109 protein-coding genes and 12 tRNA genes (1 of these 121 cut by a window edge) are annotated in these 115343 nt (G+C 55.5%); 56 read left to right on the forward strand and 65 right to left on the reverse strand.

The window, feature by feature from the left end; translation table 11 throughout:
* Positions 1-48 precede the first annotated feature (48 nt).
* The 3 genes from GNG26_RS05820 to GNG26_RS05830 are packed head-to-tail and all read right to left on the reverse strand — an operon-like array spanning position 49 to position 1888.
* The gene (locus tag GNG26_RS05820; protein WP_156238047.1) at positions 49-591 is read right to left on the reverse strand and encodes an acireductone dioxygenase; all 543 of its coding nucleotides are present in this window, start codon (positions 589-591) and stop codon (positions 49-51) included.
* A complete protein-coding gene (gene mtnC, locus GNG26_RS05825) occupies positions 588-1277 on the reverse strand; it encodes an acireductone synthase (protein ID WP_156238048.1) in 690 nt (229 codons plus the stop codon). The genes GNG26_RS05820 and mtnC overlap by 4 nt, the downstream gene beginning before the upstream one ends.
* Positions 1274-1888 (reverse strand): methylthioribulose 1-phosphate dehydratase, encoded by a 615-nt coding sequence (locus GNG26_RS05830; protein WP_156238049.1) that lies wholly within the window; start codon positions 1886-1888, stop codon positions 1274-1276. The genes mtnC and GNG26_RS05830 overlap by 4 nt, the downstream gene beginning before the upstream one ends.
* Positions 1889-2013: 125 nt before the next feature.
* On the opposite strand from GNG26_RS05830, the gene GNG26_RS05835 reads away from it, so the two are divergent.
* On the forward strand, positions 2014-3174 hold the full coding sequence (locus tag GNG26_RS05835; protein ID WP_156238050.1) for a pyridoxal phosphate-dependent aminotransferase: 1161 nt from the start codon (positions 2014-2016) through the stop codon (positions 3172-3174).
* A gap of 84 nt (positions 3175-3258) precedes the next feature.
* Here the strand turns inward: GNG26_RS05835 and GNG26_RS05840 are convergent, their stop codons facing one another.
* The gene (locus GNG26_RS05840) at positions 3259-4173 is read right to left on the reverse strand and encodes a LysR family transcriptional regulator (RefSeq protein WP_156238051.1); all 915 of its coding nucleotides are present in this window, start codon (positions 4171-4173) and stop codon (positions 3259-3261) included.
* 902 nt (positions 4174-5075) lie between these two features.
* Here GNG26_RS05840 and ahpC point away from each other — a divergent pair.
* The gene (ahpC, locus tag GNG26_RS05845) at positions 5076-5639 is read left to right on the forward strand and encodes an alkyl hydroperoxide reductase subunit C (protein ID WP_103178649.1); all 564 of its coding nucleotides are present in this window, start codon (positions 5076-5078) and stop codon (positions 5637-5639) included.
* A gap of 188 nt (positions 5640-5827) precedes the next feature.
* Positions 5828-7393: an alkyl hydroperoxide reductase subunit F gene (gene ahpF / locus GNG26_RS05850; RefSeq protein ID WP_103824191.1), complete on the forward strand. Its 1566-nt coding sequence runs from the start codon at positions 5828-5830 to the stop codon at positions 7391-7393.
* A gap of 56 nt (positions 7394-7449) precedes the next feature.
* On the opposite strand, the gene uspG is transcribed toward ahpF, so the two are convergent.
* Positions 7450-7878 (reverse strand): universal stress protein UspG, encoded by a 429-nt coding sequence (gene uspG / locus GNG26_RS05855; protein ID WP_103824192.1) that lies wholly within the window; start codon positions 7876-7878, stop codon positions 7450-7452.
* Between the two features lie 225 nt (positions 7879-8103).
* Between uspG and GNG26_RS05860 the strand changes: the two genes are divergently transcribed.
* Positions 8104-9342, forward strand: coding sequence for a zinc-dependent alcohol dehydrogenase (locus GNG26_RS05860; RefSeq protein ID WP_114315638.1), 1239 nt, complete (start codon positions 8104-8106; stop codon positions 9340-9342).
* 71 nt (positions 9343-9413) lie between these two features.
* Here the strand turns inward: GNG26_RS05860 and rnk are convergent, their stop codons facing one another.
* A complete protein-coding gene (rnk, locus tag GNG26_RS05865; protein ID WP_103178653.1) occupies positions 9414-9824 on the reverse strand; it encodes a nucleoside diphosphate kinase regulator in 411 nt (136 codons plus the stop codon).
* Between the two features lie 397 nt (positions 9825-10221).
* Between rnk and GNG26_RS05870 the strand changes: the two genes are divergently transcribed.
* Positions 10222-10842 (forward strand): flavin reductase family protein, encoded by a 621-nt coding sequence (locus GNG26_RS05870; RefSeq protein ID WP_156238052.1) that lies wholly within the window; start codon positions 10222-10224, stop codon positions 10840-10842.
* Between the two features lie 4 nt (positions 10843-10846).
* Here the strand turns inward: GNG26_RS05870 and rna are convergent, their stop codons facing one another.
* Positions 10847-11656: a ribonuclease I gene (rna, locus tag GNG26_RS05875; RefSeq protein ID WP_156238053.1), complete on the reverse strand. Its 810-nt coding sequence runs from the start codon at positions 11654-11656 to the stop codon at positions 10847-10849.
* Positions 11657-11744: 88 nt separating this feature from the next.
* Positions 11745-13118 (reverse strand): anaerobic C4-dicarboxylate transporter DcuC, encoded by a 1374-nt coding sequence (dcuC, locus tag GNG26_RS05880; RefSeq protein ID WP_156238054.1) that lies wholly within the window; start codon positions 13116-13118, stop codon positions 11745-11747.
* A gap of 812 nt (positions 13119-13930) precedes the next feature.
* Between dcuC and pagP the strand changes: the two genes are divergently transcribed.
* Together pagP and cspE are read left to right on the forward strand one after the other, a co-directional pair.
* On the forward strand, positions 13931-14506 hold the full coding sequence (gene pagP, locus GNG26_RS05885) for a lipid IV(A) palmitoyltransferase PagP (RefSeq protein WP_370463891.1): 576 nt from the start codon (positions 13931-13933) through the stop codon (positions 14504-14506).
* Between the two features lie 190 nt (positions 14507-14696).
* On the forward strand, positions 14697-14906 hold the full coding sequence (gene cspE / locus GNG26_RS05890; protein WP_002439184.1) for a transcription antiterminator/RNA stability regulator CspE: 210 nt from the start codon (positions 14697-14699) through the stop codon (positions 14904-14906).
* Between the two features lie 219 nt (positions 14907-15125).
* Here the strand turns inward: cspE and crcB are convergent, their stop codons facing one another.
* A complete protein-coding gene (gene crcB, locus GNG26_RS05895) occupies positions 15126-15509 on the reverse strand; it encodes a fluoride efflux transporter CrcB (protein WP_156238055.1) in 384 nt (127 codons plus the stop codon).
* Between the two features lie 65 nt (positions 15510-15574).
* Here crcB and GNG26_RS05900 point away from each other — a divergent pair, with 65 nt between their 5' ends.
* Positions 15575-16363 (forward strand): deaminated glutathione amidase, encoded by a 789-nt coding sequence (locus tag GNG26_RS05900; protein WP_156238056.1) that lies wholly within the window; start codon positions 15575-15577, stop codon positions 16361-16363.
* 125 nt (positions 16364-16488) lie between these two features.
* The gene (tatE, locus tag GNG26_RS05905; protein ID WP_103824199.1) at positions 16489-16692 is read left to right on the forward strand and encodes a twin-arginine translocase subunit TatE; all 204 of its coding nucleotides are present in this window, start codon (positions 16489-16491) and stop codon (positions 16690-16692) included.
* A gap of 85 nt (positions 16693-16777) precedes the next feature.
* Here tatE and lipA read toward each other — a convergent pair whose 3' ends face one another.
* From lipA to leuS, 14 genes are all read right to left on the reverse strand, one after another.
* Positions 16778-17743: a lipoyl synthase gene (lipA, locus tag GNG26_RS05910; protein ID WP_103824200.1), complete on the reverse strand. Its 966-nt coding sequence runs from the start codon at positions 17741-17743 to the stop codon at positions 16778-16780.
* A 206-nt stretch (positions 17744-17949) separates the two neighbouring features.
* Positions 17950-18903, reverse strand: coding sequence for a YbeF family transcriptional regulator (locus GNG26_RS05915; protein ID WP_156238057.1), 954 nt, complete (start codon positions 18901-18903; stop codon positions 17950-17952).
* Between the two features lie 305 nt (positions 18904-19208).
* A complete protein-coding gene (gene lipB / locus GNG26_RS05920; protein WP_156238058.1) occupies positions 19209-19850 on the reverse strand; it encodes a lipoyl(octanoyl) transferase LipB in 642 nt (213 codons plus the stop codon).
* Positions 19851-19942: 92 nt separating this feature from the next.
* On the reverse strand, positions 19943-20206 hold the full coding sequence (gene ybeD, locus GNG26_RS05925; protein ID WP_003022706.1) for a DUF493 family protein YbeD: 264 nt from the start codon (positions 20204-20206) through the stop codon (positions 19943-19945).
* A gap of 107 nt (positions 20207-20313) precedes the next feature.
* Positions 20314-21525 carry a D-alanyl-D-alanine carboxypeptidase DacA gene (dacA, locus tag GNG26_RS05930; RefSeq protein WP_103823602.1) on the reverse strand — a complete coding sequence of 404 codons (1212 nt, stop codon included), beginning with the start codon at positions 21523-21525 and terminating at the stop codon, positions 20314-20316.
* A 138-nt stretch (positions 21526-21663) separates the two neighbouring features.
* On the reverse strand, positions 21664-22785 hold the full coding sequence (gene rlpA, locus GNG26_RS05935) for an endolytic peptidoglycan transglycosylase RlpA (RefSeq protein ID WP_156238059.1): 1122 nt from the start codon (positions 22783-22785) through the stop codon (positions 21664-21666).
* A gap of 10 nt (positions 22786-22795) precedes the next feature.
* Positions 22796-23908: a peptidoglycan glycosyltransferase MrdB gene (gene mrdB, locus GNG26_RS05940; protein ID WP_103823600.1), complete on the reverse strand. Its 1113-nt coding sequence runs from the start codon at positions 23906-23908 to the stop codon at positions 22796-22798.
* Between the two features lie 2 nt (positions 23909-23910).
* On the reverse strand, positions 23911-25812 hold the full coding sequence (gene mrdA, locus GNG26_RS05945) for a peptidoglycan DD-transpeptidase MrdA (protein ID WP_103823599.1): 1902 nt from the start codon (positions 25810-25812) through the stop codon (positions 23911-23913).
* Positions 25813-25842: 30 nt separating this feature from the next.
* Positions 25843-26310: a 23S rRNA (pseudouridine(1915)-N(3))-methyltransferase RlmH gene (gene rlmH / locus GNG26_RS05950; protein ID WP_103823598.1), complete on the reverse strand. Its 468-nt coding sequence runs from the start codon at positions 26308-26310 to the stop codon at positions 25843-25845.
* Positions 26311-26313: 3 nt separating this feature from the next.
* On the reverse strand, positions 26314-26631 hold the full coding sequence (gene rsfS / locus GNG26_RS05955) for a ribosome silencing factor (protein WP_103178668.1): 318 nt from the start codon (positions 26629-26631) through the stop codon (positions 26314-26316).
* A gap of 270 nt (positions 26632-26901) precedes the next feature.
* Complete coding sequence (gene nadD, locus GNG26_RS05960) at positions 26902-27555, reverse strand: nicotinate-nucleotide adenylyltransferase (RefSeq protein WP_156238060.1); 654 nt, start codon at positions 27553-27555, stop codon at positions 26902-26904.
* Positions 27556-27558: 3 nt separating this feature from the next.
* Entirely contained in the window at positions 27559-28590 is a 1032-nt protein-coding gene (holA, locus tag GNG26_RS05965) for a DNA polymerase III subunit delta (protein ID WP_103823595.1), read from the reverse strand.
* A complete protein-coding gene (lptE, locus tag GNG26_RS05970) occupies positions 28590-29168 on the reverse strand; it encodes an LPS assembly lipoprotein LptE (protein WP_103823594.1) in 579 nt (192 codons plus the stop codon). The genes holA and lptE overlap by 1 nt, the downstream gene beginning before the upstream one ends.
* Before the next feature lie 14 nt (positions 29169-29182).
* Positions 29183-31765: a leucine--tRNA ligase gene (gene leuS / locus GNG26_RS05975; RefSeq protein ID WP_147271027.1), complete on the reverse strand. Its 2583-nt coding sequence runs from the start codon at positions 31763-31765 to the stop codon at positions 29183-29185.
* Positions 31766-31980: 215 nt separating this feature from the next.
* On the opposite strand from leuS, the gene GNG26_RS05980 reads away from it, so the two are divergent.
* Positions 31981-32463: a zinc ribbon-containing protein gene (locus GNG26_RS05980; protein WP_156240142.1), complete on the forward strand. Its 483-nt coding sequence runs from the start codon at positions 31981-31983 to the stop codon at positions 32461-32463.
* Between the two features lie 64 nt (positions 32464-32527).
* Here the strand turns inward: GNG26_RS05980 and rihA are convergent, their stop codons facing one another.
* From rihA to miaB, 10 genes are all read right to left on the reverse strand, one after another.
* A complete protein-coding gene (gene rihA / locus GNG26_RS05985; RefSeq protein ID WP_156238061.1) occupies positions 32528-33463 on the reverse strand; it encodes a pyrimidine-specific ribonucleoside hydrolase RihA in 936 nt (311 codons plus the stop codon).
* Between the two features lie 122 nt (positions 33464-33585).
* Positions 33586-34311 (reverse strand): amino acid ABC transporter ATP-binding protein, encoded by a 726-nt coding sequence (locus GNG26_RS05990; protein WP_103823591.1) that lies wholly within the window; start codon positions 34309-34311, stop codon positions 33586-33588.
* On the reverse strand, positions 34311-34985 hold the full coding sequence (gltK, locus tag GNG26_RS05995) for a glutamate/aspartate ABC transporter permease GltK (protein ID WP_156238063.1): 675 nt from the start codon (positions 34983-34985) through the stop codon (positions 34311-34313). Before gltK ends, GNG26_RS05990 begins: the two co-directional genes overlap by 1 nt.
* The gene (gltJ, locus tag GNG26_RS06000; protein WP_103178679.1) at positions 34985-35725 is read right to left on the reverse strand and encodes a glutamate/aspartate ABC transporter permease GltJ; all 741 of its coding nucleotides are present in this window, start codon (positions 35723-35725) and stop codon (positions 34985-34987) included. Before gltJ ends, gltK begins: the two co-directional genes overlap by 1 nt.
* A 158-nt stretch (positions 35726-35883) precedes the next feature.
* Positions 35884-36792, reverse strand: coding sequence for an amino acid ABC transporter substrate-binding protein (locus tag GNG26_RS06005; protein WP_197080133.1), 909 nt, complete (start codon positions 36790-36792; stop codon positions 35884-35886).
* Positions 36793-37187: 395 nt separating this feature from the next.
* Positions 37188-38726, reverse strand: coding sequence for an apolipoprotein N-acyltransferase (lnt, locus tag GNG26_RS06010; protein WP_156238067.1), 1539 nt, complete (start codon positions 38724-38726; stop codon positions 37188-37190).
* Between the two features lie 5 nt (positions 38727-38731).
* On the reverse strand, positions 38732-39610 hold the full coding sequence (gene corC, locus GNG26_RS06015) for a CNNM family magnesium/cobalt transport protein CorC (protein WP_114315621.1): 879 nt from the start codon (positions 39608-39610) through the stop codon (positions 38732-38734).
* A 104-nt stretch (positions 39611-39714) separates the two neighbouring features.
* Entirely contained in the window at positions 39715-40182 is a 468-nt protein-coding gene (gene ybeY / locus GNG26_RS06020) for an rRNA maturation RNase YbeY (RefSeq protein ID WP_103823586.1), read from the reverse strand.
* On the reverse strand, positions 40179-41225 hold the full coding sequence (locus GNG26_RS06025) for a PhoH family protein (protein ID WP_103178684.1): 1047 nt from the start codon (positions 41223-41225) through the stop codon (positions 40179-40181). Before GNG26_RS06025 ends, ybeY begins: the two co-directional genes overlap by 4 nt.
* Before the next feature lie 151 nt (positions 41226-41376).
* Complete coding sequence (miaB, locus tag GNG26_RS06030; protein ID WP_156238069.1) at positions 41377-42807, reverse strand: tRNA (N6-isopentenyl adenosine(37)-C2)-methylthiotransferase MiaB; 1431 nt, start codon at positions 42805-42807, stop codon at positions 41377-41379.
* Between the two features lie 136 nt (positions 42808-42943).
* Here miaB and ubiF point away from each other — a divergent pair, with 136 nt between their 5' ends.
* Positions 42944-44119 (forward strand): 3-demethoxyubiquinol 3-hydroxylase, encoded by a 1176-nt coding sequence (ubiF, locus tag GNG26_RS06035; RefSeq protein WP_103823585.1) that lies wholly within the window; start codon positions 42944-42946, stop codon positions 44117-44119.
* A 97-nt stretch (positions 44120-44216) separates the two neighbouring features.
* On the opposite strand, the gene GNG26_RS06040 is transcribed toward ubiF, so the two are convergent.
* The 12 genes from GNG26_RS06040 to nagB all read right to left on the reverse strand — a co-directional run bounded on the left by GNG26_RS06040 (position 44217) and on the right by nagB (position 51087).
* Positions 44217-44291: transfer RNA gene (locus tag GNG26_RS06040), tRNA-Gln, on the reverse strand.
* Between the two features lie 36 nt (positions 44292-44327).
* Positions 44328-44402: transfer RNA gene (locus GNG26_RS06045), tRNA-Gln, on the reverse strand.
* A 43-nt stretch (positions 44403-44445) separates the two neighbouring features.
* Positions 44446-44522, reverse strand: a tRNA-Met gene (locus GNG26_RS06050).
* Positions 44523-44538: 16 nt separating this feature from the next.
* A tRNA-Gln gene (locus GNG26_RS06055) sits at positions 44539-44613 on the reverse strand.
* 33 nt (positions 44614-44646) lie between these two features.
* A tRNA-Gln gene (locus GNG26_RS06060) sits at positions 44647-44721 on the reverse strand.
* A gap of 23 nt (positions 44722-44744) precedes the next feature.
* Positions 44745-44829, reverse strand: a tRNA-Leu gene (locus tag GNG26_RS06065).
* Positions 44830-44837: 8 nt separating this feature from the next.
* Positions 44838-44914 (reverse strand) — tRNA-Met (locus GNG26_RS06070).
* A 225-nt stretch (positions 44915-45139) separates the two neighbouring features.
* Positions 45140-46804 carry an asparagine synthase B gene (gene asnB, locus GNG26_RS06075; protein WP_103178688.1) on the reverse strand — a complete coding sequence of 555 codons (1665 nt, stop codon included), beginning with the start codon at positions 46802-46804 and terminating at the stop codon, positions 45140-45142.
* A 250-nt stretch (positions 46805-47054) separates the two neighbouring features.
* On the reverse strand, positions 47055-47807 hold the full coding sequence (locus tag GNG26_RS06080) for an HAD-IIA family hydrolase (RefSeq protein WP_103181044.1): 753 nt from the start codon (positions 47805-47807) through the stop codon (positions 47055-47057).
* Positions 47808-47852: 45 nt separating this feature from the next.
* Positions 47853-49073, reverse strand: a complete 1221-nt coding sequence (locus GNG26_RS06085; RefSeq protein ID WP_156238071.1) for an N-acetylglucosamine repressor — start codon at positions 49071-49073, stop codon at positions 47853-47855.
* An 8-nt stretch (positions 49074-49081) separates the two neighbouring features.
* Positions 49082-50230 (reverse strand): N-acetylglucosamine-6-phosphate deacetylase, encoded by a 1149-nt coding sequence (gene nagA / locus GNG26_RS06090; RefSeq protein WP_114315618.1) that lies wholly within the window; start codon positions 50228-50230, stop codon positions 49082-49084.
* A 56-nt stretch (positions 50231-50286) separates the two neighbouring features.
* Positions 50287-51087 carry a glucosamine-6-phosphate deaminase gene (nagB, locus tag GNG26_RS06095; RefSeq protein ID WP_156238073.1) on the reverse strand — a complete coding sequence of 267 codons (801 nt, stop codon included), beginning with the start codon at positions 51085-51087 and terminating at the stop codon, positions 50287-50289.
* A gap of 325 nt (positions 51088-51412) precedes the next feature.
* On the opposite strand from nagB, the gene nagE reads away from it, so the two are divergent.
* From nagE to chiQ, 4 genes are all read left to right on the forward strand, one after another.
* A complete protein-coding gene (nagE, locus tag GNG26_RS06100) occupies positions 51413-53434 on the forward strand; it encodes an N-acetylglucosamine-specific PTS transporter subunit IIBC (protein WP_156238075.1) in 2022 nt (673 codons plus the stop codon).
* Positions 53435-53613: 179 nt separating this feature from the next.
* On the forward strand, positions 53614-55281 hold the full coding sequence (glnS, locus tag GNG26_RS06105; protein ID WP_114315615.1) for a glutamine--tRNA ligase: 1668 nt from the start codon (positions 53614-53616) through the stop codon (positions 55279-55281).
* 435 nt (positions 55282-55716) lie between these two features.
* Positions 55717-57123: a chitoporin gene (chiP, locus tag GNG26_RS06110; RefSeq protein ID WP_156238077.1), complete on the forward strand. Its 1407-nt coding sequence runs from the start codon at positions 55717-55719 to the stop codon at positions 57121-57123.
* Positions 57124-57166: 43 nt separating this feature from the next.
* A complete protein-coding gene (gene chiQ, locus GNG26_RS06115) occupies positions 57167-57499 on the forward strand; it encodes a ChiQ/YbfN family lipoprotein (RefSeq protein ID WP_197080134.1) in 333 nt (110 codons plus the stop codon).
* Between the two features lie 146 nt (positions 57500-57645).
* On the opposite strand, the gene fur is transcribed toward chiQ, so the two are convergent.
* From fur to ybfF, 4 genes are all read right to left on the reverse strand, one after another.
* Positions 57646-58092 (reverse strand): ferric iron uptake transcriptional regulator, encoded by a 447-nt coding sequence (fur, locus tag GNG26_RS06120; RefSeq protein ID WP_010428651.1) that lies wholly within the window; start codon positions 58090-58092, stop codon positions 57646-57648.
* 289 nt (positions 58093-58381) lie between these two features.
* Positions 58382-58912 (reverse strand): flavodoxin FldA, encoded by a 531-nt coding sequence (gene fldA / locus GNG26_RS06125; RefSeq protein WP_168192007.1) that lies wholly within the window; start codon positions 58910-58912, stop codon positions 58382-58384.
* A 155-nt stretch (positions 58913-59067) separates the two neighbouring features.
* Positions 59068-59355 (reverse strand): LexA regulated protein, encoded by a 288-nt coding sequence (gene ybfE / locus GNG26_RS06130; protein ID WP_156238079.1) that lies wholly within the window; start codon positions 59353-59355, stop codon positions 59068-59070.
* 128 nt (positions 59356-59483) lie between these two features.
* Positions 59484-60257 (reverse strand): esterase, encoded by a 774-nt coding sequence (ybfF, locus tag GNG26_RS06135; protein WP_156238081.1) that lies wholly within the window; start codon positions 60255-60257, stop codon positions 59484-59486.
* Positions 60258-60440: 183 nt separating this feature from the next.
* Here ybfF and seqA point away from each other — a divergent pair, with 183 nt between their 5' ends.
* Complete coding sequence (gene seqA / locus GNG26_RS06140) at positions 60441-60983, forward strand: replication initiation negative regulator SeqA (RefSeq protein ID WP_103823576.1); 543 nt, start codon at positions 60441-60443, stop codon at positions 60981-60983.
* A gap of 24 nt (positions 60984-61007) precedes the next feature.
* Positions 61008-62648 carry a phosphoglucomutase (alpha-D-glucose-1,6-bisphosphate-dependent) gene (gene pgm, locus GNG26_RS06145; RefSeq protein ID WP_156238083.1) on the forward strand — a complete coding sequence of 547 codons (1641 nt, stop codon included), beginning with the start codon at positions 61008-61010 and terminating at the stop codon, positions 62646-62648.
* A gap of 99 nt (positions 62649-62747) precedes the next feature.
* Here the strand turns inward: pgm and kdpE are convergent, their stop codons facing one another.
* The 6 genes from kdpE to kdpF are packed head-to-tail and all read right to left on the reverse strand — an operon-like array spanning position 62748 to position 70521.
* Entirely contained in the window at positions 62748-63425 is a 678-nt protein-coding gene (gene kdpE, locus GNG26_RS06150) for a two-component system response regulator KdpE (RefSeq protein ID WP_156238085.1), read from the reverse strand.
* On the reverse strand, positions 63422-66097 hold the full coding sequence (gene kdpD, locus GNG26_RS06155; protein WP_156238088.1) for a two-component system sensor histidine kinase KdpD: 2676 nt from the start codon (positions 66095-66097) through the stop codon (positions 63422-63424). Before kdpD ends, kdpE begins: the two co-directional genes overlap by 4 nt.
* A complete protein-coding gene (kdpC, locus tag GNG26_RS06160) occupies positions 66098-66673 on the reverse strand; it encodes a potassium-transporting ATPase subunit KdpC (RefSeq protein ID WP_156238091.1) in 576 nt (191 codons plus the stop codon). It lies immediately after the preceding gene.
* A 12-nt stretch (positions 66674-66685) separates the two neighbouring features.
* Positions 66686-68734, reverse strand: a complete 2049-nt coding sequence (gene kdpB / locus GNG26_RS06165; RefSeq protein WP_156238094.1) for a potassium-transporting ATPase subunit KdpB — start codon at positions 68732-68734, stop codon at positions 66686-66688.
* A gap of 18 nt (positions 68735-68752) precedes the next feature.
* Positions 68753-70432, reverse strand: a complete 1680-nt coding sequence (gene kdpA, locus GNG26_RS06170) for a potassium-transporting ATPase subunit KdpA (protein WP_156238097.1) — start codon at positions 70430-70432, stop codon at positions 68753-68755.
* Entirely contained in the window at positions 70432-70521 is a 90-nt protein-coding gene (gene kdpF, locus GNG26_RS06175) for a K(+)-transporting ATPase subunit F (RefSeq protein ID WP_103823569.1), read from the reverse strand. The genes kdpA and kdpF overlap by 1 nt, the downstream gene beginning before the upstream one ends.
* Positions 70522-70829: 308 nt before the next feature.
* On the opposite strand from kdpF, the gene GNG26_RS06180 reads away from it, so the two are divergent.
* The 10 genes from GNG26_RS06180 (at position 70830) to nei (ending at position 78900) form a co-directional block, all read left to right on the forward strand.
* A complete protein-coding gene (locus tag GNG26_RS06180; protein ID WP_103181047.1) occupies positions 70830-71036 on the forward strand; it encodes a YbfA family protein in 207 nt (68 codons plus the stop codon).
* A 181-nt stretch (positions 71037-71217) separates the two neighbouring features.
* Entirely contained in the window at positions 71218-72630 is a 1413-nt protein-coding gene (phrB, locus tag GNG26_RS06185; protein ID WP_156238100.1) for a deoxyribodipyrimidine photo-lyase, read from the forward strand.
* A gap of 10 nt (positions 72631-72640) precedes the next feature.
* Positions 72641-73384 (forward strand): type 2 GTP cyclohydrolase I, encoded by a 744-nt coding sequence (locus GNG26_RS06190; protein ID WP_156238103.1) that lies wholly within the window; start codon positions 72641-72643, stop codon positions 73382-73384.
* A gap of 14 nt (positions 73385-73398) precedes the next feature.
* On the forward strand, positions 73399-74055 hold the full coding sequence (pxpB, locus tag GNG26_RS06195) for a 5-oxoprolinase subunit PxpB (RefSeq protein WP_103823566.1): 657 nt from the start codon (positions 73399-73401) through the stop codon (positions 74053-74055).
* Positions 74049-74981 carry a 5-oxoprolinase subunit PxpC gene (gene pxpC / locus GNG26_RS06200; protein WP_114387650.1) on the forward strand — a complete coding sequence of 311 codons (933 nt, stop codon included), beginning with the start codon at positions 74049-74051 and terminating at the stop codon, positions 74979-74981. The genes pxpB and pxpC overlap by 7 nt, the downstream gene beginning before the upstream one ends.
* Complete coding sequence (gene pxpA / locus GNG26_RS06205; RefSeq protein ID WP_156240143.1) at positions 74971-75705, forward strand: 5-oxoprolinase subunit PxpA; 735 nt, start codon at positions 74971-74973, stop codon at positions 75703-75705. The genes pxpC and pxpA overlap by 11 nt, the downstream gene beginning before the upstream one ends.
* A gap of 34 nt (positions 75706-75739) precedes the next feature.
* Complete coding sequence (locus tag GNG26_RS06210; protein ID WP_114315604.1) at positions 75740-76450, forward strand: DUF969 domain-containing protein; 711 nt, start codon at positions 75740-75742, stop codon at positions 76448-76450.
* Positions 76447-77442: a DUF979 domain-containing protein gene (locus GNG26_RS06215; protein WP_114387649.1), complete on the forward strand. Its 996-nt coding sequence runs from the start codon at positions 76447-76449 to the stop codon at positions 77440-77442. Before GNG26_RS06210 ends, GNG26_RS06215 begins: the two co-directional genes overlap by 4 nt.
* Before the next feature lie 9 nt (positions 77443-77451).
* Positions 77452-78096 (forward strand): pyroglutamyl-peptidase I, encoded by a 645-nt coding sequence (gene pcp / locus GNG26_RS06220; protein ID WP_156238106.1) that lies wholly within the window; start codon positions 77452-77454, stop codon positions 78094-78096.
* 12 nt (positions 78097-78108) lie between these two features.
* Positions 78109-78900: an endonuclease VIII gene (gene nei / locus GNG26_RS06225; RefSeq protein WP_156238109.1), complete on the forward strand. Its 792-nt coding sequence runs from the start codon at positions 78109-78111 to the stop codon at positions 78898-78900.
* Between the two features lie 72 nt (positions 78901-78972).
* Here the strand turns inward: nei and GNG26_RS06230 are convergent, their stop codons facing one another.
* On the reverse strand, positions 78973-80259 hold the full coding sequence (locus GNG26_RS06230) for a citrate synthase (protein WP_103823560.1): 1287 nt from the start codon (positions 80257-80259) through the stop codon (positions 78973-78975).
* A 640-nt stretch (positions 80260-80899) separates the two neighbouring features.
* Here GNG26_RS06230 and sdhC point away from each other — a divergent pair.
* The 26 genes from sdhC to pnuC all read left to right on the forward strand — a co-directional run bounded on the left by sdhC (position 80900) and on the right by pnuC (position 103466).
* Positions 80900-81304 (forward strand): succinate dehydrogenase cytochrome b556 subunit, encoded by a 405-nt coding sequence (sdhC, locus tag GNG26_RS06235; protein WP_168194524.1) that lies wholly within the window; start codon positions 80900-80902, stop codon positions 81302-81304.
* Positions 81298-81645 carry a succinate dehydrogenase membrane anchor subunit gene (gene sdhD / locus GNG26_RS06240; protein ID WP_103178717.1) on the forward strand — a complete coding sequence of 116 codons (348 nt, stop codon included), beginning with the start codon at positions 81298-81300 and terminating at the stop codon, positions 81643-81645. The genes sdhC and sdhD overlap by 7 nt, the downstream gene beginning before the upstream one ends.
* The gene (gene sdhA / locus GNG26_RS06245) at positions 81645-83411 is read left to right on the forward strand and encodes a succinate dehydrogenase flavoprotein subunit (protein ID WP_103178718.1); all 1767 of its coding nucleotides are present in this window, start codon (positions 81645-81647) and stop codon (positions 83409-83411) included. The genes sdhD and sdhA overlap by 1 nt, the downstream gene beginning before the upstream one ends.
* A 15-nt stretch (positions 83412-83426) precedes the next feature.
* Positions 83427-84143: a succinate dehydrogenase iron-sulfur subunit SdhB gene (gene sdhB, locus GNG26_RS06250; protein ID WP_103178719.1), complete on the forward strand. Its 717-nt coding sequence runs from the start codon at positions 83427-83429 to the stop codon at positions 84141-84143.
* Positions 84144-84505: 362 nt separating this feature from the next.
* A complete protein-coding gene (sucA, locus tag GNG26_RS06255; protein WP_103823558.1) occupies positions 84506-87313 on the forward strand; it encodes a 2-oxoglutarate dehydrogenase E1 component in 2808 nt (935 codons plus the stop codon).
* A gap of 14 nt (positions 87314-87327) precedes the next feature.
* Positions 87328-88554: a 2-oxoglutarate dehydrogenase complex dihydrolipoyllysine-residue succinyltransferase gene (odhB, locus tag GNG26_RS06260; protein WP_103178721.1), complete on the forward strand. Its 1227-nt coding sequence runs from the start codon at positions 87328-87330 to the stop codon at positions 88552-88554.
* Positions 88555-88641: 87 nt separating this feature from the next.
* Complete coding sequence (sucC, locus tag GNG26_RS06265) at positions 88642-89808, forward strand: ADP-forming succinate--CoA ligase subunit beta (RefSeq protein ID WP_156238112.1); 1167 nt, start codon at positions 88642-88644, stop codon at positions 89806-89808.
* Positions 89808-90677 (forward strand): succinate--CoA ligase subunit alpha, encoded by an 870-nt coding sequence (sucD, locus tag GNG26_RS06270; protein WP_032617085.1) that lies wholly within the window; start codon positions 89808-89810, stop codon positions 90675-90677. Before sucC ends, sucD begins: the two co-directional genes overlap by 1 nt.
* A gap of 812 nt (positions 90678-91489) precedes the next feature.
* Entirely contained in the window at positions 91490-93091 is a 1602-nt protein-coding gene (gene cydA, locus GNG26_RS06275) for a cytochrome ubiquinol oxidase subunit I (protein WP_114387645.1), read from the forward strand.
* Between the two features lie 15 nt (positions 93092-93106).
* The gene (gene cydB / locus GNG26_RS06280; protein ID WP_156238115.1) at positions 93107-94246 is read left to right on the forward strand and encodes a cytochrome d ubiquinol oxidase subunit II; all 1140 of its coding nucleotides are present in this window, start codon (positions 93107-93109) and stop codon (positions 94244-94246) included.
* Positions 94247-94260: 14 nt separating this feature from the next.
* A complete protein-coding gene (gene cydX, locus GNG26_RS06285) occupies positions 94261-94374 on the forward strand; it encodes a cytochrome bd-I oxidase subunit CydX (protein WP_006177208.1) in 114 nt (37 codons plus the stop codon).
* On the forward strand, positions 94374-94658 hold the full coding sequence (gene ybgE / locus GNG26_RS06290; protein WP_103178726.1) for a cyd operon protein YbgE: 285 nt from the start codon (positions 94374-94376) through the stop codon (positions 94656-94658). Before cydX ends, ybgE begins: the two co-directional genes overlap by 1 nt.
* Positions 94659-94806: 148 nt before the next feature.
* Positions 94807-95211 carry a tol-pal system-associated acyl-CoA thioesterase gene (gene ybgC / locus GNG26_RS06295; protein WP_032617092.1) on the forward strand — a complete coding sequence of 135 codons (405 nt, stop codon included), beginning with the start codon at positions 94807-94809 and terminating at the stop codon, positions 95209-95211.
* On the forward strand, positions 95208-95900 hold the full coding sequence (gene tolQ, locus GNG26_RS06300) for a Tol-Pal system protein TolQ (protein WP_072036639.1): 693 nt from the start codon (positions 95208-95210) through the stop codon (positions 95898-95900). The genes ybgC and tolQ overlap by 4 nt, the downstream gene beginning before the upstream one ends.
* A gap of 3 nt (positions 95901-95903) precedes the next feature.
* On the forward strand, positions 95904-96332 hold the full coding sequence (gene tolR, locus GNG26_RS06305; RefSeq protein ID WP_039029343.1) for a colicin uptake protein TolR: 429 nt from the start codon (positions 95904-95906) through the stop codon (positions 96330-96332).
* A 37-nt stretch (positions 96333-96369) separates the two neighbouring features.
* Complete coding sequence (gene tolA, locus GNG26_RS06310; RefSeq protein ID WP_103823555.1) at positions 96370-97698, forward strand: cell envelope integrity protein TolA; 1329 nt, start codon at positions 96370-96372, stop codon at positions 97696-97698.
* 133 nt (positions 97699-97831) lie between these two features.
* Entirely contained in the window at positions 97832-99124 is a 1293-nt protein-coding gene (tolB, locus tag GNG26_RS06315; RefSeq protein WP_156240144.1) for a Tol-Pal system beta propeller repeat protein TolB, read from the forward strand.
* A gap of 34 nt (positions 99125-99158) precedes the next feature.
* Positions 99159-99680 (forward strand): peptidoglycan-associated lipoprotein Pal, encoded by a 522-nt coding sequence (gene pal, locus GNG26_RS06320; RefSeq protein ID WP_032617096.1) that lies wholly within the window; start codon positions 99159-99161, stop codon positions 99678-99680.
* Positions 99681-99689: 9 nt separating this feature from the next.
* On the forward strand, positions 99690-100472 hold the full coding sequence (gene cpoB, locus GNG26_RS06325) for a cell division protein CpoB (RefSeq protein ID WP_156238118.1): 783 nt from the start codon (positions 99690-99692) through the stop codon (positions 100470-100472).
* Positions 100473-100634: 162 nt separating this feature from the next.
* Positions 100635-100710: transfer RNA gene (locus GNG26_RS06330), tRNA-Lys, on the forward strand.
* Between the two features lie 135 nt (positions 100711-100845).
* Positions 100846-100921 (forward strand) — tRNA-Val (locus tag GNG26_RS06335).
* Between the two features lie 3 nt (positions 100922-100924).
* Positions 100925-101000, forward strand: a tRNA-Lys gene (locus GNG26_RS06340).
* A gap of 148 nt (positions 101001-101148) precedes the next feature.
* Positions 101149-101224: transfer RNA gene (locus tag GNG26_RS06345), tRNA-Lys, on the forward strand.
* Positions 101225-101253: 29 nt separating this feature from the next.
* A tRNA-Lys gene (locus GNG26_RS06350) sits at positions 101254-101329 on the forward strand.
* A gap of 343 nt (positions 101330-101672) precedes the next feature.
* The gene (nadA, locus tag GNG26_RS06355) at positions 101673-102716 is read left to right on the forward strand and encodes a quinolinate synthase NadA (RefSeq protein WP_156238121.1); all 1044 of its coding nucleotides are present in this window, start codon (positions 101673-101675) and stop codon (positions 102714-102716) included.
* Between the two features lie 30 nt (positions 102717-102746).
* Positions 102747-103466 (forward strand): nicotinamide riboside transporter PnuC, encoded by a 720-nt coding sequence (gene pnuC, locus GNG26_RS06360; protein ID WP_103178732.1) that lies wholly within the window; start codon positions 102747-102749, stop codon positions 103464-103466.
* Here the strand turns inward: pnuC and zitB are convergent.
* On the reverse strand, positions 103463-104401 hold the full coding sequence (gene zitB / locus GNG26_RS06365) for a CDF family zinc transporter ZitB (protein ID WP_156238124.1): 939 nt from the start codon (positions 104399-104401) through the stop codon (positions 103463-103465). The two genes, pnuC and zitB, sit on opposite strands and share 4 nt — an antisense overlap.
* A gap of 108 nt (positions 104402-104509) precedes the next feature.
* A complete protein-coding gene (locus GNG26_RS22795; RefSeq protein WP_156240145.1) occupies positions 104510-105040 on the reverse strand; it encodes a protein YbgS in 531 nt (176 codons plus the stop codon).
* Between the two features lie 321 nt (positions 105041-105361).
* Here GNG26_RS22795 and aroG point away from each other — a divergent pair, with 321 nt between their 5' ends.
* A complete protein-coding gene (aroG, locus tag GNG26_RS06375) occupies positions 105362-106414 on the forward strand; it encodes a 3-deoxy-7-phosphoheptulonate synthase AroG (protein WP_103178735.1) in 1053 nt (350 codons plus the stop codon).
* A gap of 66 nt (positions 106415-106480) precedes the next feature.
* On the opposite strand, the gene gpmA is transcribed toward aroG, so the two are convergent.
* The 7 genes from gpmA to modE form a co-directional block, all read right to left on the reverse strand.
* Positions 106481-107233: a 2,3-diphosphoglycerate-dependent phosphoglycerate mutase gene (gene gpmA / locus GNG26_RS06380; protein WP_103178736.1), complete on the reverse strand. Its 753-nt coding sequence runs from the start codon at positions 107231-107233 to the stop codon at positions 106481-106483.
* A 211-nt stretch (positions 107234-107444) separates the two neighbouring features.
* A complete protein-coding gene (gene galM, locus GNG26_RS06385) occupies positions 107445-108485 on the reverse strand; it encodes a galactose-1-epimerase (protein ID WP_156238127.1) in 1041 nt (346 codons plus the stop codon).
* Positions 108479-109627: a galactokinase gene (galK, locus tag GNG26_RS06390; RefSeq protein WP_103823546.1), complete on the reverse strand. Its 1149-nt coding sequence runs from the start codon at positions 109625-109627 to the stop codon at positions 108479-108481. The genes galM and galK overlap by 7 nt, the downstream gene beginning before the upstream one ends.
* Positions 109628-109629: 2 nt before the next feature.
* Positions 109630-110676, reverse strand: coding sequence for a galactose-1-phosphate uridylyltransferase (gene galT / locus GNG26_RS06395; RefSeq protein WP_156238130.1), 1047 nt, complete (start codon positions 110674-110676; stop codon positions 109630-109632).
* Positions 110677-110685: 9 nt separating this feature from the next.
* A complete protein-coding gene (gene galE / locus GNG26_RS06400; RefSeq protein WP_156238133.1) occupies positions 110686-111702 on the reverse strand; it encodes a UDP-glucose 4-epimerase GalE in 1017 nt (338 codons plus the stop codon).
* Positions 111703-111908: 206 nt separating this feature from the next.
* On the reverse strand, positions 111909-113378 hold the full coding sequence (gene modF / locus GNG26_RS06405; RefSeq protein WP_156238136.1) for a molybdate ABC transporter ATP-binding protein ModF: 1470 nt from the start codon (positions 113376-113378) through the stop codon (positions 111909-111911).
* Between the two features lie 68 nt (positions 113379-113446).
* Entirely contained in the window at positions 113447-114235 is a 789-nt protein-coding gene (modE, locus tag GNG26_RS06410) for a molybdenum-dependent transcriptional regulator (RefSeq protein WP_114315590.1), read from the reverse strand.
* 128 nt (positions 114236-114363) lie between these two features.
* Between modE and GNG26_RS06415 the strand changes: the two genes are divergently transcribed.
* On the forward strand, positions 114364-114513 hold the full coding sequence (locus GNG26_RS06415) for an AcrZ family multidrug efflux pump-associated protein (protein ID WP_103178743.1): 150 nt from the start codon (positions 114364-114366) through the stop codon (positions 114511-114513).
* Positions 114514-114692: 179 nt separating this feature from the next.
* A protein-coding gene (gene modA, locus GNG26_RS06420; RefSeq protein ID WP_156238139.1) for a molybdate ABC transporter substrate-binding protein crosses the window boundary here: on the forward strand, positions 114693-115343 show its 5' portion. Its footprint extends 126 nt past the window's final position; 651 of the gene's 777 nt are visible here — the first part of the coding sequence; it begins with the start codon at positions 114693-114695; its stop codon lies beyond the right edge, outside the window.

Consider the following 115343-nt stretch of genomic DNA (forward strand, 5'->3'; position numbering starts at 1 on the left):
CTAACGCTTACCCGGCCTACAACCGTTTGTAGGCCGGGGCAGGGCACCTTAAGGCAACCGCGGATACGCATCCGCTATCGCGTCACCCGTAAACTGCGCCACCCAACCTTCCGGGTTATCGAAAATCCGGATTGCGGTAAAGTTCGGCTCAGAGCCCATATCAAACCAGTGCGGCGTGCCGGCGGGGACGGAGATGAGGTCGTTCTTCTCGCATAAAACCTGATAGACCTGGTCGTCAATGTGCAGGCAGAACAGCCCGGCGCCTTCGACAAAGAAACGCACTTCATCTTCGCCATGGGTGTGTTCATTGAGAAACTTCGCCCGCAGGGCCTCTTTTTGCGGGTTATCCGCGCGCAGGCTGATGACATCCCAGCTCTGATAGCCCTTTTCCGCCACCAGCTTATCGATGGCGTGCTGGTAGGCATTAATGACCGTCTCCGGTGACGGATCGCTGCCTAAGTCGCGGTCGGCTTCCCAGCGCTCAAAGCGAACGCCGCGGGCGTTCAGCTGCTGCTGGATCGCCTCAGCGTCGGTGCTGTGCCACTGCGGCTGGCTGGGTTCTTTATCTGAATAAATGGTCAATGCGCTCATGAAGGGATCTGCTCCGGATTGATGTCGTCAAATTGATGCACCTGATGGTGGTGGCTGGCACCGTCCTCATCGCCGCGAATCAGCTGCAGGGTGCGAAAACCGGCCTGTTCCGCGGCGTCCAGCTCCTGATGAATATCCGACAGGAAGAGGATCTGCGAGGGGGTTGCGCCAATCTGGGCCGCAATATTCTGATAAGACGCTACCTCGCGCTTGGCACCGATGTGGGTATCAAAATAGCCGCTGAACAGATGAGTAATATCACCTTCGTCGCTGTAGCCAAATAACAGTTTCTGCGCCGCCACGGAGCCGGAGGAATAAACATAGAGATCAATGCCCTGCGCTTTCCATTTTTCGAGAGAGGGCAGAACGTCCGGATAGAGATGGCCGGTGAAGTCGCCGTTGACGTAACCCTCCCGCCAGATGATCCCCTGCAACGCCTTCAGCGCCGTTGATTTGCGGTCTTCGTCCATAAAGGCGAACAGGGTGTCGATCAGATCGCGGGTGCTGGCCTGCGGCTGAGCAATCTCTTCACGCAGATTGTCCAGAATGGTATTGACCGGTTCGGCATACTGCTGGGCGCTGACAAAGGCTGCCAGCCGCTCGCGCGCATAAGGGAACAGGACATTGTGGACAAAACGGATATCGCTGGTGGTGCCTTCAATATCCGTCACAATCGCGCGAATCATACTCTCTCCAGTTGTCGTAAACGCATCTCGCACTCGAACAGGAATTCGAGGCCTTCAAGGTGACGCCGGGCTTCGGCCACGTCGCGTCCCCAGCAGGTTAAGCCATGACCGCGCAGAAGAAAACCATAATTCAGCGGACATTCCTGGGCGTAATGGGCGATTCGCGAGGCCAGGGCGTCGATATCCTGGTCGTTATCAAACACGGCGATGGGCACCGTATCGAGGTGGCTGGTCTGGCCGCGGAGTGATTTCTGCATCTCAAAGCCGCTGAGGCGTAGCTCCGGCGTTTTAACCAGCCGGGAGAGCACCGTGGCGTTAACCGTATGCACATGCAGCACCGCGTTGGCCTCCGGGAAGAGGCGATAAATCAGAGTATGCAGGCCAGTTTCTGCGGAAGGTTTACGCCCGGAGGGGGCGCGGTTGGTGGCGATCTCAACCTGCAGGAAGTCAGCGGGCGTCAGGCTGCCTTTGTCTTTACCGGATTCGCTGAGCCAGCACCAGGTGTCATCCTGCCGCACGGACATGTTACCCCCGGTGGCGGGGGCCCAGCCCTTTGCGCCGATCCAGTGGCAGGCATCCACCAGGGCTGTGAGTTGCAGGTTGTCTGTCATCTTCCTTTATTACCTCTTCGGCCAGGAATATCATTATGATTTAGACGTCTAAGCGTCTTGATTGCCAAATACTAGCATCGTGTTATAGTGGCAGCAACATTTGTATTACATACAGGTCCGTCGACATGCGTAATAACTCCTTGATTCCGGAGAGTAAACTCCCAGCTCTCGGCACCACGATCTTCACGCAAATGAGTGCTCTGGCGCAGCAATGCAACGCCATTAATCTGTCGCAGGGTTTTCCTGATTTCGATGGCCCGGACTACCTTCAGCAACGTCTGGCTTATCATGTGGCGAACGGCGCAAACCAGTATGCGCCAATGACGGGGGCGCAACCGCTGCGCGAAGCGATTGCCGATAAAACCGCGGAACTGTATGGCTATCAACCGGATGCCAACAGCGATATCACCGTCACCGCCGGGGCGACCGAAGCCCTCTACGCCGCGATCACCGCCCTGGTGCGTACCGGCGACGAGGTGATCTGCTTTGACCCAAGCTACGACAGCTATGCCCCTGCGATTGCGTTATCGGGTGGCGTGGTGAAACGCGTGGCGCTCCAGCCGCCGCATTTTCGCCCGGACTGGCAGGCCTTCGCGGCGCTGCTGAGTGGCAAAACCCGGCTGGTGATTTTGAATACGCCGCACAATCCTTCTGCCACGGTATGGCAGCAGGCAGATTTCGCTGCGCTCTGGCAGGCCATTGCGGAACGCGAAATCTATGTGTTGAGCGATGAAGTGTACGAGCATATCTGCTTTGCAGAGGCGGGGCATGCCAGCGTGCTGGCGCATCCACAGCTGCGCGAGCGGGCCATTGCCGTCTCCTCGTTTGGTAAAACGTTCCATATGACCGGCTGGAAGGTAGGGTACTGCGTGGCGCCAGCGGCCATTAGCGCCGAACTGCGTAAGGTGCATCAGTTCCTGACTTTTGCGGTCAACACCCCGGCACAGCTGGCGATTGCCGATATGCTGCGTAACCAGCCAGAACATTACCGTGAGCTGCCGGATTTTTATCGTGCTCGTCGGGATCTGTTTATCGACGCGCTGCGAGACAGCCGGCTGGAAATTTTGCCCTGCGAAGGCACCTATTTCCTGCTGGCGGACTACAGTGCGATTTCCGATCTGGATGACGTCACTTTCTGCAAATGGTTGACGAAAGAGGCGGGGGTAGCAGCTATCCCTCTTTCGGTATTCTGCGCCGACCCATTCCCGCATAAATTAATTCGGCTCTGTTTTGCTAAACAGGAAAGCACTCTGCTGGCCGCCGCAAAACGTCTTTGCGCATTATAAGTCTGCGAACTAAATAACTGGATTCAATATGCCAGAATTATTAATCTGGCATATTTATAATGACGCAGGTGATCATTACCAGCATTAATCATACTTAAAGCCATCTGAGCTGAGTTGCTCAATAAAACTCGAAAAAACCTTACTTGTTACCGAAGTGCGGTTATACATCATATAAATGTTCAGATCGGGCAGCGCAAAAGGAGCGTTGACTTTTCTGAGCTTAAGGGTGTCGCGGTATTGGTTATAGGCAATTTCAGGGATGTAACCCAGCAAATTGGAAGAGCTGATCATGTTAATAAGCGAGAAGAAAGAGTCGCTACGGAAACCATATTTTCTATCCGGGAAATGTTGATGCGATTCTGCACGGAACTGGTTTATTCCAGATTCATTGGTCATGAAGTAGGTAAACTTCTCTTCGTTCAGCTGCTCTAAGGTTGCCGACTCGCCGATGCGGGGGTGCGTCTGCCGACAGACTAACACAACGGGAACAGTGACGAAGTGACTACAGATAACCGAACGATTGTTTATAGGGGAAAAGGAGAAGACCAGATCGGCTTTGCGATAGGCCAGCAGATCGTCAGCGCTCTCTTTACACAATAACAGATCGTGGTACTCAATCTCATAATTGTGTTCACGAATCAGCATCTTCATGGATCCGAACAGCCGGTCCGGCGTCAGCACTTGCGGTGCGTATACCGCCAGGCTCTTTTTGAGAGCGGAGGAGTGCATGATGTTGATGGTTTGCTCAATCTGGTTCAGGTTCTCTTCCAGATGTTTATGCAGGTTAATGCCAACGGTGGTAGGGGTGATGCCTTTTCCCGCCCGGATGAAGAGCGGATCGTTGAGCTGGTTTCTCAACCGCTGCAAGGACTGGCTGACGGCGGAAGGGGTAATAAAAAGCGTCTCCGCAGCCTTACTGATACTAAGATGTTGATATATACACTCAAAAATCACCAAAAGATTTAAGTCAAATTTTTTGAGGTCATAAAGATTAGCCATAACTCATCCTGATAAGCTGTTTTGCCATAAGTGGCATATATAATATAACTATAAAGGTTAGCCAGATATTCATTATCCATTAGAATAGCTGACTTAACGACGCTTGAATTTGTACTTAATATATCATGGTTGCAGATTAATTGAATAAACAAGCTAGCCCAGAAGTGAATAATTTTAGTCAAATAAAATGGGGGGGAATATTGATATTCCCCCTTGACTCTTTGTCAGGTGCTGGCACGCGTTAATTTGCGTTGCTTAGCATTCAGTAATCATGCGGCTCCCTGTCATTTATTCCATTATTCATGTAATAGATAGCTGAAGGAACTGCGGCATCCAGAGCATCCTTAATGGCTTCGTGACCTTTCAGCTTTTTTAAACGTAAGGATGTCGGGGCTGGGGGAGTGTTCAGGAACGTTTTACTGCTGGACTGTGCATAATCGCGCCAGGTTATGGCAGAGCCTTTGGCGGCGAAAAGCGTTAACGGTGCGGGTTACTCTCCAGCATGGGCGAAAAATGGCGAGAGCGTGATAGGCGCATTTTAAATGCTTATAAAATCAATAACAAAGAGATGATTAGATAAAACCTATCACAGCCATAGGTATTACAACGTCTATGCTAATTGCCCTTTGCTGGGGTGGGTGGTGTAATCCTCTTCGCTGTTACGGCCTTGCTAAAGGTCATGTAGAGCGCAACACATCGCCAGCGTGGCTGGCTCCGAAGAGCCCTCGGGTTAGTCGGGTATCAGGGCCGCCGTCAAGGCGGCCTTTTTACTTTTTTAGTTCACGCAGTTTCTTGTGCAGGGTTGTTAGGTATCGCTGATTGATTTGATAATGCAAACGCATTGGCTCGGATCGGCAAAGTTAGGTACCTTACACCTCAACGAAAACACGGAGGAAGTACAGATGTCTTTAATTAATACCAAAATCAAACCTTTCAAAAACCAGGCGTTCAAAAACGGTGAATTCATCGAAGTTACCGAGAAAGATACCGAAGGTCGCTGGAGCGTCTTCTTCTTCTATCCAGCTGACTTCACCTTCGTCTGCCCGACTGAACTGGGTGACGTTGCTGACCACTACAGCGAGTTCCAGAAGCTGGGCGTAGATATCTACTCTGTCTCTACTGACACCCACTTCACTCACAAAGCATGGCACAGCAGCTCTGAAACCATCGCGAAAATCAAATATGCGATGATCGGCGACCCAACTGGCGCCCTGACCCGTAACTTTGACAACATGCGTGAAGATCAGGGTCTGGCAGACCGTGGTACCTTCATCGTTGACCCGCAGGGCATCATCCAGGCGGTAGAAGTTACAGCTGAAGGCATCGGCCGTGACGCATCTGACCTGCTGCGTAAAGTGAAAGCTGCTCAGTACGTTGCTTCTCACCCAGGCGAAGTCTGCCCGGCGAAATGGAAAGAAGGCGACGCGACCCTCGCACCTTCTTTAGACCTGGTTGGTAAAATCTAAGTCTGCAACGCCCGGCGGCGCTGCGCTTGCACGGGCCTACAAAACGTAGGCCGGGTAAACGAAGTGCCACCCGGCATTCAATGGGCGCATCCGCGCCCATTTCATTCCAGCACCATGATGCAAGTTGCACTCAGGCAGCCAGGATTAGGCCGCTTGCATGATGATGTTTTTTAAGCAGGAGATAAAGAATGCTCGACACAAATATGAAAACCCAGCTCAAAGCCTACCTTGAGAAGCTGACCAAACCTGTTGAGCTGATTGCCACGCTGGATGACAGCGCTAAATCGGCAGAAATCAAGGAACTGCTGGCGGAGATCGCCGACCTGTCCGAAAAGGTCACTTTTAAGGAAGATAACGCGCTTGCGGTGCGTAAACCCTCTTTCCTGATCACCAACCCAGGTTCAACCCAGGGGCCGCGCTTTGCCGGTTCTCCGCTGGGACACGAATTTACCTCACTGGTGCTGGCCCTGCTGTGGACCGGCGGTCATCCGTCGAAAGAAGCGCAGGCATTGCTTGAGCAGATCCGCGATCTGGATGGTGATTTTGAGTTCGAAACCTACTACTCGCTCTCCTGCCATAACTGCCCGGACGTAGTGCAGGCGCTGAACCTGATGGCGGTGCTGAACCCGCGCATCAAACACACCGCCATCGACGGTGGGGTGTTCCAGAACGAAATCACCGATCGTAACGTGATGGGCGTCCCGGCGGTATTTGTGAACGGTAAAGAGTTTGGTCAGGGTCGTATGACGCTGGCTGAAATCGTCGCTAAAGTGGATACCGGCGCTGAAAAACGTGCGGCAGAAGAGCTGAACAAGCGTGATGCCTATGATGTGCTGATCGTCGGTTCCGGCCCTGCGGGTGCGGCGGCTGCGGTTTATTCTGCCCGTAAAGGTATTCGCACCGGTCTGATGGGCGAACGCTTTGGCGGCCAGGTACTGGATACAGTAGATATTGAAAACTACATCTCCGTACCTAAAACCGAAGGACAGAAACTGGCTGGCGCCCTGAAAGCGCACGTCAGCGAATATGAAGTGGATGTGATCGACAGCCAGAGCGCCAGCAAACTGGTGCCTGCGGCGCAGGAAGGCGGCTTCCACGAGATTGAGACAGCGTCTGGTGCGGTGCTGAAAGCACGCAGCGTCATCATTGCCACCGGTGCTAAATGGCGCAACATGAACGTGCCTGGCGAAGAGCAGTATCGCACCAAAGGGGTGACCTACTGCCCACACTGCGACGGCCCGCTGTTTAAAGGCAAGCGCGTGGCGGTAATTGGTGGCGGTAACTCCGGTGTGGAAGCGGCAATCGACCTCGCCGGTATCGTGGAGCACGTTACGCTGCTGGAGTTTGCGCCGGAGATGAAAGCCGATCAGGTTCTGCAGGATAAAGTGCGTAGCCTGAACAACGTCGACATCATCCTGAACGCCCAGACCACCGAAGTGAAAGGCGATGGCAGCAAAGTGACCGGTCTTGAGTACCGCGACCGCGTGAGCGGCGATGTGCACAGCGTAGCGTTGGCCGGGATCTTCGTTCAGATTGGTCTGCTGCCGAACACTACCTGGCTGGAAGGCGCCATTGAGCGTAACCGCATGGGCGAGATCATCATCGACGCCAAGTGTGAAACCAGCGTGAAGGGCGTATTTGCGGCGGGCGACTGCACCACCGTACCGTACAAGCAGATCATCATCGCCACCGGCGAAGGGGCGAAAGCGTCACTGAGCGCCTTTGATCATCTGATTCGTACCAAAACAGCATAAGAACGTAAGACAACACCTGCACTGTAAAGAGGCTACCCTGAGGTAGCCTCTTTTTTTTATCTCACGACCAGCACCGGCACAAAGGCGTGGCGAATCACGCTGGAGGCGTTCGACCCCAGCAGATGGGTGGAGATTGACGGGTTACGCGACCCGATCACCACGATATCGGCCTTCAGCTCGCTGGCCATCTCATTCACTACGTCACGCACATTCCCAAAACAGACATGGGTTCTGAGTCGTGATGAGTCGATGCTGAAATGGCCGATCATGGTTTTTAACCGGGCTTGTGCTTCTTTTTCGATATGCTCTTCAAAGCGGCGCATGTCCGCGGCGAAGCGATGCAATCCGAAGGTGGCAGATCCCGGTAAAACATGCAGTAAGTGAATAATACCATCCTGTTGCGCCAGGAATTCAGCATGGCGAATCGCCTTGTCGCTCAATTCCATCTCAAAAACATCTACCGGCATAATAATCGTCTGGTACATAACCGTTTCTCCCTGTTTATTTACGCTTAATCCATTCAAACACAAAATATAAGCAAATTCTGATAGCTGGCAGGCATTTTTTAATATCGTCCCGCTTGTTGTTGTTCTGCCGTCGCGCTTGCAGGCCAGGAATAATCCCAAAGCCGTGCAATTTCCCGGTATATCCCCGCTGATGGCTACCCTTTTAAGGTAAGCCCGCATTTTTTCTCTGAATCCGGAGGTCGAATGAAAGCATTGACGTATCATGGCCCACATAACGTTAAGGTTGAAACGGTACCCGATCCGGCCATCGAACAAGCTGACGATATTATCCTGCGCATTACCGCCACCGCGATCTGCGGTTCTGATCTGCACCTCTATCATGGGAAGATCCCTAAGGTGGAACATGGCGATATCTTCGGCCATGAGTTTATGGGGGAAGTGGTGGAGACCGGCCGAGAGGTGAAAAACCTCGCTAAGGGCGATCGCGTGGTGATCCCCTTTGTCATTGCCTGCGGCGACTGCTTTTTCTGCCGCATGCAGCATTATGCCGCCTGTGAAAATACCAACAGCGGGCGCGGCGCCTCCCTGAATAAAAAACAGATCCCACCTCCGGCTGCGCTTTTTGGCTATAGCCATCTTTACGGTGGCGTGCCCGGCGGCCAGGCGGAATATGTCCGCGTGCCAAAAGGCAACGTCGGCCCCTTTAAGGTGCCGCCGCTGCTGTCAGATGATAAGGCCCTGTTCATGTCGGACATCCTGCCCACCGCCTGGCAGGCCGCCAAAAATGCCCAGATTACTCAGGGCAGCAGCGTCGCGGTGTTTGGCGCCGGGCCAGTAGGCCTCCTGACCGTTGCCTGCGCACGTTATCTCGGGGCTGAACAGATTTTTATCGTCGATCATCACGACTACCGACTGCGCTTCGCCCAGGACCGGTACGGCGCTATCCCGATTAACTTTGATCGCGACGACGATGCCGCAGAAAAAATCATTGAGCAGACCCGGGGCCAGCGTGGGGTGGATGCTGTTATCGATGCGGTAGGTTTTGAGGCGAAAGGGAGCACCACCGAAACGGTGCTGACCAACCTCAAGCTCGAGGGCAGCAGCGGTAAAGCCCTGCGGCAGTGTATTGCTGCGGTACGGCGCGGTGGGATCGTCAGCGTGCCGGGCGTCTATGCCGGCTTTATTCATGGTTTCCTGTTTGGCGATGCCTTTGACAAAGGGCTCACCTTTAAAATGGGGCAGACTGACGTTCATGCCTGGCTGGGTGAACTGTTGCCGCTGATCGAGCAGGGGCTGCTCACGCCAGAAGAGATCGTCACCCACTATATGCCGTTTGAAGAGGCGGCTCGCGGGTATGAGATCTTTGATAAGCGTCAGGAAGATTGCCGGAAAATTATTCTGGTACCTGGTGCACAAAGCGCGGAAGTGGCAAAAGAGCGGGTCACGGGGCTGGTCAACCCTATGCCTGGCGGCGTGATCTGATCGCGGAAGGCCGGAAAGAGGATGCCCGGGCATCCTCTGGGTTAAGCGCGTAAACGCTTATTCAGATGGGCTTAGCGCAGGTATTCGCCTGCCGCTTCAGGCTGCCAGAGCAGTTCCAGCACCTCCAGATGCGTGGCAGTACCGCCTGGCAGTTCCCAGTGGATAGTGTCGCCGGTACGCAGGCCAATCAACGCGGCCCCCACCGGTGCCAGGACCGACAGTTGCGTGCTGCTGTCGGTCATCTGCGCCGGGTAGACCAGCGTGCGGGTACGCACTTCCCCGGTGGTCAGATCGCGGAATTTCACCTGGCTGTTCATGGTGACCACGTCGGACGGCATGTCCTGCGGGGCACACATCTGGGCACGATCCAGTTCAGCGTTCAGGGCATCTGCGACGGGCAGCGATGCAAAGGCCGGTTGCTCCAGCAGGCGGTCGATACGTTCAGCATCGAGTTCGTTAATGATAATGGTGGGTCTGGACATTATTTACTCCATGTCGTTAATGCTGCGACAACCGCAGAAGATGCCAAAAGAAAACCCTCGCCATCCGGTAGCGAGGGTTTAACGTTAACTGATAATACTGAGTCTGCGCCCGGGTTTGAAGTGATGGCTGTCACATTCATGGCGTGGATTGAGTTCCGGGCTATCATCTGCCTCGATAGTATGAATTTTGTACGAAAAACGTGATCGTTCGTCGATTTGGATTATCCTTTTTATGCGCCCTTACAAAGTGAGCGCTGCTGATAAGCGTCGATAAACGACAAATATTCATTCTTCATTTCATACGGATTGCGTTACGCTGATCCTCTTGGGGCAGGGGGATGAGCGAAGCGTAATCCGTGCCTGCCGGTTTACATTCCAAACCTGTTCAGAGAGCGCTATGTACTTTTATCAACCTTCCCAGGGACACGGCCTGCCGCACGATCCACTCAATGCCATTGTTGGCCCACGTCCGATTGGCTGGATTGCCTCGTGCGATCCTGAAGGACGCCCCAATCTGGCCCCCTACAGCTTCTTCAATTGTTTTAATTACCATCCGCCCATCATCGGTTTTGCCAGCACCGGCTGGAAGGACAGCGTGCGCAATATTGTCGAGACCGGGGAGTTTGTCTGGAATCTCACCACCCGTGAGCTGGCCAGCGCCATGAATGAGACCTCTGCCAGCCTTGCGCACGGGGAGGATGAATTTTTACGTGCCGGGCTGACCAAAGCGGAGAGCCAGGTGGTGAAGGTGCCGCGCGTCGCCGAAAGTCCGGTCAACTTTGAGTGCCGCCTGTCCCAGTGTATCCAGCTGACTGCCGCCAGCGGCGCTCCGGTCGATACCTGGCTCGTGCTGGGGGAAGTGGTGGGAGTCCACATTGACGAAAACCTGCTGCAGGACGGGATCTATCAGACGGCGAAAGCGCAGCCGGTGCTGCGCGCCGGTGGCCCGACGGCGTACTTCGCCATTAGCGAGGATCAACGCTTTGACCTGGTCCGCCCGGACGCACGAAAAGGGTAAGATCTCAGTAACCGATTTTGTCGATCACGAACTGTTTGCCACAGTTGCCCGGATGCGGCTGTGGCACAAATGAGGAGGTTGTCAGCGGGGCGTTGATGCTGGCCGCGGTGAGGGAAAGCTGTACTTCCGTGAGATAGGCCGGATTACCGCTGCAGCTGAGCTTGACAGCTTTCACCGTTGTCGGCCCCCAGCTTCTGGCGACGGCGGCGTCAAAGGCGCTGCGGGTGACGGTTTTGCCGTAGTTGGCCGCAAGGAACTGCCCCAGCGGGCTGGCTTTGACTTCCTGGTTCATGCGCACCATGGTGCCGAAATAGGCGTCGGGATCGAACCCAAAGCAGACGCCGTGTTTGGCATATTCGTAACGTTCGAGGCAGGAGTTGCCGCCTGCGCCGGGCATCACTTCGTTCAGCTTCGCGGCTCCGGTCAGCGACAGGCCGGTCTCGGCGGCGTCGCATTTACGGCTGGCTTTTGCTTCCGGCATATTGGGAATGGGGCGGGTGGCGCAGCCATAGCGCATCCAGCGGCGATCGTCGACGCCGCGGGCGGCGATAGATTTCGGCAAGCCCGGCCACAGGCCATGAACGGTGAGGATCGTCGTTTTGTCGTCACGCTCTTTTTGCAGGCGGCACTCATCTGGCGCTGCGCGGTTGCGGTCATGCAGGCTCTGGCAAAAACCAGATTGCCATGAGAGCGCCAGCACGTAGCGATCGAAATCCGCGTATTGCGTCGCCTGAAGCGGGGCGGCCTGCGCCGGGAAAGCGCACAGCGCAACTGCGGTGACGCTGACAGGCAAAACGAAATCCTTTCTGAACATGTCAATTCCTGATGGTTGAAGGCAAAATATTGCTGGTGCTTATTAAAGCACAAAAAGCGCCCGCAGGCGCTTTATGCTGTGGCGTGGCTTAGCCTACGGCGGTGCCAGGCACCAGCACTTCCGTGGCAATAATCACGATAATCAGTCCAACCAGCACCGGAACCGAGGTGCGTTTTACCACTTCGAACGGCGAAATCTTTGCCATCCCGGCAACGGCAACCACTACACCGGAAACCGGGGAGATGGTGCGGCCCAGGTTGGAGGCTTGCAGCATCGGAATAGTGAGATAGGCCGGGTTAATACCTGACGAGTGCGCCAGTTTCGGGATCATCTCCACGAAGGCGTAGAACGGCGCATTACCGGAGCCGGTGGTCATCGCCGCCAGCATGGTCAGAACGACCAGCACCATCATCAGGATGATACTCGCTGAACCAAACGAGGTAGCGATAGAGATCAGGCTCTGGATAAAGCCGATAGTGCTCAGCCCCTGGGCAAAGACCCCGGCTGCGACCAGCAGCATCACCACGCTGGCGAAGGCATCCGCCATGCCGCGGTACGCCACTTCCAGGCCGCTAAAGACCTTCTGCGTATTGAAGCCGCGAACAAATTCCAGCAGCGCGGCAATCAGCATGCAGAGCACCAGAATGGTGATGATATGCAGTTCCGGGCCCCACTTGCCGTCGAAAATCAGCACGCCGACGATGGGCGTAAACGGCAGAATGGCATAGAAGGAGGGGGCCGTGGTGGTGATTTCGCTGACGTCGAGGCGTTCGTGCGAGATGTTCTCTTTATTATCGAGGTAGCGCTGCCAGAAGAAGTGCGCAATTGCCATGCCGATAATGGCGGCAATAGAGATCGGCAGGGTGGTTTTAAAGGCGAAATCGATCAGCGGCATCTCGGCGGCTTTAGCGGCCAGCACCACGTCACCGGAGGTGGGGGAGAGAATAATCGCTGCCGGAGAGGCACAGATGGCCGCCGCCGCACCTCGGCTAATTCCCACGTTGACCATTACCGGGAACAAGGTTGCCATCAACAGTACGCCGAGGCCCGTCGCTGACGATACGGCCAGTGACATCAGGCAGGCGACAAAATAGGCGGCAATCATCAGCAGGTAAGGGGAGTTGATATAGCTCAGCGGCTTTGAGGCCAGCTTAACGACCATATCGTTGGCGCCGATGTGGGTCATATAGGCGGCAAACCCACAGAGCATCATGATCATCATCCCCAGATCGCCACCGCGGCTCATCAGCAGGATTTTGATGTATTCAATGATATCAGTTGCGGTGTAACCGGTGCTGGTGGCGCTGGATGGCAGCACCTTGTGACCCATCAGGGCACTGACAATCAGCAGAGTCAGACCACCGACAAACAGCACCCCGGTAGCGGAGTAACCCTTAATGATGTAGCGGGCGACGCCGACAATGACAACCACCCCGATCAGGAGCTCGATAAACGTTAGCATGGTTTCCTCTGTTTCCCGACGCCCCCAGAGCGAAGGATAAGTAGCAATGAAAATAAGGTGACAAAATGTGCCGAAATAATGGCCCGGTCTCGCTGACTAAAATCAATAAATCGGCTACTAGAGGGGCAATGTTTCCGATTTTGCTGTGGCCGGGCTCATTCTCTTCGCCGATGGTGCCTGCGCGTATGCGCAAACGCGATTGTGGTACGAATGTTAAACCGTTATGAGGCTTGCGTCTGCGCTTTTTAAAATCGCTTGTGTAAAAGGTTTCACTGCCGGTTGCGCATAATTCGTCTCTGCCGCTGGAGGAAAAGCAGCGGGTTCAGACTGTCGTAAAAATACCCTGGTTTAACGCGGGTAATAATATGTGTGCTCGTTAGCTGGGTCTTTAAAAATAATTAAATGTAATTGCAGAATTATTGTCTGTCGTGGCTTTTGGGTGTGACGGGAAATAGATCGCTCAGGAAAAGCAATAGCGGAAAAACGATATCAATGAAGGCCCTGCAGGAAGAGGCTGTTCTGCGTGTGTGCGCTGCTGCAACGCCCGCGGCTCCCCTGTTGCGCTGCGATGCCGGGGCCGCAGCGGCTTACCGTGCTGCATTACCGATTTTAATTATCTCGGCGGTAAATAACCTGTCGTCTCAGTATTAGTTTTGCTTAATTGCTGTTTAATTAATATCAGGTGCAAGCTATTTTCAGGGTTTTTTTATGCGGCGTTAATGATTAATAAAGTAAAAGGGCATACCTCGCGAATATCAATGAGCATATTCTGTGCGCAAACATGCAGTGAATATATAATTGGTAATAATATCGTGAGAGTTGTTAATAAATTTATTTTAATTTTTTCTGTTATTTTGGCTGAGGTTTCTTTTTCTACTGTAGCGACTGCACAAGACGTAACGTCCTCCGACAGTTGGGTGAGCACCTTCACGAATAATGTAAAACAAACCTGGCAAAAGCCGCAGCATTACGATCTCTATGTGCCTGCCATAACCTGGCATGCCCGCTTCGCTTATGACAAAGAGAAGACCGATCGCCACAATGAGCGCCCCTGGGGAGCAGGGTTCGGACAGTCACGCTGGGATGAAAAAGGTAACTGGCACGGCCTCTACATGATGGCGTTTAAGGATTCCTACAATAAGTGGGAGCCTGTAGCGGGTTACGGCTGGGAAAAAACCTGGCGACCGCTATCGAATGATAAGGTCCATCTGGGGCTTGGCTATACCACTGGCGTGACGGCCCGCGATAACTGGAATTACATTCCCATACCGGTGCTCTTGCCGCTGGCTTCTGTGGGATATGGCCCGGCAACCTTCCAGATGACCTACATCCCCGGCACCTATAACAACGGCAACGTTTACTTCGCCTGGATGCGGTTTCAGTTTTAACTGAAAAAACTTTACACGCTGGCGATTTAATAGCCAGTTATTGAATAGTAAAGGATAAAAATTGGGGAGGAAAAATTAACGCGACTTTTGTCACTTTTCTTCAAAAAGCCACTGGACAAAACCGCTAACAATTGTTGTACTGATACCCGACACAGCATTTGTGTCCAATTTTCATGTAAAGGTAATTTTGATGTCTAAGATTAAAGGTAACGTTAAGTGGTTTAATGAGTCCAAAGGATTCGGTTTCATTACTCCGGAAGATGGCAGCAAAGACGTGTTCGTACACTTCTCTGCAATCCAGAGCAATGGTTTCAAAACTCTGGCTGAAGGTCAGCGCGTTGAGTTTGAAATCACTAACGGTGCCAAAGGCCCTTCTGCTGCTAACGTAATCGCTCTGTAATTCAGACGAGACAGCAAGAATTCCAAAACCCGCTCATTGAGCGGGTTTTTTTCGTTTCAGCTCAGCTAAACATGTACAGTTTCAGAAAGCTGGCGATTATCAGTATGCTCAGCATCACCGCCCCTGCGCTTGCCATTTTCTCTTTCATTCTCACGCCCTCTCAGTCAACTGCCTCAAGGGTGCCTGAGAAAAATTAAGCCAACATTAAGGGCCGCCTTTTTAATGCGCGTTAATCGCAGAAACTAACCAAAATGCGAGCGCGGTCATCATTAGCGAGCCCAGCAGATTGACCGCAATGTTCAGCAGCGCCCACGCGGCGCGGCCATCCTGCAACAGAAACACCACTTCAGCCGAAAAGGTCGAGAACGTTGTGAGCCCGCCGCAGAAGCCGGTGGTGATCAATAATTTCCAGACCGGATCGATGTGGGTCATCCTGTTGAACCACGCCAGCCCCAGGCCAATGATAAAGGCACCCGTGAGATTCGCTGCCAGCGTGCCGAACGGGATTTGCTGATGCAGGGGGTTAAACCGCATGCTTAACAGCCAGCGCGCCACGCTTCCTGTGCCCCCACCGATAAAAACGGCTAAAAGTAGTTGAAACACGAACAATACCTGCTGTTTGATGTGTAGGGCTATGAGTGTAACGCCGTTTGATGCAGGGGGAAAATATGTACGTTGCGGTTGGACAATTTGCAGTAACAGCGGACTGGCAAAAAAATGCCGAAACCTGCGTGTCGCTAATGGCGCAGGCGGCAGAGCAGGGGGCATCGCTGCTGGTGCTGCCCGAAGCGCTGCTGGCGCGCGATGATAACGATCCCGACCTCTCCGTAAAGTCCGCTCAGCCGCTCGACGGTGGCTTTATGACCCGGCTGCTGGAGGAGAGCGCGCGTAATCACCTGACCACAGTACTGACCGTGCATGTTCCTTCAACCGCAGGCAGAGCGATTAATACCCTTGTCGCCCTGCGCGACGGCAGAATCATTGCCCAGTACGCCAAACTCCACCTTTATGATGCGTTCAGTATTCAGGAATCCCGTCTGGTTGATGCGGGCTCGGTTGTGCCGCCCCTGATTGAGATTGACGGCATCCATCTGGGGCTGATGACCTGCTACGATTTGCGCTTCCCGGAGATGGCATTGAATCTGGCGCTGGCGGGAGCAGAAGTATTAGTTTTACCTGCGGCATGGGTCAGAGGGTCGCTCAAGGAGCACCACTGGTCTACGCTGCTGGCGGCCCGGGCGCTGGACACAACCTGCTATGTGATCGCAGCAGGCGAGTGCGGCAATAAGAACATCGGTCAGAGCCGCATTATCGACCCTCTGGGCGTGACCATTGCGGCCGCGGCTGAAGGTCCGGCACTGTTGCTGGCTGAAATCAACCGTGAGCGTATCACCCATGCGCGTCAGCAGTTGCCGGTCCTGCGCAACCGACGTTTCGCGCCACCGCAATTATTGTGAGTTTTTTAAACAACGCTTGATTCACCTTGTTACAGATTGCTATTGTGTGCGGGCGCTAAATGACCGTTAATAAGGTCGGGTTTTTAAGGCGCGAAATGCAGCCTGTTTACGTCAAGAAGGTATCTATGGGTGAGATTAGTATTACCAAACTGCTGGTGGTAGCCGCACTGGTTGTCCTGCTGTTTGGTACCAAAAAATTACGTACGCTGGGCGGAGACCTGGGTGCTGCCATCAAAGGCTTTAAAAAGGCGATGAACGAGGATGATGCAACGGCGAAAAGAAGTGCCGATGCAGATATCGCTGCCGAAAAGCTCTCTCACAAAGAGTAACGGCAACACGTTAAAGCGTTTGATAAAAAAAACCGGCCTGTAAGCCGGTTTTTTTATGGATGAACTGTAAACTTTTGTGACGGGTTTACTTCACTTCTTCGCCTTTCGCCTGCATATCGGCGTGGTAAGAGGAACGGACGAACGGACCGCAGGCTGCATGGGTGAAGCCCATTGCCATCGCTTCGGCTTTCATCTCGTCAAACTCTTCCGGACTCACGTAACGCTGCACCGGCAGGTGGTGACGGCTTGGCTGCAGATACTGGCCCAGCGTCAGCATGGTGACGCCATGACGACGCAGATCGCGCATCACTTCAATGATCTCTTCGTTGGTTTCACCCAGACCGACCATCAGACCCGATTTTGTCGGGATATCCGGATGGGCTTCTTTAAAGCGCTCCAGCAACTTCAGTGACCAGTTGTAATCTGCACCCGGGCGCACCTGACGATAGAGGCGCGGTACGTTTTCCAGATTGTGGTTAAAGACATCTGGCGGGTTGGCATTGAGAATTTCCAGCGCGCGATCCATACGGCCACGGAAGTCCGGAACCAGGGTCTCAATCTTGATGGATGGGCTTTTTTCACGAATGGCGGTGATGCAATCAGCAAAGTGCTGAGCGCCGCCGTCGCGCAGATCGTCACGGTCGACGGAGGTGATGACCACATAGCGCAACGCCATATCGGCAATGGTCTGCGCCAGTTTCTGGGGTTCATTGGCGTCCGGGGCAACAGGACGTCCGTGGGCAACGTCGCAGAATGGGCAACGGCGGGTACAGATAGCGCCGAGGATCATGAAAGTCGCGGTGCCGTGGTTAAAACATTCAGCGAGGTTCGGGCAGGAGGCTTCTTCACAAACGGAGTGAAGGCCGTTTTTGCGCATCGCCGCTTTGATTCCCTGAATACGCGAAGAGTCCGCCGGAAGTTTGATTTTCATCCATGCCGGTTTTCTTAACAGCGCTTCGCGCTCCGTAGCCACGTTTTTAACCGGGATTAGGGCCATTTTATCGGCATCGCGGTATTTAACACCGCGTTCCATCACAATGGGTTTACTCATAGCGTGCGTCTTCCAGTTGCGAATATCGAAGGAAAGCGTTTCAATTCAAGGGAATGTTGTATTTATCAACTATTTTTGAACGAACGACAGGCAGTATATCATTGATACGGACGATAAAGCAGCCTGCCCGGTCGCCAAATTGTAAAATAGTTGTTGTTTTAAGCCTTTTGTGCGGCATAACCCGGTTTTACAGATTAGATTGAGGCTCAAAAAGCCTGGCGGATGATAGTAATCATATTTTCAAGGACCGGATCCCGCAGGCTCAGCTTGTTGTAATACAGCGAGATTTCAACGGATTCAGCATTGAGCGGGGCAAAGGGGATCTGGTCCACCGGCCAGCATTGACGAACCTGGTCAAACAGGCGCTCCGGGATGATGCCCAGCAGGTCGCTGCTGCCAATCAGTGCAGCAATGGTAAAAATATTGTAACTGCTAAAATTGACCAGACGTTCCGGGAAAATGTCATTAATGCGCTGGCGCAGCCCGTTGAGATTTTGACCCTCCATCAGCAGCAGCGTTTGCTCGTAGCGCTGGAGATTTTCAACCGTGGCAGGTTCGTGCAATGCCGGGTGATTTTTACGACAGACCAAAAGCAGCTTATCCGCAAAAAGCACATCACGGCTTAAGGCCCGGGCGTTGAGGGCGTTGCTGTCCACGATAAGGTCGGTCTGAAACTGGCTGAGCTGTGCCTCGGCGTCATTGACCGGGATATTACGCAGCATCAACTGTGGCGCGTGGGTCTTCACGGCATGGTAGATCATCGGCATCACCAGGGCACCCACGGAGGGGGTCGTACCAATAGTGATGATGCGCTGCTTATCGTAGCTGCCGGTTAAATCCAGCGCGCCGAGAATGGATTCCAGCCCCTGGCTAATGTACTCATGCAGGTGGGTGGCATAGGCGGTAGGCGTTACGCCCTGGCCTTTACGAATAAACAGGGGAGCGGGAAAAATTGTCCGTAATTTTTGAATGGATTGACTAATTGCCGAGGGAGTGAGGTTCAGAATTTTCGCAGCATTAACGATCCCCTTATGAACATATACCGCCTCAAAAATCGTCAATAAGTTGAGATCGATATTACGTAAAGTCCGAAAAATTTGCGGTTTTGCATCACTTCCGGTTTCACTCAAGCGCTTTTCTGGAAGTTTATTATTATCCACGCTATCCCTCCGTATTTATTCACGATATAAATAATAGTTGAATTTAAATAATGTGCTTATTGATATGGGTAAACTGCTTAAAATAATTGGAGTTTTTTAAATTAACTCCTTGAATTGTATGATTTTTGTTCGGGCGTAATTGCGCCAGTTTGCTGGCCATGCCGACGCTGGAAAACAGGTGAAACGCGAATATGCAGACGTGTTGCAGGCTTTTTGAAAATATAGAAATCAGGGATTGTTGTAAAGGATAAATGGTATGAAATAAGAATGGCTCATCCAATAAATGAGCCAGAAGGGGAAGAGAATTAAGCAGTAATATATTTGTGTGGTGGATTGTTTAGCAGTGCTAAAAAAGAGTTTACCAAATGTGGACGCGCAATCTCAGGCGTAATGTCCTCAACCCACTGGCGCATTTGCGCCATTTCCATTCCCGCATAACCACAAGGGTTAATGCGCTGGAAAGGCGAAAGATCCATATTGATGTTTAATGCCAGACCGTGAAAAGAGCACCCTTTACGAATGCGCAGACCGAGTGAACATATTTTTTTTTCACCGACATAGACGCCGGGGGCGTCTGGCCGCGGGTGGGCTTCAATGTCAAATTCAGCCAGCGTGTTAACCACCGTCTGTTCCAGCAGCGTTACCAGCTCGCGCACGCCGAGCTTCCTGCGTTTCAGGTTGAGCAGAACATACATCACCTGCTGACCCGGCCCGTGATAGGTGATCTGCCCGCCACGATCGCTCTGGATAACCGGAATATCGCCAGGCATCAACAGATGCTCAGCTTTGCCTGCCTGGCCCTGGGTAAAGACGGGGGGATGCTCTACCAGCCAGATCTCATCCGGCGTGTTCTCGTCACGTTTGTCAGTAAATTCATGCATAGCCTGGGAGACAGGCTCATAGGGCTGCAGCCCAAGCTGGCGAACGAGAAGGGTGTCCTGATACAAAACGATCTCTCCGAACGAAGGAACAAACTGTAGCGGGGAGTATATCACAGAGGGGAAGCAGGTTACCCGGCGATGCGGGTAACCGAAAGGCGTTACAGCACCATACGAACGATATCGATATTGCCGAGCTCTTCGTACAGGGTCTCGACTTGTTCAATATGCGTCGCCGTGATGGTGATAGACACGGAGTGGTAGTTACCTTTGCTGCTTGGTTTCACCGTCGGAGAGTAGTCACCTGGCGCATGGCGCTGTACCACCTCAACCACCTGATCAACCAGCTCAGGCAACGCCTGCCCCATTACTTTGTAAGTAAAAGGAGTAGGGAATTCAAGCAGTTCGTTAAGTTTGGTTTTCATGGGAGCTCCGGCAGTACGTCAAAAAAATAATAACTCCCACATCAGGTGGGAGTTATCAGGTTACATAGTATATGGGGACAGAAATCACACTTTCAAGTGTTCAATTCTTAACCAAACCAGTGATGGAACATCAATTTAATGTAATCAATGATTTTGCCGAAGAAATTGCCTTCAGGGATTTCATCCAGCACCACCAGTGGGCGCTGATCGATGGTTTTACCATCGAGCTGGAAGTTGATGGTGCCGACAACCTGGTTTTTCTTCAGCGGGGCGTGCAGCTCGCTGGCGTTCAGCACATAGCTGGCCTTCAGGTCTTTCATACGACCGCGTGGGATGGTCAGGTAGAGATCTTTATCAACACCCAGGGAGGCACGATCGTTATCCCCGAACCAGACCGGTTCAGAAGCAAACTCTTTACCTGCTTTCAGCGGATTCACGGTTTCGAAGAAGCGGAAGCCCCAGGTCAGCAGCTTCTTGCTCTCGGCCTCGCGTCCTTTAAAGGTACGACCGCCCATCACGGCAGAGATCAGGCGCATCTGGCCTTCAGTAGCAGAAGCGACCAGGTTGTAACCGGCTTTTTCAGTGTGGCCAGTTTTGATGCCGTCAACGTTCAGGCTGTTGTCCCACAGCAGGCCGTTACGGTTGGTCTGACGAATACCGTTAAAGGTGAACTCTTTCTCTTTATAGATGGTGTATTCGTTCGGAACGTCACGGATCAGCGCCTGACCAATCAGCGCCATATCGCGCGCAGAGCTGTACTGACCTTCAGCATCCAGGCCGTGAACCGTCTGGAAGTGGCTATTTTTCAGACCCAGTGCGCTCACGTAGCTGTTCATCAAGCCGACGAAGGCATCCTGGCTGCCAGCGGCAAAGTCTGCCATCGCCACGCAGGCGTCGTTACCGGACTGCAGGTTGATGCCGCGGATCAGCTGAGAGACAGGAACCTGCATACCCGGTTTCAGGAACATCAAAGATGAGCCCTTAAATACCGGGTTGCCAGTGGCCCACGCATCGTTACCGATGGTGACCAGGTCGGTCTCTTTGAATTTGCCTGCTTTCATGGCCTGACCGATGACATAGCTGGTCATCATTTTGGTCAGGCTGGCCGGATCGCGTCGTGCATCAGCGTTCTGTTCAGCCAACACTTTGCCGGAGTTGTAGTCGATCAGGATGTAGGATTCCGCGTCGATCTGCGGAACGCCCGGGATCATGGTCTTGATATTCAGGTCATCGGCGTGAGCAACGGAGAGCGTGGCTGCGCAAAGCGCCGTAGTGAGCGCCATGCGCTGCATAAAACGAGCGGAGAAAGTGGTCTTCATGGTCAGAACAACGACATCCGTGATGGAATTAAAAAAAGTGCCTTACTATAGCAAATGCTATACAGGCAGGCATCCGACTTTCAGCATGAGAATGTGTATCAACATGACAAATACTGACAATTCGGATACCGCCGATTATCATTTTGCAACAGCAATAAACGATTGTAACTGCGCCTCATTCTGCAGGCGCTGCTGCAACGCAGCGGCTTCAGATTTGCTGGCAAACGGGCCTAACTGGATACGCCAGACTGCGCCATTTTGCTCAACGCGACCCGGAACGCCAAACTGCTGGCCGAGACGCTGCTGATACTGCTGCGCACGTGCCTGATCGCTGACTGCGCCAACCTGCACGACAAAGCCACCGGCCTGGACAGGGGCGGAAACGGGGGCCGTAACCGGCGCCTGAGTCGGAGCGGAAACTGGCGCAGTAACCGGAGCTGTCTGGTTCACCGGCGCGGTGACGACCGGCTGTGGCGCTGGCGGTTCGCTGCCTTCCAGTACACCTGGCGCAAGCGTGGTGGGTGCGCCGAGGAAACCGCTGCTGCTGACCGGTGCGCCCATGGTGTCTTCGCTTTTCAGCGTATCGTTACTGATGGGGCGCACGTCACCCTGCGGCGCAGGTTCGGAAACGGACGACGCGCTACCCATACCGCCGCTCAGATCGGGACGCGCGGGCAGGGCATAAGTCTGTTTTGCCACGGTAGTACATGCCATACCCGGGCCGGAGAGCGAGCCGTCCTGGGCGACAATAATCGGGTCGATCCGCACTTTGGTGTTGTTTGACGTGTTCAGGCGGTCGGCCGCGGCGCGCGAAAGCGAGATGACGCGATCGTTGCCGTAAGGGCCCCGGTCATTAATACGCACCACGATCATCCGGCCATTCGCCAGGTTGGTAATACGCGCATAGCTCGGGATCGGCAGGGTCGGATGCGCAGCCGTAAGCTGCATTGGATCAAACACTTCACCGGATGCGGTCAGGTTGCTTCCTGGCTCGGCATCATAAATAGCCGCCAGGCCTGCCTGACTGAAGCGGGAAAGATCCTGGACGATTTTGTAGCTTTTACCGTCTCGCTCGTAATCCTGGTTCGCGGTAGCGCTGAGCGGTTCAAAACGCGGATCGGCTCCGCTGATCTCAACCACCGGACCATTACATACTGCCGGCTGCGGCGGTGCGACGGTCGCTTGCTGCTGACCATCGTCACTTGTACAGGCTGCCAGTAAACTCACTGCGATGCAGATCCCAGACCACTGCTTACGCATTGCGTGCCCCTTATACGCTTTTTGACAACATTTTTCTGTGTGTGTGGATCGACATGACGATCCCGAACCCGGCCATCAGAACAATCAGGGCCGAGCCTCCGTAACTCACCAGGGGAAGCGGTACGCCTACCACCGGCAGAATACCGCTCACCATACCAATATTTACGAAAACATAAACGAATAAAATCAACATCAAGCCACCGGCCATCACGCGGCCAAAGGTGGTTTGCGCCCGGGCGGCTATCCACAATCCACGCATGATCAACAGCAGGTAGAGTGCCAGCAGAATCAGAATCCCCACCAGCCCTAACTCTTCGGCCAGCACCGCAAAGATAAAGTCGGTGTGACGTTCAGGCAGGAACTCAAGCTGCGACTGTGTACCGTGCAGCCAGCCCTTACCGCGCAGGCCGCCAGAGCCGATTGCAATCTTCGACTGTATTATATGATAGCCTGCCCCGAGCGGGTCGCTCTCCGGATCCAGCAGCATCATGACGCGCTGGCGCTGATAATCGTGCATCAGGAAGAACCACAGAATCGGGATAAAGGCGGCGACCAGCACCACTGCAATGCCGATAAGCCGCCAGCTCAGGCCGGAAAGGAACAGCACAAACAGGCCAGAGAGGGCGATCAGAATTGAGGTACCGAGGTCTGGCTGCGCCGCAACCAGCAGCGTCGGCAGGAAAATCAGCACCAGCGCAATACCGGTATTTTTCAGCGACGGCGGGCAGACGTCACGGTTAATGAAGCGTGCCACCATCAACGGGACGGCGATTTTCGCAATCTCCGAGGGCTGGAAGCGCACGATACCGAGGTCGAGCCAGCGCTGCGCGCCTTTCGAAATCGCCCCGAACGCATCGACCGCAACCAGCAGAATAATACAGAAGATATAGAGATAGGGCGCCCAGCCTTCGTAGACGCGCGGCGGGATCTGCGCCATCACTACCATGATCACCAGGCCCATGGTGATCTGGCCGATCTTGCGTTCAGTCATCCCGAGGTCCTGGCCGCTGGCGCTCCAGATGACCAGGGCGCTATAAACCAGCAGCGCCAGCAGGATCAGCAGCATGGCCGGGTCGATGTGGATCTTGTCCCACAGCGATTTTTTATTCGGATTATCCGTCACGATTATTGGTCCTCCGCGCCGGCGGCAGCCGGGCTCTCGCTCGGCAGGTCAGTGTTGTTGTCACCCAGCATAATGTGGTCAAGGATCTGGCGCATAATGGTGCCGACCGCCGGGCCGGCACCGCCGTTTTCCAGAATGATCGACACGGCAACCTGTGGGTTCTCATAAGGGGCAAACGCAATCATCAGCTTATGGTCACGCAGACGTTCAGCAATTTTGTGTGCGTTATAGGTTTCGTTTGCCTTCAGGCCGAAGACCTGCGCGGTACCGGATTTCGCTGCAATTTTGTACGGTGCGCCGGCAAAATATTTATGCGCTGTACCGTTCGCGCGGTTGGCGACGCCGTACATCCCGTCTTTGGCAATTTCCCAGTAACCGGAGTGAATGTCTCCCACCGGCGGTTCATGGGGCTGCGCCCACGGCACTTTTTTGCCATCTTCGACGGTGCTCATCAGCAGGTGCGGCACTTTCACCACCCCGTCGTTGATAAGGATCATCAGCGCTTTATTCATCTGGATCGGGGTCGCGGTCCAGTAGCCCTGGCCGATGCCTACCGGAATGGTATCACCCTGATACCACGGCTTTTTAAAGCGTTTCAGCTTCCATTCGCGGGTTGGCATGTTACCGGAACGCTCTTCGGCCAGGTCGATACCGGTGTAATGGCCATAGCCAAATTTGCCCATCCATTCCGAGAGACGGTCGATGCCCATATCGTAGGCCACCTGGTAGAAGAAGGTATCTGCCGACTCCTCCAGCGATTTGGTGACGTTCAGATGCCCGTGACCCCACTTCTTCCAGTCACGGTAGCGTTTTTCAGAGCCCGGCAGCTGCCACCAGCCCGGGTCGAAGAGGCCGGTGTTGCGGGTGATTACCCCGGCGCTCAGGGCAGAGACCGCCACGTACGGTTTCACTGTTGAAGCAGGCGGATAAACCCCCTGGGTCGCGCGGTTGACCAGCGGCGTATTCGGGTCGTTGAGCAGGCCAGAATAGTCTTTGCTGGAGATGCCATCCACAAACAGGTTCGGGTCATAGCTTGGGGTTGAAACCAGCGACAGAATGCTGCCGGTGCGCGGATCGGTGACAATCACCGCCGCACGGCTGCCAGCCAGCAGGGTTTCGATATACTGCTGGAGTTTAAGATCCAGCGTCAGATAGATGTCATGTCCGGCCTGCGGCGGCACCTCTTTCAGCTGGCGGATCACTCTTCCCCGGTTGTTAACTTCAACTTCTTCGTAACCGGTCTGGCCGTGGAGAACGTCTTCGTAATAACGCTCAATACCCAGCTTGCCGATATCGTGCGTTGCCGCATAGTTGGCGAGCTTGCCATCTTTATCCAGCCTGTCGACATCTTTATCGTTGATTTTAGAGACATAGCCGATAACGTGGGTCAGGGCAGAGCCGTACGGATAGAAGCGGCGCTTGTAGCCTTTAACTTCCACGCCGGGGAAGCGGTACTGGTTCACGGCGAAGCGGGCCACCTGCACTTCGGTGAGGTTGGTTTTGACCGGGATCGACGTAAAGCGGTGCGAACGCGAGCGCTCTTTTTTGAAGGCGGCGATATCGTCATCAGTGAGATCAACCACGCTGCGCAGTGCATCAAGCGTCTGCTGCACGTTATCGACCTTCTCCGGCATCATTTCAATCTGGTAGATGGTGCGGTTCAGCGCCAGCGGCGTACCGTTGCGGTCATAGATGATGCCGCGACTGGGGGCGATAGGAACAAGTTTGATGCGGTTTTCGTTGGAGCGGGTCTGGTAATCGGTAAAACGGACAATCTGCAGATTATAGAGGTTGGCGATCAGCACGCCAGTCAGCAGCAAAATCCCCAAAAAGGCGACCAGCGCCCGGCGCACAAACAGCGCGGACTCAGCCGTATAGTCGCGAAAAGAATTCTGTAGTTTCATCCGCTGCTTAATTTATCCAGGACTTAATCATTACTCACGGTGATAAGGGTGGTTGGTTGTGATGCTCCACGCGCGATAGAGGCTTTCAGCAACCAGAACCCGAACCAGCGGGTGGGGGAGCGTCAGCGCGGAGAGAGACCAACTCTGTTCTGCTGCCGCTTTGCAAGCGGGGGATAATCCCTCCGGTCCGCCAATTAACAGGCTGACGTCGCGACCGTCCTGTTTCCAGCGTTCCAGCTCAACCGCCAGTTGCGGCGTATCCCAGGGTTTGCCCGGAATATCGAGAGTGACGATGCGGTTTTTACCGGCAGCAGCCAGCATCTGCTCACCCTCTTTATCGAGAATACGTTTGATATCCGCGTTTTTACCGCGTTTGCCAGCAGGGATCTCCACCAGCTCGAACGGCATGTCTTTTGGAAAACGACGCAGATATTCAGTAAACCCCGTTTGTACCCAGTCGGGCATTTTTGTACCGACGGCTACCAGTTGCAGCTTCACGCATTAACCCCAGAGTTTTTCCAGTTCATACAGGCGACGGCTCTCTTCCTGCATGACGTGGACAATCACATCGCCAAGGTCAACAACGACCCAGTCAGCGGTCGCTTCGCCTTCAACGCCGAGCGGCATCATGCCGGCAGCGCGAGACTCCTGAACCACATGATCGGCGATGGAGGCAACATGGCGCGTAGAAGTGCCGGTGCAGATAATCATGCAATCGGTGATGCTTGATTTGCCCTGAACGTCGATGGCAATGATGTCCTGACCTTTCAGATCATCAATTTTGTCGATAACAAAATCCTGGAGTGCTTTACCCTGCAAGTTTTCCCCCTGGGAGAGTGAGATTGAACAACTATAAATTCGTAGCCAGACAGTATACCTGAACTGGCTGCAGTGTCGGGACAAATGTCACCGGACGGGCATGAGAAGGCGGGTATCATCCCACCCTCAGCCGAAGATTGCATCGCCATTTTTGTAAAACAGTTTTTGTAAAACAGTGCTGGCGGGAAGTCTGGCAGCGGAGGATATCAGCCTTGACGGGGGTGTCAATGGCGAGAGCGCGAATGGCGCGCTTTTTCTCCCGGGCGCCAGTCAGTTGCTGCTTTTCTGATACAACCCCTGCTGTTGAATATAACGCAACACCGGCATCGGTAACATCTCATCGCAGGGGAGACCCTGCTGCAGGCGCTGGCGGATAAGCGTGGCTGAGATATCAAACCAGGGCGTCTCCGCGAGGTAAATTTTGCCGGCAGGCTGGTTGTGCAGATCTTCAGATTGATAAGTGAGATGCTGTTCCAGCCACAGCTGATGCTGCTCCTCTTTCATCGCCAGGGGATAGCCTGGCCGACGGCAGACGATTAAATGGCTGTTATCAAGGATTGTTTCGTACTGATACCAGCTCGGGAAATTGAGCAGCGAGTCCTGGCCGATAATAAAGGCCAGCGGCTTCTCCGGCCCCTGTTCGCGTCGCCACTCCTCTAGCGTCTGTGCCGTATAGGAAGGGCTATCCCGGCGCAGCTCGCGCTCATCAAGAACAAACAGCGGTTTATCGGCGATCGCCAGCTCCAGCATCTGTTTGCGCTGGGCGGGGGTGGCCTCGGGCTGCGGGCGATGCGGCGGCACATTGTTCGGCATAATAGTGACACGCTGCAGGCCAATCTGGTTGGCCAGGATCTCGACCGGTTTCAGATGCCCGTAATGTACCGGGTCAAAAGTGCCGCCATAGAGTGCCTGTAGAGAATGCATCTCTTACCCTTCTATAAAAATGTCCGCCAGCGCCTTGTGGCACAGCAGCAGCGAGAGACTTTCCAGCTCAGACCAGATCGACTGACCGTAATCCTGCTTCAGGGTCAGTTCGGTGCGCGTCAGAAGCTGAACGGCCTGGCGCAGCTGTTCCGGACTCAGCCGGTTCAGGGCTTCGGTGGTCATAACGCGGCGGTTCTGCCAGACCCGGTGTTTATCAAACAGCGCGCGCAAAGGCGTATGCGCTGACTGACGTTTAAGCGTCACCAGCAGCAGCAGTTCCCGCTGTAAGGTTCGCAGCAGAATCACCGGCTCGCTGCCTTCGAGACGCAACTGCTGCAGGATATGCAGAGCGCGTTTGCTCTTAGCGGACAGCAGGGCATCGACCCAGTGGAAAGGGGTAAAGTGCGCCGCGTCGTTAACTGCCTGCTCAACGCGCGGTAAGGTCAGTTTGCCATCGGGCCAGAGCAGCGCCAGCCGCTCCAGGGCCTGGGCCAGTGCCAGCAGATTGCCTTCGTAACAGTAACAAAGGAGCTGATTGGCCGCGTCATCCAGCTGCAGATTGCGCTGCTTTGCCCGGGCCGCCACCCATTTGGGCAGATGCGCCTGCTCCGGTGTCTGGCAGGTCACCAGCACCGAATGGTTTGCCAGTGCCGTAAACCAGGCGGCATTTTCCTGCGCTTTGGTCAGTTTGTTGCCGCGAACGATCAGCAGCAGATCGCTGTGCAGCAGGCTAACCAGCGTGGCAAGCTGTTCGTTGATAGCCGCGTTAGGGCCGTTTTCCGGGAGCTGGATAAGCAGCGTTTGCCGGGCAGCAAACAGGCTCATGGCCTGGCAAAGGGAGAAAATCTCCTGCCAGTCGGTGCTGTTATCCAGAGTGAAACTGTGGTGCTCCTCAAAGCCCTGAGAGGCCGCAAAGTGACGCACGGCGTCCTGGCTTTCCTGGAGCAGCAGCGGATCGTTTCCGAGAAGCAGATACGCCGCGCGCAGCCCTTCATTAAGCTGCGCGCGGAGTTGTTCAGGGTACAACCTGAGCATTACTGACCCAGCGTCGTGGAGACGCGCGAGGAGGATGCCGTTGGCTGAGCAGCAGGCTGAGCTTTCAGGTCATTCTCTTTTTCAGCAGTCTGGACGCTCGGCAGCTTACGGATCAGCTGTTCCGCCGCCTTGTCGTACATTTCGTTGATGATAATGGTCTGCTCTGCGTCTTTCGCCAGTGCCGTCTGCGGGTTATCGAAGAACGAACGGTAGACCTTGGTGCTGATAGGGTAAATATCGCTACCCGGGATCAGTACCGCAGCGTGCACTTCCATCACCATCTGGTATTCCGCAGTACGACCATCCTGGAAGATGGAGGCGGTATCCTGGCTCAGGGTAGAGCTCAGGATGCGGAACGATGGGATGTCCTGGCGCAGCGTACCTTTTTCGATCAGTTCAACGCCATTAAGACGCAGCTGGTTACGAATGGCACGGCTAAGCGGACCATTTGGATCGCCCGAATCGAAAATCATCGTTTTCATCTGCTCCGGCACCTGTGTGGTGTTACGCAGATGCCAGCCACATCCGGCGGTGACCAGCACCGCCAGCGATAACAGTAATGTTGCCAGTTGTCGCACGCTTCCTCCCGCGCTTAGCCAACGACCAGGTTCAGCAGTTTACCAGGCACGTAGATCACTTTACGTACGGTAACGCCATCAAGATACTTCGCCACCAGAGTTTCCTGGCCAGCACGCTCGCGGACCTGCTCTTCGGTTGCATCAACCGGAACAGTAATCTTACCGCGGACTTTACCGTTGACCTGCACGACGACCAGCGTGGTGTTTTCCACCATTGCGGATTCATCAGCCACTGGCCACGGCGCATTGTCGATATCGCCTTCGCCGTTCAGCTCCTGCCACAGGGTGAAGCTGACGTGTGGGGTGAACGGGTTCAACATACGTACCACTGCCAGCAGCGCTTCACGCATGATGGCGCGATCCTGCTCGCCCTCCTGCGGGGCTTTCGCCAGCTTGTTCATCAATTCCATAATAGCCGCAATTGCGGTATTGAAGGTCTGACGGCGACCAATATCATCAGTCACTTTGGCAATCGTTTTATGCACATCGCGACGCAGCGCCTGCTGATCTTCCGTCAGCGCCGCGGTGTTCAGTGCCGGTGCGTCACCCTGAGCGGTATGCTCGTAAACCAGTTTCCAGACACGTTTCAGGAAGCGGTTAGCCCCTTCCACGCCGGACTCCTGCCACTCCAGAGTCATATCTGCCGGAGAGGCGAACATCATAAACAGACGCACGGTATCCGCGCCGTAACGCTCTACCATCTCCTGCGGATCGATGCCGTTGTTTTTAGACTTGGACATCTTGCTCATGCCGGTGTACACCAGCTCATGACCTGCCGCGTCCTTCGCCTTCACGATACGGCCTTTCTCGTCGCGCTCAACGATCGCGTCTTTCGGCGAAACCCAGTTACGTTCGCCGTTTGCGCCCACGTAGTAGAAGGCATCTGCCAGCACCATGCCCTGACACAGCAGCTGTTTTGCTGGCTCGTCAGAGTTCACCAGGCCCGCGTCGCGCATCAGCTTGTGGAAGAAGCGGAAGTAGAGCAGGTGCATGATGGCGTGTTCGATACCGCCAATGTAGATATCTACCGGCAGCCAGTAGTTTGCGGCTTTGGAATCCAGCATCCCTTCCTGATGCTGCGGGCAGGTGTAACGCGCATAGTACCAGGAGGACTCCATAAAGGTGTCGAAGGTGTCGGTTTCACGCAGCGCAGGCATACCGTTTACGGTAGTCTTTGCCCACTCAGGGTCGGCTTTGATGGGGCTGGTGATGCCGTCCATGACCACATCTTCCGGCAGGATCACCGGGAGCTGATCTTCCGGCGTTGGCATAACGGTGCCATCTTCCAGCGTCACCATCGGGATTGGCGCACCCCAGTAACGCTGACGGGAAACGCCCCAGTCGCGCAGACGGTAGTTAACTTTACGCTCGCCGACGCCCAGCGCGGCCAGTTTGTCAGCAATGGCGTTAAAGCCCTCTTCAAAGCTCAGGCCGCTAAATTCACCGGAGTTAAACAGGGTGCCTTTTTCGGTCAATGCCTGTTCAGACAGGTCAGGCTCGCTGCCATCTGCTGCCAGGATAACCGGCTTAATCGCCAGGTTATATTTGGTGGCAAACTCATAGTCGCGCTGATCGTGACCCGGAACGGCCATCACCGCGCCAGTACCGTATTCCATCAGTACGAAGTTGGCGACCCAGACCGGGATCGCTTCGCCCGTCAGTGGGTGTTTGGCATAGAAACCGGTGGCAACGCCTTTTTTCTCCATCGTTGCCATGTCAGCTTCGGCGACTTTGGTGTTGCGGCATTCGTCGATAAAGGTCGCCAGTTCCGGGTTGTTCTCTGCCGCTTTCTGCGCCAGCGGGTGACCTGCGGCCACGGCCAGGTAGGTCGCACCCATGAAGGTGTCCGGACGGGTGGTGTAGACGGTCAGCGGCTGATCGTAGTTTTCAACGTTGAAGGTGATCTCTACCCCTTCAGAGCGACCGATCCAGTTACGCTGCATGGTCTTCACGGTATCTGGCCAGTGGTCCAGATTATCCAGATCGTTCAGCAGTTCGTCGGCGTAAGCGGTGATTTTGATAAACCACTGCGGGATCTCTTTGCGCTCAACTTTGGTGTCGCAGCGCCAGCAACAACCGTCGATAACCTGTTCGTTCGCCAGAACGGTCTGATCGTTCGGGCACCAGTTAACGGCGGAGGTTTTTTTGTAGACCAGCCCTTTTTTGTAGAGCTCGGTGAAGAATTTCTGCTCCCAGCGGTAATATTCCGGGGTGCAGGTCGCCAGCTCGCGGCTCCAGTCATAGCCAAAGCCCAGCATCTTGAGCTGGTTTTTCATGTAGGCGATGTTGTCGTAGGTCCATGGTGCTGGCGCAGTGTTGTTTTTCACCGCGGCACCTTCTGCAGGCAGACCAAACGCATCCCAGCCGATTGGCTGCAGGACGTTTTTGCCCAGCATGCGCTGATAACGGGCGATCACATCACCGATGGTGTAGTTACGCACGTGGCCCATGTGTAGTCGGCCAGAAGGATAGGGAAGCATCGACAGGCAGTAATACTTCTCTTTGCTCTCGTCTTCGGTGACTTCAAAAGTGCGCTTCTCGTCCCAGTGTTGCTGGACTTTCGATTCTATCTCTTCCGGGCGGTATTGCTCTTGCATGGCAGCCAGTGGTCCTGTGTTCAATACAGCTACAAACGTAGCCAATGGATGTGGTAATTCAGATCCGCATAGCATAGCCCAAACGCCCGCGTCAAAACAGCCTTTACCACTAAAAGCGCCTTGCAGGAATTTACGTAGAGTGTGGATGACCTGACAAAGCGGGGCGCAAATAAGGTCTATCATTAGAGAGGTTTACTTACCCGGGAGGCAAAATGATGAACAAGGTTGCTCAATTTTACCGTGAACTGGTCGCCACATTGACAGAACGTCTGCGGAATGGTGAGCGTGATATTGATGCGCTCGTCGAGCATGCACGCGTTAAGGTGATGCAGACGGGTGAGTTAACGCGCACCGAAGTGGAAGAGGTGACCCGCGCGGTTCGCCGCGATCTGGAAGAGTTCGCCCGTAGCTATGGCGAAAGCCAGGACGAGGCCACCGACAGTGTATTTATGCGGGTGATTAAAGAGAGCCTCTGGCAGGAGCTGGCGGACATTACCGATAAAACCCAGCTGGAGTGGCGTGAGGTCTTTCAGGATCTGAACCACCACGGGGTGTATCACAGCGGTGAGGTTGTCGGGCTGGGGAATCTGGTGTGCGAGAGCTGCCATTTCCACATGGCGATTTATACACCGGAGATGCTGCCGGTCTGTCCTAAATGCGGCCACGATCAGTTCCAGCGTCGGCCATTTGAACCCTAATGTTGTCGTAATATAAGCTGGCACAGTGATGCCAGCTTTTTCAGTTCAAAGGTGGTGCATGGCGTTAAGCGTAAAACGCCAGCCGTTCGGCTAATAAATCCACAAAGGCTTCGCGGTTAATATTTGTCATAACAGTGGTATTCGGCCTGTTACCCGTCAGGAAGTAATAGTCCACCACCGTCATTCCCTGAGTGTATTTCCCCTGCGTTTCTACGCCTACCCAGCGCTCCACGGTGGTAAATATCTCCGGTTTCAGTAGCCAGGCGATGGTACAAGGGTCATGCAAGGGTGCCCCCTGGAAACCCCACTTCTCGGTTTTATGGTACTCCATAAAGAAGTCGAGCAGCTCCGCCACGGTGGTTGCCACCGGGTTGCCGATCCGGCGAAAACGTTCGATATCTTCCGCCATAATTTGTGCCTGATGCGTCACATCCAGCCCGGCCATGACCACCGGAATGCCGGACTGAAAGACGATCTCGGCTGCCTCTGGGTCAACAAAGATGTTGAATTCCGCCGCAGGCGTCCAATTACCCAGCCCCATCGCACCGCCCATGATCACAATCCGGGCGATTTTCGCATGCAGCTCCGGGTGGCTGTTCAGCAGCAGGGCGACGTTGGTTTGCGGACCGGTAGAGACCAGCGTCACCGGCTCGGCGCTTTCGCGCAGTACGTTTGCCATCAGCTCCACTGCCGTGCAATCCTGCGGCGCAAAATCTGGCTCGGGCAGGGCAGGGCCGTCAAGGCCACTTTCTCCGTGTACATTGTCGGCAATGATCAGATCGCGCATCAGGGGCTTAATCGCGCCGCCTGCCACCGGAATATCGCTGCGTTTCAGCAGGGTCAGCATGCGCAGCACATTGCGCAGGGTTTTGTCAGGAGTCTGGTTACCGGCAGAAGAGGTTACAGCCTTGAGGTCAAGCTCAGGTGAGGCGAGGGCAAGGACGAGTGCTATCGCGTCATCATGACCCGGATCGCAATCGAGGATAATGGGCAGTGCCATAGAAATCTCCATTTCTTAGTGTTGTTTGGCGACAAGGCTAACGCTGAAGGCAGAGGCAGACGAGATAAAGAGATAAAAAGCGTGAAGCGGTGCGCAATCTGAGCGATTGCGCACCGGGAAGATTAATGCAGGATTTTGGCGAGGAAGTCTTTCGCGCGTTCAGACTGCGGGTTATTAAAGAACTCTTCTTTCGCGGAGTCCTCGACGATTTTACCCTCATCCATAAAGATCACGCGGTTTGCGACCTTACGCGCAAAGCCCATTTCGTGCGTGACCACCATCATGGTCATCCCTTCCTGCGCCAGTTGCACCATAACATCCAGCACTTCATTGATCATCTCCGGGTCAAGTGCGGATGTTGGCTCATCAAAGAGCATCGCGACGGGATCCATACAGAGCGCGCGGGCAATCGCCACGCGCTGCTGTTGGCCGCCGGATAGCTGCGCCGGGAATTTATCGGCATGGGCGGAGAGACCCACGCGCTCCAGCAGTTTCAGCCCTTTCTCACGTGCGGCCGCCTTATCGCGCTTGAGGACCTTCACCTGCGCCAGGGTCAGGTTCTCAATGATCGACAGATGCGGGAAGAGTTCAAAGTGCTGGAACACCATCCCGACGTTGGAACGCAGCTTCGCCAGATTGGTCTTCTTGTCATTCACCTTGGTGCCGTTGACGATGATCTCGCCCTGCTGCACCGGCTCAAGACCGTTCACGGTTTTGATCAGCGTGGATTTACCCGAGCCGGACGGCCCGCACACCACTACCACTTCGCCCTTTTTCACTTCCGTGGAGCAGTCGGTCAGCACCTGAAAGTGCCCATACCATTTAGAAACATTTTTCAGGGAAATCATTACACTGTCCTTTTCTTCAGCCAGCTGACCAACAGCGACGCGCTTAAACTAATTGCAAAATAGACCGCACCTGCGAACAGGATCATCTCAACCTGGGTACCATCGCGCTCGCCGATGGTGGAGGCGGTACGGAAGAAGTCTGCCAGGCTCAATACATAGACCAGCGAGGTATCCTGGAACAGCACGATGCCCTGGGTGAGCAGCAGCGGAACCATGGCGCGGAACGCCTGCGGCAGGATGATGAGCTTCATCGACTGCCAGTGGGTCATGCCTAACGCCAGGGCGGCGCTGGACTGCCCGCGGGAGATACTCTGGATCCCGGCACGAATAATTTCTGAATAGTAGGCCGCCTCAAACATCGAGAAGGCCACCATCGCCGAGATCAAACGGATATCGGATTTCGGCGACAGGCCTAAAACGTTCTGCAGGAATCCGGGCACGATCAGGTAGAACCACAGCAGCACCATCACCAGCGGGATGGAGCGGAACACGTTGACGTAGGCGGTAGCAAACCAGGCGACAGGCTTAAAGCTCGACAGGCGCATTACTGCCAGCAGAGTGCCCCAGACAATCCCGATAATCACCGCCGTCAGGGTGATCTTCAGCGTGATGATCAGGCCATCGATCAGGTAGGGCATGGAGGGAACAATAGAGCTCCAGTCAAATTCGTACATTACTTGCCCCCCAGGTTGCCCGGCAGGCGAACTTTACGTTCAACCAGGTTCATCACCAGCATAATCACAGCATTAATCAATACATAGGCCAGGGTAATGGCGGTGAAGGATTCCCACGCGTGCGCGGAGTAATCCAGTAGTTTGCCCGCCTGCGCGGCCATATCCACCAGACCGATGGTGGAGGCGATGGCCGAGTTTTTCACCAGGTTCATCATCTCCGAGGTCATCGGCGGCACAATTACGCGGTAGGCGTTTGGCAGCAGCACATAGCGGTAAGCCTGCGGTAGAGTCAGACCCATCGCCAGCGCCGCATTTTTTTGTCCCCGTGGCAGAGACTGGATAGCCGCACGCACCTGCTCGCAGACGCGGGCGGCGGTGAACAGACCCAGACAGAGCATCGAGGAGACAAAGAACTGCACGTTTGGATCCAGTTCCGATTTGAACCACATGCCGATATCTTCTGGCAACAGTTCCGGGATGACCAGATACCAGGTAAAGAACTGCACGATTAACGGAACGTTACGGAACAGTTCGACGTAGCAGGTGCCGATAGATGAGAGAAAACGGTTAGGGACGGTACGCAAAATACCGAACAACGAGCCGACAAGAAACGCAATAATCCAGGCGGTGATCGATAGTGCGACCGTGACCTGAAAACCGCTCCACAGCCAGCCAAGATAGGTGGTGTTGCCGAACGGGGCTTGCTGCAGGAAAATGCCCCAGTTCCAGTCAATTGACATAGTAAACTCCAGAAAAAAAAGGGTAGCAGCGCTACCCTCGAAGATTGGTGAGAAGCTTTAATATTCGCGCTGAGTGGGGAACGACCACTCAACGTTTAGTCTGTCCGCGCTTCCCGACAATCGAGAGGGCAGGAGGTCCCGCCCCTTAGTGGTTCTAATTAGTTAAGTGCTTTGTCATTCGGTTCTTTAAACAGTGCCTTCATGTCGTCAGACAGCTCAAAGTTCATGTTCAGATTTTTTGGTGGGATTGGGTTTTTAAACCACTTATCGAACCATTTCTCTGCTTCACCGGAGGTCTGAACCTGAGCGATGGTGTCATCGACCAGTTTCTTAAATTCCGCGTCATCTTTACGCATCATGCAGCCATAGGCCTCTTTGGATTGCGCGGTGCCCACGATTTCCCAGTTATCCGGTTTCTTCGCTTTAGCACGTTCACCCGCCAGCAGGGCATCATCCATCATAAACGCGACCGCACGACCGCTTTCCAGGGTACGGAAAGAGTCACCATGGTCTTTGGCGCTGATGATGCGCATGTCCATTTTCTTCTCTTCGTTCAGCTTGTGCAGCAGCACTTCAGAGGTCGTCCCGGAGGTCACAACCACCGCTTTGCCTTTCAGATTGTCGAAGTCTTTAATCTCGCCGCCTTTTTTGGTCAGCAGACGGGTACCGACGACGAAGATGGTGTCGGAGAAGGCAGCTTGTTTCTGACGCTCAAGGTTGTTGGTGGTGGAGCCACATTCAAAATCGAAGGTGCCGTTCTGCAGCAGCGGAATACGGTTTTGTGAAGTGATTGGGATCAGCTTCACTTCCAGATCCGGTTTGTTGAGCTTTTTCTTCACCGCGTCAACGATCGCGTTGGAGTAAGCCTGTGAGTAGCCCACGACTTTTTGCGTGTTGTCGTAGTACGAGAACGGAACAGACGATTCACGGTGGCCGACCACAATCACGCCATTTTTCGCGATTTTTTCCAGGGTACCGCCCGCTGCCGGAGCAGCATCTTCAGCGTGTACGACGCCTGCGGACAATCCCATCACCAGCATTGCTGTGGCCAGTTTACGTAATTGCATATCCAACTCCTTTATTATCAGCGCCAGAGACGCATTGATATTCGGTGTGATGTTGTTATAGCTCGCGCGATACGAGTGCAGTGTTATACCTGTTTGTTAACATTTAGTTTGGCTTAATGTAAAGATTTTGCTGCGTTATTGTTTATTTTTGCGAAGCGCGCCGCACCATTCAGAGGCATAAATCTTCCGTTGCACCGTTTCGGTGCTACTGATGAGCTACGCTGGTGCGACCGGGTTGCACAGTAAGCCAAATCGCGTTTACGTAAATAGATAAAGCAATAGCCGTGCCAGAATTGTGTCGCAGTGAGAATTGGCGGGTGTCGGCTTCGCCTTACCCGGCCTACAAGATCGTAGGCCCGGCAAGCGTAGCGCCGCCGGGCAAAGAGGGGAGGGAATTACTTGCGGCGCTGGCGCAGACTCATCAGCACTGCGCCAAAACCGAACAGTGCGGTGAGGATCCACAGCGGCCAGTTGCCGGTGCGGGCATAAGGCGTCAGCCCGGTCGTCGGCGTGACCTTCGCCGTCAGCACGTCGCGGGTGAATTGCGGCAGCATAGCCTGAATTTCACCCTGCGGACCAATCACGGCGGTAATGCCGTTGTTGGTGCTGCGCAGCAGAGGGCGCGCCAGCTCCAGGGAGCGCATCCGCGCCATCTGGAAATGCTGCCACGGACCAATCGACTTACCGAACCAGGCATCGTTGGAGATGGTCAGCAGATAGTCGGTGTCCGGACGGAAATTATCCCGCACCTGCTCACCGAGGATAATCTCGTAGCAAATGGCGGCGGTCAGCAGGAAGCCGTGGGCGCTCAGTTGAGGCTGAACGTAGGCGCCCCGGCTAAAGGAGGACATCGGCAGATCGAAGAACGGCGCCAGCGGGCGCAGTATCGACTCCAGCGGCACAAACTCACCAAACGGCACCAGGTGATTCTTGTTGTAGCGGTTCGCCGACTCGTAGCTGTACGGATTGTCTTTCCCCAGCGTGATAATGGTGTTGTAGGTATCGTAACGGTTCTGCTTGTTCAGCCGCGCGTCAACGATACCGGTGATCAGCGTGGAGTTTCGCGCCCGCAGCAGATCGTCCATCATGGTCAGAAAACGCTGCTGGTTGATCTCCAGATCCGGGATTGCCGACTCGGGCCAGATAATCAGCTGGGATTTGCCCATCTCTTTCTGGGTGGCATCCAGATAAATTTTCAGGGTGTTGATCAACTGACCTTCATCCCATTTCAGCGACTGGGGAATATTACCCTGTACCATCGACACCTGGGTGGCGCGTTCCGGCTCAAGGGTGAACCAATGGATATAACGCAGCGGGAAAGGCAGGGCAAAAAGGACCAGAGCGACTGCCAGCGCTCGCCCGTTGCGCTGCACCAGCGCCAACACCAGCAGGCCGCTGACCACCATCAGCAGGAAATTGATCGCCTCGACGCCCATCACCGGCGCCAGCCCCTTCAGCGGACCATCTATCTGGCTATAGCCGAACTGCAGCCACGGAAAGCCGGTCAGCACCCAGCCGCGCAGGAACTCGGTAATTTGCCAGACCACCGGGGCAGCAATCGCCACCCGCAGCCAGCTGGTTTTCGGCCACAGGCGCGACAAAATACCGGCAAACAGACCCGTGTAGAGCGAGAGGTAGGCCGCCAGCAGCACCACGAGGAAAACATTCACCGGGCCTGGCATGCCGCCAAACTGGGCAATACTGACGTAAACCCAGTTAATACCGGAGCCAAACAGGCCCAGCCCCCAGAAATAGCCAATCGCCGCCGCCTGAACAGGGCGTCGGTTAAGGGTCAGCCCCTGAAGTCCCATCAAGGAGACGAGGGCCGCTGGCCAGAAGTCATAAGGGGAAAAAGCCAGCGTACCGCTGGCTCCGAGGATCAGCGCCAGCAGCAGACGCATGCGCTGGCGTTCAAGCAAGGGGGCAAATGCCATTTAAATCAATCATCCAGTGTGGGTTGCGGAGCATCGTCCGGCATTCTGACATGAACCTGAATAATACGTCGACTGTCGGCCATCGCCACCTTGAACTGATAGCCGTCAATTTCCACGGTTTCGCCACGCGCCGGCAGGTGACCAAAGGCCTGCATCACCAGACCACCGATGGTATCCACCTCTTCATCGCTGAAATGCGTGCCGAAGGTGTCATTGAAATCTTCGATAGGGGCGAGCGCACGCACGGTCCAGGTGTGGCGGCTCAACTGACGGAAGTCGATGTCCTCTTCTTCGTCATATTCATCTTCAATTTCGCCGACAATCAGCTCAAGAATATCTTCGATGGTGACCAGGCCCGAAACACCGCCAAATTCATCGATAACAATCGCCATGTGGTAGCGCTGAGAGCGGAACTCTTTCAGCATGCGGTCTACCCGCTTGCTTTCCGGGACCACTACCGCCGGACGTAACACTTTTTCCATGCTGAAGGCTTCGGCATCGCTGCGCATAAACGGCAGCAGATCCTTGGCCATCAAAATTCCTTCGATGTGGTCTTTGTCTTCGCTGATCACCGGGAAACGTGAGTGAGCGGATTCGATGATGACATCGAGGCACTCATCCAGGGTCTGGTTACGTTTCAGGGTAATCATCTGCGAACGGGGGATCATGATATCGCGAACGCGCTGGTCGGCGATGTCCATTACCCCTTCAAGCATCTCGCGCGTATCTTCATCGATAAGCTCGTTCTGCCCGGAGTCACGGATAAGCTCCAGAAGGTCATCACGGTTTTTAGGTTCACCGTGGAACAGCTGGCTCAGAAGGAGGGAGAAAAATCCTTTTTTGCTGTTTGGTGTGTCGCTACTGTGTGAATTGTCGTCGCTCATGGCGTTTGTTAAGGGTTCTCATGTTGGTCTGTTGACTGCCGTCGCGGACTTTTGTCATACGCAACGGCACATTATGCCAGTAAGGCGCAAACGCGCCCTACAGACTACTCTTTCTCGGCAATGTACGGATCCTCATAGCCCAGAGCAAGCATTATCTCTGTCTCAAGGGATTCCATCTCTTCCGCTTCGTCATCTTCAATGTGGTCGTAGCCCAGCAGATGCAGGCTGCCGTGCACCACCATGTGCGCCCAGTGGGCCTCGAGGGGCTTCTGCTGCTCCTTCGCTTCCTGCTCAACCACCTGGCGGCAGATGATCAGATCGCCAAGCAGCGGCATTTCGATACCCGGTGGGGCTTCGAACGGGAAAGAGAGCACGTTGGTTGGCTTATCTTTCCCGCGATAGGTCAGGTTCAGGTCGTGGCTTTCTGCTTCATCCACCAGGCGAATCGTGACTTCTGACTCTTCCTGAAACTGCGGGATGACGGCATTCAGCCACGCCTGGAACTGGCTCTCTTCCGGCAGGCCGGAATTGTCTTCACAGGCCAGCTGTAAATCGAGGATCACCTGACTCATTTCTGCTCTTGCTCCTGGGCTTCGCGTTTACGTTCCGCGGCCTGTTCTGCTTTACGTTTTTGATCTGCGGCTTCCCACGCTTCATACGCCGTGACGATGCGGGCAACCACCGGGTGGCGCACCACGTCTTCACTGTGGAAGAAGTTGAAGCTGATTTCGTCCACTTCGGACAGGACTTCAATAGCGTGACGCAGACCCGACTTGGTGCTGCGTGGCAGGTCGACCTGGGTGATATCGCCGGTGATCACCGCTTTGGAGTTAAAGCCAATACGGGTCAGGAACATCTTCATCTGTTCGATGGTGGTGTTCTGGCTCTCATCCAGGATGATGAACGCGTCGTTCAGAGTACGGCCACGCATATAGGCCAGCGGAGCCACTTCGATGACGTTACGTTCAATCAGTTTTTCGACCTTCTCAAAGCCGAGCATCTCAAACAGCGCATCGTACAGCGGGCGCAGGTAAGGATCGACCTTCTGGCTCAGGTCACCAGGCAGGAAGCCCAGCTTCTCGCCCGCTTCAACGGCCGGACGGGTGAGCAGAATGCGGCGGATCTCCTGGCGCTCAAGGGCATCCACGGCAGCAGCCACCGCAAGGTAGGTTTTACCGGTACCTGCCGGGCCGACGCCGAAGGTGATGTCATGATCGAGGATATTGGCGATGTACTGCGCCTGGTTTGGCGTGCGCGGCTTAATGACGCCACGCTTGGTCTGAATGTGGATAGCTTTGCCGAATTCCGGCACGCTCTCCGCGCTCTGCTCCAGCACTCGTGATTCTTTGATCGCCAGATGGATCTGTTCCGGCTCAATATCCTGAGTTTCACCGCGCATCGGCGCGGTATCAACGTACAGACTACGGAGAATATCCGCAGCGGCATTAACGCAAATGGCGCGTCCGGTGAGTTTGAACTGGTTATCGCGACGATTAATCTCGATACCCAGACGTCGCTCCAGATGTTTGATGTTGTCATCAAACGGCCCGCACAGGCTCAGCAGGCGAGCGTTGTCTGCTGGCTCAAGGGTAATTTCACGTGTGTCTATATTCAAACCGTTCCTCTTAATGTCTCGGGTGTCATAGGGCAGTGGGTCTGTCTTATGAAAGTATTCACGCCACGGAATAAAGGCGCAAGCATTGCGAAGGATATGGGGGAGAGCAGGGGGAAATACAAGGCCTGCCAGAAACGACAGGCCCGAAGGATCACGGCTGATAAACGCTGACGCCGAGATCGTTTTCTTTACGGGTACGGGCAATCACCGATTCCGGCGATTGGGCGACGCGCAGGCCCATTTCATCTTCGGTGCGCACCAGTTTGCCACGCAGGGAGTTGGTCAGCACCTCGAGGATCTCAATATCGACGAACTTGCCCACCAGATCCGGCGTACCTTCGAAGTTCACCACGCGGTTGTTCTCCGTACGGCCAGAGAGCTCCATGATGCTCTTACGTGAAGTGCCTTCTACCAGTACACGCTGTACGGTACCGAGCATCCGGCGGCTCCAGGCGTTGGCCTGCTGGTTGATGCGATCCTGCAGAATATAGAGACGCTGCTTTTTCACCTCTTCCGGCACGTCGTCAACCATATCGGCGGCAGGCGTTCCCGGACGCGCCGAGAAGATGAAGCTGTAACTCACGTCGAAGTTCACATCACCAATCACCTTCATGGTGCGTTCAAAATCGTCGTCCGTTTCACCCGGGAAGCCGACGATAAAGTCAGAGCTAATCTGAATATCCGGGCGCGCTTCACGCAGCTTGCGGATAATCGATTTATATTCCAGCACCGTGTGGGTACGGCCCATCAGGTTCAGCACGCGGTCAGAACCACACTGAATCGGCAGATGCAGGAAGCTCACCAGCTCTGGCGTATCGCGGTAAACCTCGATGATGTCATCGGTAAATTCGATCGGGTGGCTGGTGGTAAAGCGGATGCGGTCGATACCGTCAATCGCCGCCACCAGACGCAGCAGTTCAGCAAACGAGCCGGTGCTGCCGTCATAGTTCTCGCCGCGCCAGGCATTAACGTTCTGCCCGAGCAGGTTCACTTCGCGGACACCCTGTGCCGCCAGTTGGGCGATCTCAAACAGGATATCGTCGCAAGGACGGCTGACTTCTTCGCCGCGGGTATAAGGCACTACGCAGTAGGTACAGTATTTATTGCAGCCTTCCATGATGGAGACGAAGGCGGTCGGGCCATCCGCGCGCGGTTCCGGCAGACGGTCAAATTTTTCGATTTCCGGGAAACTGACGTCGATGATCGCCTTGCGCTGGCCGGTTCCGCGCACGGCGTTGATCATCTCCGGCAGACGGTGCAGGGTCTGCGGACCAAAAATAATGTCGACGTAGTGGGCGCGCTGACGAATCAGCTTCCCTTCTTGCGAGGCAACACAGCCGCCGACGCCGATGATGATATCCGGGTTTTTCTGCTTGAGGAGCTTCCAGCGACCTAACTGGTGAAAGACTTTTTCCTGCGCCTTCTCACGGATTGAGCAGGTATTCAGCAGCAGCACATCTGCCTCTTCCGCCACGTCGGTGAGTTGATACCCATGGGTGGCATCCAGCAGATCGGCCATCTTGGATGAATCGTATTCGTTCATCTGACAGCCCCAGGTTTTAATATGGAGTTTTTTTGTCATCGACTTGCTCATGCTCAGGATTGCAGGGCGCGTATTGTAATGCTTTGGTGCGGTTGTGACCAGTATGAAGGTTGTCAGCCTCAAGGCCAAAAAAATCCGGTAAACTTAGGAGATTATCAAATAAGGACAAATGACCATGACTATCCAACAAGCCGGGATCGCCGTCGTCGGCGGCGGTATGGTCGGCGGGGCGCTGGCGCTGGGGCTGGCGCAACACGGGTTCGACGTAACGGTTATCGAACAGGCGCCACCTGCTGCTTTTGACGCGTCACAGCAGCCGGATGTACGCATTTCGGCGATCAGCGCCGCGTCAGTTGATCTGCTTCGCGGGCTGGGAGTATGGGACGCGGTGCTGGCCATGCGCGCGCATCCGTATCGTCGCCTGGAGACCTGGGAGTGGGAAAACGCCCACGTGGTGTTTGACGCCGCAGAGCTGAAACTCCCGCTGCTGGGTTACATGGTTGAAAATAGGGTGCTACAACAGGCGCTCTGGCAGGCGCTGGAGGCGCATCCGCAGGTGACGCTGCGCGTTCCTGCGTCGGTGAAGGCGCTCCACCGCCATAACGATCAGCATCTGATTGAGCTGGATAACGGCGAGCAGCTGGCGGTAAAACTGCTGGTTGGGGCCGACGGCGCAAATTCCCGGGTGCGCGAGCTGGCCGGGATCGGCATTCACGCCTGGCAATATCAGCAATCCTGCATGCTGATCACCGTCGCCTGTGAGAACGATCCGGGTGACAGCACCTGGCAGCATTTCACCCCGAACGGTCCGCACGCCTTTTTACCGCTGTTTGACCGTTGGGCATCCCTGGTGTGGTATGACACGCCAGCGCGGATCCGCCAGCTGCAGGGGCTCTCTATGGAACAGCTGCAGCGCGAAATCGCCCACCATTTCCCGTCGCGTCTGGGTAAGGTCACGCCGGTCGCCGCAGGGGCATTCCCGCTGACGCGTCGTCATGCGCTGAAGTATGCCCGCGAAGGGCTGGCGCTAGTCGGCGATGCGGCGCATACCATTCATCCGCTGGCGGGGCAGGGGGTCAACCTGGGCTATCGCGACGTAGAGGCGCTGCTGGACGTATTAAGCAACGCCCGCAGTCACGGCGAAGCCTGGGCCAGCCATCAGGTGCTTAAGCGTTATCAGACGCGACGGATGGCAGATAACTTTATTATGCAGTCAGGTATGGATCTCTTTTACGCCGGGTTCAGCAACGACCTCGGGCCGGTACGCATTTTGCGTAATATCGGACTGATCGCGGCACAGCGCGCCGGTGGACTGAAACGTCAGGCGCTGAAGTACGCCTTAGGACTCTAAACGTTCCGTAGGCCGGGTAAGGCGAAGCCGCCACCCGGCTTATTTAGTTCGGAAACGCAGAAAAGCAAAAAGCTCGCCGAAGCGAGCTTTTTTTATGTGGCTGGGGTGCAGGGATTCGAACCCCGGAATGCTGGTATCAGAAACCAGAGCCTTACCGCTTGGCGACACCCCAATTGCGTTAAACAAACTGCTTAACGACTTTTTAAATTGGCTGGGGTACGAGGATTCGAACCTCGGAATGCCGGAATCAGAATCCGGTGCCTTACCGCTTGGCGATACCCCAACAATTTTTTTGCTTTACCGACCGGAATCGATACAAGCTGATATGGTGGCTACGACGGGATTCGAACCTGTGACCCCATCATTATGAGTGATGTGCTCTAACCAACTGAGCTACGTAGCCAGACTGCATTCTTCGATGGCTGGGGTACCTGGATTCGAACCAGGGAATGCCGGTATCAAAAACCGGTGCCTTACCGCTTGGCGATACCCCAATAACCGCGGAGAACCGCAAAATCGAAGAAATATGGCTGGGGTACCTGGATTCGAACCAGGGAATGCCGGTATCAAAAACCGGTGCCTTACCGCTTGGCGATACCCCATCCGTGCAACGCTTACCTGGGAATGGTGCGGGAGGCGAGACTTGAACTCGCACACCTTGCGGCGCCAGAACCTAAATCTGGTGCGTCTACCAATTTCGCCACTCCCGCAAAAAAGATGGTGGCTACGACGGGATTCGAACCTGTGACCCCATCATTATGAGTGATGTGCTCTAACCAACTGAGCTACGTAGCCATCTTTTTTTCGCGTTACCTTATCGGCGTTGCGGGGCGCATTATGCGTATAGACCCTTGCAGCGTCAACACCTTTTTCAACGAAAATGTCTGGAATGTGACTGTTTGGTTAGGTTGCGAACAGCGTGGCCGATTATTCGGCAATTATTGGTTATTAATCGATTTTGTCCAGCGAAACGCGAGGCAAAAAAAGAGGCCCCGAAGGGCCTCATGACGATCTGGCTGATTACTTATAAGCGGACTGATGCACACCCACGGCACGACCTGATGGATCGTTCATGGTTTTGAAGGCTTCATCCCACTCAATGGCTTTCGCCGAGGAGCAGGCGACGGAGGGACCGCCAGGAACACACTCTGCTGCGCTTGGCAGCGGGAACAGCTCTTCGAAGATCTCACGGTACAGATAGGCTTCTTTCGAACCCGGCGTGTTGTACGGGAAGCGGAAGCTGGCGGTTTCCAGTTGCTGATCGGAAATCTGCTTCGCTGCCACTTCTTTCAGGGTGTCGATCCAGCTGTAACCTACGCCGTCAGAGAACTGCTCTTTCTGACGCCACGCCACGCTTGCAGGCAGGTAAGATTCGAAGCATTCGCGCAGAACATGTTTCTCCATCTTGCCGTTGCCGCACATTTTGTCCTGCGGGTTGATACGCATGGCCACGTCGAGGAATTTTTTATCCAGGAAGGGGACGCGCGCTTCAACACCCCATGCAGACATCGCTTTGTTGGCACGGGCGCAGTCAAACATGTGCAGGGCCTGCAGCTTACGCACGGTCTCTTCGTGCAGCTCTTTGGCATCCGGCGCTTTATGGAAGTAGAGGTAACCGCCGAACACTTCGTCAGAACCCTCGCCGGAAAGCACCATTTTAATGCCCATCGCTTTGATTTTACGGGACATCAGGTACATCGGCGTGGAGGCGCGGATGGTGGTCACATCATAGGTTTCAATGTGATAGATAACGTCGCGGATCGCATCCAGACCTTCCTGCACCGTAAAGTGAATTTCATGGTGCACGGTGCCCAGGTGATTTGCTACTTCCTGCGCGGCTTTCAGGTCCGGGGATCCTTCCAGGCCGACGGCGAAGGAGTGCAGCTGCGGCCACCAGGCTTCGGAGCGCTCCTGATCTTCCACGCGACGTGCGGCATACTTTTTGGTGATCGCCGAGATAACGGACGAGTCCAGACCGCCTGAGAGCAGCACACCGTAAGGCACGTCCGACATCAGGTGGCTTTTCACTGAATCTTCCAGCGCCTGACGCAGTTCGTTTTTATCGGTGACGTTGTCTTTAACGGCATCGTAATCGAACCAGTCGCGCTGATAGTACTGGCGAATTTCGCCATCCTGGCTCCACAGATAGCTGCCCGCCGGGAACTCTTTAATGGTGCGGCAAACCGGCACCAGGGCTTTCATTTCAGAGGCAACATAGAAGTTGCCGTGCTCATCATGGCCCATATAGAGCGGGATAATTCCGATGTGGTCACGGCCAATCAGGTACGCATCTTTTTCGCTGTCGTACAGCGCAAAGGCAAACATACCCTGCAGATCGTCGAGGAACTCGGGGCCTTTCTCCTGATAGAGGGCCAGGATCACTTCGCAGTCAGAACCGGTCTGGAAGGTATAGCGATCACCGTACTCCGCGCGCAGCGCCTGGTGGTTGTAGATTTCACCGTTGACCGCCAGCGCATGGGTTTTTTTCTCGTTATATAACGGCTGGGCACCGGCATTGACATCCACAATCGACAGACGCTCGTGCGCCAGGATGGCTTTATCGCTGGCGTAGACACCGGACCAGTCCGGGCCGCGATGGCGCATCAGACGGGACAGTTCCAGTGCTTTTTTACGCAGTTCGCCTGCGTCAGTTTTGATATCCAGTACGCCGAAAATTGAACACATAACCTTCTCCATTAACCCTGTTGCAGTGTGATGTTGCTTGCTTATGAAAATGCCGCAAAAGCGGAGGGGCGGCAAGCGATTTGCCGGGTAAAAAGAAAAAAGTGCAATACCTGTTGATGAATGTTGAAAAAAGCGTACGCCTTAAGCTGGATTATTGATGTTTATTCAGTAAAAGGCGTTTTTTATTAGATAGGTTTCTGTTTTTGATCAGCCAAAATGAAAAAACCACGTCCGGGGACGTGGTTTTGGGTTACAGGACATCAATTTCCGCGACCGAGGGGTAAATCCAGCTTGGTCGAAACGGCATCGAATCGATATCGTCCAGGGTGGATACCCCTGACAGCACCAGGATGGTTTCCAGCCCGGCCTGGAAGCCCGCCAGAATATCGGTGCGCAGGTTATCGCCCACAATCACCGTATCTTCCGAGTGGGCCTGCATTGTGTTGAGTGCCGCACGAATGATCCACGGGCTGGGCTTACCAACATAAAACGGCATGCGGCCGGTCATCTTCTCGATACCGGCACAGAGCGCGCCACAGGCCGGGTAAAAGCCGCGGCCATGGGTATCCGGGTTGGTGGCGATAAAGCGGGCGCCGTTGGCGACAAAGAAGGCCGCCTTGTGCATCATCTCCCAGTTATAGGAGCGCGTTTCGCCAACGATAACAAAGTCGGGGTTGACGTCGGTGATGGTAAAGCCCGCTTTGTACAGTTCATGGATCAGTGCGCCTTCACCGACCACGTACGCTTTTTTGCCCTCCTGACGCTTCAGGAAGTCTGCGGTGGCCATTGCCGAGGTATAGAACACGCTGGCGGGCACATCGATACCGGCGGTGGCAAAACGGTTCGCCAGATCCTGCCCGGTCTGTGACGGGAAGTTGGTGAGCAGCACCAGCGGCATGCCTTTTTCCATGATGCCGTTAAGAAACTCTGCTGCGCCCGGCACGGCAACGTTGTCGTGCATCAGCACGCCGTCGATATCACAAATTACATTCTTAATGGTCATGGACTTCCCGACATCAAAAAAAGAAGGCGTCACTATAAAGCGCTGTCAGCTTTCCAGCAAACGCTGCAACAGGATACCGTTAAGCATGGCGCGTTTTACCAGGGCAAAAGCGCCAATCGCGGAACGGTCGTTCAGCGCGGAGCGAACAACCGGCAGGTTCTGGCGAAACGCCTTCAGCGCCTGGGTATTGATGCACCCTTCGATGGCGGGCAACAGCACTTTTTCAGCCTCGGTAATTTCACCGGCGATCACCACTTTTTGTGGGTTAAACAGGTTGATGGCGATGGCAATGGTTTTACCCAGATGACGGCCAACCTGCTCAATCACTTCACTGGCTAACGCGTCGCCTTTATTGGCCGCCCGGCAGATGGCGTTGATTTTACAGTCATCGAGCGTGACGCGGCTCTGATAACCCTGCTCCAGCAGATGACGGACTCGTTGCTCAATGGCGGCATTGGCAGCGACGGTTTCCAGACAGCCAAAGTTGCCGCAGTGGCAGCGCTCACCCAGCGGGTCAACCTGAATGTGGCCAATCTCGCCCACGTTACCGTTACGGCCAATAAAAATGCGGCCATTAGAGATAATACCGGCGCCCGTACCGCGGTGAACGCGCACCAGAATTGAGTCTTCACAATCCTGACTTGCACCAAAGTAGTGCTCCGCCAGCGCCAGGCTGCGGATATCGTGACCCACAAAGCAGGTCACGGCGAAACGCTTCTCCAGCGCGTCGATCAGCGCCCAGTTTTCAACCTGAATATGCGGCATATAGCGGATCACACCGCTTTCCGGGTCGACAAGCCCGGGCAGGATCACCGAAATGGCAATCAGCTCGCGGATTTTGCGCTGGCAGGATTCGATAAACAGCTCGATGGCGTTAAGCAGGGCATGTTCGAGGGTCTCCTGAGTGCGTTCCGGCAGGGCATAGTGCTCTTCAGCAATGGCCTTACTGCTCAGATCGTACAGCGTCAGGGTGGCGTCATGACGACCAAGGCGCACGCCGATAGCGTGGAAATGACGGGTTTCGGTAACAATCGAGATAGCGCGACGGCCTCCGGTGGAGGCCTGCTGATCCACTTCTTTAATCAGCCCGCGCTCAATAAGCTGACGGGTAATTTTCGTCACGCTGGCGGGGGCAAGCTGGCTCTGTTCTGCAATCTGAATCCGCGAGATAGGTCCGTGCTGGTCAATCAGTCGATAAACCGCCGCACTGTTCAGCTGCTTTACCAGATCAACGTTGCCAATTTGAGCTTGTCCGCCAGGTGTCATACTTTCGCTTACTCTGTAACGACCTCGTTACCATTAACGATGGTCTTGATGATTTTATAATCGTGTGTGAATGCGGTGAGGTTAGCGACCATCCCCGGTGCAATACTGCCCAGCTGTTTGTCTACGCCAATCGCGCGTGCCGGATAGAGCGTTGCCATACGCAGCACTTCATCGAGGGCAATGCTGCAATGTTCAACCAGATTGCGCACGCCTTCGATCATGGTCAGAGCCGAACCGCTTAACGTTCCGTTCTCATCCACACAGAGTCCATTCCGGTAGTATATTGTTTTACCAGCAAAAATGAACTGTTCAATATTTGCCCCTGCCGGTGCCGTGGCGTCGGTAACCAGGCAGAGTTTGTCACCTTTCAGGCGTTTAGCGTTACGCACGTTGGCATAATCGACGTGTAAACCGTCGGCAATAATGCCGCAGTAAACGTCCGGTTCGTCAAAGATTGCCCCGGCGAGACCGGGTTCGCGTCCGGTAATATAAGGCATGGCGTTATAAAGATGGGTCGCGAAGGTGATACCGGCGCGGAAGCCCACTTTGGCCTCTTTCAGCGTGGCGTTGGAGTGCCCTGCAGAGACCACAATACCTGCGCCCGCCAGCTTGCGGATCACTTCAGGATCGACCATTTCTGGCGCCAGGGTCACTTTGGTGATCACATCCGCGTTGGCACAGAGGAAATCAACCAGTTCATCGTCAGGTTTACGGACGTAATCAGGATTATGGGTGCCTTTCTTGACGATATTCAGCCACGGTCCCTCAAGGTGCAGGCCCAGCGCCTGGTGTGGATATTTCGCCAGATATTCACGCATCACGCGAACGCCTTGCTTCATCAGGTCGTCGCTGGTGGTGATAAGCGTCGGCAGGTAGCTGGTGCAGCCCGATTTTTCATTAGCACGCTGCATAATTTCCAGCGTTTCAACGGTGACGGCGTCGGCGGTATCGTTGAACTGCACGCCGCCACAGCCGTTAAGCTGTACGTCGATAAAACCGGGGGAGATGATTGCTCCATTGAGCGAGCGTTGTTCAATGTCCGCTGGCAGTTCAGCCAGTGGGCAGACACGTTCAATCAGGCCATTGGCGATAACGATCGCATGGTCATCCAGAATTTCATGGCCGGTATAAATCCGACCGTGGGTTAAAGCGTACATAACGACCCCCGGTTTAAAAATAGCATGCCGTCTCTGCAGGCAGAGACGGCGTCACATTACAGACCTTTAATGTTTTCTGCTTCTAATTCGTTGAAATATTTCAACGTCTTCACTTTCAGTTCCATGGTAGACGGTTCATCGCATACCACAACCGCTTTCGGATGCAGCTGCAGGCAGCTGATGGTCCACATGTGGTTGACGTTGCCTTCTACCGCCGCCTGCAGCGCCTGCGCTTTCACGCTGCCCAGCACCAGAATCATCACTTCTTCCGCATCCAGCAGGGTACCTACGCCAACGGTCAGGGCATATTTTGGCACCTGGTTAACGTCGCCATCAAAGAAACGGGAGTTTGCCACACGGGTGTCATGTGTCAGGGTTTTGATACGGGTACGGGAGGCCAGAGAAGAGGCAGGTTCGTTGAAGGCGATATGGCCGTCGTTGCCGACGCCACCCATGAACAGGTGGATTTTACCGTACGCACGGATTTTTTCTTCGTAATGACGGCACTCTGCATCGATATCCGGTGCATTTCCATCCAGCAGATTAATATTTCCCGGTTTAATATCAATATGATCAAAGAAATTCCGGTGCATGAAGCTATGGTAGCTTTCCGGGTGATCTTTTGGCAGGCCAACGTATTCGTCCATGTTGAAGGTAACAACATGTTCAAAGCTAACCTGGCCCGCTTTATGCATCTCAACCAGTGCTTTATAGGCGGTAAGAGGTGTGCCACCAGTCGGCAGGCCGAGTACAAAAGGACGATCGGCTGTCGGTTTAAACGCGTTGATACGTTGTACGATATGGCGAGCAGCCCATATACCTACTTGTTCTGCGGTTGCCAGGGGGATCAGTCTCATTATTCACCTCTGAAGTTTTAGTAAAAGTTGGCGGATTGCTTGTCGGGGCATGCTATAAGCCTAACCTGGTTCACACCGAGAGGGGTCAATCCGTCTTGATTTTTCGTATCATAAAATAAGTTTTCCCTGTTTGCCAGTACAGGGGAGGGGGATAAACAATATTTGGTGACAAAACTCACAAAAAGTACGCGTTTAATTTGCGATACGAATTAATTTTCCACACACTCTCAAAGCCAGTGAATCATCAACTGTATTTACAAGTTAGTGACACAATAAAAACACAGCTGAGAACATACCGTTATAGGGGTCTCATAGGGGGAACAAATTGAGCATTTTAGGTTACTTACAAAAGGTTGGCCGCGCCTTAATGGTGCCGGTCGCCACGCTGCCAGCGGCGGCAATACTGATGGGTGTCGGTTACTGGATTGACCCGGTGGGTTGGGGTGGAGACAACGCGTTAGCGGCGTTCTTCATTAAATCCGGTTCTGCCATTATCGATAACATGTCCGTACTGTTCGCCATTGGTGTGGCTTATGGTATGTCCAAAGATAAAGATGGTGCTGCGGCGCTGACCGGCTTCGTGGGCTTCCTTGTGCTGACCACGCTCTGCTCCCCGGCTGCGGTTTCTATGATCCAGAAGATCCCCGCGGACCAGGTGCCGGCTGCGTTCGGTAAGATCAGCAACCAGTTCGTGGGGATCCTGGTGGGTATCATCTCCGCTGAACTCTACAACCGCTTCAGTGGTGTTGAGCTGCCAAAAGCGCTCTCCTTCTTCAGCGGCCGTCGTCTGGTGCCGATCCTGACCTCCTTTGTGATGATCGTTGTGGCCTTCATCCTGATGTACATCTGGCCGGTGATCTTCGACGGTCTGGTGAACTTCGGTGAACAGATCCAGAAACTGGGTTCTGTCGGTGCGGGCGTCTATGCGTTCTTCAACCGTCTGCTGATCCCGGTCGGTCTGCACCACGCGCTGAACTCCGTATTCTGGTTTGACGTTGCCGGTATCAACGATATCCCTAACTTCCTCGGCGGCGCACAGTCCATCGAAGCAGGTAAAGCGGTTATCGGTATCACCGGTCGCTACCAGGCGGGCTTCTTCCCAATCATGATGTTCGGTCTGCCGGGTGCTGCGCTGGCTATCTACCACTGCGCACGTCCTGAGAACAAAGCGAAGGTACTGGGTATTATGATGGCGGGCGCATTCGCGGCCTTCTTCACCGGTATCACCGAGCCGCTGGAATTCTCCTTCATGTTTGTGGCGCCTGTGCTGTATGTGATCCACGCCGTACTGACCGGTATCTCTGTATTCATTGCAGCAAGTATGCAGTGGATCGCGGGCTTCGGCTTCAGTGCTGGTCTGGTGGATATGGTGCTCTCTTCCCGTAACCCACTGGCGGTTCACTGGTACATGCTGATCCCACAAGGTCTGGTGTTCTTCGCTATCTACTACGTGGTGTTCCGCTTCACCATCACCAAATTCAACCTGATGACCCCGGGCCGTGAGCTGGCGGTTGCCGGTAGCGAAGCAGATGGTCAGGATGTGAATGTCAGTGCTGCAACCAATGAAGACGTTTCTGGTCTGGCGCGTCAGTACATCGCGGCAGTTGGCGGCTCCGATAACCTGACCGGTATCGATGCCTGCATCACCCGTCTGCGTCTGAACGTGAAAGACTCTTCTCTGGTCAACGAAGCGATGGCGAAGCGCCTGGGCGCATCTGGCGTCATTCGTCTGAACAAAACCAGCGTGCAGATTATCGTTGGCTTCGTGGCTGAGAAAATCGCCAATGCGATGAAAACTACCGGTCCTGTTGCCGCTGCTGAAGCGACATCTGCGCCAGCTGCCGCACCTGCGGCTGTTAAGCCACAGGCTGTTGCCAACGCGACCACCATCGCAGCACTGGTTTCACCAGTGACCGGCGACGTAGTGGCCCTGGAGCAGGTACCTGATGAAGCCTTCGCCAGCAAAGCCGTCGGTGATGGCGTGGCGGTGAAACCAACGGAGAAAACCGTTGTGTCTCCTGCGGCGGGCACCATCGTTAAAATCTTCAACACCAACCACGCGTTCTGCCTGGAAACCGAGAAAGGCGCGGAGATCGTTGTCCACATGGGTATCGATACCGTTGCGCTGGGTGGTCAGGGCTTCAAACGCCTGGTCGAAGAGGGTGCGGAAGTGGTTGCGGGTCAGCCGGTTCTGGAGATGGATCTCGACTACCTGAACGCCAACGCGCGCTCGATGATTAGCCCGGTTGTCTGCAGCAATATCGACGACTTCAGCGGCCTGGTCATTAAGGCGCAGGGTCAGGTTGTTGCTGGCCAGACACCACTGTATGAAATTAAAGGCAAATAAGTGCTCCTGAGTAAGCGTTAGTGCCTGAGCGGCGGGGATATCCCCGCCGCTTTTTTTTGCAGCAATCGCCCTCATAATTCTCTTCAGAGACCGTTTTTTGCGTAACTAAAGGTTGTCACTACGCCCGGCTTATAAGATCATATGCCGTTATACGTCGTTTACGCTTTGAGGAATCCACGATGAGTGAGGCTGAAGCCCGCCCGAGCAACTTTATCCGTCAGATCATTGATGAAGATCTGGCCACTGGTAAGCACACCACAGTTCATACCCGTTTCCCGCCGGAGCCGAACGGCTACCTGCACATTGGTCATGCGAAATCGATCTGCCTGAACTTCGGCATCGCGCAGGACTATCAGGGTCAATGCAACCTGCGTTTCGATGACACCAACCCGGTGAAAGAAGATATCGAATACGTAGAGTCCATTAAGAACGACGTGCAATGGTTGGGCTTCAACTGGTCTGGCGACATCTGCTACTCCTCCGACTATTTTGACCAGCTGTATGCTTACGCCGTAGAGCTGATCAACAAAGGTCTGGCCTACGTTGACGAGCTTTCCGCTGACGAAATCCGCGAATACCGCGGTACGCTGACCGCGCCGGGCAAAAACAGCCCGTACCGCGATCGCAGCGTGGAAGAGAACCTGGCGCTGTTTGAAAAAATGCGTGCCGGTGGCTTCGAAGAGGGTAAAGCCTGTCTGCGCGCTAAAATCGATATGGCCTCGCCGTTTATCGTGATGCGTGACCCGGTGCTGTACCGCATTAAGTTTGCCGATCACCATCAGACCGGCAGCAAATGGTGCATCTACCCGATGTACGACTTCACCCACTGCATCAGCGATGCGCTGGAAGGCATTACTCACTCCTTATGTACGCTGGAGTTCCAGGACAACCGTCGCCTGTACGACTGGGTGCTGGATAACATCTCCATTCCGGTACATCCGCGTCAGTACGAGTTCTCTCGTCTGAATCTGGAATACACCGTGATGTCCAAGCGTAAGCTGAACCTGCTGGTGACCGACAAGCATGTTGAAGGCTGGGATGACCCGCGTATGCCAACCATCTCCGGTCTGCGTCGTCGTGGCTACACCGCTGCCTCCATTCGTGAGTTCTGCAAACGCATCGGCGTGACCAAGCAGGACAACACCATCGAGATGGCGTCGCTTGAATCCTGCATTCGCGAAGATCTGAACGACAATGCGCCGCGCGCGATGGCGGTTATCGATCCGGTTAAGCTGGTTATCGAAAACTACCCGCAGGGCGAAAGCGAGCTGGTGACCATGCCTAACCATCCGAGCAAGCCGGAGATGGGTAGTCGTGAAGTGCCGTTCAGCGCAGAGATCTGGATCGATCGTGCCGACTTCCGCGAAGAAGCGAACAAGCAGTACAAACGTCTGGTGCTGGGCAAAGAAGTGCGCCTGCGCAACGCTTACGTGATCAAAGCTGAGCGCGTTGAAAAAGACGCTGAAGGCAATATCACCACCATCTTCTGCACCTACGATGCCGAGACCTTGAGCAAGGATCCGGCCGACGGTCGCAAGGTGAAAGGCGTTATCCACTGGGTCAGCGCGGCACATGCGCTGCCGGTTGAGATCCGTCTGTACGATCGCCTCTTCAGCGTGCCAAACCCGGGTGCTGCTGAAGACTTCCTGGAGGTGATTAACCCGGAGTCGCTGGTGATCAAGCAGGGCTTTGCGGAGCCATCCCTGAAAGAGGCTGTTGCCGGTCATGCGTACCAGTTTGAGCGCGAAGGTTACTTCTGCCTCGACAGCCGCTACGCCACTGCGGACAAACTGGTATTTAACCGTACCGTCGGTCTGCGTGATACCTGGACGAAAGTCGGTGAGTAACTGATTATTTTTTGATAAACGCCGCGTATAGCGGCGTTTTTTTTGCCCCGCAAGCAAGCCATTAACCAACAATATGTTCGCGTTGCGAATTAATCCCATTTCTTAAAACGATTCGCTTTCTCTTCCCTTTCACAAATTCACGATAATAGCTATCGAACTGGCCGTTAAATAGCTGTCTGTTAAAAATAACCCGCTAATTACGTGCATTATTTTAATTAAAAATTCTTTTCAGTTTTGATTGTTACAAATAGCAATCAAATATGTGCGCTTTGTCATAATCCTGACTTTTGATCGCTGAAAAGCATTGATAATTCGCGTCGCGAAAAATAGTCTACAGACAGGAGATGTAAGCGGGTATTTCTGGTTACCTCCATTTTTTTACTTTTTTGTTTTTCGCCGTTTAAGGCGCTTTAAATACGTCAAAGAGGATTAATTATGCGTACGTTCAGTGGCAAACGTAGTGCGCTTGCGCTGGCTATTGCCGGTGTAACAGCAATGTCAGGCTGGATGGTTTCTCCGAAAGCCCAGGCCGAAGGTTTTATTGATGATTCCACGCTCACGGGCGGTATTTATTACTGGCAGCGTGAACGTGACCGCAAAAATGTCGAAGCAGACAAATACGAAACTAACCTGGCTCACTCCACCTGGAACGCCAACCTTGATTTCCAGTCCGGCTATGCCGCCGACATGTTCGGTCTTGATCTCGCTGCGTTCACAGCCATCGAAATGGCGGAAAATGGCGACAGCGGCCACCCGAACGAAATTGCATTCTCCTCCAGCAACAAAGCCTATAAAGAGGACTGGTCCGGTGATAAGAGCGGGATCAGCCTGTATAAAGCGGCTGCTAAATTTAAATATGGCCCGGTCTGGGCGCGCGGCGGCTGGCTGCAGCCAACCGGTCAAACCCTGTTAGCGCCGCACTGGAGCTTTATGCCGGGTACCTATCAGGGTGCCGAAGCCGGGGCCAACTTTGACTACGGCGACAGCGGTGCGCTGAGTTTCTCGTACATGTGGACCAACGAGTACAAAGCGCCGTGGCACCTGGAGATGGACAAGTTCTATCAGAATGACAGAAAAACCCGCGTCGATTATCTCCACTCCTTTGGCGCGAAGTACGATTTCAAAAATAACCTGATTCTGGAAGCCGCCTTTGGTCAGGCCGAAGGTTACATCGATCAGTATTTTGCCAAAGCCAGCTACAAGTTAGATATCGTGGGCGGCCCGCTCTCGACCAGCTACCAGTTCTACGGCACGCGTGATAAAGCCGACAGCGGCACCGTGAATGATATCTACGACGGCACGGCATGGCTGCAGGCGCTGACCCTGGGTTATAAGGTCGGCCAGGTCGATTTACGTCTGGAAGGGACTTACGTTAAGGCGGAAGGGCAGCAAGGTTACTTCCTGCAGCGTATGACCCCAACCTACGCTTCGTCCAACGGTCGTCTGGACGTGTGGTGGGATAACCGCTCCGACTTCAACGCCAACGGCGAAAAAGCGGTCTTCTTCGGCGCGATGTATGACCTGAGCAACTGGAACCTCGCAGGCTGGAGCTTAGGTGCTTCTTATGTTTACGCCTGGGATGCAAAACCGGCAGACTGGCTGATCAACAGCGCGGGCCAGCGTGAAGATATCGCCTCTAACAAGATCAAAGAGTCTGCCTATAGTCTGGATGCGATCTACACCCTGCAGGACGGTCGCGCGAAAGGCACCATGTTCAAACTGCACTTCACGCAGTATGACAACCATTCCGATATCCCAAGCTACGGCGGCGGTTACGGCAACATCTTCCAGGATGAGCGAGACGTGAAGTTTATGGTTATCGCCCCGTTCACCATCTTCTGATGACACTTCCGGCGGGGGATAACCCCGCCGACCGGAGACTGCTATGCTGAAAAAAATCGTACTGGTCGCGCTGGTGGCATCAGGACTGACCGCCTGCGCGCAACCCCAGACCCAGAAAGAAGACACCCGTCTGAAAGAGGCCTACAGCGCCTGTATCAATACCGCTGAAGGGTCGCCAGAGAAGATCGAAGCCTGCCAGAGCGTGCTGGACGTGCTGCGCCAGGAGAAGGCGCACGAGCAATTTGCGACGCAAGAGACCGTTCGGGTTGCAGATTACCAGGCCTGTATCCAGGCGCGTAAAACGGGTAACAATCAGGACGTGACCAAAGACTGCGATAAAATCTGGCAGGAGATCCGCAATAACAACAGCAAGTAATCGGCTGTTTGCCACGCCCGGTGGCGCTACGCTGACACGGGCCTACAAATGTGTAGGTCTGTGTCAGTGAGGCGCCACCGGGCTTTTTACATAATGACAGGCAAAAAAAAGCCAACCGTCAGGTTGGCTCAGAGTATGCGGATGAATTATTTCGCGTCGTGCGCGTGGTCATCTTCGCGGCAGTCGCCTTCGGCACAGTGGCCATACAGGTAGAGACTGTGGTTGGTCAGACGAATGCCGTGACGTGCGGCAATTTCACGCTGACGTGATTCGATAGAGTCGTCGCTGAATTCGATCACTTTGCCGCAATCCAGGCAAATCAGGTGATCGTGGTGATGCTGCTGCGTCAGTTCAAATACGGATTTACCGCCTTCAAAATTGTGACGCGTCACGATGCCTGCATCGTCGAACTGGTTCAGTACACGGTAAACGGTCGCCAGACCAATCTCTTCGCCCATGTCGATCAGACGCTTGTATAAGTCTTCCGCACTGACATGATGGTTATCCGGACCCTGAAGCACTTCCAGGATTTTTAACCGTGGAAGCGTGACTTTCAGTCCGGCCTTCTTTAATGCGGTGTTGTTGTCAGTCATGCGGAATCTGTCCTGTTGCTAAACGATTCACTTCTAAAGAAGAAGTGACAGAAAATGCACCTGGGAAATGCGTCTCATTATAGAACTGCCATGACCTAATGAAAACTGCAAGTCTCAAGTAAAGTATGCTTATAAAAACGTGGTACCGCCAACAAACTTGTTACAGGGTGACCCGTTTGAACCTGGATCATTGTACAGGTATGGCAGGAAAAGTTAAAAATTTGTAGCAATTATTTTGATTGATATTACCTATCAATGCGGCGCAACTTTAACGTTGCGCCGCAGCATTTCAGGCGTTGAGGATATCGTCGAGATGCAGCTCTTCGCGAACCTGCTTAACCCATTTCTCTACGCGCTCAGCGGTCAGTTCAGGCTGGCGATCTTCGTCGATGGCGAGGCCCACGAAGTGATTATCATCGGCCAGACCTTTTGAGGCTTCGAAGTGGTATCCAGCAGTTGGCCAGTGACCAACGATCACGGCGCCGCGCGGCTCAATGATGTCGCGGATGGTGCCGAGAGCGTCGCAGAAGTACTCTGCGTAATCTTCCTGATCGCCACAGCCGAACAGGGCTACCAGTTTGCCGTTGAAATCGATCTCTTCCAGAGACGGGAAGAAGTCGTCCCAGTCGCACTGCGCTTCACCGTAGTACCAGGTAGGGATGCCCAGCAGCAGAATATCGTAACCTTCGATATCTTCTTTGCTGCTTTTCGCAATGTCATGCACATCGGCAACGTCTTTACCTAGCTGTTTTTGAATGTTTTTTGCGATATTTTCGGTATTACCCGTGTCGCTGCCAAAAAAAATGCCGATGATTGCCATGAGTAAAATAACCTCTTGAAACTTAATGGTATGGTGGCGCAATTTAGCCACGGATAAGGGCAATCATAGCAGAACAGAGAAGCCTGCGGAAACTGCAATCACCCAGGACTGCACTCTGTGCTACATGAAAGCAACAAGAAGGGGAGTTTTCTGACTTACGCTTTGCCGTGCCATTTCTCGAGCTGCGAAATCAGCATCTCTTCAATCAGCTCACTGCGGCTGATATCACGGGCATTCGCCAGCTCGTTCAGCGCATCGACGGCGTCAGCGTTCAGTTTCAGCTCGACGCGTTTAAGCCCGCGGCTTTTATCGCGTTTAAGCTGATTGCGCTTATTGATGCGCAGCTGTTCATCACGCGAAAGCGGATTGGTTTTCGGTCGTCCCGGGCGACGCTCATTCGCGAACAGATCTAATGTCGTGCGGTCCGTGTGTTCTTTGGCCATGATTTTGAGACTTCGGGGGAAACAAGACACCCTGCTAATGCCCGGGCGATAAGCGCGCCATCATACATCACCGAAAACGGCACGCCAACGACTGGAGGCCCGCAGGCGACCAGTCGCTCTCTTTTTAATCAATTTGACGTGTCAGCGAGGTAGCGGCGGATAGCGCGCAGCACCGCGTCCGGTTTTTCGGCATGTACCCAGTGTCCGGCCCCGGCAATGACATGCGCACGCGCCTGGGGGAATTGCGCCAGCAGCGCATCGCGATACGCTTCGGTCACGTACGGGGAGTTGCCGCCGGTAATAAACAGCGTCGGATGCGGCCACGCCGGTACCGGCTGCCAGCCGACGATCTGGTCATATTGATCCCAGAGCACCGGCACGTTAAAGCGCCACTCGCCGTCGACGAAGGATTTTAGCAGAAACTGCACCACGCCTTCTTCATCCAGATGTTCGCGCATGACCGCCGCGGCCTGCTGGCGGGTACTGACGCCAGCGTCCGTGACGGCGTTGATAGCGGCGAAGATCTCATCATGGCGGCGCACGTCGTAATCCACCGGCGCCACGTCGATCACCACCAGGCCCGCAATGCGCTCCGGCGCAAGCGCCGTCAGCGCCATCACCGTTTTGCCACCCATGGAGTGACCAATCAGGATCGCCTTTTCAATATTATGCTCATTCAGAGTATCCAGCAGATCCTGGGCCATATCGGCGTAGGTCATTTGCGGCGAGCGCGGCGACAGGCCGTGGTTGCGCATGTCCACCTGCAGCAGCGCGTGATCCTGCACCAGATCCCGTGCCAGTACGCCAAGATTATCCAGACTACCAAACAGACCATGCACCAGGACGATGGGAGAATTATTGTGCGGCGATTGTGCAGATTGCGCTCGGGTATTCAATTTCATGGCAAAGTTCTTTTTTTACGTATGTCAGGTTAGGGTATCATGTTGACCATTCTGCCGCCCGGCTGCAAGGAAACAGTTAATTCTGACTTTTGCCGCCATTCTGGCTTGACGCTATCCGCTGTTGGGTTTTGACCTTATACTCCCAACGACTTGTATTCAGATAAGATATCGCACTGGATTAAGATGAAAACAATCGAAGTTGATGACGAACTCTATCAGTATATCGCCAGCCAGACGCGGCATATCGGTGAGAGCGCGTCCGACATTTTACGGCGCATGCTCAAAATGGCCGCCGCCTCGCAGTCTGCCGCTCCGGCCCTCAAAGAGACGCGCCAGCCCGTTGCCGTCGCCCAGGAAAAGCCGCTGACGCAGGTAAAAGACAAAGTGCGTGCGATGCGCGAACTGCTGCTTTCTGACGAATACGCTGAGCAGAAGAAAGCAGTTAACCGCTTTATGCTAGTGCTGACTACACTCTATTCACTGGATAACAACGCGTTTGCCGATGCGACGGAGTCACTGCATGGTCGCACGCGTGTCTACTTCGCGGGTGACGAGCAAACGCTGTTACAGAATGGCAATCAAACTAAACCCAAGCACCTCCCTGGTACACCGTACTGGGTGATCACCAATACCAATACCGGACGTAAACGCAGCATGATCGAACACATCATGCAGTCGATGCAGTTCCCGGTGGAATTGATTGATAAGGTTTGCGGTACTATCTAACCCTTGCATCAGAAGGACCAGGCAATGGCAAATCACAATCGTGCGGGTCAACCTGCACAACAGAGCGATTTGATTAACGTCGCCCAGCTTACCGCACAGTATTACGTGCTGAAGCCGGAAGTGGGCAACGCAGAACACGCAGTTAAGTTTGGTACATCCGGGCACCGCGGCAGTGCGGTACGCCATAGCTTTAACGAGCCGCATATTCTGGCCATTGCTCAGGCCATCGCGGAAGAGCGTGCCAAAAACGGCGTCACCGGTCCGTGTTACGTGGGTAAGGATACACACGCTCTGTCAGAGCCAGCGTTTATCTCCGTACTGGAAGTGCTGGCGGCCAACGGCGTGGATGTCATCATTCAGGAAAACAACGGCTATACGCCGACCCCTGCCGTTTCTAACGCCATCCTGGTGCATAACCAGAAGGGCGGCGCGCAGGCTGACGGCATTGTGATCACGCCGTCCCACAACCCGCCGGAAGATGGCGGTATCAAATACAACCCACCCAACGGCGGCCCGGCTGACACCAACGTCACCAAAGTGGTGGAAGATCGCGCCAACGCGCTGCTGGCCGATGGCCTGAAAGGCGTGAAGCGCATCTCTCTGGACGAGGCGATGGCCTCCGGCCACGTGAAAGAGCAGGATCTGGTGCAGCCCTTCGTGGAAGGACTGGCAGATATCGTCGACATGGCGGCGATCCAGAAAGCGGGTCTGAAGCTGGGCGTCGACCCGCTGGGCGGTTCCGGTATTGAGTACTGGAAGCGTATTGCGGAGTACTACAAGCTGGATCTGACCATCGTTAACGATCATGTCGATCAGACCTTCCGCTTTATGCACCTCGACAAAGACGGCGCAATCCGTATGGACTGCTCATCCGAGTGTGCGATGGCTGGCCTGCTGGCGCTGCGCGACAAGTTCGACCTCGCATTTGCCAACGACCCGGATTACGACCGTCACGGTATCGTCACCCCTGCGGGCCTGATGAATCCAAACCACTATCTGGCGGTGGCGATCAACTACCTGTTCCAGCATCGTCCACAGTGGGGTGCAGAGGTTGCCGTGGGTAAAACTCTCGTCTCCTCCGCAATGATCGACCGTGTGGTTAACGACCTGGACCGTAAGCTGGTGGAAGTACCGGTGGGCTTTAAGTGGTTTGTTGACGGACTGTTCGACGGCAGCTTCGGCTTTGGCGGCGAAGAGAGCGCGGGCGCTTCCTTCCTGCGCTTCGACGGTACGCCGTGGTCTACCGACAAAGACGGTATCATCATGTGCCTGCTGGCGGCGGAGATCACTGCTGTCACCGGTAAGAACCCGCAGGAGCACTACGATGAGCTGGCCGCCCGTTTCGGTGCGCCGAGCTACAACCGTCTGCAGGCCTCAGCCACCTCCGCTCAGAAAGCGGCGCTCTCTAAGCTCTCACCTGACATGGTCAGTGCCAGCACCCTGGCAGGCGACCCGATCACCGCCCGTCTGACGGCGGCCCCGGGCAACGGTGCCTCAATCGGTGGTCTGAAGGTGATGACCGAGAACGGCTGGTTCGCGGCGCGTCCATCCGGTACGGAAGATGCGTACAAGATTTACTGCGAAAGCTTCCTCGGTGCGGAACACCGCCAGCAGATTGAGAAAGAAGCGGTAGAGATTGTCAGCGAAGTGCTGAAAAACGCATAACTGCGGTTTGTGCGCCGGGCGGCACTGCGTTTGCCCGGCCTACAACGGCTTCGATCTTATAGGCCCGGTAGGCGCTAGCGCCACCGGGCTTTTTTATGCTCAAAGCATAAAGCGGTAGCCAATCCCTGTTTCGGTTAACAGGTGCTGTGGGCGTGCGGGATCCGCTTCGAGTTTCTGGCGAAGGTGCCCCATATAGATGCGCAGGTAGTGACTATGCTCCACCGCATTCGGTCCCCAGACCTGACTTAACAGCTGGCGCTGGGTGAGCACTTTACCGTGATTGTTGAGCAACACCGCCAGCAGGCGAAACTCGATGGGGGTCAGGTGGATTTCAGCCTCACCGCGCTGAATACGCCGCGAGGCCAGATCGACACGAATATCTGAAAAGGTATACACCGGGTCGACGGGGGCGATGGTCGCGTGGCGGCGAAGGGCGACGCGCAGACGCGCCTGCAGTTCGCCAATACCAAACGGCTTGCTGAGATAATCATCGGCACCGGCATCGAGTGCGGCAATTTTGTCGGTCTCCTCCAGACGCGCCGAGAGAACAATGATCGGCATCTGGCTCCACTGGCGCACTTCGCGGATAAAGTCGAGGCCGTCGCCGTCCGGCAGGCCCAAATCGAGGATTACCAGGTCCGGCTTGCGGGTGGCGGCTTCTATCAGGCCTCGTTGCAGCGTCCCGGCATCGTGTACGCGCAGCCCTTCACCTTCCAGCGCGGCACGCAGAAAACGACTGATGGCGAGTTCATCTTCAACAATCAGGACGTTAATCACAAATCCTCTGGAAGTTCATTCAGCTCGGGTGGGGCATCAAGCGGCAGTGTAACACAAAACCCGGCCCCGCCTTCGGGGCGATTATGGGCGGTAATGGTGCCGCCGTGCACCTCAACAATCGCCTGGCAGATCGCCAGCCCCAGCCCGACGCCGGGAATGGCGGACTCCTTATTCCCGCGGGCAAACTTATCAAAGATAGCCTCCTCCTGACCCGCCGGAATGCCCGGGCCGGAGTCCCACACCTCCATCTGCAGCTGCTCGGGGGTGACGCTGGCGTCAATGCCGATTTGCGCTTTGCTGCCCGCATATTTCGCGGCATTCTCCAGCAGATTAATCAGCACCCGCTCGAACAGCGGGCCGTCAACGTGGATCAACGCCAGGGGATCGGACATCGCGAGCGCGATATGCCGACCACCCAGCCCCAGCTCCAGCGTTTTTAAGGCGCTGCCGATCACCTCTTCCAGCGTCAGCCACTCTTTTTTCAGGTTAAAGCCGCCGGACTGGATCCGCGCCATATCCAGCAGGTTGTTCACCAGCCGGGTGGTGTTCAGCACGTGCTGGCGGATCTCGCTGGCCTGGATAGCGTGGCGGGAGTCTTCTGCCGCCAGGTCGAGGGTCAGGATCTCCGACTGGCCGAACAGCACCGTCAGCGGCGTGCGCAGATCGTGGGAGAGGGCGGCCAGCAGCGAGTTACGAATGCTCTCCCGCTCGCTGGCTAGTCGCGCCTGTTCTTCGCTGGCGGTGAGCGCCAGCCGCTCCAGCGCGCTCGCCACCAGCAGGGTAAAGGTCTCCAGCAGCCGCTGCTGCTCGGGGATCATCAGCTGGCGCAGGTTAGCCGGCTCGACAATCACCACCCCCTGACGCTGCAACGGCAGGATCTGATAGGGCACACCCGGGAGCGTGTCGGTGCCCGCTCCCGCAGGCTGGCCTTTATCAAAGCTCCAGCGGACAATGGCCTCATCCCACGGGGTCATCCCCGAGACCGGGGTGAGCGGACACAGTTTGCCTTCGCGATCCGGGAGCAGGATCAGGCTGCGGGCGTTAAAAGTGGAGTGGATAAACTGCTGGCTGGTCTGGACGATATCCTGCGCCGTACGGCCCACCGCCAGCGCCTTCGACATCTCATACAGATGGCGGGTGCGCTGCTCGCGGTAACGGGCGATCCGCGCCTGATAGCGCACCCCCGCCGTCAGGTTACCGATAAGCAAACCTACTGCCAGCATCACGGCGAAGGTGAGGACGTACTGCACGTCCGACACCGCCAGGGTGCCGCGCGGGGCGATAAAAAAGAGATCGAAGCTGATGACGTTGATCACCGTCGCCAGCACCGAAGGCCAGCGGCCATAAAACAGGGATACGAGCACCACCCCCAGCAGGTAGATCATCACCAGGTTGGCGGCATCGAAGCCGGGTAACCATTGGCTGGCGACAAAGGTGATCAGCGCGCAGAGCAGCACCGCCACCAGACAGCCGCGCAGCTGGATCCGCCATTTGTCGCTGAATGCCCGGTTGTCCGGGGTTCTGGCGGGCAGGGCGGCCGGTTTGTCGTCCAGCGCGACGATCAGCAGATCGAGGTCGGGGGCGCGCTGTGCCAGCTTGTCGGCAAAGCTCTCCCGGCTGAACCCGCGGCGACGGGAACGTCGGCCGATAACAATTTTGCCGAGGTTATGCTCCCGGGCGTAGCGCAGGATGGCTTTCTCTTCCGCCTGCTCGGCCAGGGTGGCGGTTTCGGCCCCCAGTTCCTGCGCCAGACGCAGGGCACCAAGAATGGCGCGGCGCTGGTTCTCCGGCAGACGGTGCAGCTGCGGCGTCTCCACGTAGACGGCGTGCCAGACGCTGCCGAACTTCGCGGCCAGACGCGCGGCGGTGCGCACCAGCTTCTCGTTGCCGCTGCCGTGACCGATGCAGAGCAGGATTGCATCGCGGGTATGCCACACTTTCTCCTCGCCCTGACGGTCGCGCCAGGCCCGCATCTGATCGTCCACCCGGTCGGCGGTGCGGCGCAGAGCCAGCTCGCGCAGGGCGATCAAATTGCCTTTACGGAAGAAGTGCTCAATTGCCCGCTCTGCCTGCCCGGCGATATAGACTTTGCCCTCATGAAGACGCTGGCGCAGATCGTCCGGGGGAAGATCCACCAGCACCACCTCGTCCGCCGCGTCGAAGAAGGGATCCGGGACGGTCTCCCGCACCTGAATACCGGTCACGCCGCTGACCACGTCGTTGAGGCTCTCCAGATGCTGGACGTTGACGGTAGTGAAAACATCAATTCCGGCGTCCAGCAGCTCCTCGACATCCTGCCAGCGTTTGGGATGGCGCGAGCCTGGGGCATTGGTGTGCGCCAGCTCGTCCATCAGGATCAGCGCCGGACGGCGGGCGAGGGCAGCGTCGAGATCGAATTCCGTTACCAGACGCCCGCGATGATGAATGCGCCGGGGCGGCTGGGTTGCCAGCCCGGCCAGCAACGCCGCGGTCTCCTGACGACCGTGGGTCTCCACCACGCCGATCAGAATATCAAGCCCCTGGGCGCGCAGACGCTGGGCTTCACTGAGCATGGCGAAGGTCTTGCCGACGCCCGCGCAGGCGCCGAAGAAAATTTTCAGCTTACCGCGATGGGGAGTGGCAGCCTGCTCCAGCAGTTTGTCCGGGTCCGGGCGCAGAGGCTCGTCAATCATTTACTCTTTCCTTAGCGCGTCCAGCGCCAGATTCAATTCAACAATATTGACCACTGGATTGCCCATCGCGCTGAATAATGGCTTTTGCGTATGGGCGGCCACCAACTGGCTGAGCTGTTCGGTGCTGAGCTGACGCGCCAGCGCCACCCGTGGGATCTGCCAGGCGACGGCCTGCGGCGTCAGGCTGTAGTCCAGCCCGCTGCCTGAGGCGGTCACCAGTTCAACCGGCACTGCCGGGCTCGCCTGCGGGTTGGCTGCACGCAGAGCCGCCACGCGGGCGCGAACGGCGTCATCCAGCTCAGGATTGCTGCCCGCCAGATTGCTGCCGCCCGAGGCCATGGGATTATACGGGCTCTCAGCCGTAGCGGAAGGACGCCCGTGAAAGTAACCCGCCGCGGTAAAGTTCTGTCCAATCAGCCGGGAACCGCGGATCTCCCCCTGCTGGTAGATAAGCGATCCGTTCGCCTGGTCGGTAAACCACCACTGACCCAGCGCGGTGGTCACCAGCGGGTAGACGCCGCCGGTCATCAGGGCCAGCAGAATAAACAACAGTATAGCGGGACGTAACATAGCCATTTGATTTTCCTCTTAAACCAGCCCGAACAGGGTTAGCACCAGGTCGATGGCTTTAATGCCGATAAAGGGCACTACCAGCCCACCCAGACCATAAACCCACAGATTGCGACGCAGCATGGCAGCGGCGGTGAGCGGCTTGTAGCTCACCCCTTTCAGCGCCAGCGGGATGAGAAAGATAATGATCAGCGCGTTGAAGATCACCGCACTCAGGATGGCCGAGGCGGGGGAGTGCAGTTGCATCACGTTCAGGGCGTTGAGCTGCGGATAAGTTGCCGCAAACGCCGCCGGAATAATGGCGAAATATTTCGCCACGTCGTTGGCGATACTGAAGGTAGTCAGCGAGCCCCGGGTCATCAGCATCTGTTTACCGATATGCACCACTTCAATCAGCTTGGTCGGGTTGGAGTCGAGGTCGACCATATTACCCGCCTCTTTTGCCGCCTGGGTGCCGGAGTTCATTGCCACTGCGACATCTGCCTGGGCGAGGGCCGGGGCGTCGTTGGTGCCGTCACCGGTCATGGCTACCAGCCGTCCTTCTCCCTGGTACTGGCGGATCAGCGCCAGTTTGGCCTCCGGCGTCGCTTCGGAGAGAAAATCATCCACCCCCGCTTCGGCGGCAATGGCGGCAGCGGTCAGACGGTTATCCCCGGTGATCATCACCGTTTTGATGCCCATTTTGCGCAGCTGGGCAAAACGCTCCTTGATGCCGCCTTTAACGATGTCCTTCAGGGCGATCACCCCCAGTACGGTCGCCCCTTCCGCCACCACCAGCGGCGTGGCCCCCTGACGTGCGACGTTCTCCACCAGGGTATCGACCTGCGGCGGGAACTGGCCATTGTTGGCGGCGATATGGCGGCGAATGGCGTCCACCGAGCCCTTGCGTATCAGCCGGTCCTGAATGTTAATCCCGCTCATCCGCGTTTGCGCCGTAAAGGGCACAAAGGTGGCGTGCAGGCTCTGCACGTCGCGCTGGCGCAGGTTGAAGCGCTGTTTGGCGAGGATCACGATGCTTCGGCCTTCCGGGGTTTCATCCGCCAGCGAGGCGAGCTGGGCGGCATCGGCCAGCGTTTGTTCGTCCACGCCCGGGGCGGGCAGAAATTCGGAGGCCTGACGGTTGCCCAGGGTGATGGTGCCGGTTTTATCCAGCAGCAGCACGTCGACGTCGCCAGCCGCCTCGACCGCCCGACCGCTGGTGGCGATGACGTTGGCCGCCAGCATCCGGCTCATGCCCGCCACGCCGATGGCCGACAGCAGGCCGCCGATAGTGGTCGGGATCAGGCAGACCAGCAGGGCCACCAGCACGGTGACGCTCACTGCCGTCCCGCCATAGGACGAGAAGGGCCACAGGGTGGCGGTCGCCAGCAGGAAGACGATAGTCAGCGCCACCAGCAGAATGGTCAGGGCGATTTCGTTTGGGGTTTTACGCCGCTGGGCGCCTTCCACCATGGCGATCATCCGATCAAGGAAGGTTTCGCCCGGATTGACGCTGCACTGGATCACCAGCCAGTCGGAAAGAATGCGCGTTCCGCCAGTGACCGAGGCAAAATCGCCCCCGGACTCACGGATCACTGGCGCGGACTCCCCGGTGATGGCGCTCTCATCCACCGAGGCGCCCCCTTCGATCACCTCCCCGTCGCAGGGGATAATGTCTCCGGCCTCCACCAGGACGATGTCGCCTTTGCGCAGCGTATCCGCAGGCACTGTTTCGCTGGCCGCACCATATTTCGCTTCGCGCAGCTTGCGGGCGAATGCGGTTTTCTGCACCCCTTTGAGGCTGTTGGCCTGCGCTTTGCTGCGTCCTTCCGCCAGCGCTTCGGCGACGTTGGCAAACAGCACGGTGAACCACAGCCACAGGCTGATCGCCGCGGTAAAGGTGGCGCTGCCTGACAGCCATCCGCCCGCCATCGTAAGGGCAAGCAGGATGGTCAGTAGGCTCCCCAGCCAGACGATAAACATCACCGGATTGCGCCACTGCACGCGCGGATCTAATTTTTTTATCGCATCCATCAGCGCCTGGCGAACCAGAGCAGGTTCAAGCAGGGCCAGTTGCTTACGACTCATGAAGAATACTCCGTAAAATCAGCGTAAAGAGAGGTGTTCCGCAACCGGGCCTAATGCGAGGGCGGGAATAAAGGTGAGGGCGCCGACCAGCAGGACAGTGCCGATCAGCAGGCCGACAAATAGCGCGCCGTGGGTAGGCAGCGTGCCGCCAGAAACAGGCTGGCGGGTCTTGTTCACCAGCGATCCGGCGATGGCCATGACCGGAATAATCACCCCAAAGCGGCCGACCAACATGCAGAACGCCAGCAGGCAGTTCCAGAACGGCGAGTTGGCGCTCAGGCCCGCAAAGGCGCTGCCGTTGTTGTTGGCCGCCGACGACACCGCGTACAGCACCTCGCTGAAGCCGTGGATACCGGGGTTAAAGATGCCGCTGCGCCCGGCGTCGGTCATCAGCGCCAGCGCGGTGCCGAGCAGCACCAGCGCCGGGGTGACGAGGATCGCCAGCGCGGTCAGTTTCATCTCACGCACGTCGATTTTCTTACCCAGATATTCCGGGGTGCGGCCAATCATCAGCCCGGCGATAAAGACCGCCAGCAGCACAAACAGCAGCATGCCGTACAGGCCCGACCCGACACCGCCAAACACCACTTCACCAATCTGCATCAGCCACATCGGGATCATGCCGCCCAGCGCGGTGAAGGAGTCATGCATGGCGTTGACCGCTCCGCAGGAGGCGGCGGTAGTGATCACCGCATACAGGCTGCTGGCGAGAATGCCAAAGCGGCTCTCTTTACCTTCCATGTTGCTGTTGCTGTCCGCGCCGAGCAGCATAAAGTGGCTGTTACCCTGCCACTCCGCCCACATCACCAGCGCCGCGCAGACCACAAAGATGGCGGACATGGTCCACAGGATCGTATGCCCCTGGCGCCGCTCGCTGACCGACTCGCCAAAGGCAAAGCACAGTGCGGTGGGGATCAGGAAGATCGCCAGCATCTGCACGGCGTTGGTCAGCGCGGTCGGATTCTCAAACGGATGGGCAGAGTTGGCATTAAAGAAACCCCCTCCGTTGGTGCCCAGTATTTTGATCGCTTCCTGGGAGGCGACCGGCCCCATCGGCAGCAGTTGCCTGGCCCCCTCCAGCGAGGTGAAGGGCTGATAAGGCAGCAGGTTCTGCAATACGCCCTGCTGCATAAACAGCAGGGCGATAACCAGCGATAGCGGCAGCAACACCCACAGGGTGATGCGGGTCAGATCGACCCAGGCGTTGCCAAGCGTAGTGACATTCTGGCGGGAGAAGGCGCGGGTCAGGGCGAAGATCACCGCAATGCCGCTGGCTGCCGAGAGGAAGTTTTGCACCGTCAGCCCCGCCATCTGGCTGAAATAGCTCAGGGTGGTTTCACCGGCATAGGACTGCCAGTTGGTGTTGCTGACAAAGCTCACTGCGGTGTTCAGCGCCAGATGCCAGGAGAGCCCCGGGAGCTGCTGCGGATTGAGCGGCAGAGCGCCCTGAAGCATCAGCATGGCGAAAAGTACAACCAGGCCCACGCCATTCAACAGCAGAATAGCAAACAGGTAGTGACGCCAGTCCATCTCATCGGCGCGGATCCCGAGCAGGCGCAGTATCCCTGCGTCAATGGCCTGCACCCCGGGCAGCGGCAGGCCGTTAATCATGCGTGCCAGCCACATCCCCAGTGGCCGGGCGAGTATGAACAGCACCAGCAGAAAGCTGGCGATAAGCAGAAATCCCTGAGCGGCCATCAGAATGCCTCCGCGTTAAGCAGGGCATAAATCAGATACCCCAGTAACAGAAACACCAGCGCGATGCCCACAATTACACCTGCACTCACAATTCACCTCCGGGTGACATTAGTCATGGTGCAAACGGTAAATTTTCCGGCGCAAAGATTTCGCAAAAATCAGACGGGGAGGTGTAAAAAAAGTATAAAAATGGCTAAGACCATAATTTAACTAATGGTTAGTATTAATTTAACTTTTATGTAACTAAATTACGGGATGAAGTGTAAAGATCCTTTTTTGAGGGCAAAAAAGTGGTCGGATGAGTAGTAAAATTACAGCCAAAGCGTTACTATTTTCAGCAGATAATCAGTTTTACTTTTCCGGAGCAGGTTTCCGGCCAGAAAGAGGGGAGAAAATGATGGAATTTTACAAAGCGTATCCGGCACATATCGTTTTTATTCGCCGCACTTTCGCTGTGTTAGCGGGTGTTCTGGCGTTACCAGTTATGCTTTTCTGGAAAGATCGTGCACGTTTTTATAGCTATCTGCATCGCGTATGGGCGAAGACCAGCGATAAGCCGGTGTGGATGGATCAGGCTGAAAAAGCCATTTGTGATTTTTATTAAGAAAGACTACACACAGCAATTGCAGTAACAAAAAAACCGCCACAGCAATGTGGCGGTTTTTTTTATCCCCAGGGATTCGCGGTCCGTTGGGCGGCCTTTTTTATTTCAGTATGGCTACACTTGTTAAAGCAAAGTATCCTCGGTGACTTGTAGATGTTACAGACGATAATACTGGAGTGTTATGGCCACCCATCTGGTCTGGTTTCGCGCCGATCTGCGCATCCACGATAACCTTGCGCTTGCCGCCGCCTGCCGCGATAAACATGCCCGCGTGCTGGCGCTTTTCATCGCCACGCCGCAGCAGTGGCATGAGCACGCCATGGCGCCTCGCCAGGCCGCCTTTCTGCATGCTCATCTCAACGATCTGCAACAGCAGCTGGCCGACAGAGGTATTCCGCTGCTCTATGCTCAGGTGGCTGATTTTGCCGCCCAGGGCGAAAAAGTGGCGCAGCTTTGCGCAGAGCATGAGGTCACCCATCTCTTTTATAACTACCAGTACGAACTGAACGAGCAGCAGCGCGATCGTCAGCTGGAGCGCGCGTTGCAGAACGTGACCTGCCAGGGTTTTGATGACAGCGTGATCCTGCCGCCGGGTAGCGTCATGACCGGCGATCATAAGATGTACAAGGTCTTTACGCCGTTTAAAAATGCCTGGTTGCGGCGGCTGAAAGAGGGGCTGCCTGAGTGCGCGGCGGCACCTGCCGCCCGCGAGGGCGAAAAGGTGACCCCGTCGGCGCTGGATTTCGATTATCCGCAACAACCATTCGATACCGACCTCTTTCCGTCGAGCGAGAGAGAGGCGATTGCCCGTCTGCGTCAGTTCTGCCAACAGGGGGCAGGGGAGTATGAGGCGCAGCGCGATTTTCCGGCTATCGAAGGCACCAGCCGTCTCTCCGCCTGCCTGGCGCTGGGGGTGCTTTCTCCTCGCCAGTGCCTGCACCGCTTGCTGGCCGAGCAACCCCAGGCGCTGGAGGGGGGGCCGGGGGCGGTATGGCTCAACGAGCTTATCTGGCGGGAGTTTTATCGTCATCTGATGACGTATCACCCTGATTTATGTAAATATCGGCCATTCATCCGCTGGACTGATAACGTCGAATGGCAGTCTGACGATGTGCAGCTGAAAGCCTGGCAAGAGGGGCAAACCGGCTATCCGATTGTCGATGCAGCCATGCGTCAGCTGAATGAAACCGGCTGGATGCACAACCGCCTGCGGATGATCACCGCCAGCTTTCTGGTAAAGGATCTGCTTATCGACTGGCGTGCCGGGGAACGTTACTTTATTTCACAGCTGATCGATGGCGACCTGGCCGCCAATAACGGCGGCTGGCAGTGGGCGGCATCAACCGGAACCGACGCCGCCCCCTATTTTCGTATTTTTAACCCGACAACCCAGGGACAGAAGTTTGATTCCGACGGCGTGTTTATCCGCCGCTGGCTGCCGGAGCTGGCCACCGTGCCGGACAAGGCCATCCACGATCCCTGGATCTGGGCGGACAAGCAGGGCGTCACCCTCGCGTATCCCCGCCCGGTTGTCGACCATAAACAGGCGCGCGTTGCCACGCTGGCCGCGTATGAAGCCGCCCGTAAAGCATAAGGGAGTCATAATGAAAAACAGTGAACTGGAACGACTGATTAACGACAAACTGAACAGCGCCAGCTTCAGCGACTACGCACCGAATGGCCTGCAGGTGGAAGGGCGCGAAACTATTCAGAAGATTGTTACCGGCGTGACGGCAAGCCAGGCGCTGCTGGATGAAGCGGTACGCCAGAAGGCCGATGCCGTTATCGTTCACCACGGCTATTTCTGGAAGGGGGAATCTCCGGTTATCCGCGGCATGAAGCGCAACCGCCTGAAGACCTTGCTGGAAAACGACATCAACCTCTATGGCTGGCACCTGCCGCTGGATGCGCACCCGGAGCTGGGGAACAACGCCCAACTGGCGGCGCTGCTCGGTATTAACATCATGGGCGAAATCGAGCCGCTGGTGCCGTGGGGGGAACTCTCCATGCCGGTGCCGGGGCTGGAGCTGGCCTCGTGGATCGAAGCGCGGCTGGGACGTCGGCCACTGTGGAGCGGCGATACCGGGCCGGATGAGGTAAAACGCGTCGCCTGGTGTACCGGCGGCGGACAGAGCTTTATTGATAACGCGGCGCGTTTTGGCGTCGATGCATTTATCACCGGTGAAGTCTCTGAGCAAACCATTCACTCCGCCCGCGAGCAGGGGCTGCATTTTTATGCGGCAGGTCACCATGCCACGGAACGCGGCGGCATTCGCGCGCTCAGCGAATGGCTGACAGAAAACACCGACCTGGATGTCACCTTTGTCGATATTCCTAATCCAGCCTGATGAGAGGTATCTAAGTGCAGCGAGCACGTTGTTATCTGCTAGGCGAAACCGCCGTGGTACTGGAACTGGAGCCGCCAGTGACCCTGGCGACGCAAAAACGGATCTGGCGCTTGACCCAGCGACTGGGTGAAATCCCTGAAGTGGTGGAAGCCATTCCGGGGATGAATAACATCACCGTGGTGCTGCGCAATCCCCACTCGGTGGCGCTGGATGCCATCGAACGTCTGCAGCGCTGGTGGGAAGAGAGCGAGGCGCTGGAACCCGACTCCCGCGCTATCGAGATCCCCGTGGTGTACGGTACCGCCGCGGGCCCCGATCTGGGCGAGGTGGCGCGGCACGCGGGGCTGACCGAGAAACAGGTCGTGGAACTCCATTCCTCCGCGGATTATGTGGTCTGGTTTTTGGGCTTTCAGCCGGGCTTTCCTTACCTGGGCGGGCTGCCTGAGCAGTTGGCTACGCCGCGTCGCGCCGAACCCCGGTTGCAGGTGCCGGCAGGCTCGGTGGGGATTGGCGGGTCGCAGACCGGTATTTATCCCTTAGCCACACCCGGAGGCTGGCAGCTGATTGGGCACACCTCTCTGCCGCTGTTCGATCCCGCTCGTGACGAGCCGGTGCTGCTGCGACCGGGCGATACCGTGCGGTTTATCCCGCAGAAGGAGGGGGTATGTTAAAAATTATTCGGGCAGGGCTCTATACCTCGGTGCAGGACGGCGGGCGCATCGGTTTTCGCCAGTCAGGGATCAGCTACTGCGGCGCGCTGGATAAACCGGCCTTGCAGATTGGCAATATACTTGTGGGCAATGACCCGGATGATGCCGCGCTGGAGATCACCCTGGGGCAATGTATCTTCGAATTTGAACAGGATGGCTGGTTTGCCCTGACCGGTGCGGGCTGTGATGCCCGGCTTGACGGGGCCGCGGTCTGGACCGGTTGGCGCCTGCCGGTGAAAGCCGGGCAGCAACTCACCCTTAATCGTCCGCGGCGCGGCATGCGCAGCTATCTGGCCATTGCGGGCGGAATTGATGTGCCGTCGATAATGAACTCCCTCAGCACTGATCTGAAGGTGGGGCTGGGCGGTCACGAAGGGCGGCTGCTGAAAGATGGCGATCGCCTGCAGGTTCGGGCCGGTGGACGCGAATTCCGTGAAGCCCAGGGCGTGAAACAGCTTCTTTGGAGTAACCGCGTGCGGGCCTTGCCGGGACCGGAATACCATGAGTTCGATCAGGCCTCCCAGGATGCGCTCTGGCGCCTGCCCTGGCAGCTCAGCCCACAGAGTAACCGTATGGGCTATCGCCTGCAGGGGCAAAAACTGGCGCGCACCACCGATCGGGAGATGCTGTCGCACGGGCTACTCCCGGGCGTGATTCAGGTGCCGCACAACGGGCAGCCTATCATTCTGATGAACGATGCCCAGACCACCGGGGGTTATCCGCGGATCGCCTGCATCATCGAGGCCGATATGTACCATCTGGCGCAGGCCCCGCTCGGACAACCTATTCACTTTGTCCCCTGTACGCTGGAAGAGGCGCTGGAGGCGCGGCGCATCCAGAAGCAGTACATCGAACAGCTGGCGTGGAGGTTACATGATCGCGGTTGATTTAAATGCAGATTTAGGTGAAGGGTGCGGCAGCGATGCCGCACTGTTAAAGCTGGTGTCGTCAGCCAATATCGCCTGCGGATTCCATGCCGGCGATGCCGAAACCATGCTGGCCTGCGTGCGCGAGGCGCTAAAAAATGGGGTGGCCATCGGGGCGCATCCGAGCTTCCCGGACCGGGAAAACTTTGGCCGCACGGCCATGACCCTGCCGCCGGAGACGGTCTACGCCCAGATGCTCTACCAAATTGGTGCTCTGGCGGCGATCGTTCGCGCTGAAGGCGGGCAGCTGCGTCACGTAAAACCGCACGGCATGCTCTATAACCAGGCGGCAAAAGATCGCGACCTGGCGGATGCGATCGCCCGCGCTGTTTCGACCGTTGACCCGGATCTGATCCTGGTCGGGCTGGCGGGGAGCGAGTTGATCCGCGCGGGAACGCGCTATGGCCTGATCACCCGGGAAGAGGTATTTGCCGATCGCGGATATCAGGCCGATGGCAGCCTGGTGCCGCGTACCCAGGCCGGGGCGCTGATTGCCGATGAAGATCAGGCCCTGGCGCAAACCCTGGAGATGATCCAGCACGGGCGGGTGAAGAGTATTACCGGTGAATGGGCAACCGTGCACGCGCAGACGGTGTGTATCCACGGTGACGGAGAACACGCGCTGGCCTTTGCCCGTCGCCTGCGCACAGAATTTGAAGAAAACAATATAAAAATCAGTGCATAACGCACACCTGCAAACACCACAACAGGAAAACATCATGCCAGAGACGCTATCCCTCTGGCCACTCATCGGTATCGCGGTGATTGTGGTCGGGTTTCTTTTACGCTTTAACCCGGTGCTGGTGGTCATTGTCGCCGGGATCGTCACCGGCCTGGCGGCGCAAATGCCCATCGCCACTATTCTGGAAAAACTGGGGGAAGGGTTCCTCAATACCCGTAACCTGCCTTATATCCTGCTGATCCCGCTGGCGGTTATTGGTCTGCTGGAGCGCCACGGCCTGAAAGAACGGGCCCAGGCGTGGATCGCGAAGATCCACAGCGCTACGGCCGGACGGCTTTTGATCGTCTATCTCTTCGTCCGTGAAACGTCGGCGGCGATGGGGCTGACCAGCCTTGGCGGACATCCGCAGATGGTGCGCCCGCTGCTGGCGCCGATGGCGGAAGGGGCGGCGGAGAAAAAGTATGGCGAGCTACCGGGGGCGGTGCGCTATCGTCTGCGGGCGATGTCGGCAGCCACCGATAACGTCGGGCTCTTCTTTGGCGAAGATATCTTTGTCGCCTTTGGTGCCATCATCTTTATGCATAACTTTATGCTGGAATCCGGCGGGATCCAGACCGAACCGCTGCATATTGCCCTCTGGGGGATCCCGACCGCGCTCTGCGCCTTTGCGATCCACGCAACCCGCCTCTACCGCCTGGATAAGCATCTGGAGCGCGAGCTGGCCAAAGTTCAGGGGGAGGTAAAATGAACTTCCAGCAAAGCTATCTCTACTGGCTGGCAGGCCTGATCCTGCTCATCGTGGCGCTGATGTCGTTTCGTGATAAAGCCAACCCGCGACGTATTACCACCGGTCTGTTCTGGGGCATTTACGGCCTGCTGTTCCTGCTGGGGAACTGGACCTACGATCTGGTGGGCGACAAGCGCACCGTCCATATCGCGGTGGGTGTGGCAGTTGTGCTGCTGGCGCTGATTGCTGGTTTCGGCGGGGTGCGGCTGGGGAGTTACCATCAGCGCACGCCAGAAGAGCGTGAGAGCAGCGCGAAACGTCTGGGCAATCGCCTCTTTTTACCGGCGCTGGCCATTCCGGTGGTGACGGTGGTGGGCGTGCTGATGTTCAACCACATCCCGGGCCTGCAGGAGACGCTGTTCGGGCCGGGTAACCACTCGACCCTGGTGACGCTCTTCTCCATGACCGTCGGCTCGCTGATTGGCCTGGCGATGGCGGTTAAAATGACCCATGAGAAAGTGCATCAGCCTTTGCAGGAGGCGCGCCGTCTGCTCGACTCCATCGGCTGGGCCTTTATTCTGCCGCAGATCCTGGCGACCCTTGGCCTGCTGTTTACCGCCGCCGGCGTGGGGGAGGGGATCTCTTACCTCACCCAGACGTACCTGGCAGTCGACAGCCGGTTTATTGCGGTAGCGGTCTATGCCGTGGGCATGGCGTTGCTGACCATGGTAATGGGTAACGCCTTCGCCGCCTTCCCGATTGTTACCGCCGGGATCGGTATTCCCATTCTGGTGCTGCAACACGGCGGCAACCCGGCGGTGATGGCGGCGATTGGCATGTTCTCCGGCTACTGTGGCACCCTGATGACGCCGATGGCGGCCAACTTTAATATTGTGCCCGCCGCGCTGCTGGAGTTACCCGATAAAAACGCGGTCATTAAAGCGCAGGTCCCCACCGGGGTATTGCTGCTGATCGCTAACGTCTTCCTGCTCTACTTCCTGATGTTCCTGTAAGGAGAAATGATGCGAACCGTATTAATCACCGGCTTTGAGCCGTTTGGCGGCGAAACCGTTAACCCCTCATGGGAGGTGGTAAAGCAGCTTGATGGCGCAATTATTGACGACTGCCGCGTGGTGGCGCGGCAGTTGCCCTGCGTGTTTGGCGAGTCGTTATCGGTGCTGAACGCGGCCATTGACGCGCTACAGCCCTCCGTTGTACTGGCGGTAGGGCAGGCCGGGGGCCGGGTGGATGTCACCGTTGAGCGGGTGGCGATCAACGTTGATGATGCCCGTATCCCGGATAACCACGGACAACAGCCGGTGGATGTGGCCATCGTTGAGGGCGGCCCGGCGGCCTGGTTCAGCACGCTGCCCATTAAAGCGATAGTGGCGGCGCTGCGTGAATCAGGCATTCCTGCTTCGGTTTCGCAGACGGCGGGGACATTCGTCTGCAACCACGTGATGTATGGCGTGCTGCACAAGCTGGCCGACCGCCCGGAGGTGAAGGGCGGATTTATCCATATTCCTTACCTGCCCGAGCAGGCGGCGGCGCACCCTGGTGCCCCGAGCATGGCGACGCAAACCGTGAAGCAGGCGCTGGAGATCGCCATTACGGTGGCGCTGCGTCAGGAGGCGGATATTAAAGTGGTGGGCGGCGCGACGCACTAACAAGGAGTCATCATGCCAGAAGGACCAGAGATCCGCCGCGCGGCGGATAGCCTGGAGGCGGCGATAAAAGGCAAACCGCTCACCGACGTGTGGTTTGCTTTCCCTCAATTAAAACCGTTTGAATCCCGGCTTATCGGTGAGACGGTCACGCATCTGGAGACGCGCGGTAAAGCGCTGCTCACTCACTTTTCTAACCAGCTGACGCTCTACAGCCATAACCAGCTGTATGGCGTCTGGCGGGTGGTCGAGACCGGCCAGGAGCCGCAGACCACGCGGGTCCTGCGCGTTAAGTTACAGGCCGCGGATAAAACCATTCTGCTCTACAGCGCCTCGGATATTGAGATGCTGACGGCGGAGCAGCTCACCACCCATCCCTTCCTGCAACGGGTGGGGCCGGATGTGCTCGATTTACGCCTGACGGCAGAAGAGGTGAAAGCGCGGCTGTTGTCGGCAAAATTCCGCAACCGGCAGTTTTCCGGGCTGCTGCTGGACCAGGCGTTTCTGGCTGGTTTAGGCAACTATCTGCGGGTCGAAATTCTGTGGGAGGTGGGGCTGGCGCCGCAGCATAAAGCGTCACAGCTCACCGAAGAACAGCTCGACGCGCTGGCGCATGCGCTACTGGCGATCCCGCGTCTGTCGTACATCACCCGCGGGGTGGTGAATGACAAGAAGCATCACGGGGCGTTATTCCGCTTTAAGGTGTTTCATCGGGCGGGGAAAAAGTGCGAGCGGTGCGGCGGGGTGATTGAGAAAACGACGCTCTCTTCCAGACCGTTTTACTGCTGTCCTGCGTGCCAGATGTAAAAAAGCCGGGTGGCGCTAACGCTGACCCGGCCTGCTTAGGCCCGGCAAGCGTAACGCCGCCGGGCATCGCTTTTAGCGATTAGTCACGTCAGACTCGAAATTACGCTGCTCGTAGCCAGTATAGAGCTGACGAGGACGGGCAATTTTCATGCCTTCGGTGTGCATTTCGTTCCAGTGTGCAATCCAGCCCACGGTACGCGCCATCGCGAAGATAACGGTAAACATGGAAGATGGAATGCCCATCGCTTTCAGGATGATACCGGAGTAGAAATCGACGTTCGGGTAGAGTTTCTTCTCGATGAAGTACGGGTCGTTCAGCGCGATGTGTTCCAGCTCCATCGCCACCTGCAGCAGGTCATCTTTGGTGCCCAGCTCTTTCAGCACTTCGTGGCAGGTTTCACGCATCACGGTTGCGCGCGGGTCATAGTTTTTGTAAACACGGTGACCGAAGCCCATCAGACGGAAGGAGTCGTTCTTATCCTTCGCACGACGGACGAATTCAGGAATGTGCTCAACGGAGCTGATCTCTTCCAGCATCTTCAGTGCCGCTTCGTTCGCGCCGCCGTGTGCCGGTCCCCACAGGGAGGCAATACCTGCTGCGATACAGGCGAACGGGTTCGCGCCGGAGGAGCCAGCGGTACGTACGGTAGAGGTGGATGCGTTCTGCTCGTGGTCAGCGTGCAGGATCAGGATACGATCCATTGCGCGTTCCAGAACCGGGTTCACTTCGTACTCTTCACACGGCGTGGCGAACATCATACGCAGGAAGTTACCGGCGTAAGAGAGGTCGTTGCGTGGATAAACAAACGGCTGTCCGATGGAGTATTTGTAACACATCGCTGCCATGGTTGGCATTTTGGACAGCAGACGGAACGCGGCGATATCGCGGTGACGCTGGTTATTTACATCCAGGGAGTCATGGTAGAACGCAGCCAGCGCACCGGTGATCCCGCACATTACCGCCATTGGGTGTGAATCGCGACGGAAGGCGTGGAACAGACGGGTAATCTGCTCATGGATCATTGTGTGACGGGTGACGGTGGTTTTGAACTCATCGTACTGTTCCTGAGTCGGCTTTTCGCCGTTCAGCAGGATGTAGCACACTTCCAGATAGTTGGAGTCAGTCGCTAACTGGTCGATGGGGAAACCGCGGTGCAACAGGATACCTTCATCACCGTCGATGTAGGTGATTTTGGACTCGCAAGATGCGGTGGAGGTAAAACCAGGGTCAAAGGTAAACATACCTTTAGAACCAAGACTACGGATATCAATAACATCCTGACCGAGCGTGCCTTTTAGCACATCCAGTTCAATAGCAGCGTCACCATTTAGGGTGATTTTTGCCTTAGTATCAGCCATTTACGGTCTCCTTAGCGCCTTATTGCTTAAGACTGCCCATAACCGGATTTGCATTCAGCTGATTTATCATTGTTACCAGTTTGTTATTTGGCTCGCCGCTCAGCTCACGAGGAGAAACCAGGGTACAGAGCAATGGCGCTAGCAGGTAAACAAATGAGAAACCAGAGAAATAACAGCAAATCAGTGTTTGTTCAGTCCGAATTTTTCAAACCTGTATATCACTAATAACTGTCCTGATAACTTCGGTCAATACCATCACACTGTTACATAACTTATTCTCAGGTGAAAGAGAGACCTCATAACTTTTGCGCATTATATGCCTTTTCTGGTGATGTTTGTAACAATAATGTTTAACATTTGTCAAATCAGATGATTAAAAATTAAAAAGATGTTGTTATCGTGACCCTGATCACTGTTCCAGAGAAAACCCGACAAACTGTATGTAGGTTAATTGTAATGATTTTGTGAACGGCCTATACTGCCGCCAGGTCTCCGGAAAACCCTGCAATCCCGAGCCAACCAGCGTTGTAACGTGTCATTTGAGCATCTGGAAGCAATGTTTTGCATGACGCACAGTTATATAAAAGGCACGCTGTCTGACCCGCATCGCAGTCCGGAGGAAGGAAACTATAAGAAGAGCATGTGGGCGTTATTCATGATAAGAAATGTGAAAAAACAAAGACCTGTCAATCTGGATCTCAAAACGATCCGATTCCCCGTAACGGCAATAGCGTCCATCCTTCATCGTGTATCCGGTGTGATCACGTTTGTCGCGGTGGGTATCCTGTTATGGTTACTGGGTACCAGCCTCTCGTCTCCGGAAGGATTCCAGCAGGCCGCCAACATCATGAACGGTTTCTTTGTGAAATTTATCATGTGGGGCATCCTCACCGCGCTGGCCTATCACGTTGTTGGCGGCATCCGCCATATGCTGATGGATGTCGGCTATCTGGAAGAGACCTTCGAAACCGGCAAACGTACCGCTAACATCTCCTTTGTTATCACTGTCGTGCTTTCACTTCTCGCAGGAGTTCTCGTATGGTAAGCAACGCCTCCGCATTAGGACGCAACGGCGTACATGACTTCATTCTGGTCCGTGCTACCGCTATCGTTCTCACCCTCTACATCATCTACATGATCGGTTTCTTTGCCACCAGCGGCGATCTGACCTGGGAAATCTGGACTGGCTTCTTCGGGTCTGCTTTTACCAAAGTGTTTACCCTGCTGGCGCTCTTCTCCATTCTGATCCACGCGTGGATTGGCATGTGGCAGGTACTGACCGACTACGTTAAATCAATGGCGATTCGTCTCGCGCTGCAGCTGGCTATTGTCGTTGCACTGGTGGTTTACGTTATTTATGGATTTGTTGTGGTGTGGGGTGTGTGATGAAACTTCCAGTCAGAGAATTTGACGCTGTAGTGATTGGCGCCGGCGGCGCAGGTATGCGCGCGGCGCTGCAAATTTCCCAGAGCGGCCAGACCTGTGCGCTGCTCTCTAAAGTGTTCCCGACCCGTTCCCATACCGTATCTGCGCAGGGTGGCATCACCGTTGCGCTCGGTAATACCCATGATGATAACTGGGAATGGCATATGTACGACACGGTGAAAGGTTCCGACTATATCGGTGACCAGGACGCCATTGAATATATGTGTAAAACCGGCCCGGAAGCGATTCTGGAGCTTGACCACATGGGTCTGCCTTTCTCCCGCCTGGAGAATGGCACTATCTATCAACGTCCGTTTGGCGGCCAGTCGAAGAACTTCGGCGGCGAGCAGGCGGCACGTACAGCGGCAGCAGCCGACCGTACTGGTCACGCCCTGTTGCATACCCTGTACCAGCAGAACCTGAAGAACAAAACCACCATCTTCTCCGAGTGGTATGCGCTGGATCTGGTGAAAAACGAAGATGGCGCTATCGTCGGTTGTACCGCGCTGTGCATCGAAACCGGTGAAGTGGTTTACTTCAAAGCCCGCGCGACCGTGCTGGCGACCGGCGGCGCAGGCCGTATTTATCAGTCCACCACGAACGCACATATCAACACCGGTGACGGCGTCGGTATGGCTATCCGCGCTGGCGTGCCGGTGCAGGATATGGAGATGTGGCAGTTCCACCCAACCGGTATCGCCGGTGCAGGCGTGCTGGTAACAGAAGGCTGCCGTGGTGAAGGCGGCTACCTGCTGAACAAACACGGCGAGCGCTTCATGGAGCGTTATGCCCCGAATGCGAAAGACCTGGCGGGTCGTGACGTGGTGGCGCGTTCCATCATGATCGAAATCCGTGAAGGCCGCGGCTGTGACGGCCCGTGGGGCCCGCACGCGAAGCTGAAACTTGACCATCTGGGTAAAGAGGTTCTGGAATCCCGTCTGCCGGGCATCCTGGAACTCTCCCGTACCTTCGCTCACGTCGACCCGGTTAAAGAGCCGATCCCGGTAATCCCAACCTGCCACTACATGATGGGCGGTATTCCGACCAAAGTGACCGGCCAGGCGCTGACCGTGAACGAGCAGGGCGAAGATGTGGTGATCCCTGGCCTGTTCGCGGTAGGCGAAATTGCCTGCGTATCCGTACACGGCGCCAACCGTCTGGGCGGCAACTCCCTGCTCGACCTGGTGGTGTTTGGTCGTGCGGTCGGTCTGCATCTGCAGGAGTCCATTGCCGAGCAGGGGCCACTGCGTGATGCCACCGAAGCAAATATTGAAGCCTCGCTGGAGCGTCTGAACCGCTGGAACGGCAACCGTAACGGCGAAGATCCGGTGGAAATCCGTAAAGCGCTGCAGGAGTGCATGCAGCACAACTTCTCGGTATTCCGCGAAGGTGACGCGATGGCCAAAGGTCTTGAGCAGCTGAAAGCGATCCGCGAGCGTCTGAAAAATGCCCGTCTGGACGACACCTCCAGCGAGTTCAACACCCAGCGCGTTGAGTGCCTGGAGCTGGATAACCTGATGGAAACCGCATACGCAACGGCGGTCTCTGCAAACTTCCGTACCGAGAGCCGTGGCGCCCATAGCCGCTTCGACTTCCCGGATCGTGATGATGAAAACTGGCTGTGCCACTCCCTGTATCTGCCAGAGACGGAATCCATGACGCGACGCAGCGTCAATATGGAACCGAAACTGCGTCCGGCGTTCCCGCCGAAGATTCGTACTTACTAATGCGGAGACAGGACAATGAAACTCGAATTTTCAGTTTATCGTTATAACCCTGATGTTGATGACGCTCCGCGTATGCAGGATTACACCCTGGAAGCGGAAGAAGGCCGTGACATGATGCTGCTGGACGCCTTAATGCAGCTGAAAGAAAAGGATCCGACACTGTCATTCCGTCGTTCCTGCCGTGAAGGGGTGTGTGGCTCCGACGGTCTGAACATGAATGGCAAAAACGGTCTGGCCTGTATCACGCCTATCTCGGCGCTTAATCGTCCGGGACAGAAGATTGTCATCCGCCCTCTGCCAGGACTGCCGGTCGTGCGCGATTTGGTGGTGGACATGGGGCAATTCTATGCACAATATGAGAAGATTAAGCCTTACTTATTGAATAATGGGCAAAATCCACCCGCTCGCGAGCATTTACAGTCGCCAGAGCAGCGTGAAAAACTCGATGGCCTGTATGAGTGTATCCTCTGTGCATGTTGTTCGACCTCTTGCCCGTCGTTCTGGTGGAACCCGGACAAGTTTATCGGCCCGGCTGGCCTGCTGGCAGCGTACCGCTTCCTGATTGACAGCCGCGATACCGAAACCGACAACCGCCTGGAAGGGCTGAGTGATGCTTTCAGCGTATTCCGCTGCCACAGCATCATGAACTGCGTCAGTGTATGTCCTAAGGGGCTGAACCCGACGCGTGCTATCGGCCACATTAAGTCGATGTTGTTGCAGCGCAGTGCGTAAGTAACAACGCCGGATGGCGCTGCGCTTATCCGGCCTACGATTTTGTAGGCCCGGTCAGCGTAGCGCCACCGGGCAATTTGCAGAAACCTTTAAAAACTGCCAGTTAAGTAAATAATCGAGACGTTCAGCGCGAGACAAGGCGCGGTTGAACGAATCCCCGGAGCATAGTGAACTATGTGACTGGGGTGAGTGAAAGCCGCAACGCAGTCGCAGCCGGAACGACGAAGATTATTTAGACAGTTTCTAAAGGTTCCTTCGCGGGCCAAAGTAAAAGAGCTCGCAGGTGAACCCCGGCACGTACACGTGGTGTGCGTGGTAGTTTCTACGGCGAAAGTAAGCATAAAAATGCTTAAGGGATCACGATGCAGAACGGCGCAATGAAAGCCTGGCTGGACTCTTCATTCCTCTCTGGTGCAAACCAAAGCTGGATTGAACAGCTCTATGAAGACTTCTTAACCGACCCTGACTCAGTGGACGCTAACTGGCGTTCCATGTTCCAGGAGTTACCTGGAACGGGTGTCAAACCGGATCAATTTCATTCCAAAACACGTGATTATTTCCGTCGTCTGGCGAAGGATGCCTCACGTTACTCTTCCGCTATCTCCGACCCTGACACCAATGCGAAGCAGGTTAAAGTCCTGCAGCTGATTAACGCCTACCGCTTCCGCGGCCACCAGCACGCAAATCTGGATCCGCTGGGACTGTGGAAGCAGGAGCGCGTGGCTGATTTAGATCCGGCATATCACGATCTGACCGAAGCGGATTTCCAGGAAACCTTCAACGTTGGCTCTTTCGCTATCGGCAAAGACACGATGAAGCTGGGCGATCTGCTGGAAGCACTGAAGCAGACCTACTGCGGCTCCATCGGTGCAGAGTATATGCACATCACCTCTACCGAAGAGAAACGCTGGATCCAGCAGCGGATCGAATCCGTTGCCGGTAAATCCACCTTCAATGCCGACGAGAAAAAGCGTTTCCTGAACGAACTGACCGCAGCCGAAGGGCTGGAGCGTTATCTCGGTGCGAAATTCCCGGGCGCAAAACGCTTCTCGCTGGAAGGCGGCGATGCGCTGGTGCCGATGCTGAAAGAGCTGATCCGCCACGCGGGCAACAGCGGTACCCGCGAAGTGGTACTGGGCATGGCGCACCGTGGTCGTCTGAACGTGCTGATCAACGTGCTGGGTAAAAAGCCGCAGGATCTGTTCGACGAATTCGCGGGCAAACATAAAGAACACCTCGGTACCGGTGACGTGAAGTACCACATGGGCTTCTCATCGGATATCGAAACCCAGGGCGGCCTGGTTCACATGGCGCTGGCGTTTAACCCGTCGCACCTTGAGATCGTAAGCCCGGTGGTGATCGGCTCCGTACGCGCCCGTCTGGATCGTCTGGACGAGCCAAGCAGCAACAAAGTTCTGCCAATCACCATCCACGGCGATGCGGCAGTCACCGGGCAGGGCGTGGTTCAGGAGACCCTGAACATGTCGAAAGCGCGGGGTTACGAAGTGGGCGGTACCGTTCGCATCGTCATCAACAACCAGGTGGGCTTCACCACCTCTAACCCGCTGGATGCACGTTCCACCCCATACTGCACCGACATCGGTAAGATGGTTCAGGCACCAATTTTCCACGTGAACGCCGATGACCCGGAAGCGGTCGCGTTCGTGACCCGCCTGGCGCTGGATTTCCGTAACACCTTTAAGCGCGATGTGTTCATCGACCTGTTCTGCTATCGCCGTCATGGCCATAACGAAGCGGACGAGCCGAGTGCAACCCAGCCGCTGATGTACCAGAAAATCAAAAAACATCCGACCCCGCGTAAAATCTATGCTGACAAGCTGGAAGCGGAGAAGGTTGTCACCCTGGAAGATGCCACCGAGATGGTCAACCTTTACCGCGACGCGCTGGATGCCGGCGAATGCGTGGTAAAAGAGTTGCGTCCGATGAACATGCACTCCTTTACCTGGTCGCCATACCTCAACCACGAGTGGGATGAGAGCTACCCGAACAAGGTAGAGATGAAGCGTCTGCAGGAGCTGGCAAAACGCATCAGCACCGTACCTGAAGCGATCGAGATGCAGTCCCGCGTGCAGAAGATCTACGCTGACCGTCAGGCAATGGCCTCAGGCGAGAAGCTCTTTGACTGGGGCGGAGCAGAGAACCTGGCGTACGCCACCCTGGTTGATGAAGGTATTCCGGTCCGTCTGTCTGGTGAAGATGCGGGCCGCGGCACCTTCTTCCACCGTCATGCGGTGATCCATAACCAGACCAACGGTTCAACCTACACACCGCTGCAGCACGTGCACAACGGCCAGGGCCAGTTTAAGGTTTGGGACTCCGTGCTCTCTGAAGAAGCGGTCCTGGCATTCGAATACGGTTACGCCACCGCAGAACCGCGTACCCTGACCATCTGGGAAGCGCAGTTCGGCGACTTCGCCAACGGTGCGCAGGTGGTTATCGACCAGTTCATCTCTTCCGGCGAGCAGAAATGGGGCCGTATGTGTGGCCTGGTCATGCTGCTGCCGCACGGCTACGAAGGGCAGGGCCCGGAGCACTCCTCCGCACGTCTGGAGCGTTATCTGCAGCTCTGCGCCGAGCAGAACATGCAGGTTTGCGTACCGTCTACCCCGGCACAGGTTTATCACATGCTGCGTCGTCAGGCGCTGCGCGGGATGCGCCGTCCGCTGGTGGTGATGTCGCCGAAATCGCTGCTGCGTCACCCGCTGGCGGTCTCCAGCCTGGAAGAGCTGGCAAACGGCACCTTCCTGCCGGCCATCGGTGAAATTGACGAACTGGATCCGCAGGGCGTTAAGCGTGTCGTGATGTGTTCTGGTAAGGTTTATTACGACCTGCTGGAACAGCGCCGTAAGAACGATCAGAAAGATGTCGCCATCGTGCGTATCGAACAGCTTTATCCGTTCCCGCATCAGGCGATGCAGGAAGTGCTGAAACAGTACGCTCACGTACATGATTTTGTCTGGTGCCAGGAAGAGCCGCTCAACCAGGGCGCATGGTACTGCAGCCAGCATCATTTCCGTGAAGTGATTCCATTTGGGTCTGCTCTGCGTTATGCAGGTCGCCCGGCCTCCGCCTCTCCGGCGGTAGGGTATATGTCCGTTCACCAGAAGCAGCAACAAGATCTGGTCAATGACGCGCTGAACGTCGATTAATTAAAGGATACATAATGAGTAGCGTAGATATTCTTGTTCCCGACCTGCCTGAGTCCGTAGCAGATGCAACCGTCGCCACCTGGCACAAAAAACCAGGCGACGCGGTAACCCGCGACGAAGTGCTGGTAGAAATCGAAACTGACAAAGTGGTACTGGAAGTACCGGCTTCAGCGGATGGCATTCTGGATGCAGTCCTGGAAGATGAAGGTACGACGGTAACCTCTCGCCAGATCCTTGGTCGCCTGCGTGAAGGCAACAGCGCGGGCAAAGAGTCCAGCGCTAAGTCTGAAGAGAAAGCCTCTACGCCGGCCCAGCGCCAGCAGGCTTCTCTGGAAGAGCAGAGCAACGACGCGCTGAGCCCGGCGATCCGTCGCCTGCTGGCTGAGCACAGCCTCGACCCGGCGGCCATTAAAGGCACCGGCGTTGGCGGCCGCCTGACCCGCGAAGATATCGACAAACACCTGGCGAAAGCGCCGTCTGAAGCGAAAGCAGAAGCCAAAGCGCCTGAAGCTGCACCAGCAGCACAGCCTGCTCTGGGCGCACGTAGCGAAAAACGCGTACCGATGACCCGCCTGCGTAAGCGTGTGGCCGAGCGTCTGCTGGAAGCGAAAAACTCCACCGCGATGCTGACCACCTTCAACGAAGTGAACATGAAGCCAATCATGGACCTGCGTAAGCAGTACGGTGACGCCTTTGAAAAACGTCACGGTATCCGTCTGGGCTTTATGTCCTTCTACGTGAAAGCGGTTGTTGAAGCGCTGAAACGTTACCCGGAAGTGAACGCATCTATCGATGGCGATGATGTGGTTTATCACAACTACTTCGACGTGAGCATGGCCGTTTCTACCCCGCGCGGCCTGGTGACCCCGGTTCTGCGTGATGTGGATACCCTGGGCATGGCTGACATCGAGAAGAAAATTAAAGAGCTGGCAGTGAAAGGCCGTGACGGCAAGCTGACCGTAGACGACCTGACTGGCGGTAACTTCACCATTACCAACGGCGGCGTATTCGGTTCGCTGATGTCTACCCCGATCATCAACCCACCGCAGAGCGCGATCCTTGGCATGCACGCCATTAAAGACCGCCCGATGGCGGTAGACGGTAAAGTGGAGATCCTGCCAATGATGTATCTGGCGCTCTCCTACGATCACCGTCTGATCGATGGCCGCGAGTCCGTGGGCTTCCTGGTGGCGATTAAAGAGCTGCTGGAAGATCCGACCCGTCTGCTGCTGGACGTCTAGTTTTTCGCGGTACTGCCCGGCGGCACCTGGTCTGCCGGGCCTACAAAAGCATGACCTAACGATTACCCTGAAGGATGGATAGAACACATGAACTTACATGAATATCAGGCAAAACAGCTGTTTGCCCGGTATGGCTTACCGGCTCCGGTGGGTTATGCCTGCAATACCCCTCGTGAAGCAGAAGAAGCCGCCTCTAAAATCGGTGCGGGTCCATGGGTAGTGAAATGTCAGGTTCACGCTGGCGGCCGCGGTAAAGCGGGCGGTGTGAAAGTCGTTAACAGTAAAGAAGAGATCCGCGCTTTTGCTGAGCACTGGCTCGGCAAACGTCTGGTGACCTACCAGACAGACGCGGGCGGCCAGCCGGTTAACCAGATCCTGGTTGAAGCGGCAACCGATATTGCTAAAGAACTCTACCTTGGCGCAGTCGTAGACCGTAGCTCCCGTCGCGTGGTGTTCATGGCCTCTACCGAAGGCGGCGTGGAAATCGAAAAAGTGGCGGAAGAGACGCCGCATCTGATCCACAAAGTCGCTATCGATCCGCTGGCAGGCCCAATGCCTTACCAGGGTCGCGAGCTGGCATTCAAACTGGGTCTGGAAGGCAAACTGGTGCAGCAATTCACCAAGATCTTCATGGGCCTGGCAACTATCTTCCTGGAGCGCGATCTGGCGCTGATCGAAATCAACCCGCTGGTAATCACCAGGCAGGGCGATCTGATCTGCCTCGATGGCAAACTGGGCGCTGACGGCAACGCACTGTTCCGCCAGGCTGACCTGCGCGAAATGCGCGACCAGTCTCAGGAAGATCCACGTGAAGCGCAGGCTGCACAGTGGGAACTGAACTACGTGGCGCTCGATGGCAACATCGGTTGCATGGTTAACGGTGCGGGCCTGGCAATGGGCACCATGGACATCGTTAAGCTGCACGGCGGCGAGCCGGCAAACTTCCTGGATGTGGGCGGCGGCGCAACCAAAGAGCGCGTGACCGAAGCATTCAAAATTATTCTCTCCGATGACAACGTGAAAGCCGTTCTGGTTAACATCTTCGGCGGTATCGTACGTTGCGACCTGATCGCTGACGGTATCATCGGCGCGGTAGAAGAAGTGGGCGTGAACGTCCCGGTTGTCGTTCGTCTGGAAGGTAACAACGCTGAACTCGGCGCGAAAAAACTGGCTGACAGCGGCCTGAATATTATTGCAGCGAAAAGTCTGACGGATGCAGCTCAGCAGGTTGTTGCCGCAGTGGAGGGGAAATAATGTCCGTTTTAATTAATAAAGATACCAAGGTTATCTGCCAGGGCTTCACCGGTAGCCAGGGTTCATTCCACTCTGAGCAGGCGATTGCCTACGGTACGCAGATGGTTGGCGGCGTAACGCCAGGTAAAGGCGGCACCACCCATCTGGGCCTGCCGGTGTTCAACACCGTCCGTGAAGCGGTAGAAGCGACTGGCGCAACTGCCACCGTAATCTACGTTCCGGCGCCGTTCTGCAAAGACTCCATTCTGGAAGCGATCGACGCAGGCATCAAACTGATTATCACCATCACCGAAGGTATCCCGACCCTGGATATGCTGACCGTGAAGGTGAAGCTGGACGAAGCGGGCGTGCGCATGATCGGGCCAAACTGCCCGGGCGTGATCACCCCAGGCGAATGCAAAATCGGCATCATGCCGGGCCACATTCACAAGCCAGGTAAAGTGGGCATCGTTTCCCGCTCTGGTACCCTGACCTATGAAGCGGTTAAGCAGACCACCGACTACGGTTTCGGCCAGTCCACCTGCGTGGGCATCGGCGGCGACCCGATCCCGGGCTCTAACTTCATCGACATCCTGAAGCTGTTCCAGGAAGACCCGCAGACTGAAGCGATTGTGATGATCGGTGAAATCGGCGGTAGCGCGGAAGAAGAAGCGGCTGCTTACATCAAAGATCACGTGACCAAGCCAGTTGTTGGCTACATCGCGGGTGTGACCGCGCCGAAAGGCAAGCGTATGGGCCACGCAGGCGCCATCATCGCGGGCGGCAAAGGCACTGCGGATGAGAAATTCGCCGCGCTGGAAGCCGCAGGCGTGAAAACCGTGCGCAGCCTGGCTGACATCGGTGAAGCACTGAAATCCATCATTAAGTAAATCCTCTCTGCTCCCCGTGCGGGGAGCTTTGACATAATAAATGTCCGTTTCGACATGGTTGGCCATCGCAAGATGGCCTTTTTTTTTGCGCGACAGTGTTTCCGCGTGGAGACAGAGGTGGGCAGGGCGGATGAAAGTTAAGCGAACGGGCGTGAAAACATTTTGGGGTCGACGAATTGAAACAAATTAGCAACACATGGGTGTTAAATTATAGATTATTAAAAGTAAAATATTTGTGATAATAATTTTTGATAAAACCTATACGGAAAATTACTGTGAACCATCTGACATTAGCAGCACAGGCTTATTAAAAAAATGCTTCGCTGCCTGCGTTAATTTAAATCACCTTTATTTATAATCCCCGCTTTATTTGATAACCATCAAGCGAATATTAAAACATATCATTAACATCATTTTCATTGCATTTACCACGCGGAAACACCCTTAACACGTTCAGGGATTATTGATTTATATCAATATTTAATACCTGGAAAAGAGCGTCAAAAGGCGCTAAATTGTTCCCGATCAAATTGGTCGGAAAGTGGTAATTTTGCTAAATATTGATCGCTGTCGTAAATCGTAAAAGACTTCCATTAAAAACCTGTTTATTGTAAGGGTTTTGCAGCGTAATATATTTGCGGGATCAATTTCAGTTTTTATTAACGCATCTGTAACCTTTCATCATCGCTTTTTTCCTCCTGCGAGGATTAAGTAACGAAGAAAGGGTGCTGATAATTTTTGGGGCATGTGTGTGGATCCTTCTCTAACGGGATTCACTCTCGGAGTCTTCATGCGATGAGCAAGGAGTCATAATGTTAGACGTAGTCGAACTGTCGCGCTTACAGTTTGCCTTGACCGCGATGTACCACTTCCTGTTTGTGCCGCTGACGCTCGGTATGGCGTTCCTGTTGGCCATCATGGAAACGGTTTACGTCCTCTCCGGCAAACAGATTTATAAAGATATGACCAAGTTCTGGGGCAAGTTGTTTGGTATCAACTTTGCGCTGGGCGTGGCAACCGGTCTGACCATGGAGTTCCAGTTCGGGACTAACTGGTCTTATTATTCCCACTATGTCGGGGATATCTTCGGGGCGCCGCTGGCCATTGAAGGCCTGATGGCTTTCTTCCTCGAATCCACCTTTGTAGGTCTGTTCTTCTTTGGTTGGGATCGTCTGGGTAAAGTCCAGCATATGTGCGTAACCTGGTTGGTGGCCCTGGGCTCTAACCTCTCCGCACTGTGGATCCTGGTCGCCAACGGCTGGATGCAGAACCCTATCGCCTCTGATTTCAACTTCGAAACCATGCGTATGGAGATGGTCAGCTTCTCCGAGCTGGTGCTGAACCCGGTCGCACAGGTGAAATTCGTTCACACTGTGGCCTCCGGCTATGTCTGCGGCGCGATGTTCGTGCTGGGCATCAGCGCCTACTACATGCTGCGTGGTCGTGACTTCGCCTTTGCTAAGCGCTCTTTCGCCATTGCGGCGAGCTTCGGTATGGCGGCTATCCTCTCCGTTATCGTGCTGGGTGATGAATCCGGTTACGAAATGGGCGACGTGCAGAAAACCAAACTGGCAGCGATCGAAGCAGAGTGGGAAACCCAGCCTGCCCCGGCCGCCTTTACCCTGTTTGGTATCCCCGATCAGGATGCGCAGGAAAACCACTTTGCCATTCAGATCCCTTATGCGCTGGGCATCATTGCCACCCGCTCTGTGGATACGCCGGTTATCGGTCTGAAAGATCTGATGGTGCAGCATGAAGAGCGTATCCGTAACGGGATGAAAGCCTACTCGCTGCTGGAAGAACTGCGTTCCGGGACCAGCGATCAGTCTGTTCGTGACCAGTTTAACGACGTGAAAAAAGATCTTGGCTATGGCCTGCTGCTGAAACGCTATACCCCGAACGTCTCTGACGCGACGGAAGAGCAGATCCAGATGGCGACCAAAGATTCGATTCCGCGCGTGGCGCCGCTCTACTTCGCCTTCCGTATCATGGTGGGTTGTGGTGTGCTGATGCTGCTGATTATCGCCGCCTCCTTCTGGTCGGTCATTCGTAACCGTATCGGTGAGAAGAAATGGCTGCTGCGCACCGCGTTGTATGCGATTCCGCTGCCGTGGATTGCCATTGAATCGGGCTGGTTTGTTGCGGAGTATGGCCGTCAGCCGTGGGCTATCGGTGAGGTGCTGCCAACTGCGGTGGCGAACTCCTCTCTGACCGCAGGCGATCTGATTTTCTCCATGTTGCTGATTTGCGGCCTCTACACCCTGTTCCTGGTGGCTGAACTGTTCCTGATGTTCAAGTTTGCGCGCCTTGGCCCAAGCAGCCTGAAAACCGGTCGCTACCATTATGAGCAGTCCACCGTTGCTTCTCAGCCTCAATACGAGCAGTCCACCGTGACTACTCAGCCGGCACGGTAAGACAGGAGTCATCAAATGATCGATTATGAAGTATTGCGTTTTATCTGGTGGCTGCTGGTCGGGATCTTACTGATTGGTTTTGCGGTCACTGACGGTTTCGACATGGGGGTGGGCATGCTCACCCGCTTCCTCGGTCGTAATGATACCGAGCGTCGAATTATGATTAACTCCATCGCCCCACACTGGGACGGTAACCAGGTGTGGCTCATCACCGCAGGCGGCGCACTGTTTGCTGCCTGGCCAATGGTCTACGCAGCTGCGTTCTCCGGCTTCTATGTGGCGATGATTCTGGTGCTGGCATCCTTGTTCTTCCGTCCGGTCGGTTTTGATTACCGCTCGAAGATTGAAGACACCCGCTGGCGTAACCTGTGGGACTGGGGCATCTTTATCGGTAGCTTCGTGCCGCCGTTGGTGATCGGCGTGGCGTTCGGCAACCTGCTGCAGGGCGTGCCGTTCCACCTCGATGAATATATGCGCCTCTACTACACCGGTAACTTCTTCCAGCTGCTGAATCCGTTTGGTCTGCTGGCAGGGGGCGTCAGCGTGGCGATGATCATTACTCAGGGGGCAACCTACCTGCAGATGCGTACCGTGGGCGAGCTGCACCTGCGCTCTCGCGCCGTCTCGCAGATGGCGGCTCTGGTGACGCTGGTTGGCTTTGCGCTGGCAGGTTTGTGGGTGATGTTTGGTATCGACGGTTATGTTGTGACTACGGCGATTGACCATAGCGCACCGTCGAACCCGCTGACCAAAGAGGTGGCTCGCGAGGCTGGCGCCTGGCTGGTGAACTTCAATAACACACCGATCCTGTGGGCGATTCCGGCTCTGGGCGTCGCGCTGCCGGTGCTGACCATCCTGACCTCCCGCGCGGAGAAAGGGGCACTGGCGTTTGTCTTCTCTTCACTGACGCTGGCGTGCATCATCCTGACAGCCGGTATCGCGATGTTCCCGTTCGTGATGCCATCCAGCACGATGATGAATGCCAGCCTGACGATGTGGGATGCAACCTCCAGCCAGATGACCCTTAATCTGATGACGTTTGTGGCTGCCGTGTTCGTACCGATTATTCTGGCTTACACCGCCTGGTGTTACTGGAAAATGTACGGTCGTATCACGAAAGAACATATCGAAAGCAATACTCACTCTATGTATTAAGGAAGGAGCTGAATATGTGGTATTTCGCATGGATTTTAGGAACGCTTCTGGCCTGTGCATTTGGTGTGATTACCGCCCTTGCGCTTGAGCACGTTGAAGCGTCCAAAGCCGGTGAAGAAAAACACTGATGATCACGTATCTCTACGCGATTATGGACAAGCGCCCGTTAAGGGCGCTTTCCTTAGTGATGGCCTTACTGCTGGCGGGCTGCATTTTCTGGGACCCGTCGCGCTTCGCAGCGAAGACCAGCGAGCTCGAGATCTGGCACGGTTTTCTTATTATGTGGGCGGTATGTGCAGGCGTAATCCACGGGGTGGGATTTCGTCCGAAAGCCGTACACTGGCAGGGTATTTTTTGCCCGCTGATTGCTGATGTGATCCTGCTGTTGGGCCTGTTTTTCTTTTTCAACTGAATAAGAACTATCCGTTAATATTATGGGCTTACCCGGGCCCATAAAAATTTACTCTCTGTTTACTTTCCCCCATTCCAAACCACCATTCCCGCGCGTATAGTAGCGAAGTTTAAAAGCTCTAACCTTTTTTGCATTACCGGGATGTAAAGTGAATACAACGCTATTTCGATGGCCGGTTCGTGTCTACTATGAAGATACGGATGCCGGTGGTGTGGTTTACCACGCCAGCTACGTTGCCTTTTATGAACGAGCACGCACTGAAATGCTGCGCCATCATCACTTTAGCCAGCAGGTTCTGTTGGCGGAGCGAGTTGCCTTCGTGGTACGCAAGATGACGCTGGAGTATTTTGCGCCTGCCAGACTCGACGATATGCTCGAAGTCCAAACAGAAATAACATCAATGCGCGGAACCTCACTGGTTTTCACGCAGCGGATCGTCAATGCAGAGAACACGGTACTGAACGAAGCTGAAGTCCTGATTGTCTGTGTTGATCCACTCATCATGAAGCCTCGTGCGCTTCCTAAGTCTATTGTCGCGGAGTTTAAGCAGTGACTGACATGAATATCCTTGATTTGTTCCTGAAGGCAAGCCTTCTGGTTAAACTTATCATGTTGATTTTGATTGGTTTTTCAATCGCATCCTGGGCCATCATCATTCAGAGAACCCGTATCCTCAATGCGGCAGGCCGCGAAGCGGAAGCCTTTGAAGACAAGTTCTGGTCCGGTATCGAACTTTCCCGTTTGTATCAGGAGAGCCAGGGCCGTCGTGAAAACCTCTCCGGCTCCGAGCAAATCTTTTATAGCGGTTTTAAAGAGTTTGCCCGTTTGCACCGCGCCAATAACCATGCGCCGGAAGCGGTGGTTGAGGGGGCATCCCGTGCGATGCGTATCTCGATGAACCGTGAGCTGGAAACGCTGGAAACGCATATTCCTTTCCTGGGTACCGTGGGTTCCATCAGTCCCTATATCGGTCTGTTTGGTACGGTCTGGGGGATCATGCATGCCTTTATCGCCTTGGGTGCAGTAAAACAGGCGACGCTGCAAATGGTTGCACCGGGTATCGCTGAAGCGCTGATCGCGACTGCTATCGGTCTGTTCGCCGCAATTCCAGCGGTTATGGCGTATAACCGTCTGAACCAGCGCGTGAACAAACTGGAACTGAACTACGACAACTTCATGGAAGAGTTCACCGCGATTCTGCACCGCCAGGCGTTTACCAGCACCGAGAGCAACAAGGGGTAAACCATGGCCAGACAGCGTGGACGGGGTCGTCGCGAACTGAAGTCCGAAATCAACATTGTGCCGCTGCTGGACGTGCTGCTGGTGCTGCTGCTGATCTTTATGGCGACAGCACCCATCATCACCCAGAGCGTTGAGGTTGATCTGCCGGATGCGACAGAATCTCAGGCTGTAAGTACCAATGACGATCCGCCGGTCATCATTGAGGTATCCGGAGTAGGGCAGTACAGCGTGGTGGTGGAAAAAGATCGTATGGATCAGCTACCGCCGGAGCAGGTCATTGCGGAAGCGCAACGACGTCTGCAGTCCAATCCGAAAACGGTCTTCTTAATCGGTGGTGCGAAAGACGTGCCTTACGATGAAATAATTAAAGCGCTGAACCTGTTGCATAGCGCGGGCGTTAAGTCAGTTGGCTTGATGACGCAGCCTATTTGATTATCTGCGTAAACAACAGAGTTTTTGGGAACCCATAGTGTCAAAGGCAACCGAACAAAACGATAAGCTTAAACGGGCGATAATTATCTCGGCGGTGCTGCATGTCATTCTTTTTGCAGGACTGATCTGGAGTTCGTTCGATGAGCATCTGGATGCCGCTGCCGGAGGTGGTGGAGGTTCATCCATCGATGCCGTCATGGTCGATCCCGGCGCGGTCGTTCAGAACTATAACCGTCAGCAGCAGCAGCAGGCGAGTGCAAAGCGCGCTGAAGAGCAGCGTGAAAAGCAGGCGCAACAGCAGGCGGAGGAGCTGCGTGAAAAGCAGGCCGCCGAGCAGGAGCGCCTGAAGCAGCTTGAGAAAGAACGTTTGCAGGCGCAGGAAGCGGCGAAAGAGCAGGCGGAGCAGCAAAAACAGGCTGAAGCCGCCGCGAAAAAAGCGCAGGAGCAGCAGAAGCAGGCGGAAGAGGCGGCAGCCAAAGCCGCAGCGGAAGCGAAAGCGAAGGCAGATGCTCAGGCAAAAGAAGCTGCTGAAGCCGCCGCAGCCGCAGCGAAAAAAGCTGCAGCCGATGCCCAGAAACAAGCTGAAGCCGAAGCCGCAAAAGCAGCGGCTGACGCGAAGAAAAAGGCAGAAGCGGAAGCGGCTAAGAAAGCCGCTGCCGACGCACAGAAAAAAGCGGAAGCAGAAGCCGCTAAACAAGCCGCCCAGGAAGCCGAGAAAAAAGCGGCTGCTGAAGCAGCGAAGAAAGCGGCTGCTGCGGAAAAAGCCGCGGCAGCTGAAAAGGCTGCTGCTGAAAAAGCGGCTGCTGAGAAGAAAGCGGCTGCCGCAGAAAAAGCCGCAGCCGAGAAGAAAGCCGCAGCAGAAAAAGCGGCTGCAGAAAAGAAAGCGGCTGCCGATAAAGCTGCTGCTGACAAAGCTGCCGCCGCGAAAGCCGCTGCCGCTAAGAAAGCCGCAGCAGAAAAAGCGGCCGCATCGGACGTTGACGACCTGTTCGGTGACTTAAGCTCAGGTAAGAATGCGCCGAAAGGTACCAACAGCGGTAGCGCAGGTGGCACTTCTCCTGCTAAAGGAAGTAAGCCAGGGCAAGGCGGTGCATCTCAGGCTGAGATTGCGTCGTATATTGCACAGGTACAGGCCGCCATTCGTGGGCATCTGTACGACTGGGATAGCTATCGCGGGAAAACCTGTACGCTTCGGGTAAACCTGGCCGCGGACGGAACCATCCTCAGCGTGAAAAAAGAGGGGGGCGACGAGGCCTTCTGTCAGCAGATGTTATCTGCAACCAGCAGGATGACGAAGTTCCCGAAACCGCCTTCACAGGCTGTGTATGAAACGTTCAAAAATGCACCGCTGGACTTCAAGCCTTAAGTTTTAATTTCCCTGTGCAAACGGGGAAAAACAGGCCAGGTTTAGTCTTAGCGTTCTGGTAGTTTTGTTTATTTGGGTTTGTTAACATTCTGCTAAATTATGCGGGTAAGGTTACCCGGATATGGGAGATATGATGAAGCAGGCATTACGTGTTGCAATGAGTTTCTTAATGCTGTGGGCAGCGGTGCTGCACGCAGAAGTGCGTATCGAGATCACCCAGGGGGTGGATTCGGCACGTCCGATTGGTGTGGTTCCGTTCCAGTGGAAAGGGCCAGGCGCTGCGCCGGAAGATGTGGGCGGCATTGTTGCCGCTGACCTGCGCAACAGCGGTAAATTCAACCCATTAGATCGTTCTCGTCTGCCACAGCAGCCGGGCACTGCTGCAGAGTTACAGCCGGCGGCATGGTCTGCGCTCGGTATTGACGCAGTGGTGGTGGGTCAGGTTACCCCTAACCCGGACGGCGGTTACACCGTCGCCTATCAGCTGGTAGATACTGGCGGCGCACCGGGCACCGTGCTTGCACAGAACACCTATAAAGTGAACAAGCAGTGGCTGCGCTATGCGGGTCATACGGCAAGTGATGAAGTGTTTGAGAAGCTGACCGGCATCAAAGGCGCGTTCCGCACCCGTATCGCTTACGTTGTACAGACCAACGGCGGTCAGTTCCCGTATGAGCTGCGCGTCTCTGACTACGATGGCTACAACCAGTTCACCGTTCACCGTTCACCACAGCCGCTGATGTCTCCGGCCTGGTCTCCGGACGGTTCTAAGCTGGCCTACGTAACCTTCGAAAGCGGTCGTTCGGCGCTGGTTATCCAGACGCTGTCTAACGGCGCGGTACGTCAGGTTGCCTCTTTCCCACGTCACAACGGCGCACCAGCATTCTCGCCTGACGGTTCTAAACTGGCGTTTGCCTTGTCTAAAACCGGTAGCCTGAACCTGTACGTGATGGACATCGGCTCTGGCCAGATCCGTCAGGTAACCGATGGTCGCAGCAACAACACCGAACCAACCTGGTTCCCGGACAGCCAGAACCTGGCCTTTACCTCTGACCAGGCGGGTCGTCCACAGGTCTATAAAGTTAATATTAATGGCGGTGCACCACAGCGTATCACCTGGGAAGGTTCTCAGAACCAGGACGCCGACGTGAGCGCTGATGGTAAATTTATGGTAATGGTTAGCTCGGCCGGTGGTCAGCAGCACATTGCTAAACAAGATCTGGGCGGGGGCGGCGTACAAGTTCTGTCGTCGACTTTCCTGGATGAAACGCCAAGTCTGGCACCTAACGGCACTATGGTTATCTACAGCTCTTCTCAGGGGATGGGATCCGTGCTGAATCTGGTTTCTACCGATGGGCGTTTCAAAGCGCGTATTCCGGCAACTGATGGACAGGTAAAATCACCTGCCTGGTCGCCGTACCTGTAATAATAATTAATTGAATAATATAGGAATCATAGAAATGCAACTGAACAAAGTGCTGAAAGGGCTGATGATCGCTCTGCCTGTTATGGCAATCGCAGCGTGTTCTTCTAACAAGAACGCCAGCAACGACCAGAGCGGCGAAGGCATGATGGGTGCCGGCACCGGTATGGACGCAAACGGCAACGGCAATATGTCTTCTGAAGAGCAGGCGCGTCTTCAGATGCAACAGCTGCAGCAGAACAACATTGTTTACTTCGATCTGGACAAGTTCGACATCCGTTCTGACTTCGCTGCGATGCTGGATGCGCACGCTAACTTCCTGCGTAGCAACCCGTCTTACAAAGTCACCGTAGAAGGTCACGCGGACGAACGTGGTACTCCTGAGTACAACATCTCCCTGGGTGAGCGTCGTGCTAACGCCGTTAAAATGTACCTGCAGGGTAAAGGCGTTTCTGCTGACCAGATCTCCATCGTTTCTTACGGTAAAGAAAAACCTGCAGTACTGGGCCACGACGAAGCGGCTTACTCCAAAAACCGTCGTGCAGTACTGGTTTACTAAGAGAATTGCATGAGCAGTAACTTCAGACATCATCTGTTGAGTCTGTCGTTACTGGTTGGTATAGCGGCCCCCTGGGCCGCTTTTGCTCAGGCACCAATCAGTAGTGTCGGCTCAGGCTCGGTAGAAGACCGGGTCACCCAACTCGAGCGTATTTCTAATGCTCACAGCCAGCTTTTAACCCAACTTCAGCAGCAGCTCTCTGACAACCAAACCGATATTGACTCACTGCGCGGACAGATCCAGGAAAGCCAGTATCAGCTCAATCAGGTGGTGGAGCGTCAGAAGCAGATCATGTTGCAGATTGATAACCTGAATAATGGCGGCGCAGCAGCGCAACCGGCAACGGGGGATCAGGGTGCTGCGGCAACGCCTCAGGCTGACACATCAGCCTCGACCGCTGCGCCTGTGCAGAGCAGTGATGCGAATACTGATTACAATGCGGCAATTGCCCTGGTGCAGGATAACTCGCGCCAGGACGAGGCGATGGCGGCGTTTCAGAACTTCGTGAAGAAATACCCGGATTCGACTTATCAGCCAAACGCAAATTACTGGCTGGGACAGTTGAATTACAACAAGGGTAAAAAAGACGATGCGGCATTCTATTTTGCCTCAGTCGTTAAAAATTACCCGAAATCACCGAAAGCACCTGACGCGATGTATAAGGTCGGTGTGATCATGCAGGACAAAGGCGATACCGCAAAAGCGAAAGCCGTTTTCCAGCAGGTAGTCACAAAGTTCCCGGGCACCGAAGGGGCAAAACAAGCGCAAAAACGCCTTGCTGCGATGGGATGATTGCCGCATGACCAGAAATCGCTTTATTTCTGGTCTTGCCGCATAATTCGTAAGCAGTTAAGTGATATTCATCAAAATTTTAGTTGCGCAGAATTCTTAAATCAGTAATATATGCCGCCGTTGCCAAGGGATATCAAACACCCCAGAAGCAGCCGAAATAGTGGGTCGTTAGCTCAGTTGGTAGAGCAGTTGACTTTTAATCAATTGGTCGCAGGTTCGAATCCTGCACGACCCACCACTACTTAAGTAGAAAGCAGTAGGTTAGCGTGAAGGATAACGTTGCGTCAGCAACGGCCCGTAGGGCGAGGCGAAGCCGAGTCATCCTACACGACCCACCACTAACTAAGTAGTAAGTAGTATCCAGCGTAGTATCGGGTGATTAGCTCAGCTGGGAGAGCACCTCCCTTACAAGGAGGGGGTCGGCGGTTCGATCCCGTCATCACCCACCACTCGGGTCGTTAGCTCAGTTGGTAGAGCAGTTGACTTTTAATCAATTGGTCGCAGGTTCGAATCCTGCACGACCCACCAATTTTACTATCGTACTCAGATAGTAAACGTGAAGGATAACGTTGCGTCAGCAACGGCGCCGTAGGGCGAGGCGAAGCCGAGTCATCCTGCACGACCCACCAATTTTAAATTGGTACCGAGTAATAATCTTCGAAGTCAGCACCCGAATGGGTCGTTAGCTCAGTTGGTAGAGCAGTTGACTTTTAATCAATTGGTCGCAGGTTCGAATCCTGCACGACCCACCACTTCGAAGAAAAGCAGTACATCCCGCAAGGGGTCGTTAGCTCAGTTGGTAGAGCAGTTGACTTTTAATCAATTGGTCGCAGGTTCGAATCCTGCACGACCCACCAATTTTAATATCTGACTCAGATATTAAACGTGAAGGATAACGTTGCTTTAGCAACGGCCCGAAGGGCGAGGCGAAGCCGAGTCATCCTGCACGACCCACCAATGTAAAAAGGCGCCCTAAAGGCGCCTTTTTGCTATCTGTTATTCCAGAATTAAAAATGCGCGGGTTTACGTAGGTCGGGTAAGCGAAGCGCCACCCGACAAATGCTGCCCGCACACTTTTTGTTGTGACTTTCCCTCTCAGATTCGCTATCTTGTTTAGTATACAAAACACAATTGCCGTCACTTTGGTTATCATCGCTAAAGCATGGCAAATTTGTTAAGCCTGTAAAACGAGAAGCCAAAATGAGTGTGATGTTTGATCCAGAAGCCGCTATCTATCCTTTCCCACCAAAGCCTGCCCCGCTGAGCCTGGACGAAAAGCAGTTTTACCGTGAGAAAATTAAGCGTCTGCTCAAAGAGCGTGATGCGGTTATGGTGGCCCATTACTATACCGATCCTGAAATTCAGCAGCTTGCAGAAGAGACGGGCGGTTGTATCTCGGACTCGCTGGAGATGGCGCGCTTTGGTGCTAAGCATCCTGCTTCGACGTTGCTGGTGGCCGGGGTCCGTTTTATGGGCGAAACGGCAAAAATCCTCAGCCCGGAAAAAACCATCCTGATGCCGACCCTCAATGCCGAGTGCTCGCTAGATTTAGGCTGCCCGATTGACGAATTCACCGCCTTCTGCGACGCACATCCCGACAGAACGGTCGTCGTCTACGCCAATACCTCTGCCGCAGTTAAAGCACGCGCCGACTGGGTTGTCACCTCCAGTATCGCCGTCGAACTGATCGAGCATCTCGACAGTCTGGGCGAGAAGATTATCTGGGCACCGGACAGACATCTTGGCAATTACGTCCAGAAACAGACCGGAGCGGATATTCTCTGCTGGCAGGGCGCCTGTATCGTCCATGATGAATTCAAAACGCAGGCGCTGGCGCGCATGAAGGGGCTCTACCCGGATGCAGCCATTCTCGTTCACCCGGAATCCCCGCAGGCGATCGTTGATATGGCGGATGCCGTCGGCTCAACCAGCCAGCTGATCGCTGCCGCGAAGACGCTGCCGCATCGCCAGTTGATTGTGGCGACCGATCGCGGCATCTTCTACAAAATGCAGCAGGCGGTGCCAGAGAAAGAGCTGCTGGAAGCACCGACCGCAGGCGAGGGGGCAACCTGTCGCAGCTGCGCGCACTGTCCGTGGATGGCCATGAACGGGCTCAAAGCGATTGCAAACGGTCTGGAGACGGGCGGAGCCACCCATGAAATCCATGTTGATGCCGCGCTGCGAGAGGGGGCGTTAATTCCGCTTAACCGAATGCTGGATTTTGCGGCTACACTACGTCCTTAAACCACGTAAACGTAACGTTCAGGGGAAAAGATGGATTTTTTTAGTACGCAAAACATTCTGGTACATATACCGATTGGCGCTGGCGGCTATGACTTGTCATGGATTGAAGCGGTCGGGACGATTGCAGGTCTGCTCTGTATCTGGCTCGCCAGTCTGGAGAAGATCGTTAACTACGCGTTTGGCCTGGTGAACGTCACGCTGTTCGCCATCATCTTCTTCCAGATCCAGCTCTATGCCAGCCTGCTGCTGCAGCTGTTCTTCTTTGGGGCCAATATCTACGGCTGGTACGCCTGGTCCCGGCAGAACAGCCAGCAGGAGGCGGAACTGCAGATCCGCTGGCTACCGTTGCCGAAGGCCATGGGCTGGCTGGCTGCCTGCGTGGTAGCCATTGGCCTGATGACGGTCTATATCGACCCGGTGTTCGCCTTCCTGACCCGCGTAGCGGTCTCGGTGATGAATACCCTGGGGCTGAACGTCACCATGCCGGAGCTGCAGCCTGACGCCTTCCCGTTCTGGGATTCATGCATGATGGTTCTGTCGATTGCCGCCATGATCCTGATGACCCGTAAATATGTCGAAAACTGGCTGCTGTGGGTGATTATCAACGTGATAAGCGTGGCGATCTTTGCCCTGCAGGGCGTCTACGCCATGTCGCTGGAGTACATGATCCTCACCTTCATCGCCCTGAACGGCAGCAGGATGTGGATTAACAGCGCGCGTGAACGGGGTTCCCACGCGCTGGCACGTTAATGGTGGTGATGATGGGCGTGACCGGACGGGATCTCGTTGAGGTGGCAGTCCGGTCCGTTACAGGGGGTGTATTCCATCTGAATGGTGCTGTGCGCAATGGCGTAATGATGCTCCAGAAAGTGCTGAATACGCCCCAGTAACGCATCATGATCGTGAGGCGGGATAACCTGAACATGCAGCGTTATCAGCGGTTTTTCCCCCACCGTCCAGACGTGAACATGATGCACATCGCGCACTTCAGGAATAGAGCGCGTTAAGTTGCGCTTCAGCGCCGGAATATCCAGCGTCGCCGGCGCCCCTTCCAGCAGCTCATTGACGCTCTCCTGCAGAAGCCGCCAGGCACTGCGTAACACCAGGCAGGAGACCAGAATCGACAATATCGGATCGATGGGCGTCCAGCCGGTCCAGAGGATCACCAGCGCCGCAACGATGGCCCCCACCGACCCCAGCAGATCCCCCAGCACATGCAGCGCTGCTGCCCGCACGTTGAGATTCTTTTCTCCACTGCCGCGATGCAAAATCCAGAACGCCAGGATATTGGCGATAAGCCCGGCAACGGCCACCACCATCATGGTGACACCCGCGACAGGCTGCGGATGGCGGAAACGCTGGAAGGCTTCCCAGACAATTAAAATCGTGATCAAGACCAGCGCGATGGCGTTGACGAAGGCGGCGAGGGTTGTGAGACGTAGCCAGCCAAAGGTGCGTCCGTGGCTTGGCGGGCGGCGGGCGAATACCACCGCCAGCAGCGCAAACAGCAGCGCAGCGGCGTCCGTTAACATATGACCCGCATCGGCCAGCAGCGCCAGCGAGCCGGAAACCAACCCGCCAATCACCTCGATGACCATAAAGGTGGCGGTGACGCCGAACGCCAGCGTTAAGCGTTTAGCATTTTCATCCTGTGAAGAAGGGGCGTGCGAGTGGGAGTGCGCCATGAATACTTTCCCGGTAAATTATTATTGTAAGTGTAGAGTTTTTAACATTTTGCACAAAAAATAAAGGAGAGCCGTAGCTCTCCTTCATCATAACTGCATTACCCTTAATTACTGAGTAGTGCCGTCAGTTTTTTGTTCTTGCGGGGTTCTTTCAGAATCAACTTTGCCGGATTGATCCGGGCATTTACCGTCTTTACACATTGAATTCTTGTGCTGATCGTCCTTGGACATGCCGTCATTACTCATCTTACTTGGGTCATCATTACCCATGACAGAGTTAGTGCCGCCAGTGGTTGAACTGTTGCCGGTACCATTAGTCACCCCGGTGCTGCCGGAGTTCGTACCATCTGAGTTCAGCATAGAACCCGTACCAGTCCCTGTACCTGTACCTGTTGTGCCGGTACCGGTAGTACCGGTGGTGCCGGTTGTACCAGAACCCGTGTTAATCTGGCTGTTGCCGGTGTTGTTTGGAGCAATATTCTGGCGTGCATCAGGCGCAACGGCCCCTGCATCAGCGGCGGCATTCGCCTGACCATTATTGGTGTTAGAGCCGGTGGCGCTATCAGCAGCCAGGGCTGCACCGCTCGCCATCGTGAGCGAAGCTGTCAGGAAAAGGGTTGCGAGTTTAGTCATTTTCATCATGCTGCTCCTGTTCTGGTCGTTATGTTCTGGATAACTTCTTTCCACAGTGCATATGCGAAATCGATATACTGCTCAGTGGTTAAAGATGCCATGATCCCTACTTAGGTCAGTATGGAATCGCGATAAAGTTTATAAATGCAGTGCATACAGTTAAAAAGTTTAGGGTGTATCTCGTTTTTCGCTACTTTGTTGCGTTTTTTAAGCGAATTCCAGGATTTATCTGTGCCTAGTGTAAAAGTGAGTTTACACTTCCTGACTGACAAGATAGATTGGAGGGATTGCATTCATTTATAAAAGTATGGCAACGCTGGAACGAACATGAATTATCAGAATGACGATTTACGTATTAAAGAGATCAACGAGTTATTACCCCCTGTAGCGCTCCTTGAGAAGTTTCCCGCCACCGAAAACGCCGCCAACACCGTTTCTCATGCCCGTAAAGCGATCCACAAGATCCTGAAAGGTAATGACGATCGTCTTCTGGTGGTTATCGGTCCGTGCTCCATTCACGATCCTGCGGCGGCAAAAGAGTATGCGGCGCGACTGCTGACCCTGCGCGAAGCGCTGAAGGATGAGCTGGAAATCGTCATGCGCGTCTACTTTGAAAAGCCGCGTACCACCGTAGGCTGGAAAGGGCTGATTAACGATCCGCATATGGATGGCAGCTTCCAGATCAACGACGGCCTGCGCATCGCCCGTAAGCTGCTGCTGGACATCAACGACAGCGGTCTGCCTGCGGCGGGTGAATTCCTCGATATGATCACCCCGCAATATCTCGCTGACCTGATGAGCTGGGGCGCCATTGGCGCGCGTACCACCGAGTCTCAGGTTCACCGCGAGCTGGCGTCAGGGCTCTCCTGCCCGGTTGGCTTTAAAAATGGCACCGATGGCACCATCAAAGTGGCGATCGACGCCATTAACGCTGCCGGGGCGCCGCACTGCTTCCTCTCCGTCACCAAGTGGGGTCACTCCGCGATTGTGAACACCAGCGGGAACGGCGACTGCCATATCATTCTGCGCGGCGGCAAAGAGCCTAACTACAGCGCGGCGCACGTCGCCGAAGTGAAGGCGGGCCTGGAAAAAGCCGGTCTGGCGGCGCAGGTGATGATCGACTTCAGCCATGCCAACTCCAGCAAGCAGTTCAAAAAGCAGATGGATGTAGGCACCGATGTCTGCCAGCAGATTGCCGGCGGTGAAAAGGCGATTATCGGCGTGATGATTGAAAGCCACCTGGTGGAAGGCAATCAGAATCTGGAAGGCAGCGAGCCGCTGGTCTACGGTAAGAGCGTCACCGATGCCTGCATCGGCTGGGACGATACCGAAACGGTGCTGCGCCAGCTGGCGAACGCGGTGAAAGCCCGTCGCGGCTAAAAAAAAGCCGGATAAGCATCCGGCATTCAGAACGCAGAGCCCGGTCATCGCGACCGGGCTTTTTTATTACTTAGCTTTACCCTGGTTCGCTACCGCCGCTGCTTTAGCCGCGATTTCGTCAGCGTTGCCCAGATAGTAGTGCTTGATTGGTTTGAAGTTTTCGTCGAACTCATACACCAGCGGCACGCCGGTTGGGATGTTCAGCTCGAGGATCTCGTCTTCACCCATGTTATCCAGGTATTTCACCAGCGCGCGCAGGGAGTTACCGTGCGCAGCGATGATCACGCGCTCACCGCTTTTCAGGCGTGGCAGAATGGTTTCGTTCCAGTAAGGAACAACGCGATCGATGGTCAGCGCCAGGCTTTCGGTGGTTGGCAGTTCAGCGTCAGTCAGGGATGCGTAACGCGGATCGTGGCCTGGGTAACGCTCGTCATCTTTAGTCAGCTCTGGTGGAGTGACCGCGAAGCCGCGACGCCACTGTTTAACCTGCTCGTCACCGTATTTTTCTGCGGTTTCGGCTTTGTTCAGACCCTGCAGCGCACCGTAGTGACGCTCGTTCAGCTTCCAGGACTTCTCAACCGGCAGCCAGGCCTGATCCAGTTCGTCCAGCACATTCCACAGGGTATGGATGGCACGTTTCAGCACGGAGGTATAAGCAAAATCGAAGCTGAAGCCTTCGTCTTTCAGCAGTTTGCCCGCTGCTTTCGCTTCGCCAACACCTTTTTCGGACAGGTCAACATCATACCAACCGGTAAAGCGGTTTTCGTTGTTCCACTGGCTTTCGCCATGACGTACCAGAACCAGCTTAGTTACAGCCATATTTTACTCCTCCAGAACAAGCATTATTTGAATGATAACAATTCTCATTATATTGCTGCGGCTGAGCCGCGGGCAACGCTTAACCCTAACCATAGCGAAAATAGTGTCGCAGTGTAAGATGCTTGTGAATGAGGGGTTGTGATTTTGTCCGTAACTGGCGCTATTTTCAGCAAGATGGATAAAAAAAGCCCTCCGGCAGGAGGGCTCGTTTTTATTGCGCAATAAAGTAATATTCGGTGACGCTGATGTACTCTTCGCCAGGGCGCAGTATGCAGTCAGGTTGCGGCCATTCCGCGTGATTCGGGCTGTCGGGTAAGAACTCGCTCTCCAGCGCCAGACCCTGCCAGGCTCGATATTCCCCATCTTCGCGCGCCGGGGTACCCTCGAGGAAGTTGCCGGAATAGAATTGCAGGGCAGGGGCGGTGGTATAGACCGTCATCTGCAGCTTTTCATCGGCAGACCAGAGATGCGCTGCGGGCTGGTTCAGATCGCCCTGGGCATCAAGCAGGAAAGCATGATCGTAACCGTTCACCTTGCGCTGGTGTTCATCCGCCAGGAAATCCTGGCTGATGGCTTTGGTGGTGCGGAAATCAAAGCTGGTACCGGCAACGTCTTTTAATCCTTCCTGCGGGATCCCCATCTCATCCACAGGCAGATAGCGTTGCGCCAGCAGTTGCAGGCGGTGCTGGCGCACGTCGCTGCAGCTGCCGTCGAGGTTGAAATAAGCGTGGTTGGTCAGGTTGACCGGACAGGGCTTATCCACGGTGGCGCGATACTCAATGGCGATACGGTTATCATCCGTTAAGCGGTAACGCACACTCGCCGCACAGTTACCCGGAAAACCTTGATCACCGTCCGGCGAGTCGAGCGCCAGCAGCGCTTCGGCGTCGTTCTGCTGCATAATGCGCCAGCGACGTTTATCAAATCCATCCGGGCCGCCGTGCAGCTGGTTTTCGCCCTGGCTTGGCAGCAGGTCATAGCGCACGCCGTCCAGTTCAAAGCGGCTTTTGGCGATACGGTTGGCATAACGGCCTACCGAGGCGCCCAGGAAGGCCGTTTGCTCCACATACTGCTCAGGCGAGGCACAGCCGAGCAGGGTTTCGCGGACGCTGCCGTCGGTCATCGGGACGCGGGCGGAGAGCAGCGTCGCACCCCAGTCCATCAGCGTGACGACCATCCCTGCTTCGTTGCGCAGGGTGATCAGGCGATACGGCAGGCCGTCAGGGGCGAGAACAGGTGTTTCGTTTAGCACTGGCCAGCTCCTTGTGATGCATTACAAACATAGAAAGTCTCTTTGATACCGGTTTTGGCTTCATACTGTTGTTCCACGGCTTGCTGAACAACCGGCACCAGTTCCTCCGGTACCAGCGCCACCACGCAGCCGCCGAAGCCACCGCCGGTCATACGCACACCGCCTTGATCGCCAATGGCGGATTTCACAATCTCAACCAGAGTGTCGATCTGTGGGACGGTGATTTCGAAGTCGTCGCGCATAGAGGCATGCGACTCGGCCATCAGCTCACCCATCCGTTGCAGATCGCCTTTTTCCAGCGCAGCTGCTGCTTCTACGGTACGGGCGTTTTCGGTCAGGACATGACGAACGCGTTTTGCTACTACCGGGTCCAGCTCGTGGGCCACTTTATTAAACTCGTTGAGCGAGACATCACGCAGTGCAGACTGCTGGAAGAAGCGTGCGCCAGTTTCACACTGCTCACGACGGGTGTTGTACTCGCTGCCCACCAGGGTGCGTTTGAAATTACTGTTGATGATGATCACCGCCGCGCCTTTCGGCAGGCTGACCGCTTTGGTGCCCAGCGAGCGGCAGTCGATCAGTAACGCGTGGCCTTTTTTGCCCAGCGCCGAGATCAGCTGATCCATGATGCCGCAGTTACAGCCGACGAACTGGTTCTCTGCTTCCTGGCCATTAAGGGCGATCTGCGCGCCATCCAGCGGCAGGTGATAGAGCTGCTGGAAGACGGTGCCGACGGCCACTTCCAGTGAGGCAGAGGAGCTCAGGCCTGCACCCTGTGGGACGTTGCCGCTGATCACCAGATCAGCGCCGCCAAACTCTTTGTTACGTTTTTGCAGATGCTTCACCACGCCGCGGACGTAGTTAGACCACTGCTGGCTGTCATGGGCAACAATCGGCTCATCCAGCGAAAATTCATCGATCTGGTTGTCATAATCCGCTGCCATCACGCGCACCTTGCGGTCGTCGCGTTTCGCGCAGCTGATCACCGTCTGGTAATCAATGGCGCAGGGCAGGACAAAACCGTCGTTATAGTCGGTGTGTTCGCCGATGAGGTTAACGCGGCCTGGCGCCTGGATTGCGTGAGTGGCGGGATAACCAAATTTTTCAGCAAACAGGGCGTGGGTTTTATCTTTCAGACTCATTGTTATTCTCCGGATTCGCGAAAATGGACATCACTCACTGCACGCAGACGCTCTGCGGCCTGCTCCGCCGTCAGGTCACGCTGGGTTTCTGCCAGCATCTCGTAGCCGACCATAAACTTACGTACGGTGGCGGAGCGCAACAGCGGCGGATAGAAGTGGGCGTGCAGCTGCCAGTGTTGATTCTCTTCGCCATTAAAGGGCGCCCCGTGCCAGCCCATGGAATAGGGGAAGGAGCACTGGAACAGATTGTCATAGCGGCTGGTCAGTTTTTTCAGCGCCAGCGCCAGATCGCTGCGCTGGGCGTCGCTCAGATCGGTTAACCGCAGAACGTGGGCTTTCGGCAGCAACAGGGTCTCGAATGGCCATGCCGCCCAGTATGGCACCACCGCTAACCAGTGTTCGGTTTCCACGACGGTGCGGCTGCCATCAGCCAGCTCGCGCTGAACATAGTCCAGCAGCATGGGCGACTGTTGCTCAGCGTAATAGGCTTTTTGCAACCGATCTTCCCGCTCCACTTCGTTAGGCATAAAGCTGTTGGCCCACACCTGGCCGTGCGGATGGGGATTCGAGCAGCCCATCGCCGCGCCTTTGTTCTCGAAGACCTGCACCCAGGGATAGGTCTGTCCCAGTTCGGCGGTCTGCTCCTGCCAGGTTTTCACCACTTCGGTCAGCGCCTCGACGCTCAGCTCCGGCAGGGTTTTGCTGTGATCCGGCGAGAAGCAGATCACCCGGCTGGTGCCGCGCGCGCTTTCGCAGCGCAGCAACGGATCGTCACTCTTCGGCGCGTCCGGCGTGTCGGTCATCAGGGCGGCAAAGTCGTTGGTAAAGACGAAGGTGCCTTTATAGTCCGGGTTGATATCGCCGGTGACGCGGGTATTCCCTGGACAGAGGAAACAGTCCGGATCGTGCTGGGGCAGTGTCTCGCTGGACGGGGTCTCCTGCGCGCCCTGCCAGGGGCGTTTGGCGCGATGCGGAGAGACCAGGATCCACTGCCCGGTTAATGGATTAAAACGACGATGCGGGTGATCGACGGGGTTAAATTGGGTCATGACAGGTCCTTAGTCCGGATAGCCCTGGGGGTGGCGAGACTGCCAGCGCCAGGTATCCTGTGCCATTTCGTCAAGCGTGCGGGAGACACGCCAGTTAAGCTCTTTCTCGGCCTTGCTGGCATCGGCCCAGTAGGCGGGCAGATCGCCCTCGCGACGCGGGGCAAAGTGGTAGCTCACAGGCTTGCCGCAGGCGGCGCTGAAGGCATTCACCACATCCAGCACGCTGCTGCCGACGCCTGCGCCGAGGTTGTAAATGTGAACACCCGGTTTATCGGCCAGCTGTTGCATGGCGGCGACGTGGCCGTCGGCGAGATCCATCACGTGAATGTAGTCGCGAACGCCGGTGCCATCCGGGGTAGGGTAGTCGTTGCCGAACACCGCCAGCGAGTCACGACGGCCTACCGCAACCTGGGCAATATAGGGCATCAGGTTGTTAGGAATACCCTGCGGATCTTCACCCATGTCGCCGGATGGGTGTGCGCCCACCGGGTTGAAATAACGCAGCAGGGCAATGCTCCACTCCGGCTGTGCTTTTTGCAGGTCGGTCAGGATCTGTTCCACCATCAGCTTGCTCTTGCCGTACGGACTTTGCGGCGTACCGGTCGGGAAGCTTTCAACATAAGGGATTTGCGGCTGGTCGCCGTAGACGGTGGCGGAAGAACTGAAGATCAGGTTTTTGACGCCCGCCGCGCGCATGGCAGAGACCAGACGCAGCGTGCCGTTAACGTTGTTGTCATAATATTCCAGCGGCTTCGCCACGGACTCGCCCACCGCTTTCAGGCCAGCAAAGTGGATCACCGTATCAATGGCGTGATCGTGCAGGATCTCAGTCATCAGCGCTTCGTTACGAATATCGCCTTCGACAAAAGCAGGCTGCTTACCGGCCAGGCGCTCCATAACCGGCAGCACGCTGCGTTTACTGTTGCACAGGTTATCAAGGATGATGACGTCATGGCCATTTTGCAGCAGTTGCACACAGGTATGACTTCCTATGTAACCGCTACCACCTGTTACCAGAACTCGCATATTTCGCTCCATTAGGCTTATGGTATGAGATAATCCTAGCATAACAGAGAGCAGGAAAGTGTGACATGGGATAAAATAGTGGAATCGTTTACACTGCACGAAACGCAGCTGCTCTCCGGCTAAAAAAGGATTGTAGATCAAAGCGCTCGGGGTGGGATGTTGCAGGTTGTCCGAAAAAGAGCGGGGGCGTGGCCCCCGTCAGGATGTCAGATGCGGCCAACCTGGTAGCGATAGCCGTCGCCGTTGGCGACAAATTCCAGGCGGTGGGTGATACAGGCGGGTGCGTCTTCGGCATGGTGAGAAACAAACAGCAGCTGCGTTTCACCTTCGCTAATCAGGACATCGACAAAACGGCGAATAAGCTGGCGGTTAAGGGGATCCAGCCCCTGCAGCGGCTCGTCGAGGATCAGCAGCGTCGGGTGTTTCACCAGCGCGCGCACGATGAGTGCCAGCCGCTGCTGGCCCCACGACAGGCTGCTGAACGGGGCATCCGCAACCCGGTTATCCATCCCCAGAATATTCAGCCACTGCTGCGCCAGCTTGTGCTGCCGGTCAGACACCGCCTGATAAATACCAATGGAGTCGAAATAACCGGACAGGATGACGTTGCGTACCGTGGTACTGACGCGGTAATCGAGGTGCAGGCTGCTGCTGACGTAGCCGATATGCTTTTTGATATCCCAGATGGTTTCGCCGCTGCCGCGGCGGCGGCCAAAGAGCGTGAGATCGTTGCTGTAGCCCTGGGGGTGATCGCCGGTAATGAGGCTCAGCAGGGTCGATTTACCGGCGCCATTAGGGCCGACAATCTGCCAGTGCTCGCCGGGATTTACCTTCCAGCTTAACTGATTGAGGATCGGACGATCGTTATAGGAGACCACGCCGTTATTCAGCACAATCCGCGCCTCGCCCTCCGGCAAACCGTGACGCGCAGACGGGGCATCCGGTTCGGGCAGGGTGACCCCGTTCAGTTTTTCGCTGTGCGCAAGCTGGGCAATCAGGGCCTGGTTAAGCAGGGTCGCTTTATCCCCCACCGCCGTCAGGGTGCAGTCGGCCAGAACCCCGGCGTTCTGCACAAAATCGGGGATCTCATCAAAACGGTTCAGGACCAGCACCAGGGTATAACCTTGCTGATTAAGCGAGGCCAGCAGATCCGCCAGCTGCCCGCGCGATTTGACATCGAGGCCGTCAAAAGGCTCATCGAGGATCAGTAGTTCGGGTTCGGCCATCAGCGCCTGGCACAGCAGCGTTTTGCGGGTTTCGCCGGTAGAGAGGTATTTAAAGCGTCGGTCCAGCAGGTGAGTGATGCCGAACTGTTCCGCCAGCTGGCGGCAGCGGACGTCGTCTTTAATTTCGTCCTGAATGATTTCGGCGGCCGTTCGGCCCGTATCGTCTTCATCGGGGCTGAGCATATCGGTGTTGTTACGCTGCCACTCGTCGCTGACCAGTTTCTGCAGTTGCTCGAAGGAGAGGCGGGTCACGCGGGTGAAACTGCTCTGGCGTTCGCCCTTCAACAGCGTCAGCTCGCCAGCCAGGGCGCGGGCGAGGGCAGATTTGCCGCTGCCGTTACTGCCCACAAAAGCCCAGCTTTCACCACCATTCAACGTAAAATCAGCGAGGGTGAGCGTACGCGTGTCGCTAAGACGAAACGTGCCTTGCGAAATTTGCAATGATGACATGATTTATCCCATTTTTTGCAGCAATAAGCTTCAGGGATAACCTACTGTCGGCACACATGTCAATGTGCTTAGCACAACGTGGCGATAATCACCCGGTCGGCATTAAAATATGCGGTCGCCTCAGCACCTTCTTCTAAATCCTGGCTCTGGGCCGCAGGCACGGTGGCGCACAGCGTCTGGCCGTCGGGCAGGGTCATCAGCACTTCACACTGCTCGTCGCCACGGTCGATATGGTTGATAACTCCCTGTAGCTGGTTATCCGCCTGTTTTGCCGCCTCACTCTCCAGCGTGATGTTGACCCAGGGCGCTTTCAGCAGCACCAGCACCTCTTTGCCCTCATCCAGCCCCAGCCGCTTGCCGCTCTGGGCCGTAATGGCGACTTTCAGGCGGGTGGTGCCGTCGGCGAGCAAAATATCGACATGCTGCTGCACCTGGTCATCATCGCGGGCGGTGACGGTGCCAAACCACTGGTTACGGGCGCTGGTTTGCAAAGAGAAACGCGAGATGGCGCCGAGCAGGCTGTCCAGCGGCAGGGCGTCGTCATCGCTTAAGACATCGAAGGCCTTTTGCTGAATCTGCGCCAGCAGGTCATAGAGCTGGATCAGCCGCTGCCCGTAGCGCGTCAGGATGGCACCGCCGCCGCCTTTGCCGCCGGTGGCGCGATCGACCAGGGTCTGTTCGCTCAGCGTGTTCATCTCGTTGATGGCATCCCACGCGCTTTTATAGCTAATTCCGGCGTTTTTTGCCCCCTGGCTGATGGAGCCGGTTTGCTCAATTTGCTTGAGCAGGGCAATGCGGCGGGGATCGGCGAACAGTTTTTGCGAAAGACGTAGGGTGAGGAGAATTTCGGCCTGCATAACAATGTCCTGGCAAAAGGAGTATTGTGACGTAATTCGTTACCGGCGCAAACTGTACCGCACAAAAGGGGATGTAATTCTCGCTTTTCCGGTTAGAATAAGGCAATTCACATTGTCTGGAGAAAGCCATGTTAGAATTGCTGAAAAGTCTGGTATTCGCCGTGATCATGGTACCAGTGGTGATGGCTATCATCCTCGGTGCCATCTACGGCCTGGGTGAGGTGTTCAACATCTTTTCCAATGTCGGCCACAGAAAACAGCCGAAAAAACAGCATTAATTCCCTTTAAAAACGCCCGGTTCCGCCGGGCGTTTTGCTCTCAAGTTTCCCCCTTCCTCGCCGATACTATTTTTAGTACAAAATTGATCTACTCCCCGATCGGTACGATTTAACGCTGGGCAAACCTGACGGTTATCGTTATATTTCGATTTATATAACGGTCTTTGCAGGAGCTTTAAATGAAACGTACATGGTCAGGATTTGTTACCGGCGTGACGCTGACACTCACGCTGGCCGGCCAGGCGCTGGCAGACGAAGGTAAGATCACCGTCTTTGCCGCCGCATCACTGACGAACGCAATGCAGGATATTGCCGCGGTGTATAAAAAAGAGAAAAACGTCGACGTGGTGTCGTCATTTGCCTCTTCGTCCACCCTGGCGCGACAGATTGAAGCAGGCGCGCCTGCCGATCTCTTTATCTCGGCCGATCAAAAGTGGATGGATTACGCCGTCGATAAAAAAGCGGTTGATGCAGCGAGCCGTGTCACCCTGCTCGGCAACAGCCTGGTTGTGGTGGCGCCTAAAGCCAGCACTCAGGGCGAGGTGAGTATCCACAAGGAGACAAACTGGACCAGCCTGCTGAAAGGGGGGCGTCTGGCGGTGGGCGATCCGGAACACGTTCCGGCAGGCATTTATGCCAAAGAGGCGCTGCAAAAACTGGGTGCCTGGGAGACGCTGGCACCTCAACTGGCACCGGCAGAAGATGTGCGCGGCGCGCTGGCGCTGGTGGCGCGCAATGAAGCGCCGCTTGGGATCGTCTACGGTTCCGATGCGGTTGCTGAAAAAGGGGTGAAAGTGGTGGGTACGTTCCCTGAAGACTCGCATAAGAAA

Source organism: Leclercia sp. J807 (genome assembly GCF_009734465.1).
Lineage (GTDB): Bacteria > Pseudomonadota > Gammaproteobacteria > Enterobacterales > Enterobacteriaceae > Enterobacter.

Excerpts from the sequence above, each read along its gene's own strand:
- GNG26_RS05820 (WP_156238047.1), bottom strand. The coding sequence starts at position 591 with ATGAGCGCATTGACCATTTATTCAGATAAAGAACCCAGCCAGCCGCAG.
- mtnC (WP_156238048.1), bottom strand. The coding sequence starts at position 1,277 with ATGATTCGCGCGATTGTGACGGATATTGAAGGCACCACCAGCGATATC.
- GNG26_RS05830 (WP_156238049.1), bottom strand. The coding sequence starts at position 1,888 with ATGACAGACAACCTGCAACTCACAGCCCTGGTGGATGCCTGCCACTGG.
- GNG26_RS05835 (WP_156238050.1), top strand. The coding sequence starts at position 2,014 with ATGCGTAATAACTCCTTGATTCCGGAGAGTAAACTCCCAGCTCTCGGC.
- GNG26_RS05840 (WP_156238051.1), bottom strand. The coding sequence starts at position 4,173 with ATGGCTAATCTTTATGACCTCAAAAAATTTGACTTAAATCTTTTGGTG.
- ahpC (WP_103178649.1), top strand. The coding sequence starts at position 5,076 with ATGTCTTTAATTAATACCAAAATCAAACCTTTCAAAAACCAGGCGTTC.
- ahpF (WP_103824191.1), top strand. The coding sequence starts at position 5,828 with ATGCTCGACACAAATATGAAAACCCAGCTCAAAGCCTACCTTGAGAAG.
- uspG (WP_103824192.1), bottom strand. The coding sequence starts at position 7,878 with ATGTACCAGACGATTATTATGCCGGTAGATGTTTTTGAGATGGAATTG.
- GNG26_RS05860 (WP_114315638.1), top strand. The coding sequence starts at position 8,104 with ATGAAAGCATTGACGTATCATGGCCCACATAACGTTAAGGTTGAAACG.
- rnk (WP_103178653.1), bottom strand. The coding sequence starts at position 9,824 with ATGTCCAGACCCACCATTATCATTAACGAACTCGATGCTGAACGTATC.
- GNG26_RS05870 (WP_156238052.1), top strand. The coding sequence starts at position 10,222 with ATGTACTTTTATCAACCTTCCCAGGGACACGGCCTGCCGCACGATCCA.
- rna (WP_156238053.1), bottom strand. The coding sequence starts at position 11,656 with ATGTTCAGAAAGGATTTCGTTTTGCCTGTCAGCGTCACCGCAGTTGCG.
- dcuC (WP_156238054.1), bottom strand. The coding sequence starts at position 13,118 with ATGCTAACGTTTATCGAGCTCCTGATCGGGGTGGTTGTCATTGTCGGC.
- cspE (WP_002439184.1), top strand. The coding sequence starts at position 14,697 with ATGTCTAAGATTAAAGGTAACGTTAAGTGGTTTAATGAGTCCAAAGGA.
- GNG26_RS05900 (WP_156238056.1), top strand. The coding sequence starts at position 15,575 with ATGTACGTTGCGGTTGGACAATTTGCAGTAACAGCGGACTGGCAAAAA.
- tatE (WP_103824199.1), top strand. The coding sequence starts at position 16,489 with ATGGGTGAGATTAGTATTACCAAACTGCTGGTGGTAGCCGCACTGGTT.
- lipA (WP_103824200.1), bottom strand. The coding sequence starts at position 17,743 with ATGAGTAAACCCATTGTGATGGAACGCGGTGTTAAATACCGCGATGCC.
- ybeD (WP_003022706.1), bottom strand. The coding sequence starts at position 20,206 with ATGAAAACCAAACTTAACGAACTGCTTGAATTCCCTACTCCTTTTACT.
- dacA (WP_103823602.1), bottom strand. The coding sequence starts at position 21,525 with ATGAAGACCACTTTCTCCGCTCGTTTTATGCAGCGCATGGCGCTCACT.
- rlpA (WP_156238059.1), bottom strand. The coding sequence starts at position 22,785 with ATGCGTAAGCAGTGGTCTGGGATCTGCATCGCAGTGAGTTTACTGGCA.
- mrdA (WP_103823599.1), bottom strand. The coding sequence starts at position 25,812 with ATGAAACTACAGAATTCTTTTCGCGACTATACGGCTGAGTCCGCGCTG.
- nadD (WP_156238060.1), bottom strand. The coding sequence starts at position 27,555 with ATGCATTCTCTACAGGCACTCTATGGCGGCACTTTTGACCCGGTACAT.
- holA (WP_103823595.1), bottom strand. The coding sequence starts at position 28,590 with ATGCTCAGGTTGTACCCTGAACAACTCCGCGCGCAGCTTAATGAAGGG.
- leuS (WP_147271027.1), bottom strand. The coding sequence starts at position 31,765 with ATGCAAGAGCAATACCGCCCGGAAGAGATAGAATCGAAAGTCCAGCAA.
- GNG26_RS05980 (WP_156240142.1), top strand. The coding sequence starts at position 31,981 with ATGAACAAGGTTGCTCAATTTTACCGTGAACTGGTCGCCACATTGACA.
- rihA (WP_156238061.1), bottom strand. The coding sequence starts at position 33,463 with ATGGCACTGCCCATTATCCTCGATTGCGATCCGGGTCATGATGACGCG.
- GNG26_RS05990 (WP_103823591.1), bottom strand. The coding sequence starts at position 34,311 with ATGATTTCCCTGAAAAATGTTTCTAAATGGTATGGGCACTTTCAGGTG.
- gltK (WP_156238063.1), bottom strand. The coding sequence starts at position 34,985 with ATGTACGAATTTGACTGGAGCTCTATTGTTCCCTCCATGCCCTACCTG.
- gltJ (WP_103178679.1), bottom strand. The coding sequence starts at position 35,725 with ATGTCAATTGACTGGAACTGGGGCATTTTCCTGCAGCAAGCCCCGTTC.
- GNG26_RS06005 (WP_197080133.1), bottom strand. The coding sequence starts at position 36,792 with ATGCAATTACGTAAACTGGCCACAGCAATGCTGGTGATGGGATTGTCC.
- lnt (WP_156238067.1), bottom strand. The coding sequence starts at position 38,726 with ATGGCATTTGCCCCCTTGCTTGAACGCCAGCGCATGCGTCTGCTGCTG.
- corC (WP_114315621.1), bottom strand. The coding sequence starts at position 39,610 with ATGAGCGACGACAATTCACACAGTAGCGACACACCAAACAGCAAAAAA.
- ybeY (WP_103823586.1), bottom strand. The coding sequence starts at position 40,182 with ATGAGTCAGGTGATCCTCGATTTACAGCTGGCCTGTGAAGACAATTCC.
- miaB (WP_156238069.1), bottom strand. The coding sequence starts at position 42,807 with ATGACAAAAAAACTCCATATTAAAACCTGGGGCTGTCAGATGAACGAA.
- ubiF (WP_103823585.1), top strand. The coding sequence starts at position 42,944 with ATGACTATCCAACAAGCCGGGATCGCCGTCGTCGGCGGCGGTATGGTC.
- asnB (WP_103178688.1), bottom strand. The coding sequence starts at position 46,804 with ATGTGTTCAATTTTCGGCGTACTGGATATCAAAACTGACGCAGGCGAA.
- GNG26_RS06080 (WP_103181044.1), bottom strand. The coding sequence starts at position 47,807 with ATGACCATTAAGAATGTAATTTGTGATATCGACGGCGTGCTGATGCAC.
- GNG26_RS06085 (WP_156238071.1), bottom strand. The coding sequence starts at position 49,073 with ATGACACCTGGCGGACAAGCTCAAATTGGCAACGTTGATCTGGTAAAG.
- nagA (WP_114315618.1), bottom strand. The coding sequence starts at position 50,230 with ATGTACGCTTTAACCCACGGTCGGATTTATACCGGCCATGAAATTCTG.
- nagB (WP_156238073.1), bottom strand. The coding sequence starts at position 51,087 with ATGAGACTGATCCCCCTGGCAACCGCAGAACAAGTAGGTATATGGGCT.
- glnS (WP_114315615.1), top strand. The coding sequence starts at position 53,614 with ATGAGTGAGGCTGAAGCCCGCCCGAGCAACTTTATCCGTCAGATCATT.
- chiP (WP_156238077.1), top strand. The coding sequence starts at position 55,717 with ATGCGTACGTTCAGTGGCAAACGTAGTGCGCTTGCGCTGGCTATTGCC.
- chiQ (WP_197080134.1), top strand. The coding sequence starts at position 57,167 with ATGCTGAAAAAAATCGTACTGGTCGCGCTGGTGGCATCAGGACTGACC.
- fur (WP_010428651.1), bottom strand. The coding sequence starts at position 58,092 with ATGACTGACAACAACACCGCATTAAAGAAGGCCGGACTGAAAGTCACG.
- fldA (WP_168192007.1), bottom strand. The coding sequence starts at position 58,912 with ATGGCAATCATCGGCATTTTTTTTGGCAGCGACACGGGTAATACCGAA.
- ybfE (WP_156238079.1), bottom strand. The coding sequence starts at position 59,355 with ATGGCCAAAGAACACACGGACCGCACGACATTAGATCTGTTCGCGAAT.
- ybfF (WP_156238081.1), bottom strand. The coding sequence starts at position 60,257 with ATGAAATTGAATACCCGAGCGCAATCTGCACAATCGCCGCACAATAAT.
- seqA (WP_103823576.1), top strand. The coding sequence starts at position 60,441 with ATGAAAACAATCGAAGTTGATGACGAACTCTATCAGTATATCGCCAGC.
- pgm (WP_156238083.1), top strand. The coding sequence starts at position 61,008 with ATGGCAAATCACAATCGTGCGGGTCAACCTGCACAACAGAGCGATTTG.
- kdpD (WP_156238088.1), bottom strand. The coding sequence starts at position 66,097 with ATGATTGACGAGCCTCTGCGCCCGGACCCGGACAAACTGCTGGAGCAG.
- kdpC (WP_156238091.1), bottom strand. The coding sequence starts at position 66,673 with ATGGCTATGTTACGTCCCGCTATACTGTTGTTTATTCTGCTGGCCCTG.
- kdpB (WP_156238094.1), bottom strand. The coding sequence starts at position 68,734 with ATGAGTCGTAAGCAACTGGCCCTGCTTGAACCTGCTCTGGTTCGCCAG.
- kdpA (WP_156238097.1), bottom strand. The coding sequence starts at position 70,432 with ATGGCCGCTCAGGGATTTCTGCTTATCGCCAGCTTTCTGCTGGTGCTG.
- GNG26_RS06180 (WP_103181047.1), top strand. The coding sequence starts at position 70,830 with ATGGAATTTTACAAAGCGTATCCGGCACATATCGTTTTTATTCGCCGC.
- phrB (WP_156238100.1), top strand. The coding sequence starts at position 71,218 with ATGGCCACCCATCTGGTCTGGTTTCGCGCCGATCTGCGCATCCACGAT.
- GNG26_RS06190 (WP_156238103.1), top strand. The coding sequence starts at position 72,641 with ATGAAAAACAGTGAACTGGAACGACTGATTAACGACAAACTGAACAGC.
- pxpC (WP_114387650.1), top strand. The coding sequence starts at position 74,049 with ATGTTAAAAATTATTCGGGCAGGGCTCTATACCTCGGTGCAGGACGGC.
- GNG26_RS06210 (WP_114315604.1), top strand. The coding sequence starts at position 75,740 with ATGCCAGAGACGCTATCCCTCTGGCCACTCATCGGTATCGCGGTGATT.
- GNG26_RS06215 (WP_114387649.1), top strand. The coding sequence starts at position 76,447 with ATGAACTTCCAGCAAAGCTATCTCTACTGGCTGGCAGGCCTGATCCTG.
- pcp (WP_156238106.1), top strand. The coding sequence starts at position 77,452 with ATGCGAACCGTATTAATCACCGGCTTTGAGCCGTTTGGCGGCGAAACC.
- nei (WP_156238109.1), top strand. The coding sequence starts at position 78,109 with ATGCCAGAAGGACCAGAGATCCGCCGCGCGGCGGATAGCCTGGAGGCG.
- GNG26_RS06230 (WP_103823560.1), bottom strand. The coding sequence starts at position 80,259 with ATGGCTGATACTAAGGCAAAAATCACCCTAAATGGTGACGCTGCTATT.
- sdhC (WP_168194524.1), top strand. The coding sequence starts at position 80,900 with ATGTGGGCGTTATTCATGATAAGAAATGTGAAAAAACAAAGACCTGTC.
- sdhD (WP_103178717.1), top strand. The coding sequence starts at position 81,298 with ATGGTAAGCAACGCCTCCGCATTAGGACGCAACGGCGTACATGACTTC.
- sdhA (WP_103178718.1), top strand. The coding sequence starts at position 81,645 with ATGAAACTTCCAGTCAGAGAATTTGACGCTGTAGTGATTGGCGCCGGC.
- sdhB (WP_103178719.1), top strand. The coding sequence starts at position 83,427 with ATGAAACTCGAATTTTCAGTTTATCGTTATAACCCTGATGTTGATGAC.
- sucA (WP_103823558.1), top strand. The coding sequence starts at position 84,506 with ATGCAGAACGGCGCAATGAAAGCCTGGCTGGACTCTTCATTCCTCTCT.
- odhB (WP_103178721.1), top strand. The coding sequence starts at position 87,328 with ATGAGTAGCGTAGATATTCTTGTTCCCGACCTGCCTGAGTCCGTAGCA.
- sucC (WP_156238112.1), top strand. The coding sequence starts at position 88,642 with ATGAACTTACATGAATATCAGGCAAAACAGCTGTTTGCCCGGTATGGC.
- sucD (WP_032617085.1), top strand. The coding sequence starts at position 89,808 with ATGTCCGTTTTAATTAATAAAGATACCAAGGTTATCTGCCAGGGCTTC.
- cydA (WP_114387645.1), top strand. The coding sequence starts at position 91,490 with ATGTTAGACGTAGTCGAACTGTCGCGCTTACAGTTTGCCTTGACCGCG.
- cydB (WP_156238115.1), top strand. The coding sequence starts at position 93,107 with ATGATCGATTATGAAGTATTGCGTTTTATCTGGTGGCTGCTGGTCGGG.
- cydX (WP_006177208.1), top strand. The coding sequence starts at position 94,261 with ATGTGGTATTTCGCATGGATTTTAGGAACGCTTCTGGCCTGTGCATTT.
- ybgE (WP_103178726.1), top strand. The coding sequence starts at position 94,374 with ATGATCACGTATCTCTACGCGATTATGGACAAGCGCCCGTTAAGGGCG.
- tolR (WP_039029343.1), top strand. The coding sequence starts at position 95,904 with ATGGCCAGACAGCGTGGACGGGGTCGTCGCGAACTGAAGTCCGAAATC.
- tolB (WP_156240144.1), top strand. The coding sequence starts at position 97,832 with ATGAAGCAGGCATTACGTGTTGCAATGAGTTTCTTAATGCTGTGGGCA.
- pal (WP_032617096.1), top strand. The coding sequence starts at position 99,159 with ATGCAACTGAACAAAGTGCTGAAAGGGCTGATGATCGCTCTGCCTGTT.
- cpoB (WP_156238118.1), top strand. The coding sequence starts at position 99,690 with ATGAGCAGTAACTTCAGACATCATCTGTTGAGTCTGTCGTTACTGGTT.
- nadA (WP_156238121.1), top strand. The coding sequence starts at position 101,673 with ATGAGTGTGATGTTTGATCCAGAAGCCGCTATCTATCCTTTCCCACCA.
- pnuC (WP_103178732.1), top strand. The coding sequence starts at position 102,747 with ATGGATTTTTTTAGTACGCAAAACATTCTGGTACATATACCGATTGGC.
- zitB (WP_156238124.1), bottom strand. The coding sequence starts at position 104,401 with ATGGCGCACTCCCACTCGCACGCCCCTTCTTCACAGGATGAAAATGCT.
- GNG26_RS22795 (WP_156240145.1), bottom strand. The coding sequence starts at position 105,040 with ATGAAAATGACTAAACTCGCAACCCTTTTCCTGACAGCTTCGCTCACG.
- aroG (WP_103178735.1), top strand. The coding sequence starts at position 105,362 with ATGAATTATCAGAATGACGATTTACGTATTAAAGAGATCAACGAGTTA.
- gpmA (WP_103178736.1), bottom strand. The coding sequence starts at position 107,233 with ATGGCTGTAACTAAGCTGGTTCTGGTACGTCATGGCGAAAGCCAGTGG.
- galK (WP_103823546.1), bottom strand. The coding sequence starts at position 109,627 with ATGAGTCTGAAAGATAAAACCCACGCCCTGTTTGCTGAAAAATTTGGT.
- galT (WP_156238130.1), bottom strand. The coding sequence starts at position 110,676 with ATGACCCAATTTAACCCCGTCGATCACCCGCATCGTCGTTTTAATCCA.
- galE (WP_156238133.1), bottom strand. The coding sequence starts at position 111,702 with ATGCGAGTTCTGGTAACAGGTGGTAGCGGTTACATAGGAAGTCATACC.
- modF (WP_156238136.1), bottom strand. The coding sequence starts at position 113,378 with ATGTCATCATTGCAAATTTCGCAAGGCACGTTTCGTCTTAGCGACACG.
- modE (WP_114315590.1), bottom strand. The coding sequence starts at position 114,235 with ATGCAGGCCGAAATTCTCCTCACCCTACGTCTTTCGCAAAAACTGTTC.
- GNG26_RS06415 (WP_103178743.1), top strand. The coding sequence starts at position 114,364 with ATGTTAGAATTGCTGAAAAGTCTGGTATTCGCCGTGATCATGGTACCA.